Raw genomic sequence first — 108,489 nt, forward strand, 5'->3', positions numbered from 1 at the left:
TGGTCGGCGGCGCGCCTCCGCCGGGCACGACGCTGGGCACGATCACGGGCAACACTGGCAACGGGACAACGCCGTATTCGGACCTGCCCTGCTTTACCCCAGATGTCTTGATCGACACGCCCTCTGGCCCCCGCCCGGTGGGCCTGCTGCGTCCGGGCGACATGGTGCTGACACGCGACGACGGCGCTTGCGAGGTGACGTGGACCGGTGCCCGCGACGTCTCCCTCGCCGAGATGGCGGCCGAACCCTCCCTCTGCCCCATCCGGTTGGCCTCGGGGCCAGTCCTTTCGCCGCTGCACCGCGTCCTGCAGATCGGCGGGGCGATCCCGCTCCTGACCGGCGAGGGCGAGGCGCTGATCGAGGCGCGCTGGCTGGGCCGGGCGTTCCGGCCCGCGGGCGGCGTGCGCTACGTCCACTTCGCCTGCGCCCGCCACCAGATCGTGCGCGCGGCCGGCCTCTGGGCAGAGACGCTGCTGCGCCCCGTGGGCCGCGATCCTCTCATGGCCGAGGCGAAGGGGGCCGCCCGGCATCCCGCGCGGCCCCTCTTGACGGGCTATGAGTCCCGCGTGCTGGCTCAGGCAGCCTTCGCGTAGGCGTCCCCGCCGCCGTAGCGGCCGTAGAACGTGTCCCCTGCCTCCGCGATCTCGCACAGCAGGGCAGGGCATGCGAAGCGCTCCCCGTGGTCGGCCGAAAGGCGGTCGCACAGCTCCGCCGCCCAGGGCGCGCCCACGATGTCCAGCCAGGAGAAGGGGCCGCCCGACCAGGGCGCGAAGCCCCAGCCGAGGATCGCGCCGACGTCGCCTTCGCGGATGTCCTCCAGCACGCCCTGCTCAAAGGCGCGCACGGCTTCGAGGACCTGCGCCATCAGGAGCCGGTGCTGAACGTCGTGGACGTAAGGCTGTTGGTCCGCGACCGGGTACTTCGCAGGCAGCTCGGACCAGAGGCCGGTGCGCTTGCCCTTCTCGTCGTAGTCGTAGAAGCCCGCATTGGACTTGCGGCCCAGCCGGCCTTCGTCCGCGAAGGCGAACAGCACCTCGTCCACGGCACCGTCGGGATAGGCATCGCCCATAGCGGCGCGGGTGGCCTTGGCGATCTTCACACCGAGGTCGATCGAGGTCTCGTCCACCAGCTGCAGCGGGCCCAGCGGCATTCCGACCAGCTTGGCGGCGTTCTCCACCAAGGCGGGCTCGACGCCTTCCGCAACCATGCGGATCCCTTCGTTGATGTAGGGGATGATGCAGCGGTTGGCGTAGAAGAACCGCGCGTCGTTCACGACGATCGGCGTCTTCCTGATCTGCCGCACGAAGTCGAGCGCCTTGGCCACCGCGACGTCGCCGGTGCGCTCGCCCTTGATGATCTCGACCAGCATCATCTTGTCGACGGGCGAGAAGAAGTGGATGCCGATGAACTTCTCGGGGCGCTCGGACGCCTTGGCCAGCTCGGTGATCGGCAGGGTCGACGTGTTGGTGGCGAAGATGCAGTCCGGGCCCACGACGGCTTCGACGGCCTTCGTCATCTCGGCCTTGACGGAGACATCCTCGAACACGGCCTCGACGATCAGATCGCAGCCATTCAGCGCTTCCAGGTCTGTGGTGGCGTGGATGCGGCCGAGCACCTCGCCCTTCTTCTCCTCCGTGACCTTCTTGCGGGCGATACCCTTGTCCAGGATGCCTTCCGAGTAGGACCTGCCCTTGTCCGCGGCCGCCTGCTCGCGGTCGATCAGGACGACCTCGATCCCCGTATTGGCGGCGACGTATCCGATGCCCGCGCCCATCATGCCCGCGCCCAGGACGCCGAGCTTGCGAACGGCCTGGTCCGGCACCTCGGGCCGGTTGGCGCCCTTCTCCAGCTTCTCCTTGTTGATGAAGAGCGACCGGATCATCGCCTCCGACGAGGGGTTCAGGAGGACGGAGGTGAACCAGCGCGCCTCGATCCTGATGGCTGCGTCGAAGGGAACCAGCGCGCCCTCGTAGACTGCCGAGAGCAACGCCTTAGCCGCCGGAAAGACGCCCTTCGTGCGCCCGTTCACCATGGCCGAGGCGCCGACGAAGGTCATGAAGCCCGCGGGATGGTAGGGCGCGCCGCCGGGCATCTTGTAGCCCTTTTCGTCCCAGGGCTTGACGATCTTCGGATCCGACAGGACCCACTCCTTCGCCGCCGCGACGGGGTCGTCCACCACCTCGTCGATCACTCCGGCGGCCTTGGCGCGCCGCGGGTCGTTCAGCTTTCCCTCGAGGAGGAGGGGCGAGGCCGCCATCGCGCCCATCTTGCGGACGAGGCGCGTGGTGCCGCCCATGCCGGGGAAGATGCCGACCATGATCTCGGGTAGGCCGATCTTCGCCTTGGGGTTGTCGGCGGCGAAGATGCGGTGGCAGGCCAGCGGGATCTCCAGCCCGATGCCCAGGGCGGTGCCGGGCAGGGCGGCCGCGATGGGCTTGCCGCCCTTGTTCGTCTTGGGCTCCATCCCCGCGCGCTCGATCTTCCGCAGGATCGCGTGCGAGCGCATCAGCCCGTCCATAAGCCCCTTCGCGGGGTCGTCCCCGGCGGACGCCTTCATCTTGGCGATGACGTTGAGGTCCATCCCCCCCGCGAAGCTGTCCTTGCCGGAGGTGATGACGACGCCCTTCACGGCATCGTCCCCCAGCGCGTCATCCACCAGCGCCTCCAACTCGTCCCAGCCCTCTAGGCTGAGGACGTTCATGGACTTGCCGGGCACGTCCCAAGTGATCACGGCGACCCCGTCGTCGCCCTTTTGCATGGTGAAGTCGGTCATCGTCTCTCCTCGGCCGCATCGGGGCGGCGCTTGGGTGTCGTTGGGTGGAAGAAGGTCAGCGCGGCTGGCGTCTCGGCGAGCAGCAGGCTCGCTCCGCGCCACAGCCCGACGGCGCAGCGCAGCGTCAGGCGGGCGAGGTACGGCTCGACCGCGTAGCCGCCGCGTCGGAAGATGCAGGTCCGGTGGACGCCGTCGATGCGATCGGGATTCGCCGGGTGGTACTCCGCCGCTTCCGCCATGCGTCGGTAGGACGTCGCGCCCAGATCGGCCATCCGGTCGCGGAATGCCTGCATGTCCCTGGCGACCTGCTCTGGGGTCATGAGCTGCGCCTCCCCCTCCGGCGCGGTCCGCAAGTGGGGATAGTCCATGGCGCGGGCGGCGTCCCCGAACCGGCCTTCCCAGACGAGGGCCGTGACCCGGTCCAGATGCGCCTGATAGATCGTGAGGGCGGAGGGACGCATCAGACCCTCTCGATCACCGTCGCCGCGCCCATGCCCGACGCGACGCAAAGCGTCGCGAGGCCGACTTCCTTGTCCGTGCGCTCCAATTCGTCGAGGAGGGTGCCGATGATGATCGCCCCCGTCGCCCCCAGGGGGTGGCCCATGGCGATGCCCCCGCCATTGGGATTCACCTTGTCCGGGTCCGCGTCGAAGGCTTGAAGGAAGCGCAGGACCACGGCGGCGAAGGCTTCGTTCACCTCCATCACGTCGAAGTCCGCTACGGTCATCCCCGTCTCGGCCAGCACCTTCTCGGTGACGGGCACCGGGCCGGTCAGCATGATCGTGGGATCGGTGCCGATCTTCGCCGTGTGCCGGATGCGTGCGCGAGGCTTCAGTCCCGCCGCCTCGCCGAAGGCCTTGTTGCCGATCAGGACCGCCGCCGCCCCGTCCACGATCCCGGAGGAGTTGCCGGCATGGTGGATGTGGTTCACCGACTCCAACTCCGGGTATTTCAGCAGCGCCACTTGATCGAAGCCGGGCATCACCTCGCCCATCTCCTTGAACGAGGGCTTCAGCGCGCCGAGCTTCTGCATGTCGGTGTCGGGGCGGATGAATTCGTCATGATCGAGGATCGGCACGCCGTTGCGGTCCTTGACCGTGACGACGGACTTGTCGAAGCGCCCTTCCTCCCAAGCCTTGGCGGCGCGCTTCTGGCTGTTCATCGCCAGCTCGTCCGCCTGGTCGCGCGTGATGCCGTAACGGGTCGCGATGATGTCGGCCGAGACGCCTTGCGGCACGAAATAGGTCTCCATCGCGATGGAGGGGTCGACCGCGATGGCCGCCCCGTCGCTGCCCATCGGCACGCGGCTCATCATTTCGACACCGCCTGCGACGTAGGCCTGGCCCGCGCCGCCGCGGACTTGGTTGGCGGCCATGTTCACGGCCTCCATCCCGGAGGCGCAGAACCGATTGACCGAGACGCCGGGCACCCGCTCGTCGTAGTCCGCAGCGAGGACGGCCGTCCGCGCGAGGCATCCGCCCTGCTCTCCGATCTGGGTGGCGTTGCCCCAGATCACGTCCTCCAGCTGCGCGGTGTCGAGATCGTTGCGGTCCCGGATCGCCTCCAGCGCGACGGCCGAGAGGCGGGCGGACGTGACCTCGTGCAGCGAGCCGTCGGCGCGGCCCTTGCCGCGCGGGGTGCGAACGGCGTCGTAGATATAGGCTTCTTCCACGGGGGAACTCCTTCAGGTGGGCGTCGCGGCCTGGGCCGAGAGCGACGAGATGACGAGGATGACAGCCGTGATCCCGGCGAGGATGCCGCCGATCAGGGCGGCGATGGCGAAGGGGCGGGCGGGCAGGTCCACCTGCCGGGACCGTCCGACGAACGCCCCTCCAAGAAGCGGGATCGCGAAGAGCAGCCCCCACCCGATCCCGAAGAGCGAGGCGACCGCCATGATCGCGGTGCCCCCGCCGATCAGCGCCAGCCGCAGCGCCTCGCTCGCCGCCGGGGCGGCGGCTAGGGCGACGGCGGCGAGCAGCACGGCGAGAAGGGCGTCGATCTGGACGAGGAGCGCGACCGTCACGGCAGCGCCCTTCGCATCAGGTCGTAGGGGTGGGCCCACCCGTCCAGCCCGGCGAGGCGATCGAGCCAAGCCGCCACGGCCGGATGGTCCTCGCGGGCCCAGCCGGTATCCTCCGGGTAGTAGAGATAGCCGCAGAGCGCGGTGTCCGCGACGGAGGGGCGGCCGAGCGCGAACCAGTCGTTCCCGGACAAATGCGCGTCCATCACCTTCAGGGCGGAGTTCAGGCGCATGGCCATGAACCCGTTCACCTCCGCAGACCGCCTCTCTTCGGGCAGGAAGTTGAGGTTGAACCGCAGCGGCCCCGCGACGCCCGACACCTTGTGGTTGTCGAACAGCATCCAGCGCAGCACCGCCCGGCGCTCGCCTGCGTCCGACCAGCCCAGCTTGCCGGACGTCTCCGCGGCCCAGTCCTGGATCACCCCCGACTGCGTCAGCACGCCGTCCGCGGTCTCCAGCACCGGCACCTCGCCCATCGGGTTCAGCGCGCGGTATTCCGGGCTGCGCGTGGCGCCCCGGAAGAAGTCGACATGGACCTCCTCCCAGTCGATTCCGCATAGGCGCAGCGTCAGGGCCGCCTTGTAGGCGTTCCCGCTCTCGCCGAAGCAGTGGAGGCGCGGCTTCACTCCAGCGCTTCCATCGTGCCGCCCGGGAACTCGACGCCGGCGAAATCAGGATAGACCGCCCGCAGCGCCTGCACCTGCGGCAGTTCGTCGATCCGGACGAGCCACCAGTCGTCGTTCGCCTCCAGCGCCAGGGTATGGGTCTCGGCGCGGACACGTCCGGCACCTTCTATGTCCATCACGGTCTCGGTCGGGATGAGCAGATAGGGACGGCCCGTGCTCGTCGCGCCTTCGGTCGCCGCGTCGAGGTCCATATCGAAGGACTCGATCTGCACCGTCGCGGCCACACCCTCCAGCGCCTCCGCCATCATCGTCTTCAGCGCGTCCGGCTCGAGGCCGACCTGCTCGGCCTGGTAGACGAAGACTTCCGGCGGAACGACCTCGGTCATTCCTTCGATGTCCCATTCGGTCGCGGCATCGCCGAGCGTCTCGATCCGCTCATCGATGGCGGCGCGATCGGCATCCGTGACGTCCTGCGCGGCGGCGGGAAGCGCCAGAAGGGCGCAGAGGGTGATGGGAACGTATCGGTTCATGGCATGTCCTTTCGGTGCTGGCGTCTCCCTACCTCCAACTCGCCGTCGAAGTGTCGCTGGCGAGTGGCCGGGTCCGTCTCGTCGATCGCGCCGGTCCAGTTCTCGAAGAGGAAGCCCGGCGCCTCGCCCTCGTCCAGGCCCGCCGCGCCGGCGAAGTCGCGGAGGCACCGGTCGGCATCCCCCGTCGTCGCAGCGTCGCAGCGGTGCGCCAGTCTGGAATGCTCGGGCAACCTTGCCCCCTTCCGGTCCTTCGTCGGAGCGGCAGGACGACTGTCGTCCTCCCGCCCCGAGGCCGATCAGAAATTCGCCGCGTCCAGCGTCATCACCGGCTCGGCGCCGGAGCGGATACGTGCGAGATGCGTGCCCGTGATCGGCAACTGGCGCGCCATGTAGTAGCGCCCCGTCTCCAGCTTGGCACGCAGGAAGTCGGCGTCGCCCTCGCCCGCGTCCAGCATCCGCTTCGCCGCCTTGGCCATGCGCGTCCACATCAGGCCGAGGCAGACCTGCCCGAAGAGGTGCATGAAGTCGTAGGAGCCCGAGAGAGCGTTGTCGGGGTTCTTCATCCCCTCCTCCATGAAGTACATGCCCGCCGCCTGGAGGTCCTTGGACGCGGCCTTGAGCGGGTCGAGGAACTGCGCCTTCAGCGCGGCGTCGTCCTCGCCGTCCTTGGCCTCGGCCTTCACCATCTCGAAGAAGGCCATGATGGTCTTGCCGCCGTTCAGTCCCAGCTTGCGCCCGACGAGGTCCAGCGACTGGATGCCGTTCGTGCCCTCGTAGATCATAGAGATCCGGGCGTCGCGCACGAACTGTTCCAGCCCCCATTCCTTCGTGAAGCCGCTGCCCCCCAGCGTCTGCTGCGCCAGCACGGTGGTCTCGAAGCCCTTGTCGGTCAGGAACCCCTTGATGACCGGCGTGAGGAGCGAGACCATCGCCTCGGCCTCCTCGTCGCCGCGTGCGGCGCGATCGATCATCGTGGCGCCCCAGAGCACCAGCGCCCGTCCCGCCTCCACGAAGCTCTTCTGGTCGAGGAGGTTCCGGCGCACGTCCGGGTGGACGATGATCGGGTCGGCCGGCCCGTCCGGGTTCTTCGCGCCCGTCACGTCGCGGCCCTGAAGCCGGTCCTGCGCGAAGCCCAGGGCGTTCTCGTAGGCCACGGCCCCCTGCGCGAGGCCCTGCATGCCCACGCCGAGGCGGGCCTCGTTCATCATGGTGAACATGGCGCGCATGCCCTTGTGCTCCTCGCCAAGGAGGAAGCCCGTCGCGCCGTCGTAGTTCATCACGCAGGTCGAGTTGCCGTGGATGCCCATCTTGGACTCGAGGCCTCCGCAGGACAGGCTGTTGCGCGCGCCAGGTGTGCCGTCCTCGTTTGGAAGGAACTTCGGCACGATGAACAGCGAGATGCCCTTCACCCCCTCGGGGCCGCCTGGGATCTTCGCCAGCACGAGGTGCACGATGTTGTCCGTCAGGTCGTGCTCGCCCGCCGAGATCCAGATCTTCTGGCCCGAGATGCGGTAGGTACCGTCCCCGGCGGGCTCGGCCTTCGTGCGGATGAGGCCGAGGTCCGTGCCGCAATGCGGCTCGGTCAGGTTCATGGTGCCGGACCACGACCCGTCCACCATGTGCGGAAGGTAGGTCGACTTCTGCTGCTCGGTGCCATGGGTCAGGATCGTCGCCATCGCGCCGTGGCTGAGGCCCTGGTACATGTTGAACGCCATGTTGGCCGAGACGAACATCTCGCCCGTGGCCGAGTAGACGATGTAGGGCAGGGCCTGGCCGCCGAACTCCTCTGGCATGTCGATCGACATCCAGCCGCCCTCGCGGACCTGCTCGTACGCCTCCTTGAAGCCCTTGGGCGTGCGCACGACGCCGTTCTCGAGGGTGCAGCCCTCCTCGTCGCCGACCGTGTTGAGGGGCTGCAGGACCTCCTCGGCCAGCTTCGCGGCCTCGCCGAGGATCGCCTCCGTGGTATCGCGGTCGAGGTCGTCATAGCCCTCGATGCCACTCTCGCCGACGTTGAGGACGTCGTGGAGGATGAACTGCATCTCGGCGAGGGGGGCGGTGTAGGTCGGCATCAAGGGCTCCCTTGGTTCTCGTCGGCTCAGGCCGCGTCGGTCTTGGAGCCGGGGCGCTTGGCGAGGAACGCCTCGCCCCGGTCGATGTGCTCGCGCAGGTCCGCGATCGCCTCGCCCAGCTCGATCTGCTGCGCCTCCATGGCGGCCAGCCGCTCGCGTCCGACGGCGACGGCCTCGCGGACCTGGACGGCGTTGGACGGATCGACCCCGTAGAGGTCGAGGAGCTGGCGGATCTGCTCGAGCGAGAAGCCGAACCGCTTGGCCTGCAGGATCAGCTGCAGGCGGGCGCGGTCGCGGCGGGTGAACAGGCGGCGCTGCCCCTCGCGGATGGGCGAGAGCAGCTCCTTGGATTCGTAGAAGCGGAGGGTGCGGGGCGTGACGTCATAGGCCTCGCACATCTCGCGTATCGTCATCACTTCGCTTGCCATGCGATGATCTCCGGGCATCGTGATGATCTTCGCGAAGACCATCGATGTATCGGAGGGCATGTCGCGGGCCATGCCCCCCGTTACAACTGACGTTGACGTTCGCGTAAGCGAAACGTCGCGTCACTGGGAATTCGGTCGGAAGGGCGGTCCGGCCCGCGCCGGCCGCCCTCTCAGAGCCTGGCCTTCACATCGTCCCGAAGCGCCTGCAACTCTTGCATGATCTCGCCCATCTGCCGCCTCTCCTCCTCCAGCTCGAGGAGCTTCCGGTCCGCGAGGGCGATCCACTCGCGCATCTGCGCCGCGTCGCCCTCCTCCTCGTAGACGCCGAGCCACTGGCGAATCTCCTCGAGGCCGAAGCCGAAGCGGCGGCCGCGAAGGATCAGCGTCATGCGAGCGACCTCGCGCGGGCCGTAGAACCGCGCGCGGCCCTCCCGCTCGGGCGAGAGGAGCTCGATGTATTCGTAGTAGCGCAGGGTCCGGGGGGTGACGTCGAATTTCTCGACCATCTCCTTGAAGGACAAGCGGACGGGTTCGGTCATGCGCGCAATATATGCATCCCGCCCCGGGCGGCGGAAGGGCTTGCGCGGACGTGCCGGGACGCGCAGGCATCGCGCATGGAAGAAGACGATCCCCGGATGCGGACCGCCCGCCAGTTCATCGACGCGATCCCCCATGCCTCGGCGTTGGGGATGACGGTCCGCGCGGTGGGGACGGGCCGCGTCGTGGTCGACATGCCCTGGGACGAGCGCCTGATCGGCGATCCGGCCCGCGGCGTGATCCATGGCGGCGCCGTCTCGGCCCTGATGGACACGACGGGCGGCGCCGCGGTGATCAGCCACGACGAAGCCCCCCTCGCCACCGCCACGCTCGGCCTGCGGATCGACTACATGCGCGCCGCCCGTCCCGGCGAGGCGATCCGCGCGGAGGCCGAGGTCTATCACATGACCCGCCACGTCGCCTTCGTGCGGGCCACCGCCACGGACGGCGGCGAGGGACCCGTCGCCACCGCCACGGGCACCTTCACCGTCGAGCGCGCGCCGGGCGGGACGCGCGGGAGCCGCGGATCGTGAAGCGGCCCGAGCCCGTCCAGGTCGTGAAGGAACGGCGCGACCGCGCCCTCGCCGCCCTCGTCGGGGGCATCCCCTACGTCCGCACCGTCGGCATCGCCTTCGAGCGGCGCGGCGACGAGCTGACCGCCCTGCTTCCCTTCCGGGAGGAGAACGTCGGAAACCCGGTCCTGCCCGCCCTTCACGGCGGTGTCACGGCCGCCTTCCTCGAGACGGCCGCCTTGATCGGGCTGGCCTGGGCCGCCCTCTGGGACGGGGTCGAGGGGGGCAGGATCGACGCCGCCTCCCTGACGCCCGACCGCCTGCCGCCCATGCCCAAGACCATCGACCTGACGATCGACTACCTGCGCGTGGGACTGCCGCGCGACGCCTACGCCCGCGCCCGCGTCACCCGCTCGGGCCGCCGCTACGCCAGCGTCTTCGTCGAGGCATGGCAAGACAACCGCGCCCGCCCCTTCGCCCAGGCGACTGGCCACTTCCTGATGCCGCCCCCTGATGGCTGAGACGACCCCGGTCACCCACCGCCGGGTTCTCGCCGTCGCGGGGCCGATCGTCCTCTCCAACGCCACCGTGCCCCTTCTGGGAATCGTGGACACCGCCGTGGTGGGCCGCCTGGGCGGCGCCGCGCCGATCGGGGCGGTGGGCACGGGCGCGATCCTCGTCACAGCGGCCCTCTGGATCTTCGGCTTCCTGCGCATGGGCACCGTGGGCCTTGCCGGGCAGGCCCTCGGAGAGGGCGACCGGGACGAGTTGTCGGCCATCCTCTCCCGCGCGCTCCTGATCGGCGGGGCGGGGGGCGCCGCGCTCGTCGTTCTCCAGTGGCCCATCTTCGAGGTCGCCCAGGCCCTCCAGCCCGCCACGGAGGAGGTCGAGCGGCTGGCCCGCACCTACATGAGCATCCGCATCTGGTCCGCCCCCGCGGCCATCGCGATCTACGGCCTTACCGGCTGGCTCATCGCGCAGGAGCGCACGCGCGCCGTCTTCGCCATCCAGGTCGGCCAGAACGGGGTGAACATCGCGCTCTCCTGGCTGCTGGGGCTCGGCTTCGGCTTCGGTGTCGCGGGGGTCGCGGCCGCCACGCTCGTCGCGGACGTCCTGGCAGCCGCGCTCGCCCTGTGGCTCTGCCGCGACGCCTTCGTGCGGCCGGCCTGGCGCGACCGGGCGCGGGTGCTGGACCCCGCCCGCCTGCGCCGCCTCGGGACGGTCTCATCGGATATCTTGATCCGCTCGCTCCTCCTTCAGGCGATCCTCCTTTCGTTCCTGTTCTACTGGTCCTCCTCGCTGGGCGAGGTGGCGCTGGCCGCGAACCAGGTCCTCCTCCAGTTCCTGTTTCTCACGGCCTACGGCATGGACGGCTTCGCCTTCGCCGCCGAGGCGCTGGTGGCGCAGGCCATGGGTGCGCGCGACCGGGCACGGCTGCGCCGGGCGGCGGTGCTGACGTCGATCTGGGGCGCCGTGACCGGTGCGGCGGCGGCCCTCGCCTTCGCGTTTCTCGGGGGGTGGATCGTCGACCTCCTGACCACCGTGCCCGAAGTCCGGGCCGAGGCGCGCCGCTATCTTCCCTGGATGGTGGCGACCCCGCTGGTGGGCTGCGCCGCCTGGATGCTGGACGGCATCTTCATCGGGGCGTCGCAGACGCGCGATATGCGGAACATGATGGCGGTGTCGGCCGCGATCTACTTCCTCGCTGCGCTGCCCCTCGTCGCCCTCTTCGGCAACCATGGCCTCTGGGCGGCCCTCCTCGTAGCCTTCGCCGCCCGCGGCGCGACCCTCGCCCTTCGCTATCCCCACCTCGAGGCCCGCGCGCTACGCTGACCTTTCTCAGCTAAGGAGCACGTCCCCGGCGGGGCGTCGCCCGGCCAGCATCCCGCGCAGCCAAGCCCCCATCCGGTCCAGCGCCGCACCCGCCGGGGGAAGGGCCTGAGGCCAGAGATGGGCCATGTGGAACGCCCCCGGCACCGTCTCCAGCCGCGTCTCGACCCCCGCCAGCCCCAGCCTGCGGGAGAGGAGGAGCGTATCGTCGAGCAGCACCTCGTCCAGCCCCACCGACAGGAAAGTCGGCGGCAGCACCCGGAGATCCGCGAGGAGCGGCGATTTCTCCGGGTCGTCGTCCCGGAGGCCGCCTAGGGCCATCTCGCCCAGGGCCCGGTCGCTCGCGTCGTCGTTCATCGCGTCGGCGTTCGCGTTCGCTTCTCGGGTTCGGCTCAGCCCCGTGCGGTCGGTGTTGGGCGACATCAGCGCCAGCGCCGCGACCCGCCCCCTGGCGGCGAGGGCGAGGTTCAGCGCCAGATGCCCCCCGGCGGAGATGCCGGCCACCGCGACGGATCCCTCCACGGCGTCCAGCGCCGCGCGCGCAGCGTCGAGCTGCGCGGGCCAGGGACGCTCCGGCGCGAGAGGGTAACGCGGCAGCACCACGCGCAGCCCCGCGGCGGCGAGGCGGGCGGCGGCGTGGCCATGGCTCTCCGGGCTGCCGAACACGTAGCCGCCCCCGTGGAAGAAGAGCACCTTAGGCCCCGATCCGAACGCGAGCCCGAAAGGGTGCGCCTCGCCCTTCGGCTGCGGGCCGGTGCGGTGGGGGAAGGCCTCGCGCATCGTCCGCGGGGTATCCCCCATGGGATGGGCTTCGATCAGGGCGAGGACGTCCTCGCGGCTGGTGGGTGTGCGGGACATGGCAGAAGGACGCACGGGGCCCCGCCGGCGTTCCCTCGGCAGCTACCGAAACGCGGCTTCCAGGTCGGCGACGGCCTCGCAGGCCGCCGCGCGGTCCCCGTCCCGCGCCAGCCGGTCCGCCACGTCCCGAAGCTCCGGCACCAGCGCGCCCGCCGCCTCGGGATCGGCAAGGGCGAGGGCCCGCGCCCGGGGGGCGATCGCGTCCAGCCGCTCGCGCAGCCGCGCGTCCGAGCATTCGTCGCCTCCACCGCAGCCCACGAGGACCGCGAGGGGAAGGGACAGGACGCGGATCACGGTCCGGGCCCATCCGCCAGGGCGGCGGCACGGCTGCCCCGCGCGTTCTCCAGCGTCGTGCCCCGCGCGAGGAGGAGGCGGTCCAATCCTTCGGGGATCCTCCGCGCGAGCGAGAGGCCGCCATAGACGAGCGCCGTGTAGAGCTGCACCGCCCCGGCCCCCGCCTCGATCCGCTCGAGTGCGTCCTCGGCCGTAGCGACGCCGCCGACGCCGACCAGCGGCATCGCGGGGTTCGCGCGGTGGAGCCGGGCCAGGGCGCGGGTGGCCATGCGCCGGAGTGGCGCGCCGGAGAGGCCGCCCGCCTCTCCCGCGAGGGGGCTGCCGAGCCCGCCGCGCGACAGGGTGGTGTTCGTCGCCACGATGCCGTCGATCCCGGCTTCTGCAGCGGTGCGGGCGATCCGGTCCAGCCCGGCGTCCGAGAGGTCGGGCGCGATCTTCAGGAAGACCTTCGCCCCCCCGGGCCCGCGCGCGTCCATCACCGCCGCAAGAAGCGCGCGCAGCGCCTCCTCCCCCTGCAGGTCGCGTAGGGACTCGGTGTTGGGCGAGGAGACGTTGACCGTCACGAAGTTCGCCGCCCCGCCCGTCGCGTTCAGGACGGCGACGTAATCGGCGGCGCGATCCGGGCTGTCCTTGTTCGCGCCGAGGTTCAGGCCGACCGGAATCCCCTCGGGGCGGCCGCGCAGGCGCGGGGCGATGGCCTCGATCCCCTCGTTGTTGAAGCCGAAGCGGTTGATGACGGCGCGGTCCTCCGGCAGCCGGAAGAGGCGGGGGCGGGGGTTGCCCGGCTGGGGCCGGGGGGTGGCCGCGCCGACCTCGAGGAAGCCGAAGCCCGACCGCATCAGCGGCGCGAGCGCGACGGCGTTCTTGTCGTAGCCCGCCGCGAGCCCGACCGGGTTCGGCAGCGCGATCCCCGCCAGCGTCGTGCGGAGGCGATCGGACGTGACCGGCCCGGCCCGCGTTCCGGGAACGAGGCCGGTGCGCAGCGCCCGCAGCGACAGGTCGTGCGCCCGCTCGGGATCGAGGCGGCGCAGCGTGGAAAGTGCGGCGGCCTCGATCACCGCGGGCCGTCCCCGCAGCGCAGGCGGGAGATGTCGGGAAGATGGCGGGTCGGCAAATCGTCGGCTCAATCGATGCCTTCGGGGAACCCGTGCCCCTCCGGCCCGAGGGGGAGGGGCTGCGCCCATTCCACGTCCGAAAGGCGCAGCTCGCGGTAGAGGTGGGGGAAGTCGGCGCCGCCGCGCGATGCTTCCCACCGGAGGTCGGCGCCAAGGCGGTCCGATGGGACGCTCAGCAGGAAGAGGTCCTCCGCCCCTGCGAAGTGGCGCGCGGCGGTCTCGCGCAGCTGTGCGGCGGTCGAGAGGTGGACGAAGCCATCCGCGAGATCGACCGGCGCGCCCGCGAGGCGGCCTTCCCGGCGCAGCGCGGCCCACTCTTCACGGCGGAGGATCTTGAAGACGTCCATGCCGGAGGGGTTAGGCATTCGGGGGCCGGGGTGCAAACGGCGCCGGACGATCGACTTGCTGGACAGGCCCGCCGCCGCGTCGCAGGCTGCGCGCATCGCCAACAGGGGGCCTTACGCACATGACCCGATTTCTCGCTACCACCGCTCTCGTCCTGACGGCGGGCGCGGCCACCGCCGAGACGCAGATCACCATCCTTCACACGAACGACTTCCACGACCGGTTCGAGCCTATCAACCGGTTCGACTCGACCTGCCCGGCTGAGGACAACGACGCCGGCGAGTGCTTCGGCGGGATCCCCCGGATGATCACCGCGATCGAGGACGCACGCGAGCGGTCCGACGCCCCGGTGATCCTTCTGGACGCGGGCGACCAGTTCCAGGGGTCGCTCTTCTACACGCAGTACGGCGGCGACCTCGCGGCCGAGTTTATGAACCAGCTCGGCTACGACGCGATGGCCGTCGGCAACCACGAGTTCGACGACGGGCCGGAGGGCCTGTCCGAGTTCCTTGATCAGGTTGAGTTCCCCGTCCTCAGCGCCAATATCGACGTCAGCCGGAACGACACGCTTGCGGACAAGGTGGGCAAGTCCGTCGTCCTCGACGTGGACGGCGCACGGATCGGCGTCGTGTCGGTCCTGGCCGAGGACACGCCCGAGACCTCATCGCCCGGGGCGGACGTGATCTTCTCGTCCATGGTGGACGCGGCGCAGGCCGAGGTGGACGCGCTGACCGAGGACGGGGTGAACAAGATCGTCCTCCTGACCCATGTGGGCCTGCCCGCCGACCGCCGGCTCGCCGAAGAGGTGACGGATGTCGACCTCATCATCGGCGGTCACTCGCACACCCTGCTGTCCAACACGGACGAGGACGCCGAAGGGCCTTACCCGACCGAGGTGAACGGCGTGCCGATCTTCCAGGCCTACGCCTATGGCAAGTATCTCGGCGAGATCGACGTGACCTTCGACGACGACGGCAACGTCACCGACGTCTCGGGCGACCCGATCCTGCTGGATGCCTCGGTCGCCGAGGACGAGGAGGCCGTCGCCCGCGTTGAGGAGCTGGCCGCCCCCCTCGAGGAGCTGCGCCAGATGCCCGTGGGCGAGGCCGCGGACGCCATCGAGGGCAGCCGCGAGGTCTGCCGTTCGCAGGAGTGCCCGATGGGCAACCTCGTGGCGGACGCGATGCTGGACCGCGTGGCCGACCAGGGCGCGCAGATCGCCATCCAGAACGGCGGCGGCGTGCGCGCTTCCATCGACGGCGGCGAGGTCACGATGGGCGAGGTGCTGACCGTGCTGCCCTTCCAGAACACCCTCTCGACCTTCGAGGTGACCGGCCAGGACGTGATCGACGCGCTCGAGAATGGCGTGAGCCAGTTCGAGGAAGGCGCCGGCCGCTTCCCGCAGGTCGCGGGGATGAGCTTCTCCGCCGACGTCTCGAAGGAGGCGGGAAGCCGGATCGGCGACGTCATGGTCGGCGGCGAGCCCATCGACCCCGATGCGACCTATCTCGCGGTGTCGAACAACTACGTCCGCAACGGCGGCGACGGCTACGCGATGTTCGAGGACGCGGCGAACGCCTACGACTTCGGCCCGGACCTCGCCGACGTGGTGGCCGAGTACCTGGGCGGGCAGGGCGCCTACGAGCCCTACACCGACGGCCGGATCACCATCACCGGGAACTGATCCCGCGAGAGCTGGGACGCGGGGGCGGTCCTTCGGGGCCGCCCTTCGTCGTTCAGCCCCCGCACGCGGCCCCCTGGAGGGCCGCGAACGGGCGCTCTGCCGCCGGTGCGCGAGGTCCTGCGACGGCCTTGAGGGCAGCGAGGCGGCGGGGGTCGGCCGCATCGAACGGGCAGAAGGGCGCTACGGCGACGTCTTCCAGCGTTAGGGGGGCAGCGGGCAGGACCTCGCGCTCGGCCTCCTCCGCGACGAGGGGCGCGGCGGCGGCGAAGGCCGCGGCGGCAAGGGTGACGATGCGGCGCTGCATGGGCTCCTCCGGTGTCGAAGGGCCAACCGGCCCGCCCGGCCGGGGTTCCAAGCTGCGCGTCCGTTGCATCAGCCGGGGCAAGGCGTTGCGCGCGGCGCTTGCCAGGGGGACGGGCGTGCGCTGTGATGAGGCCCATGGCGACGATCCTGATGCTGAACGGGCCGAACCTCGGATTGCTGGGACTTCGGGAACCGGCGATCTACGGGCACGACACGCTGGAGGATGTTGAGGCGGCCTGCCGCGACGCGCTGCAGGGCACAGGCCACGAGCTCGACGCCTTCCAGACCGACCACGAGGGCGCGATGCTCGAGCGCGTGCACGCCGCGCGTCAGGATGCGGATGCCGTCGTGATCAACGCGGGGGCATGGACGCACACCTCCATCGCGCTGCTCGACGCGCTCTCGGCCTTCGAGGGGCCCGTGGTGGAGGTCCATATCTCGCAGGTTCACCGGCGCGAGGCGTTCCGCCACCATTCCTACGTCTCGGCCCGGGCGGACGCGGTGATCGTGGGCTGCGGGGTGCAGGGTTATGAGTTCGCGGTGCTGCGGGTGGCGCGGCTGCTGGACTAGCGGTCGACCAGGATCGCGCGGAAGTCGTTCACGTTCGTCAACGTGGGGCCGGTGACCACTTGGCCACGGGCGCGCCCGAAGAAGCCATGCGCGTCGTGCTGCGCCAGCGCTTCGGCCCCGCCGTCCAGCGGGGTGCCCGGACCGATCAGGGCGCCCGCCACCTCGGACGCGCCGTCCACGCCGTCCGTGTCGCACGCGATGGCATGGATGCCGGGCGCGCCCTCCAGCGCGAGGGCAAGGGCCAGCGCGTATTCCGCATTTGGCCCGCCGGTCCCGCTCGCGTCCGGCGAGCGGGTCACGGTCAGCTCGCCCCCCGAGAGGATCAGCGCCGGCCCTTCGGTCCGGCGGGCGAGGGCAGCATGCTCGCGGGCGACAGCTTGCGCCTCGCCCTCCAACTCCCCCAGATCGAGGATCTTCAGCCCCGCCTCCTCCGCCAGCCTGCGGGCCACGAGGAGGGAGCGGGAGGGGGCGATCGCGACGCGGGTCTCGGCGCGGGCGAGGCGGGGGTCGTCGTCGGCGAGCGCGTTCTGCGCCCCGAGGAGAAGGGGGCGCACGTCGGCCGGCAGACGCGGCGCGAGCGAGGGAAGCATTCCCGCCGGCGCACGGCCGCCCGCCGTGGGGCCAGAGCCGATGAGGACGGGATCGTCCCCCCGCACGTCCGAGATGGCCAGCGTCAGGGTCCGGGCGGGAAAGGCCGCGGCGGCCACCGCGCCGCCCTTCGCCCCGTCGAGCTGCCTGCGGACCCGGTTCATCGCCCCGATCGGCAGACCCGAGGTGAGGAGCGCCTCGTTCACCGCGATCATGTCCCGAAGCGTGAGCGGCGCGCGCGGCGCCGTCAGCAAGGCCGACGCCCCGCCGGAGACGAGGAAGAGGAGGAGGTCGCCTTCGCCGAGGCCTGCCGCGAGGGCGAGAATGCGGCGCGTGGCCGCCTCGCCCGCCGCGTCGGGGACGGGATGGGCGGCTTCCACGCATTCGATGCCGCGAAGAGGCCTTCCGTAGCCGTAGCGGGCGATCACCAGGCCCTCGCACGGCCCCCACTCCGCCTCGACCGCCTCGGCCATGCGGGCGGCGGCCTTCCCCGCACCCAGGACGAGGGTCCGGCCCGGCGGCCGCTTCGGCAGGTGGGGTCCGAGCGCGCGCATGGGGTCCGCAGCGGCGACGGCGGCGTCGAAGAGGCCGCGCAGGAAACGGCGGGGGTCGGGGATCACCGGCACCGTCCAGCTTCGTCCGGGGCAGACCTTGATCTTCCGCTGGCAGGGCCGGGCGCTGCGGGGGGGACGGGAAGGGGCGCGAAACCCGTCTGTCCCGGCCGCGAGTGCTGCGGGACCGGGCATGTACGGGCGGCCCCGGTCACGGCGCCGCGTCGTCGAGCCAGATCGTCACCGGCCCGTCGTTGACGAGCGAGACCTTCATGTCCGCCCCGAAACGTCCGGTCGCGACCGGCAGGCCGAGGTTTCGGATCGCGGCGGCGAGGCGGTCCATGGCTTTCGACGCCTCCTCGGGCGGGGCGGCCGCAGAGAAGCCGGGGCGGTTCCCGCGCGCCGTGTCGGCCGCGAGCGTGAACTGCGAGACGACGAGGATCGCGCCCTTCGCGTCGAGCACGGAGCGGTTCATCCGCGCCTCCGCGTCGCGGAACACGCGCAGCTTGGCGATCCTGCCGGCCATCCGCTCGGGGGCGTCCGGGGCATCCCCCCGCATGGCGCAGGCCAGCACCAGAAGGCCCTCGCCGATCTCCCCGATGACGGCGCCGCCCACTTCGACCCGCGCCTCCGAGACGCGCTGGAGGAGGGCCCTCACAGCTCGTCCCTCCAGGGCGGGTTCGCGCCCGCGCGCGAGACCGTGACCGCGGCGGCCACCGCCCCGAGGGAGAGGGCGGCGCGCACGTCGTCCGCCGAGAGGCCGGGCAGCCCCGGGGCAAGGAGGCCCGCCTCCGACAGGGCGACGAGGACGCCTGCGTTGAACGTGTCGCCCGCGCCGACCGTGTCCACGACCTCGGCCCGTGCGGCCGGAACCTGGACGGGATCGCCCGCCCAATGCCCCGTCGCGCCCTTCGCGCCTTCCGTCACGCAGACGAGGGCCGGGCCCTTGGCGCGCATCGCCCCCGCCGCGCGGCCCATGTCGCGCTCGCCCGTCAGCCAGCGCAGGTCCTCGTCCGAGACCTTGACTACGTCCGCGGCCGCCAGCATCCGGTCCATCCGCGCGCGGAACGCCCCCTCGTCCGCGACGAAGGACGTGCGGACGTTGGGGTCGATCATCCGCGCGACGCCCCCCGAGCGGAGGAACAGCGCCTCGTAGGCCGTCCCGCACGGCTCGACCGGCAGGGAGATGCCGCCGCAGAAGAGGGCGGCGGCCCCGTCCGGCAGGTCCGGCATGTCTTCGGGGGAGAGCATGCGCCCGGCGGTGTTCTCGTCGTAGAACGCATAGGCGGCGTGGCCGTCCTGCAGCGTCACGAAGGCCAGCGTCGTCGGGCGGCCCGACCGCACGGCGGCGGAGCGATCGACGCCAGATCCGTCCAAGTGGTCCGTCAGAACCTTCCCGAAGAGGTCAGTGGAGAGGCCCGACACGAACCCCGTGCGCGCGCCGAGCCGGGCGGCGGCGACGGCCGTGTTCATGACCGATCCGCCCGGATGGGGCGCGAAGGCGGTGCCGCCGTCCGGCAGGTCGCGCGGCAGCATGTCGATCAGGGCCTCGCCGGCGCAGACGATCATGGTCGGTCCTCCTCGGGCGGTTGTTGCGAAAGGGATGCGTGGGGGCAACGCCCTCAGTCGAGGTCGAGGACCGGCGTGCCTAGCGGGCTGCCTCCCGTGGCGGGCGGCGCGCCGCCGGCGGGCCGGACGGGCTCGACCGGGACGAGGGTCGGGCCGCCGCCGAACGTGTCGAAGACAGCCCCGCCCGTCTGCGCGATGTCGTAGAGGTAGAACGCCGCCGCAGCGAGGATCACCGCGCCGATCACCGCGAAGGCGATCTTCCAGGGCGAGTAGGGCCGCTCGCCCCGGACGGCGCCGGACTGCCCGTTCACCACGAAGCGCCAGGACCTGCCGCCATAGCGGTAGGCCGCGATCCAGAGCGGCAGGAGGATGTGCTTGAACGTCTCGTCCTCGTAGCGGGTCTCCTTGGCGGTGATGCGCTGCACGTCGCCGCCGATGTCGCGGCGGATGGCGGCGTCGATCCCCGGCTGCATCCGGGTCTGCGCCCCGGTCCAGCCCTCGCGAATCCCGACCGTGTACGCCTCCGCCCGGAAGCCGGCCAGCGCGGCGGGGCGGTAGGGATCGAGGCGCTTCAGCTCCCAAGGGTGGAGGCCCTCGCGCAGATGCTCGGGCAGGGATGTCGAGGCCGGCACCAGCACGTCGTCGAACCGGACCCGCACCGTGCCGGAGGCGGGGTACCAATCCGTGCGGATGCGGGTGGCGGTCTTGCCGTTCGCGGTGCGGTAGCTCTCCGTCCGGTGGATGCCGCGCTGGCCGGCGTAGCGGGTCGTGGTGGCGGCGTCGAAGGTCCAGTGCGGTGCGTAGACCCCCTGCATCGGCCGGGTGTTGCGGGCGTATTTCCGCAGGGCGTTGGGGGCGAACCAGAGGCCGCGCAGCCACCGCCGCATGGCACCGCGCGCGTCCTTCTCGGTCAGGAGGAACGGCAGGAGGCCTGCGGGCTTCACGTGCCGGTCGGGGGCCGCGTCGGCGGCCACGACGGGCGTGTCGCAATAGGGGCAGGTGGCGGCGGTGACGCCGGGGTCCATCTCGGTCCGGGCGCCGCAGTTGGGACAGGCGACGACGCGCGTGGTCTCGGTGACGGCCTCAGCCGCGGCCCCGCCGCGCGCGAGGCCCTCGGCGAGGTCGATCTCGTGCATGGCGAGGGCGCGCGCGGCCCCGTCCGGCGGCGGCAGGGGCTCGGCGTTGCCGCAATGATCGCAGAGAAGCCCCTGCGAGGCGGGATCGAACCGCATGTCCCCCCCGCAGGCCGGGCAGGGAAAGCGGTGATCCTGGATCGGCGTAGGCGGAAGCGGCAGGTCGTCCATGGGTGGCGTCCTAGCCGTGCCGGGCGGAATGGCCAAAGGGGCGCCCCGTCATCCCTGCGGCGGCGGTGGCGGCGGCGGCATCACGGTGAAGAGCTGGGCGAGCTCGTCGACCTCGCCGGCGCGTTGCCAGCCATCCTGCCCGGCCGTCCAGACGAGCGTGTCGCGCGTCAGGGCGCCCTCCGCCGCCATCCGGCCCATCCTGGCCTTCGAGAAGGGCCCCTCCGTCCGCCCGTCTTCCGCGATGTGCCAGACATGCTCGACAGGCGGAGGCGGCGGGGCTGGCGCCGCCTCGACGGGGCGGGGGCCCCAGGGCCCGGGTTGCTGGCCGCCCGTCATCATGCCGCCCATCGCCATGCCCAGGCCCGCGCCGATCCCCGCGCCCATTCCGCCGCCGGCGGAGCCTTGGTTCTGCGCGGCCGCCGTCATCGCCTCGGCGGCGGAGTATTGGGAGAACTTGTTCAGATCCCCCGCGATCCCGACGGAGGTGCGCTTGTCGAGCGCCGCCTCGACCGCCGGGGGCAGCGAGATGTTCTCGATGTAGAGCTCGGGCAGCTCGAGGCCGTAGCCGCGGATCGTCTCCGAGATCGCCTTGGCGAGAAGCCCCCCCATCTCCTGCGTGTTGGCGGCCATGTCGAGCACCGCGATGCCCGAGCCGGCGACGATGCGCGAGAAGGCCTGCACGATCACGTTGCGGATCTGGAAGGTGATCTCATGGGTCGTGAACTCGCCGTCCGTGCCGACGATCTCCTGCATGAAGAGGCCGGGGTCGGTCACGCGCACCGCGTAGGTGCCGAAGGCGCGGATGCGGACGGGCCCGAACTCGGGGTCGCGCATCATGATCGGGTTCTTCGTGCCCCATTTCTGGTCGGTGAACCGGCGGGTGGCGACAAAGTAGATCTCGGACTTGAAGGGCGACTGGAAGCCGTGGTCCCAGTGCTGCAGCGTCGTCATCACCGGCATGTTGTTCGTCTCGAGCATGTAGAGCCCGGGCTTGAACACGTCCGCGAGCTGCCCCTCGTGGACGAAGACCGCCGCCTGCCCCTCGCGGACGGTCAGCTTGGCGCCGTACTTGATGGCATGACCCTGTCGCTCGAAGCGGTGGACCATCGTGTCGCGCGTGTCGTCCGTCCAGTGGATGACGTCGATCAGCTCGCCCTTGAGGAAGTCGAAGATGGGCATGGGTTCCTCCGGGATCAGGACGCGGTGACAGCGCAGGGCGGCGGCAGGTGCCAGTCCTCCCCGTCCGTCATGAACTGGGCATAGAGGGCCACCATGTCACCCTCCGCGTCAATCAGGCTGGCCAACGGATAGCCGCCGTCACCCCAGCCGCTGCCCGAAAAGGGGAAGGCCGACGTCCCGGGCAGGTCGACGAGGAACGGCCCGGGGTAGAGCGTCTCGATCTGCGCGGCGTAGAGGTCCCCTGGTCGTCGGCATGGCGTTCGAGGCCCTCGACGTCCTTGGGCGTGGCGAAGGCGGCGAGGCCGGTGTCCACGCCGATCGTGCTGAGGTCCTCGCCGCCGACCGGCGCGGCGTCCGACCAGACGAGCATCATAGCCGAGGTGCGCGCCCCGCTCTCCAAGTTGCGAAGGCCGAACACCCCCCGGGCAGGGCGGTCCGGCACGGGGATCGGGTCGTGGACGCTGCCCAGCAAGGTCAGCGGGTCGATGGCGAGGACCGTGCCGCCGAGCGGATGCCAAATGCCGGCCTTAACCACCTCGTCGGCCGGGCTCGAACCCGCCCGAATCCATGCCAGCGCCCCCGGCTCGGCCTTCGCCGCGGCCGGCAGCGCGACGAGGAAGAGCGCCGCGAGAAGCCTCACGACGGCCCCGGCCCCGCCAGCAGCTCCTCGGCGATGCCCCGCACGACGGGGCGCGCCTCCGCCGCGCCCATGCCGGGGCGCAGGCGGGGGTCGTAGAGGATCCGCAGCAGAAGCTCGTCGTGCTCGGTCAACAGGCCGAACTCCTCGTCGTCGTTGAAGATCGAGGGGCGCGCGGCGGGGCTGTCGTTCGCGAGGCCGAGGCCCTGCGCCACCTCCTCGTGGATGCAGCCCCGGAAGAGCAGGTCGGGATGCTCGGCGCGGATCACGGCGACGGCCTGGGTGTAGGTCTCCGCCCCGGGCGGCGTGAAGGCCAGCACGAGGCAGTTGATCGACCCGGGCATGTTCGTGACCGTCCGCACCGCGCCGGCCGAGATGCCGGGCACCAGCTCGCGCAGGAGGGGCGCGGCGGCGCGGCGGCCCGGCTCGGTCAGGACGAGGACGTGGAAGTTGGGCGGGGTGCCGAGGCCGACGGGATGGCGCGTCGCCTCCGAGAGGCGCCGGGCGTAGGCGGTCAGCTCGCGCTCGGCCAGCGCGCGCCGCGACGTCGGCACGCGCGCGTCGAAGCGCAGCGCGAGGCGCACCGGCGCGGCGAAGCGGCGCAGGGGCGACGGCGTGGCCCGCTGCCGCGAGGCGGAGTCGTACTCGTCGAAGAGGGCGACGCGGACGAAGCTCTCGGTCAGGTCGCGGGCGTCGAACGGGGCGTCGGAGGGCGCGCGCTCGGTCCGGAGAAGGCCGCGCGCGAGAAGGCTCCGCTGAAGGCCGGCGTAGTAGCGCGTCGTCTCCTCCACGAGCCGGTCGCCCCGAGCATCGGGCGAGGGCGACGTCTCGGGCGCGGCGGTGGGGGGAGGCGGCGGCGGCGGGGGCGGGGCGGCCTCCGGCACGGGGACGCAGCCGGAGAGAGCGGCGCCCACCAGCGCCGCGCCCGCCCACGCCTTGATGCCGGCCGTGCCCCCCATCTCAGCCGGCGGGCCGAAGGGCGGCGCCGGCGACCTTGCCCGACCCGCCAGCCTTGGCCGAGGCGAGGGTATCGCGCAGGTCGGCCTCCATCTTCTCCAGCTCGGCCTCGGCGGCGGCGCGCTTGGCCTTGCCCTCGTCGGCGATCTGAAGCGATTCCTGGATCGTGGCGATCAGCTCGGCGTTCGCATGCTTCACCGCCTCGATGTCGAAGACGCCGCGCTCCATCTCCTCACGGATGGCCTTATTGGAGGTGCGCAGGTTCTCGGCGTTGGACCGCAGCAGCTCGTTCGTCAGGTCGTTCGCGTCGCGCACCGCGCCGGCGGCGTCCGCGCTGCGCTGGATGGTGACGGCCTGGGCGAGCTGCGTCTCCCACAGGGGGACGGTGTTCACGAGGGTCGAGTTGATCTTGGTGACGAGGCTCTTGTCGTTCTCCTGCACGAGGCGGATCGAGGGCAGGGACTGCATCGTTACCTGCCGCGTCAGCTTCAGGTCGTGCACGCGGCGCTCGAGGTCGTCGCGGGCGGCGCGCAGGTCGCGCAGCTCCTGGGCGCGCATGACCTGGTCGTCCTCCGCAGCGTCCTGGACGGCCTTCTCGGCGGCGGGGATGTCGTCGGCGTCGATGCGGCGCAGCTTCTCCTCGCCGGCGGCGATGTAGACCGCCAGCTCGTCGTAGAAGTTCAACGTCTTGTCGTAGAGCGCATCGAGCGACTTGATGTCCTTCAGGAGCACGTGCTCGTGGCTCAGCAGGTCGTCGGTGATCTTGTCGATCTGCCCCTGCACGTCCTCGAACCGCGCCTGGAACTTCGCGATGGGCGTGGCCCGGCCCAGAAGCCGCTCCCACCAGGAGCGCTTGCGGCCCATGTCCAGCTCCTCGACGGAGAAGCCGCGGATGGTCGACACGATCTCCTGGAGGGAGTTGCCGGCCGGTCCGACGTCCTTGTTCTTCACGTCCGCCAGCATCGCCTGCGATATCTGCTGGAGCTCGGCCTGGGCGGCCGACCCGAACGAGACAATGGAACCCGTGTCCGAAAGGTCGATCTCGGCGATCCGCCTCTCTATCTCGGGCCGCGCGGCGGGATCGGTCGTGGCGGGCAGGTCGCCGGCGGGGGCGGGCTCGGGAAGGGACACTTGATTCACCTCGTCCACGAGGGTCTGCGAGGCTTCGGCCTTCTGGCGGATCTCGGTCTTCATGGGCGGTATCACTCCACTTTGATGCCCTCGCGCCGCAGGCGGTCGCGCAGGACGTCGATCTCGACGTCCATGCCGGTGCGGTCGTCGAGCATGAGGGTTTCGGTCCGCTGCGCGTAGCCGCCGCGCAGGTCGTCCAGAAGGGACAGGTAGCTTGCCCGCGCGTCCGGGGACGGGGCGCGGGACTGGAGGGCGACGAACTTCTCCGTCGCGTCATGGGCCGCCTGGAGGTAGACGCCCAGGTGCTTGCGGGCGCCCGCATAGTCTGCGGGGTCCGCCTCGACCTGGCGGAAGAGACGCCCCGCCTCGGCGGCGAAGGCGTCGAAGCGTTCCGTCGCCTCGCGGTCGCGAAGGGCGACGAGGCGCCCGCGCGCGGCGGCCAGCTTCGCCTCGGCCTCGCCGACGGCGTCGGCGACCCGGCCCGACTGCAGCGCGTCGGCCCCTTTCGCGCCCTTGTCGCGCAGCGGGTCCGGCCCGAAGGCCGCGAGGTGCAGCGCCGCCGCCAGCACGCCGAGCAGCACGCCCGTCAGGGGCGCGCCCGCCGGCACCGTCGCCGCCGCGACCCCGAGCCCGGCCGCGGCCGAGCCGAAGAGCTTGCGGGGGATCGCCGGGCGGCGCGCGACCTCGCGCGCGTCGAAGGCCGCCTCGGCCTGCAGCCCCTCGCGAGTCAGCCAGGCGCAGAGGAACAGCAGCCCCGCACCCGCAAGCCCGCCGAGCAGGGCCGCCCCGCCGGAGAGGAACGCCGTCAGCGTCAGGACCGCCGGCGGCACCCAGAGGAGGTTCGCGCGAAGCCCCACCGGGCCCTGCCGCAGCTCGGGCAGGGAAGGGGCGTCCGGCGCCCCGGTGCCCCCGCCCTTGGGCGAGTAGCGCCCCCCGTAGCGCCGCGCCATCAGAGCGCCCCGCCCGCACGCCCGAGGGCCACGGTCATCAGAAGGACGAACAGCAGCACGAAGGCGACCTTGTCGAGCGCGTTGCCGAACATTCCGGGACCCTTCTGCGGCGGCTACGGACGCTACCTAAGCGCGGGGGGCCGGGAAGGCCAACTCGAACCCGCGCGGCGGCGGCGCTTTGGGCGGCTCACAGGCGCGACTGCGTGCGCCGCTGGCCGTTCAACTTGCGCGAGTAGCCCGTCTGAATGATCTCGCAGACGAAGAGGACGATCACCGCGAAGTAGAAGGTCGTCTTCGACATGGGCACGATCGGATAGCCGAAGACCCGGATGACGTCCTCCTCGAGATGGGTCGCGTGCTCGGCCGCGACGCCCGCCTCGCCCAGGAGGACCACGCCGACGATCAGCAGGATGAAGAGGCCGAGCACCTCGAACATGCGGTTCTTCTCGATGAACTCGGTCACCGCGTCCGCGAGGACCAGCATCGCTACCCCCGAGAGGACGATCGCCGTCGCCAGAACCCAGAACACGTCCGTAATCGCGAGCGCCGAGAGCACGGAGTCGAAGGAGAAGACTAGGTTCACGAAGACGATCAGCGTGACGACCTGCACGGCCGACTTGCCGCCCTTGTGCTCGACCCCGTGGCCGAGCTGGTCCACCGATAGGAGGTGCGCGATCTCCTTCACGGCCGTGTAGATGATGAAGACCCCGCCGAAGACGAAGACCACCGTGGAGAAGTTGACCGCGCCGGTCAGCACCCCCTCCCAGGCGAAACGGAAGAACGGCTCGGACAACAGGCCGATCAGCTGGATCATCACGAAGAGCAGGACGACCCGCATCGCCACCGCGATGACGATTCCCCAGAACCGGACCGCCTTCTGCTGCGCGAGCGGCGCGCGCTGCGATTCGATCGAGATGTAGAGGAGGTTGTCGAAGCCCAGCACCGCCTGGAGGAAGCAGAGCATGAGCAGGTTGCCGAGGTTCTCCGGCGTGAGGATGTCGCCCATGTCTGGCTCCGTCTTGGGTGTCGGGGGGTTCTAGACCGGCATGCGTGGATGCCGCACCCCCGTTTCGTCCCCCCGACCGACAAAGGCGCGGGCTGGGGGATTCCGGTCCCGGCGGCGCCGCGGCGCCCCGGCCGGCATCGGACGGGGGTCCCGGCACCGCGGCCACGGGGATCAGCGCTTCGGGGCGCGGCGGCGCTTCGGCTTGGCCTGGGGGCCCTTCTCCGCGAGGCCGAGCTGGTCGCTCAGGACCCGGGGGCGGACCTCCTGAACCTCGCCAGGCTTGATCTGGCCAAGCCGGAATGGCCCGTAGGAGACGCGGATCAGGCGCGAGACCTTCAGGTCGATCGCCTCGAAGGCGCGGCGGACCTCGCGGTTGCGGCCCTCGCGCAGGCCGACGGTCAGCCAAGCGTTGCGGCCCTGCTGACGATCGAAGGACACCTCCATGGGGCGGAACCGCTCGCCCCCGATCTCCACGCCCTCGCGCAGCACGTCCAGCTTCGCCTCGGACGCCGCGCCGTCAGCCCGCACCCGGTAGCGCCTCAGCCAGCCGGTGCTCGGCAGCTCGAGCCGGCGCTTGATTCCGCCGTCGTTCGTCAGCAGCAGCAGCCCTTCGGAGTTCAGGTCGAGGCGCCCGACGCTCATCACGCGGGGCATGTCCTCGGGCAGGGCGTCGAACACGGTCGGGCGGCCCTTCTCGTCCGAGGCGGTGGTCACGAGGCCCGCGGGCTTGTGGTAGAGCCAGAGGCGCGGTGCCTCGGGCGCGTCGACGGGGCGACCGTCCACCGCGATCCGCTCGGTCCCCTCGACTGTGAAGGCGGGGCCGTCCAGCACGCGCCCGTCCACGCTGACGCGCCCCGCCTCGATCATGCGCTCGACCTCGCGGCGCGAGGCGATCCCCGCGCGGGAGAGGAACTTGGCGATCCGTTCGGCCATGCCGGCCCCTAGGGCGCGGCGGCTGGACTTGTCCAGCCGGCCGAGGCACCCGGACGCATGGGCTTCGAGGATCACATGCGGGCCGCACTCGCCGAGGCGCAGGCCGCCGCCCTTCGGGGCGAGGTCCCCGTGGGGGCCGTAATCTGCGATCCGTCCGGCCGCGTCGTCGCCCGGGCCGGCAACCGGACGCGCGAGCGCGCCGACCCCACCGCCCATGCCGAGATCCTCGCCATCCGCGCGGCCTGCGGCGCGCGCGGCTCCGAGCGGCTGGAGGGCCATGCCCTCTGGGTCACGCTCGAGCCCTGCGCCATGTGCGCCGCCGCCATCGCCGCCGCGCGGCTGGACCGGCTGATCTACGGCGCGCCCGATCCCAAGTCCGGCGGCGTCCGGCACGGCGCACGCGTCCTGGACCACCCCCAGGCCCACCACGCGCCCGAGGTGATCGCCGGCGTCGGCGCCGTGGCCTCCGCCGCCCTCCTGCGGGGGTTCTTCGCCGAAAGGCGCTGATCGGCCGGCGGAAAATGGCCGAACCCCGCGCGTCCGGGCGGGGCTCACGGGAACGCGCCCACCCCTGATCGGCGTTCTACGGTTGGCCCCCTGAAAAGGGCTCGCACACGCACAACGACATCACAACGACATCATGGAGAACTTCGATGAAGACGCTCTTCGCCACCGCCGCCTCGATCGCCGCGCTCGCCGCCGGCGTCGCCTTCGCCCAGACCGATATGGAAACGGGCATGATGGACTTCGACACCGATGCCGACGGCATCGCCACCATGGACGAATTCGACGAGGGCCTCGGCACCTCGGGGCTCTACACGTCGCTCGACGCGAACCAGGACGGCGTCCTGACCGAGGACGAGTACGGCGACTATTCCGACGACTTCGCCGGCTATGACGCCGACGCCTCCGGCGACCTCACCGAGGACGAGTTCAACAGGGGCATCTTCGGCGCCTACGACCTCGACGCTTCGGGCGATCTCGACGACACCGAGCTTCAGACCGCGGACGCGGACTTCGCCGAAGGCGGCCGCTACTACGTGGATTCCGACGACGTGATCGACACCGACAGCTGATCGCCGCACGCCCCCCGTCCGGATGCGGGGGGCGACGGCACCGCCCGCCGGGCCACGGTTGCCCGGCGGGCGGTCCGCATGCTGAAACGCCCGCATGTGGACTGAACGCGTCGACGGCTATTGCGAGCGCATCGGCTTCGCCTTCTGGGCCGAGCCGCTGAACGCGGCGACGAACGCTTCCTTCCTCTTGGCCGCCATCGTGATGTGGCGCCGGACGGTCGCCCGCCGCACGCCCGTCGAGACGGTCCTGATCGTCCTGCTCGCCGCGATCGGGATCGGCAGCTTCCTCTTCCATACCCTCGCGACGCGCTGGGCCTCCCTGGCGGACACGGTGCCGATCGGCCTCTTCATCCTGGCTTATATCTGGGCGGCGAACCGCGATTTCTGGGGTATGCCGCACTGGGCGACCGCACTCGGCACGCTCGCCTTCGTGCCCTACGCCGCGCTGCTGACCCCCGCCTTCGCGGCGCTGCCCTTCTTCGGCATCAGCGCGTTCTACTGGCCCGTTCCCCTGCTCATCGCCATCTACGCGGTCCTCCTGCGCCTCCGCGCGCCCATGACCGCGCGCGGCCTCGGGATCGGCGCGGCGATCCTCGTCCTCTCCCTGACCCTCCGCTCGCTCGACATGCCGCTCTGCGCGGCGATCCCCGTCGGCACCCATCTCTGGTGGCACGTCCTGAACGGCGTGATGCTGGGTTGGATGATCGAGGTGCACCGGCGTCACCTCGCCCGCCCTTGAAGGCCCCCCGCCCGCGCCGTATCGCGGCGCCGTTCCAGAGCCGGGGGTGCCCATGTCCGAGATCGACGCCGAGACGGCGCGCCGCGTCGCCAAGCTGGCGCGCATCGCCGTCCCCGAGGAGCGGCTCGCCCCCCTCGCGGAGGAGTTCGGGCGCATCCTCGGGTTCGTCGAGCAGCTGAACGAGGTGGACGTCGAGGGCGTCGAGCCGATGACCGGCGTGACCCCGATGCGCCTCAAGCGCCGCGAGGACGTGGTGACGAGCGGCGGGATGCCGGACCGCATCCTGAAGAACGCCCCCGAGGCCCGCGAGGGCTTCTTCGCCGTGCCGAAGGTGGTGGAATGAGCGCCGACATGCTGCAGGGCCTGACCATCGCGGATGCCCGCGACCGGATGCGGGCGGGCGACCTCCGGGCGACGGACATCGCCGAGGCGGCCATCGAGGCGGTCGAGGGCGCCCGGGCGCTGAACGCCGTGGTCCACGACACGTTCGAGATCGCCCGCACCCAGGCCGCCGCGGCGGACGACGTGCTGCGGGCCCGGGGGGCGGACGCGCCCGACCTTTGCGGCATCCCGCTGGGGATCAAGGACCTCTTCTGCACCGAAGGCGTGCCCTCGCAGGCCGGCTCCCGCATCCTCGAGGGGTTCCGGCCGGAATACGAATCGACCGTGACGCGGCAGCTCTGGGACCAGGGCGCGGTGATGGTCGGCAAGCTGAACATGGACGAGTTCGCCATGGGCAGCTCGAACGAGACCAGCACCTATGGCGACGCCGTGAACCCCTGGAAGGCGGGGGAGGGCGACGCGGCGCTGACGCCTGGCGGCTCGTCCGGCGGATCCGCCGCCGCGGTGGCCGCCGACCTCGTGCTGGGGGCGACCGGCACCGACACGGGCGGCTCGATCCGCCAGCCGGCCGCCTTCACGGGCATCGTGGGGCTGAAGCCCACCTATGGGCGCTGCTCGCGCTGGGGGATCGTGGCCTTCGCCTCCTCGCTCGACCAGGCCGGCCCGATGACGAAGACGGTGCGCGACGCCGCGATCCTGGGCCGCGCCATGATGGGGCACGACCCGCAGGACTCGACCTCTGCCGACCGCGCGGTGCCGGACCTCGAGGCGATGCTGGACGGCGACGTGCGCGGCAAGGTCATCGGCGTGCCGAAGGAGTACCGGCTGGACGGCATGCCCGGCGAGATCGAGGCCCTCTGGGCGGAGGGGCGCCGGATGCTCGCCGACGCGGGCGCGGAGCTGCGGGACATCACCCTGCCGCACACGAAGTACGCGCTTCCCGCCTACTACGTCATCGCGCCCGCCGAGGCGTCCTCGAACCTCGCGCGCTACGACGGGGTCCGCTACGGCCGCCGCGCGGCGCTGGACCAGGGCGACGGCGTCACCGAGATGTACGAGAAGACCCGCGCCGAGGGCTTCGGCGACGAAGTGCAGCGCCGCGTCATGGTGGGCACCTACGTCCTTTCGGCGGGCTTCTACGACGCCTACTACAATCGCGCCCGCCGGGTCCGCACCCTGATCAAGAAGGACTTCGAGGATGTCTTCGCGGACGGGGTCGACGCGATCCTGACCCCGGCCACCCCTTCGGCGGCCTTCCCCCTAGGCTCGGCGTCGGGCGATCCGGTGCAGATGTACCTCAACGACGTGTTCACGGTGACGGTGAACCTCGCCGGGCTGCCGGGGATCAGCGTCCCGGCGGGGCTCGACGCCCGGGGGCTGCCCCTCGGGCTGCAGCTCGTCGGCCGCCCCTGGGAAGAGGGGGAGTTGCTGAATCTCGCCAGCGCGGTCGAGGAGCGCGCGGGCTTCGTGGCACGTCCCCGGCGCTGGTGGTAGGCTGCGGGTCATGTGGCGGATCCTTCCCCTCGCGATCGCGCTGGCGGCCTGCCAGCCGCAGATCCCCGACAACGGCCCCCAGGGCCGCGTCGCCCGTGGCGAAGGGGTGGGCTTCGGCAATTACCGCGACTACCAGGCGGCGCAGGCGCAGGCCCGTGCCCAGCGGAACGCGGCCCTTCTCGGGGCGTCGGCGGATGCCGCGCCCCCCCCGGGCGGCGAGCCGGCTCCGGGCACGCCCGGCGCGGCCGGCCTGAACCCCACGATCGCCGCCGCCGTCGAGGCCGTGCAGCCAGGCGCCCCGGCCCGTCCGGCCGCGGCCGCCGTTCCCTCGGCGCCCCCTGCCACCCCCCCTGCCGTCCCGGCGCAGCCCTTCACGACGCCCGGTCCCGTCGCCGTCGGTCCCGCCACCCCCGGAACTCCGGTGATCGTGCCCGGTCCGCGCGGCATCTCCGACGAGCAGAGCTTCGACGCCGTCGCCGAGCGCGAGAGCATCCAGTCCGACGCGGAGCGCATGGCGCAGAACCGCGCCGCCTTCGAGGTCGTGCAGCCCACGGCCCTTCCCGCCCGGCCCGAGAGCACCGGGCCCAACCTCGCGCAGTTCGCACTCTCGACCACCAACGCCGTCGGGCAGCCGATCTACCGGCGCGGCGGCGTCTTCTCCGCCTCCCGGCAGGAGCGGAACTGCGCGCGCTATTCCTCCGCCGACCGGGCGCAGGCGGCATTCCTCGCCGCCGGCGGGCCAGACCGCGACCGCGAGGGCCTCGACCCGGACGGGGACGGGTTCGCCTGCGGCTGGTCGCCCGCGCCCTACCGGGCCGCGGTGGGCCGCTGACCGTCCGCGAGCATCCGTCGCCCAGTCACGGCCCCCGTCATCCGGGGTCGCGCATCGACATGGCGATCGTGCACTACACCGCGATGGCCTCGGCCGAGGACGCCGCGAGGCGCCTGTCGGACCCGGAGGCGCAGGTCTCCTGCCACTGGCTGATCGGGGCGGATGGCGGGATCTGGCGTCTCGTGGACGAGGGGCGGCGCGCCTGGCATGCCGGCCTGGGGCGCTGGGGCGGGGTGGCGGACGTCAACTCGAACTCCGTGGGGATCGAGCTCGACCATCCGGGCACGGGCCCTTTCCCCGACGCCCAGATCACCGCGCTCGAGCGCCTGCTGGCCGGGATCGTGCGCCGGCACCCCCTGATCGCCCCCGAGCGGGTGCTGGGTCATTCCGACGTCGCCATCGGGCGCAAGATCGATCCGGGCCCCTGTTTTCCCTGGCGGCGGCTGGCGCTGGCGGGGCTCTCGGTGTGGCCCGAGGGTGCGGGCCTGTCGGATCCTGCGGGCTTCCACGCCGACCTCGACTGGATCGGGTACGACTGGCATTCGGCGCCGGAGGCGCGGCTCGCCGCCTTCCGGATGCGGTTCCGCCCGGGCCATGACGGGCCGCTCGACGCGGTCGACGCGGGCATCGCGCGCGCCGTCGCCGAGCGATGGCCCAACCGCTCGCGCGTGACGCGGGTGGACGCCGCGGCCGCGGGCGCCTAGGCCGGGGCCGCGCGGGGGGCCGGATGGCCGCGGGGCGCCGGCCGCGAGGCGGGCTTCCCGAGGAAAGTCCGGACTCCACGAAGAGACGGCGGCGGGTAACGCCCGCCCGGCGAGAGCCGAGGGAAAGCGCCACAGAGAGCAGACCGCCCGCACCTCGTGCGGGCAAGGGTGAAACGGTGGGGTAAGGGCCCACCGCGGCCTCGGCGACGGGGACGGCAAGGCAAGCCCCGCCGGGAGCAACGCCGAATAGGGACCCCTCACGGGCGCTTCGGCCCGGGGTCCGGGTAGGCGGCTCGAGCGCCCCGGCGACGGGTGCGCCAGAGGAATGGTCATCGCCCCGTCGCCGGAAGGTGGCGGGGAACAGAATCCGGCTTACAAGCCCCCCGCGCACCTTAACCCTTCTTCAATGCCTGGGATGTATCGCGGCGTCATGACGCATGGCATCACACGCATCGAACCCCCGCCCGAGGCCGCGGTGACGGCGATCCAGCAGGCGCCCGGCCTCGCCGCCCTGATGACGCCCCAGGGCCAGGTGGTCTTCCTCAACTCCCGGGCTCGCCGCGAACTGGCGGGGGGCGGGATCCGCGCCGACTGGTGGGATCTCTGGCTCACGCGCGAGCGGCCGCGCCTCGCCTCCGCGGTGCGCGACGCCGCCGCGGGAAGGACCGTCCGGCTGCCCGCCAGGCGCGCCGCCGGCCCCGAAGGCGACTGGGACGTCTCGGTCAGGCCGGCCCATGCGGACGCGGAAGGCCGGGTGCGATTCATCTCGGCCAACGCCCGCCCGCCGATGGGCGCCTGACCCGGAACGCCCCTAACGGCGGCGGCGCGTTGACAGACGCGGGCGCGGCTGTAGAAGGCGCGGACTTCCGATTTCACGGGCGCGCCCGCGCGCCTCGGCCCGCCGGCATGGCGGGCCCCCGACAGGAGCCGCGCCATGGCGAAGCCGACGACCATCAAGATCCGCCTCAACTCGACCGCCGGGACGGGTCACTTCTACGTCACGAAGAAGAACGCCCGCACGATGACCGACAAGTTCTCGATCAAGAAGTACGACCCGGTCGCGCGCAAGCACGTCGAGTACAAGGAAGGCAAGATCAAGTAGATCGCCCCGAGGGCCGGTCCCGCGCGCCGCCGCGTCCCCGCAAGGGCGCGCGGGCATCGCGTCCGGGCCGTCGATCCCCCGGCCGGAGGGCCGGTTCCGTCGCGGCCCCTCCAATCGCGACGGTCGCGCGATCGCAAACCGGTTCCTTGAACCAAGCCTGTCTTCGCTGCCGGTGCCAGCTAAGGCTGGCCGTCATCGGGCTCGCGCCAAGCCCGTGCCTCGTCCAATCGGCCACCGCTCGCCCCTGCCGTCCTGAAGGAATCGCCACCGAAGCGGAGGCCGCAACTGCGGTCATGGCGAGTCGCTCCACGCCTTCGTGCTTGTCGCTGCCGTCCTCGTGATCCGGGTCACGGCGACGCGGCCCGCCCGCCGGGCCGCGCGTGCAGGAAGCTGTGAGCGCGCCGCTGGCGTCTTCTTCGGACGCGGGACTGCCTGTCATCGCCTTTGCCTGCACGCGCCCGTCCCGATCTTCGCGCATGAAGGGCGACGTCGCCGCCCGCAGATGATCGCCCCATCGCACGGGCCAGGAGACGCCGGCGCGGAGCGGGCCGGAGCGAAAGTCGTCCAGCGAACGAAAAGGGCCGCCCCGAGGGGCGGCCCCGTCCGCGTCATGCGCCTGCCGTCACTCGCGGTTGCCGAGGAACTGCAGGAGGAACATGAAGAGGTTGATGAAGTCGAGGTAGAGGCTCAGCGCGCCCATGATGGCCGCCTTGCCCAGCCATTCCGCATCGCCCGTCGCGGCATGCTGCACGTATTCGGTCTTGATGCGCTGCGTGTCGTAGGCGGTCAGGCCCGCGAAGATCAGCACGCCGATCGCCGATACCGCGAAGGTCAGCGCCGAGGAGGCGATGAAGATGTTCAGGATCGAGGCAGCGATCAGGCCGATCACGCCCATGATCAGGAACGTGCCCCAGCCGGACAGGTCCTTCTTCGTCGTGTAGCCGTAGAGCGACAGGCCCGCGAAGGCGATCGCGGTGACGAGGAAGGTCTGCGCGATCGATACGCCCGTGAAGACGAGGAAGATCGACGAGATCGACGCGCCCATCACCGCGGCGAAGGCGTAGAACACCAGCTGCGCCGTGGCAGCGGACATGCGATTGATGCCGGCCGCGAAGCCGAAGACGAAGATCAGCGGGGCGAACATCAGCACCCAGCGCAGCGGAGAGGCATAGAGCGCCTCGCCCAGGCCGGTCAGGTACACCCCCTCGCGAAGGGCGAAGGTAGCCTGCCCGGGATCGGTCGTCGTCGCGAGGCCCGAGAGCGCGAAGGCGACGGCGAAGGTCATCAGCATGCCCACGGACATGGTGCCGTAGACCTTGTTCATGTGGGCGCGCAGGCCCTCGTCGATCTGCGCGGCGCGGGCGCCGGAAACCGCGGTATCGTAGCCGCGGGTCGTCTGGAAGTCTGCCATCTGAGGCCTCCCCTTGTTCAACGATCCGCCCGGCCGCGTCGCCGCATCCGGGAACTGCTTCGAATATCATCATCCTGAGGGGGTGTTTCAAGACGCCTATCGCCGCACTCGGCGCTGCCGGAACCAGCTCGCGGAGGGGCTCCGCGTAACTCGCGCGGGCCCCGCCGTGCGGTTGAGTGGCCAGGGCCCCGGTGGTGGGCCCATGGCATGCTGCTCCAGTTCAATCGCCCGGCAAGCCACTGAAATGATGGGACGGACGGCTCGTCACCATGGTCCTTCCATTGGGAAGTCGATGCATCCATGCCACCTGGGATTGCATAGGCGCAAAACCGCAAACTGTTTCCCAGTTCGGAACATCGCCGCCCGATGCCGCTTGATGCCCCAAGGGACGGCGCGCCGAGACGTCGCGCACCGGATCACGGCCCAACCCGCCGCGCGCCGGGAGATCGAAGGAAGCCGAGACCATGAACGCCGCAAAACATCCCGTCGACATCCACGTGGGCAAGCGCGTCCGGCAGCGCCGGTGGATGCTGGGCGTCACCCAGCAGCAGCTGGCCGAGCGGGTGGGCATCAAGTTCCAGCAGATCCAGAAGTACGAGACCGGGATGAACCGCATAAGCGCCTCGCGCCTCTGGGACATCGCAGGCGTGCTGGACGTGCCGGTGTCCTTCTTCTTCGAGGGGCTCGACGGGCCGGAGGCTGCCGCCCCGGACGTCGAGGGCGATATCCTCGCCGACAGGGAGGCGCTGCAGCTCGTCCGTTCCTACTACGCGATACCAGAGAACCAGCGCCGCCAGCTCTTCGAGCTGGCAAGGGTTCTTTCCGCAGCCTGAGCATGCCATGGACGGCGGCATGAACGCTGCGGATCCCGCCCTGCGCGACGCCTTGCGCATCGCGGCCCATGCCGCCGCCGACGCCGCCGCGCCCGAGACGCTCGCCAGGTTCAGGTGCGGCGTGGCCGTCGACGACAAGGGGGGCACGGACGCCCGGCCAGGCTTCGATCCCGTGACGGAGGGCGACCGCGCCGCGGAGGCGGCGATGCGATCCGCGCTGGCGGGGCTGCGGCCGCAGGACGCCATCCTCGGCGAGGAGGAGGGACGCTCGCCCGGCACGAGCGGCCTCGAATGGGTGCTCGATCCGATCGACGGAACCCGCGGCTTCATCGCCGGGACGCCGGTATGGGGCACCCTCGTCGCGGTCTGCCCGGAGGGGGGGCGGCCGTGCTACGGCATCGTGGACCAGCCCTGGACCGGCGAGCGCTTCGCCGGCGGATGGGGCGAGGCCGCCCTACGCCGCCAGGGCGTCGAGAGGTCGCTGCGAACCCGGAAGGTCCGCGCCCTCTCGGAGGCGACGGTGCTGACGACCTTTCCCGAGGTCGGCACCAAGGCGGAGGGCGCCGCCTTCGCACGGGTGGCCGAGAGGTGTCGGCTGACGCGGTACGGCCTCGACTGCTACGCCTACGCGCTCGTCGCCTGCGGCACGGCGGACCTGGTGATCGAGGCGGGGCTGGCGCGCTACGACATCGCCGCGCCCATGGCGCTGGTCGAGGCGGCCGGCGGGATCGTCACCGCTTGGGACGGCGGGCCCGCCCAGCATGGCGGGCGCGTGGTGGCCGCCGGCTGCCGGGCGGTCCACGACGCCGTCCTGGAGCTTCTGGCGGGGGCCGGCGGCCCCGGCTGACCGACCCGTGCCGCGACCGCTGCCGGGCGGTCGGGACGAACCCTTCCCATCGATAGCGGATTCGCATGCGGGATCGATGCTCCGTCCCGGCCACGGTGCGGCCGCGATCTTGCCCTGCTTCGGCGGAATGGTGCGGATCATCGGCGACGCGTCGACCTGCAGCCGGGCGAACATCGGCCGGATCGGGACGGGCTGTCCGCCCCGACCTCGCGCGTCGGGGGCGGGGTGCTATCGACTGGCCCGGGATGCGGAGCCGGCCGTACCGGCGGGCCCTCCGCACGGCGCGCGCCCCTTCGAAGCGGCGGCGGGCCTGTCGCCTTCAACGCGGCGCGCGGCGAACGGGGCCGCGGGCCCCCAGCGAACCGATGGAGCAGTCCATGCGATCAACCCTCATAGCGATCCTCGCCGCGCTCGCCCTCTCCGGCTGCGGCACGACCCCGGCCTCCGGTCCCGTCGAGGCCCGCGTCTCGGCCTCGGGCGCGACCGAGGCGCAGGCGCTCGCGGTGACGAACGCGAACCGCCGCGCGGCGGGCCTGCCGGCGATGCGGGTCGACCCGGCCCTGGGCCGCGCGGCGCAGCGACACGCACGGGACATGGTCGCGCGCGTCGGGCTCAGCCACCGGGGATCGGACGGCTCGGGCGTGATGCAGCGCATCCAGGCGGAGGGGTACGGCGCGTGCTACGCGGCGGAGAACATCGCGATCGGCCCCTGGAACGGGCAGGAGGTCGCGGAGGCCTGGCTGCGATCGGCCGGCCATCGCACCAACGCCATGGCTCGCCTCAGCCGCGACGTCGGGATCGCCCAGTTGGGCCGGGCCTGGGTGATGGTCTTCGCCTCGCGCTGCTGACCAAGAAATTGTTCCACGTGAAACACTTAAGGAATTCTTAGCGAAGGCCGGCGCCTCGTCGGGGAACCGGTCCGCCCCCGTTCGGCGTTAAGGGGGCAGGGCCGGACGAGGGTTAGATGCCCGCCGTCCGGTCCGCCCCTCGCCCTTCGAGCCTTCGCCCTTCGAGATAGACCGCCCGCACGGCCCTGTCGTCGCCCATCATGATCGTGGGGAACGCAGCCTCCCATGCCGTTTCGGCCCGTGCGGCGCGCTGCGCGATCGCGGGGGTCGAGGCGAGGTCGAGCACGAGGAGATCCGCTTCCATTCCTGGGGCGATCCGCCCGATCCGGTCCCCGAGGCGCAGCGCCCGGGCCGAGCCGGTCGTGGCCAGCCAGAGAAGCTGCGCCGGATGCAGGGCGGCCCCGGTGAGCTGGCCGACCTCGTAGGCCGCGGCCATCGTGCGGAGCATGGAGAAGGACGATCCCCCGCCGGTGTCCGTCGCCAGCCCCACCGCGATCCCGTCGGCCTTTCGACGTGCGGTGTCGAAGAGGCCGGAGCCGATGAAGGCGTTGGAGGTAGGGCAGTGGACGAGGGCGGACCCGCTCTCGCGGAGGCGGGTCACCTCCCGCGCCTCGAGATGGATGGCGTGGCCGAACACCGCGCCCTCGCCGATCAGGCCGTGCCGCTCGTAGGTGGCGAGGTAGTCGCACGCCTCGGGCGCCAACTCGCGAACCCAGGCGATCTCCTCGATCTGCTCGGAGAGGTGGGTCTGCATGAGGCAGGTGGGGTTCGCGGCCCAGAGCGCGCCCAGCGCCTCGAGCTGCTCGTCGGAGGAGGTGGGGGTGAAGCGGGGGGTGATGGCGTAGACCGCGCGGCCCCGCCCGTGCCAGCGCGCGAGAAGGTCCGCGCTCTCGTCGTGGGCCCGCCTCGGGGTGTCCAGCAGCTCGCCGGGCGCGTTGCGGTCCATGCAGGTCTTGCCGGCGACGACGCGCATCCCGCGCTCGGCGGCGGCGGCGAAGTAGGCATCGACGCTGCCGGGATGCGTGGTGCAGTAGCTCGCCGTGGTGGTCGTGCCGTTGGCCAGCGCCAGGTCGAGGTGCCGGGCCGCGACGTCGGCGGCGTAGAGCGGATCGCCGAAGCGGCCCTCCTCCGGGAAGGTGTAGCGGTTCAGCCAGTCGATCAGCCGCTCGCCCCAGGAGGCGATGATCGCGGTCTGCGGGTAGTGCACGTGCGCGTCGATGAGGCCCGGCAGGACGAGGGCGTCCCCGTGGTCGTGCACCGCCGCGTCCGGGTGGGCGGCGCGCAGGTCGGCGAGCGTTCCGGTCGCGCGGACGGTGCCGCCGGCCACTGCCACGGCGCCCGAGGCGACGGTCAGCGCCTCCTCCGGGGGGGTGCTGAACGGGTCGGCATGAGTTTGCAGGACCTGTCCTGCGATCAGCGTGGTCTCGGTCATGGGGCGCGGGATGCCGGGGCCCGTGCGCGGGCGCAAGCGGCTGTTGCGACGGGCCCGCGCCGGCCGTAAGCCGCGCACGGCAGGGTGGCGGGGGACGCGGCATGGCAGGCGACGACGTGATGGAGCGCCCCCGCGAGGACGAGGACGAGGCCTACGCCCTGACCCCCGAGACGATGGACGGGATCGTCGAGGCCGCCGAGGCCGGCGACGACGCCGCGCTCCGCAAGCTGCTGGACGTCCTGCACCCGGCCGACATCGCGGACCTGATCGAGCAGCTGGGCGGCGAGGACCGCCAGCGGCTGCTCTCGGTCATGGGCGACGGCCTGGACGGCGAGATCCTCTCCGAGATGGAGGAAGGGCTGCGCGAGGAGGTCATCGGAAGCCTCGACCCCGGCCAGCTGGAGGCTGCGCTGGGCGACCTCGAATCCGACGACGTGGTCGAGATCATCGAGGATCTCGAACCCGAGCGGCAGGCCGAGGTGCTGGAGGCGCTGGACGCGGAGGATCGCGCCGCCGTCGAGGCCGCCCTGAGCTACCCCGAGGACAGCGCCGGGCGCCTGATGCAGCGCGAGGTCGCGGCCGTGCCGGAGCACTGGACGGTCGGCCGCGCGATCGACTGGCTGCGCAAGTCCGAGAACCTGCCCGAGCAGTTCTACCACCTGATCCTGACCGACCCGCGGATGCACCCGGTGGGCTACGTGACGCTGGGGCGCGTGCTGGGCGCCCGGCGCGACGTGCGCCTCGACACGCTGCGCGAGGACAGCTTCCGCGTGATCCCCGTCACCCAAGACGTCGAGGACGTCGCCTACGCGTTCAACCAGTACCACCTGATCTCGGCGCCCGTGGCCGACGGGGACGGGCGGCTCGTCGGCGTCATCACCATCGACGACGCGATCCGCGTCCTCGACGAGGAGAACGAGGAGGACCTGCTCCTCCTGGCCGGGGTGGGGGATGAGAGCCTGAACGACCGCACATGGGCGATCACGAGGCAGCGCTTCCCGTGGCTGGCGGTGAACCTCGTCACGGCGATCCTGGCCTCGGCCGTGATCGCACAGTTCGAGGGGGTGATCGCGGCCCTGACGGCGCTGGCGGTGCTGATGCCGATCGTCGCCTCCATGGGCGGGAACGCGGGCACGCAATCCATGACCGTCGCCGTGCGGGCCATCGCCACGAAGGACCTGACGGGCGCGAACGCCTGGAGGGTCCTCCGCCGCGAGGTCGCGGCGGGCCTGCTCAACGGCCTGGCCTTCGCGGTGATCGTGGGGATCGTCGGGCTGCTCTGGTTCGGCTCGCCCATGCTGGGGGTGGTGATCGGGGCGGCGATGATCATCAACCTCGTCGTGGCGGGGTTCGCCGGCCTCCTGATCCCTCTGGCGCTGGAGAAGGTCGGCATCGACCCGGCGCTCGCCTCGGGCGCCTTCGTCACGACGGTGACGGACGTGGTGGGCTTCTTCGCCTTCCTCGGCCTCGCCGCGGTGGTGCTGCTCTAGCGATGGACAAGGCGGCGATGCGCCAGGTCGCGCTGGCCCGGCGGGTGGGCGCGTCGGGCGAGGTGGCGCCCCCGCTCGCCGAGGCGCTGCGGGCGCGCGGGGGCGCGGCGCTGTCCGGCTACCTCTCCGTCCGCGGCGAGGCCGACCCCATGCCGGTCATGCGGGATTGGGACGGCCCCGTGGGCGTTCCGGTGGTCGAGGCGAAGGCCGCGCCGCTAGGCTTCCGGCGCTGGTCGCCGGGCTGCCGCCTCGCGCCCGGCACCTTCGGCGTCCCCGTCCCCGTGGACGGCGCCCCCATGGTGCCCGAGGTGCTGATCGTGCCGCTTCTCGCCTTCGACGCGCGGGGCTTCCGGCTGGGCTACGGTGGCGGCTTCTACGACCGCACGCTGGAGCGGCTGCGCGCGCGCGGGCCCGTCCTGGCGGTGGGCCTGGCCTTCGCCATGCAGGAGGTCGACGCCGTGCCCACGGAGGCGACGGACCAGCCCCTCGACGCCGTGGCGACCGAAGAGGGGGTGCGGTGGTTCGGTTCGGGCGCTAGCTAGCCGGGAATGCGGATCCTCTTCCTAGGCGATGTGGTGGGGCGCGCGGCGCGCGCGGCGGCGATCGAGCGGTTGCCCGCCCTGCGCGAGGACTGGCGCCTCGACTTCGTGGTGGTCAACGTCGAGAACGCGTCGGGCGGGCGGGGCTGCACCCGCGCGCATGCGGACGCGATCCTCGCCGCGGGGGCGGACGTGCTGACGCTGGGCGATCACGCCTTCGACCAGAAGGACATGCTGGCGGCCGTCGAGCAGGAGCCGCGCATCCTTCGCCCCCTGAACTTCGCCAAGGGCGCGCCGGGGCAGGGGGTGCGGGCCTTCAAGGCGGGCCAGCGCAAGGTCGTGGTGGCGCAGGTCCTGGGCAACGTCTTCATGAAGCGCGCCTTCGACGACCCTTTCTCGGCGGTGGATGGCGCTTTGCGGGCGCACCGCCTCGGGGCCGCGGCCGACGCGGTGATCGTGGACGTCCACGCGGAGGCGACCTCCGAGAAGGTGGCGCTGGGCCACTTCCTCGACGGGCGGGCTTCGCTGGTGGTGGGGACGCACACGCACGTCCCGACGGCGGACGCGATGATCCTGGACGGCGGAACGGGCTACATGACGGATGCGGGGATGTGCGGCGATTACGGCGGCGTGATCGGCATGGCGAAGGAGGAGCCGCTGCGCCGCTTCGTCACCGGCATGGCCCGGGGGCGGTTCGAGCCGGCGCGCGGCGCGGCGACCCTGTCCGGCGTCTTCGTGGAGACGGACGACCGGACGGGGCTGGCGAGGCGGATCGTGCCCGTTCGGCAGGGCGGGCGGCTGGCGGAGCAGGGGCCGTGATCGGACGTTCGCGGCGAAGGGGGGCCGGCGCGCCCCGCATGCCGGCGGAGGGGCGCGGATGATCGCGGAGTGGCTGGGACCGGACGGGGCCGCGATCCTCGCGCTCCTCACCGTGGCGGCGATGTTCGTCCTCTTCCTCAGGGAGGCCTACGCCACGGAGGTCGTCGCCCTGGGGGGCGCGGCCTTCCTGCTGGCGACGGGTCTTCTGCCCTACGAGGACGCGCTGGCGGTGCTGTCGAACCCCGCGCCGTGGACCATCGGCGCGATGTTCGTCGTCATGGGCGCCCTGGTGCGGACCGGCGCGCTCGACTGGTTCACCGCGCTCGCCGACCGGCGCGCGCAGAACCGGCCAGGCATCGCGGTGGTGGGCCTGCTGGCGTTCGTGATGCTGGCCTCGGCCATCACGAACAACACGCCCGTGGTCGTCGTGATGATCCCCGTGATGATCCAGCTGGCCGGCACCCTGGGGACGCTGCCGTCCAAGCTGCTGATCCCGCTGAGCTATGCCGCGATCATGGGCGGCACGCTGACCTTGCTGGGCACCTCGACCAACCTTCTGGTCGCGGGCGTCGCGCGCGCCGAGGGGATGGAGCCCTTCACCATCTTCGAGATCACGCCCATCGGCCTCGTCGTGTGCCTCTGGGGGGCGCTCTATCTCGGCCTCGTGGCGCCGCGGCTGCTGCCCGAGCGCGAGTCCATGTCCTCGCTGATGTCGGATCGGTCGCGGATGAAGTTCTTCACGGAGGTCGCGATCCCCGAAGGGTCCGAGCTGATCGGCCAGAACGTGAAGGACGCCGACCTCTTCTCGCGCGAGGGGGTGCGCGTGATCGACGTGGTGCGCGGCGATGCCTCGCTCAGGCGCGATCTGAAGGAGGTGGTGCTGCAGGAAGGCGACCGCGTCGTCCTGCGCACCCGCATGGCCGAAGTCCTGTCCCTGCAGGAGAACCGCGACCTGCGCGCCGTCGACCGCATCGGCGAGGCGCAGGAGACGATCACCGTCGAGGTGCTGGTGACGCCCGGCGCGCGGGTCGTGGGGCGCAGGCTGGGGCAGCTGCGCCTCCGGCGCCGCTACGGCGTCTATCCCCTCGCGGTCCACCGGCGGAACCAGAACCTCGGGCAGAAGCTCGACGACATGGAGCTGCGGGTCGGCGACACCCTCCTGATCGAAGGATGCGCCGGCGACATCCAGAGGATGACCGAGGACATGGGGATCGTCGACGTCGCCCAGCCCTCGGACCGGGCGTTCCGGCGCGGGCGCTGGCCCATCGCCGTCGGCGCGCTCCTCGGGATCGTCGTCCTGGCGGGGCTGGGGGTGGTCCCGATCTTCCTCGCCGCGGTGCTGGCGGTCGCGGTGGTCCTGCTGACCCGCTGCATCGAGCCGGACGAGGCGTTCGGCCACGTGGAGGGGCGGCTTCTCGTGCTGATCTTCTCCATGCTCGCGGTGGGGGCGGGGCTGCAGGCGACGGGCGCGGTCGCGCTGATAGCGAACGCGGTGGCGCCCCTTCTCGAAGGGTTGCCGCCCTTCGTGCTGGTCTGGGCGATCTACCTGCTGACCTCCGTCCTGACCGAGATGGTCAGCAACAACGCCGTCGCGGTGGTCGTCACGCCGGTCGCCATCGGCCTGGGCACCGCGCTGGGCGTCGATCCGCGCGCGCTCGTGGTGGCGGTGATGATCGCGGCCTCGGCCTCGTTCGCGACGCCGATCGGCTATCAGACCAACACGCTGGTGTTCGGCCCGGGGGGCTACCGGTTCGGGGACTACCTGAAGGTCGGGGTGCCGCTGAACCTGACCATGGGCCTCGTCGTGTCGGCCGTGATCCCGCTGATCTGGCCGCTGTGAAGGGTTGCGGCCGCGTGCGGGCGCCCCCTATATCGGCCCGCCGCGAGAGAGGGAGAGGAACATGGCCGGCCATTCCAAATGGGCGAACATCCAGCACCGCAAGGGCCGCCAGGACGCCGCCCGGTCGAAGCTGTTCTCGAAGCTCTCCAAGGAGATCACCGTCGCCGCGAAGATGGGCGACCCCGACCCCGAGAAGAACCCGCGCCTGCGCCTCGCCGTGAAGGAGGCCAAGTCGCAGTCCGTGCCGAAGGACGTGATCGACCGGGCGATCAAGAAGTCCCAGGGCGGCGACGCGGAGAACTACGACGAGATCCGCTACGAGGGGTACGGGCCGAACGGCGTCGCCGTGATCGTCGAGGCGATGACGGACAACCGCAACCGCACCGCCAGCACCGTCCGCTCGACCTTCTCGAAGAACGGCGGCAACCTCGGCGAGACGGGCAGCGTCGCCTTCATGTTCGAGCGCAAGGGCCAGGTGGTCTATCCCGCGGATGCCGGGGATGCCGACGACATGCTGATGGCCGCGATCGAGGCGGGCGCCGAGGACGTCGAATCCGGCGAGGAGGAGCACGTGGTCTGGTGTGCCGACACGGACCTGAACGACGTGTCCGCCGCGTTGGAGGACGCCTTGGGCGAGTCCGAGGCCACGCGCCTGACCTGGCGGCCCAACACGACGACCGAGCTGCAGCTCGAGGACATGCAGAAGCTGATGAAGCTGGTCGACGCGCTCGAGGACGACGACGACGTGCAGCGCGTCATCACCAACTTCGAAGCGTCCGACGACGTGCTCGCGCAACTCTAGGAACCCCCTCGGGGGGAGGGCGTTGGCGCCCCATGCCGCAGATCGCACCGCACCTCGCGAACGAGAACATCTCGGATTTCGCGTCCTTCTCGGGGTTGGCGGGTTTCGCCGGCATCCTCTGCATGGCCGTCGGCGTGATCGCCGGGGACATGATGGTTCCCGGCAACGACTGGATCGCGGATACGATCAGCGCGATGGCGGCCGGCAACCCCCTCTGGTGGATCGTGGACGGGGGCATCGTGCTCTACGGGTTCGCGGTCCTCGTCATGGCGCTCGGCTGCGCGTCGGTCCATCCGGGCGGGCGGCGCTTCAGCGTCGGTTGCGTCGGCCTCGCGCTGCTGGGCGTGACGATCTTCCTCATCGGCTTCCGCAACGAGTACGGCGACGGCGACGCCGAACGCGGGGAGGAGTTCCACACCTACTTCGTCTACCTAATCGGCGCGCTCTTCGCAGCGGTGCCGTGGATGCTGTCGGGGGGGCTCGCCGCCTTCTCGCGTCCGGCGGCGCGGGCGCTGCGGTGGGGCGCGGCGGCCTGGATCGTGGCGGCGCCGTGGTTCTTCTTCATGCCCGACGGCTATGACGGCCTCTACGAGCGGGGCCTGGGGCTGATCTCGTTCTGGATCGTCGGCGCGATCGCGGCCGCCTTGCTGCCCGCCGAACGGGGCGCCTGACGCCGCGGAGGCCGATTCGGTCCCGGCGGTCCTTGCCCGGGACTTCGCCGCGCCCTTACCTCCCCCGCATGGCCGCCGTCGATCCCCCCGCGCCCGAGCGTCCCGTCGCGGGGATCGCCTGGATGGTCGTGACCGGTTTCCTCTTCGTCGGGGTGACGGGAACGGTGAAGTGGGTCGGCGACGGGGTGCCGCCCGCGCAGGGCGCGTTCCTGCGCTACCTCCTCGGCCTGCCGCTGCTGCTGCCGATGCTGGGCGCGTTCGGCCGGGCCCGCCGCGAGGGGGCGCTGGGCGCGCCGGTGCTGCGCCTCTTCGCGCTGCGCGGCGCGGCGCACACGGGGGCGGTCATCCTCTGGTTCTACGCCATGACGCGCATTCCTATCGCGGAGGTGACGGCTATGGGCTACCTCACGCCGGTGCTGACGGCGGTGGGCGCGGTCCTCCTCCTCGGCGAGCGGATGACGCCGGCGAGGGCGGCCGCCGTGGCTGCGGCGCTGATCGGGGCGACGCTGATCCTCCGGCCCGGTATGCGGGCGCTGGACCCCGGCCATCTGGCGATGCTGGGCACGTCGCTGGGGTTCGCGGCCTCCTACCTCATCCTCAAGCGCGTCTCGGGCCTTCATCCGGGCGTGGTCGTCGTGATGCTCTCGCTGACGGTGACGGTGATGCTCGCGCCCTTCGCGGCCCTGGACTGGGTGACGCCGACGCCCGGCCAGCTCGCGCAGCTCTTCCTCGTCGCGGTGCTGGCCACGGCGGGGCACTACACGATGACGCTGGCCTTCCGTGCCGCGCCCGTGACCGTGGTGCAGCCGGCGGTGTTCCTGCAGCTGGTCTGGGCCACGATCCTCGGCGCGCTGGCCTTCGGCGAGGCGGTGGACCCGTGGGTGATCCTCGGCGGGACCGTGATCGTCGCGGCCGCCTCACTCGTCGCGCTGAGCGAAGGCCGCCGCGCCGCCCGCGCACGCTGAGCCGGAGGCCGCCGACGTTCCGGGCGGGCCGGAGGCCGCCGCTTCGCGGGGTCTGGCGTTAACGGTTCCATCCGGTATCTTAACGAAATGTTAAGACTTCGTTCCGCGCTCGTTCTCCTTCTCCTCTTTCCGTTCGGCGCCGCCGCCCACGGCTTCGAAGGGGCCGTCCGCGTCGTGGACGGCGACTCCCTCCATGTGGGGGCGGTCGAGGTCAGGCTGCATGGCATCGACGCCGTCGAGCGGGACCAGACCTGCCTGTCCCCCGAGGGGGTGGAATGGGCGTGCGGGCGATGGGTGACGGGCCAAGTCCGCGAGGCGTTCGAGGGGCGGCACGCGACCTGCGATGCCGTGGAGCGGGACCGCTACGGTCGGACCGTCGCGACCTGCGCGATCGGCGGGCGGGACGTCGGCGGCCGGATCGTCGCCGCGGGGCTCGCGGTCGCCTTCTTGCGCTATTCGGCCGCCTATGCCGGCGAAGAGGCCGCGGCCCGCGCCGCCGGTCGGGGCCTGCACGCAGGCACGTTCGAGCGTCCCGCCGATCACCGCGCCGCGACCCGCGCCGCGGCCGGGGGGCCGCCGGACCCCGGCTGCGCCATCAAGGGCAACCGCTCGGCCTCGGGGCGCGTATTCCATGTACCCGGCAGCCGGTTCTACGAGCGGACCGGCATCGACGAGAGCAGGGGCGAGCGGTGGTTCTGCTCGGTGGAGGAGGCGCGGGCCGCCGGCTGGCGCGCCCCGCGGGGCTAGCGCGGCCCTTCGGGCGGGCGCGCGTCCTCGATCAATTCCTCGAGGTTGGCGAAGAAGCGGTCGGCCATGGTCCGGGCGAAGCCCCCGACGACCCGTCCGCCCAGCTGCGCCAGCTTGCCGCCGACCTTTCCGTCGGCCGCGTATTCCATCAACGTGACGCCCCCGTCCGCATCCGTCAGCCGCACGTCCGCGCCGCCGCGCGCGAAGCCGGCGACGCCGCCCTTTCCGGCGCCCTCTATGCGGTAGCTCGCCCCCGGGACGACGTCGGACAGGGTCACGGTGCCCCTGAAGGTCGCCTTCACCGGCCCGACCTTCTGCGTGACGACCGCGTCGAACCCCTCCTCCACCGAGCCGGTCATCTGCGTGCAGCCGGGGATCGCCTGCCGGAGGACGGACGGGTCGGTGAGGGCGGCCCATACGGCCGCGCGCGGGGCGGCGATCGTGCGGCTGCCGGTGAACTCCATGGCGGTCCTCCTCTTTCCGGCAGGCTTAGGGGAGGGCGGAAGGGCCGTCTACTCCGCCGGGGCGCGCGCTAGCCGCCGGGTGCGGGCGATCACGAAGAGGACGGACGCCACCGCCAACCCGGATGAGGCCGTCATGAGGACGAGCAGCGGCGTCTCGTCCCTGCCGGGCCCGAGGATCGAGCTGGCATAGGCCGACAGGATCGCGCCGCCCCCGATCATCGCCGCGCCGCCGAGGCCCGACGCCGTCCCGGCGAGGTGCGGGCGCACCGACAGCATCCCCGCATTCGCGTTCGGCAGCACCATCCCGTTCCCGAGGCCCACGAAGGTCATGAACCCGAAGAAGAGCCAGGGCGAATGCCAGCCGGTCAGCGCGATCGCCGTGCCGACCCCGAGGCCCGCGAACGTGAGGCTGGAGCCCCAGAGCATCATCCGGTCGATCCCGAAGCGGGTCGAGAAGCGCCCGGAGATAAAGTTTCCCAGGAAGTAGCCCACTGCCGGGGCGCCGAAGAAGAAGCCGACCGTGGACGGGGGAAGGCCGAACACGTCCGAGCCGACGAAGGGCGCGCCGCCGAGATAGGCGAAGAACGCGCCGGAGGAGAACATGGCTGCCGCGACGTAGCCCCAGAACCGGGGCGAGGCCATCAGCTCGGGGTACTCGCGGAACTGGGCGCGCAGGCCTCGGCCCGGATCGCCCGGGTGCGTCTCGCCGAGGTCTGCCCAGATCAGCCAGACCGCCCCCACGCCGAGCACCGCGAACATCCAGAAGTTCGCCTGCCACCCGAGCACCTCGTCGATCCAGCCGCCCACGGCGGGCCCCAGCATGGGGACGACGGACATGCCCATCGTGACGTAGCCGATCATCGAGGCGGCCTCGGCCTGGGGGACCATGTCCCGCACGATGGCGCGCGACAGCACCATTCCCGCCGCGCCCGCCGCCTGGACGACGCGCAGCGCCAGCAGGGTCTCGACGTTCGGGGCGAGGGCGATCCCGACGGAGGCGAGGGTGAAGATCACGAAGGACCAGATCATCACCGGCCGCCGCCCCCAGAGGTCCGAGAGCGGGCCGATGAACACTTGGATCACCGCGTTCGCCCCGAGGGTGATCGGGACGGTCAGCGCGACGACGCCATAGGGGACGTCGAAATGCGCCGCCATCGCGGGCAGCGAGGGGAGGAAGGCGTTCAGCGCCAGGGCAGGCAGCCCCGCGATCAGCACGAGCGTCGCGATGTGCGGCGCGGTGCGGCGGTCGAGGAAGCGGATCGGCGGAAGGGTCATGGCGGGAACTCGGCGGCTGGCCCTTCCGGACCTAGGCTGCCCGGATGCCCCCGTCATGCACGAAGTGCCTGTGCGGATACGCTCTCCGGGGCGGGTCAGGCCTGCCGGGCGCGCGCCCGGGGCTCGCGGTTCCGGTCCTCCTCGGCGTCGTCGTCGGATTCCAGACCGAAATCCGTCACCTTGCGCGAGACGTCGTAGAGGAAGGTCGCCGACCAGGTGATCAGCATGAACCCCCCGAGGGCGGAGGCGCCGACCACGATCCGGATCGGCCCCTCGATCACCTGCGGGCCGTATCCCAGCGTCGTGAAGGTCATGAAGGCGAGGTAGTGGTAGTCCCACCATCCGTCCGCCTGCGCCGCGATCACCTCGTGCGACCAGAGGAACTCCTCGCCGAGAAGGAACGCGAGCGCGAGGGCGGCGATCTGCGCCATGTGCGTCGCCGCGAGGCCGAGGAAGGTGAGGAGAACCAGGCGGCGGGTCCCGTCCGACCGCTCGCCCGCCTCGTCGATGCCCAGGACCCGCGCGAGCAGCAGGAGGGCATAATAGTGGCTGAGGCCGAGAAGCGCGAGCACGGCGAGGCCGTAGACGATGGGCATGGAGGAGGTTCCCGTTCTGGCGGATCCGATGGACGGGGTACGTCCGCCGCACACCTTACCGGCGAAGTCATAGCGGCGCAGGGTCGAAGGTTCCATCCTCGCCTCTCCACGCTTGGCCCCGGGGCGATGCGGCCTTATCACCGCACGGAGGCGGGGAGGGCGCATGCGGGACATCCTGGCGGAGCTTGAGGAACGGCGCGTCCGGGCCCGCTTGGGCGGCGGCGCGCGGCGGATCGAGGCGCAGCACGCCAAGGGCAAGCTGACCGCGCGCGAGCGGGTCGAGCTCCTGCTCGATCCGGGCTCCTTCGAGGAATACGACACGTTCGTCACGCATCGCTGCGGCGACTTCGGCATGGAGGGGAACCACGTGCCGGGCGACGGGGTGGTCACCGGCTGGGGCACCGTGAACGGGCGGATGGTCTACGTCTATTCGCAGGACTTCACGGTGTTCGGCGGGTCGCTCTCCGAGACGCACGCCCAGAAGATCTGCAAGGTCATGGACATGGCCATGCGCAACGGCGCCCCCGTGATCGGGCTGAACGATTCGGGCGGCGCGCGCATCCAGGAAGGCGTGGCGAGCCTCGGGGGGTACGCGGAGGTCTTCCAGCGCAACGTCCTGGCCTCGGGCGTGGTGCCGCAGATCAGCGTCATCATGGGGCCCTGCGCGGGGGGCGCCGTCTATTCGCCTGCGATGACCGACTTCATCTACATGGTGAAGGACACCTCCTACATGTTCGTCACCGGCCCCGACGTGGTGCGGACCGTCACCAACGAGGTGGTCACCGCCGAGGAACTCGGCGGCGCGTCCACGCACACCCGCAGGTCCTCCGTGGCGGACGCGGCCTTCGAGAACGACGTGCTCGCGCTGGCCGAGACGCGGCGTCTGATCGACTTCCTGCCCCTCTCCAACCGCGAGAAGCCCCCGCGGCGGCCCTTCTTCGACGACCCCGCCCGGATCGAGCCGTCGCTCGACACGCTGGTGCCGGAGAATCCGAACCAGCCCTATGACATGCGTGAGCTGATCGCGAAGCTGGCCGACGAAGGGGACTTCCTCGAGATGCAGGAAGGCTTCGCGGCCAATGTCCTGACGGGGTTCGTCCGGCTCGAGGGATCGACCGTGGGCGTGGTGGCGAACCAGCCGATGGTCCTGGCCGGGGTGCTGGACATCGACTCCAGCCGCAAGGCGGCGCGCTTCGTGCGGTTCTGTGACGCCTTCTCGATCCCGATCCTCACGCTGGTGGACGTGCCGGGCTTCCTGCCGGGCACCGCGCAGGAATACGGCGGGGTCATCAAGCATGGGGCGAAGCTGCTCTTCGCCTATGGCGAGGCGACGGTGCCCAAGGTCACCGTCATCACCCGCAAGGCCTATGGCGGGGCCTATGACGTCATGGCCTCGAAGCACCTGCGCGGCGACGTGAACTACGCCTGGCCCACCGCCGAGATCGCCGTGATGGGCGCGAAGGGCGCGGTCGAGATCCTCTACCGGTCCGAGGCGGGCGACGCGGAGGCGATCGAACGCCGCACGAACGAGTACGAGAGGGAGTTCGCCTCCCCCTTCAAGGCGGCCGAGCGGGGGTTCGTCGACGAGGTGGTCCAGCCCCGCTCGACCCGCGCGCGCGTCTGCCGGGCCTTCGCGAGCCTGAGGAACAAGGAGCTGACGAACCCGTGGAAGAAGCACGACAACATCCCGCTGTGAGGCTTGCCCTCCTCCTCCTCGCGCTCGTCTGGGGCGGGCCGCTTCATGCGCAGGAGGCGATCCCGCTCGGCGACGGGCGGGTGCTGACCGCCCTCGGAACGGGCGTGGAGGAGGGGGCGAACGGGCTCCGCACCCTCGTGCTGGAGACCCGCGCCGAGTTCGATCCCGAGCCCTACGGCCCCGTGCCGTCCTCGGCCTTCGGGCGGATCCATCAGGCCATCTGCGAGAACGTCGTGCGCGGCAATCCGGGCGCCGTGGCTGCGATGGACGTGCAGCGGTTCCGCCTGATCCAGACCTTCCGGCCGGAGGAAGGGGCGCCGGTGGTCCATCGCTCGCTCTTCGACCTGGACGGCGGCGACTGCCTCCACGTCCCTGCGCTGGGCCCGGGGGTGCCGGCCGTCGTCACCCTGCCGGGCGGACGGGTCGTCGCGCTGCGCCACCTGGAGGCGGGCGACACCCCGGACGAGCTGGAGATGACCCTCGAGACTGCGACGGAAGGGGACGCGCGCTTCTCCCTCTCCAACCAGAACATCGCGTTCGAGGCCTGCGCCGTGCTGGCGCCCCGCGTCCTCGCGCGCCGCGCGGAGGGCGGGGCCCCGCCGCCGAGGGCGATCCGCGTCTCGATCGAGAACCGCCGGCCCGGCCCGCCGGACGCCCGCGCGATCGAGAGCTACCGCTTTGCCGTCGTGGACGGAGCGTGCGTCACGGGCCTCGGCCCCGCGATCGAGGCCGAGCTGCGCGAGGCGTTCGCGCCATGAGGCGGGCCGCCCTCCTCTGCCTCCTGGGGGGCGGCGCCCTCGCCGACGGGCTGCCCTCGGGCCTTGCGCCGGTGCTGGAGGACGCGCGGATCGAGACCCGCCCCGGCATGGCCGGCGAGGAGGTCTGGGCCACGTTCCGCTTCATCGCCGAGGGGCTTACAGACTACGAGCAGGTGGCGGGGGATTTCGACCCGCTCTGCGCGGGCGTGGCGCGTCCCGCCCTCGTCGCGGCGGGACGCGAGGCCGACGTGATCGTGGTGGCCCTGACCGACCGGCCGGTGCCCCGTGGCGCGGTAGACCTCGACGCCGTGCAGTTCTTCGAGAGCTTCGTTCCCTCGGCCGCGGGGTGCGATCCGCTGCAATGGTGACCGGCCCGCAACAAGGCGCGAAGCGAATCCATTCTCGCCGCAACCGCGCCGTGATCGAAGGGTTTCCCTATCACGACGCTCGGCCATGCGTGGCCGCATCCAACGGCGCCCCGGCGCCCCGATCGAGCAGGAGAGCACCATGCGCGTCCCGGCGATCCTTTCGCTTCTCCTTCTGGTGGCGGCCTGCAACCGTTCCGCCGAGGAAGAGATCATCATCGTGGATCCGATCCCCGTGGTCCCGGCCGAGCCGGCCTTCGACGGCAAGCTCTGACACGGCCGCACGGCCCGTCCGGCGGACGCGCGGAGCGGCGCCATGATGAAGCATCGCGGGTTCCCGGGCCGGCTGCCGGGGACGGACCACCAGTTCACCTTGCGCCGGGCCAGCCCCAAGGGGCCCACGCCCATCAAGGCGCGCGAGCGCTATGCCGACCGCCGCGCGGACGACCGCCGCGCCGACGCCGCCTTCGTCCGCGCCCTTTGGGAGCATTTCGGCGACGAGCCCTTCGAGCGGGGCAACCTCGACGCGGGGCGCCTCTCCTGGCTGATCGGCCGCGAGGTGGCATGGGCCAGCGACCCGTTCGACCCGGCCGATTACGGCCAGCTCCTCCGGCTGGACCCGGGCCGGGCGCGCGCGAGCTTTCCCGAGGCGTTCGCGTGACCCGCATGCATCGCTCGGGCGCGTTTCGGCAGGGCCCCGCCGATCGGCGCGGGGCGGCGTCATTGCCCGGCGCCGGCTGGCTCCGCATAGCTGCGGGCATCCAGAAGCCGAAGGAGGCCCCAGCAGCATGTCCACCACCATCCGCACCGTCCTCGCCGCCGCGCTCTGCGCGCCGCTCCTCGCCGCCTGCGGCACCAACGACACCGAGCGGGCCCTCACCGGCGCCGCCGGCGGCGCGCTCGCCGCGGAGGTCCTCGATGAGAACCTTCTCACCGGCGCCGCCGTCGGCGGCCTCATCGGCGCCGTCTCCTGCGACGTGGCGCCGAACGCGCCGAACTGCATCTGACCTGACGACCGCATCCGGCGGGAGGGGGCCGTCCGGGCGACCGGGCGGCCCCCTCGCGCATCCGAGAGGCCCCCGATGCCGCTGTTCGACAAGATACTGATCGCCAACCGGGGCGAGATCGCCTGCCGGATCATCAAAACCGCGCGGCGCATGGGCATCCGGACGGCGGCCGTCCATTCCGACGCCGACGCGAACGCCCTCCACGTGCGCATGGCGGACGAGGCGGTCCGCATCGGCCCGCCCCCCGCCGCGGAGAGCTACATCGATATCGAGAGGGTCATGGGGGCCGTCCGCGAGACGGGGGCGCAGGCCGTCCACCCCGGCTACGGCTTCCTCTCCGAGAACCCGCTCTTCGCCGCCGCGCTGGCCGCCGAGGGGATCGCCTTCATCGGCCCGCCCGAAGGCGCGATCGAGAAGATGGGCGACAAGATCACCTCGAAGAAGATCGCGGCCGAGGCCGGGGTCAACACCGTGCCGGGGCACGTGGGCCCGGTCGAAGACGCCGACCAGGCGGTCCGCATAGCCCGCGAGATCGGCTATCCCGTAATGCTGAAGGCCAGCGCGGGCGGCGGCGGCAAGGGCATGCGGATCGCGTGGGACGACGACGACTGCCGCGAGGGTTTCCAGGCGTCCAGGAACGAGGCGAAGGCGTCCTTCGGCGACGACCGGATGTTCATCGAGAAGTTCGTCACCCGGCCCCGCCACATCGAGATCCAGGTTCTGGCGGACCGCCACGGCAACGCGATCTACCTGGGCGAGCGGGAATGCTCGATCCAGCGCCGCAACCAGAAGGTCGTGGAGGAAGCGCCGAGCCCGTTCCTCGACGAGGCGACGCGCCGTGCGATGGGCGAGCAGGCCGTCGCACTGGCCCGCGCGGTGGATTACAGCAGCGCCGGCACTGTCGAGTTCATCGTGGACGGCGACCGCGATTTCTACTTCCTCGAGATGAACACCCGCCTCCAGGTCGAGCATCCGGTGACGGAGCTGGTCACGGGCGTCGACCTCGTGGAGCAGATGATCCGCATCGCGGCGGGCGAGCCGCTGGCGATGACGCAGGACGACGTCGCGTTGAAGGGCTGGGCGATCGAATCGCGGCTCTATGCCGAGGATCCCTATCGCGGCTTCCTGCCCTCGACGGGGCGCCTGACCCGCTACCGCCCGCCCGCCGAGACGGAAGGCTACGCGCCGGGCACCGCGCCGGGGCAGGCCGGCGACGCGGTGATCCGGAACGACGCGGGCGTCTTCGAGGGCGGCGAGATCAGCCGCTTCTACGATCCGATGATCGCCAAGCTCTGCACCTGGGCGCCGGACAGGGCGGGGGCGGTCCGGGCGATGCGCGGCGCGCTCGACGGGTTCGAGGTCGAGGGGATAGGCCACAACCTTCCCTTCCTGTCGGCGGTGATGGGCCACCCCCGCTTCGCGTCGGGCGACGTCACGACCGCCTTCATCGAGGAGGAGTATCCCGATGGCTTCGGCGGGGCTGTCCTGCCGGAAGGGGACCTGCGACTCCTCGCGGCCTCCGCGGCGGCCATGCACCGCGTCGCCGAGGTGCGGCGGGCCCGCATCTCGGGCCGGCTCGACCACCACGAGCGGCAGGTGGGCGACGAATGGGTGGTGGCCTTCGAGGGCCCCGGAGGCGCCCCTCGCGAGCGGTTCGAGATGAAAGTCGAGGCGGACCGGGACGGTGCATCTGTGCGGATGGCGGGCGGCACGACGTTTCGGGTCGCTTCGGACTGGCGGCCGGGGGCGCGCCTCGCCCGGCTCGACGTGGGCGGCGAGCGGCTTCTCGTGAAGGTCGACGCGATCACCCAGGGCTTTCGCCTTCGCTGGCGCGGCGCCGACCTTCGGGCCCGCGTCCGCACCCCGCGGCAGGCCGAGCTGGCCGCGTTGATGCCGGTGAAGGCCCCGCCCGACACGTCCAAGCTGCTGCTCTGCCCGATGCCGGGCCTCCTCGTGTCGCTGGCGGTCGCGGAAGGAGACGAGGTCGAGGAGGGGCAGGCGCTGGCGACCGTCGAGGCCATGAAGATGGAGAACGTCCTGCGCGCTGAGCGGAAGGGCCGCGTGGCCGAGGTGAACGTCGCCCCCGGTGAGAGCCTCCAGGTCGATCAGGTGATCCTCGGCTTCGCGTGACGGCGCGCGACAGGGTGGCGGAGGATCGCCGGATGTTCTATGTTTGTTCCATTCCGCCGGACGGATCCGGCCGGGATGTGGAATACCTTGGACTCACAACCCCGAGGCCCCGTTCGCATGATCTGGCTGGACCCCTACATCGATCCGCGCGTGCAGCAGGCCGTCGTCGCCGGCCTGTTCCTCGCGCTCGGATGGGTGGTCAACGGCTGGGCCACCCGCCGCCGCGAGGATCGAGCCCGGGCTGACCGGGTGCGCGACGTGCAGCGCGCTCTCTTCGCTGAGATCGGGAACAATGTCGCCAACCTCGGCTCCGAGTCGCAGCTGCGGACCGAGACGGGCGGCCTGATCGAACGGATGGAGGAGGACCCGGACTTCACCCCTTTCATCCCGCGCGAGCGGGGGGACATGGTGTTCCACGCCGCGCTGGAGGACCTGTCAGTGCTGCCGCGGGTGACCATCGATCCGGTCGTGGCCTATTACGCGCAGATCAGCGCGATCGCGGCCCTCGCCGAGGACATGCGCGAGGCCGATTTCCGGGCGCTCGGCCCGACGCGGCGGCGGGCGATCTACCGCGACTACGTCGAGATGAAGGTGCAGGCCCTGCGCTACGGCCAGCTGGCGACGCACCTCATCACCGTGTTCGCACGCGAGGGAAAGGAGGCCGCGGAGATCGAGGCCGTGCGCCTGCGCTCGGGCGTTCCGGTGCCGCGCGTCAGTAGCCCGGCCGCGGACCCGTCCGGCCGGTGACCGGTATCGGGGTGTAGGGTATCGGGACCGGCTTGTTCTTCTGCGCCATGGCTGCAGCGTAGCGGCCCGCGTCCGCGCGATCAATCGAGGTCGTCATCCCCCCTCCGATCTGAACGACCGCTGGTCCCGCAGCTCCTGCCGGCGCAGCGGCATGGCGTCGATGGCGCGGTTCAGCTCGCGTACGCTCCAGGGGGCGGGCTTGCGCTGGCGGACGGTGCCGTCCTTGCCGAGGAGCGCCAGCATGAACCCGCGCGGACGAAGCTGACGGCGGATGTCCGACAACGCGTCCGGGTCGGTGTCGAGGATCAGCACCACGTCCCGCGCGACGAGGTCGTCCACCGCCTCGGCCAAGAGGTCCACCTGCCGCCCGAAGGCGGGGTCCCGGTCGGTGTTGGCGAAGACGACGACCGGCCGCGCGATCCACTGGAAGTCGCCGAGGTCCACCTCGGACGCATCGAACACCGTGGTCGGGTCCGCCTCCCACCGCTCCAGCGCCGAGAGGGGCGCGTCCGGCCCGGCGGCGATCCCGGCGCCACTCGCCATCTCCTGCGCGGCGAGGGGGAGGGCCGCGAGCGCCGCGAGGCCGACGATGAAGGGGCGTCTGTGCATGGCCTCGATATAGGGGCGATCCGCCCCCCTGCGAAGAGCGCGGCGCCCCCGGCGCCCGCGCTTCCACCGGACGCGGCGATCCGGTAGTCCGGACGCGGCATCGGGAGGGCGCGTCATGGACGGATCACGCAGGGACGGACGCCCCAACTGGCGCGCCCGCGCCGAGGCGGAGCTGAAGGGCCGCGATCCTGGAGAGCTGGACTGGAAGACGCCCGAGGGCATCACCGTGCGGCCCGTCTACGGACCCGGCGACCCGGCGATCCCCCATTCCTGGCCGGGCGAGGCGCCATACACCCGCGGCGTCAAGGCGACCATGTACGCGGGCCGCCCCTGGACGATCCGGCAATACGCCGGCTTCTCGACGGCCGAGGAATCGAACGCCTTCTACCGCCGCGCGCTGGAGGCGGGACAACAGGGGGTCAGCGTGGCCTTCGACCTCGCGACCCACCGCGGCTACGACAGCGACCACCCGCGGGTCGAAGGGGACGTGGGCAAGGCGGGCGTCGCAATCGACAGCGTCGAGGACATGAAGGTCCTCTTCGACGGCATCCCGCTTGACCGGGTCAGCGTGTCCATGACCATGAACGGGGCGGTGATCCCTGTCCTGGCCAGCTTCATCGTCGCGGGCGAGGAGCAGGACGTCGACCCGGACGCCCTGTCGGGGACTATCCAGAACGACATCCTCAAGGAGTTCATGGTCCGCAACACCTACATCTACCCGCCCGGGCCTTCGATGCGAATCGTAGCCGACATCATCGAGTACACCGCCGAGAGGATGCCGAGGTTCAACTCGATCTCGATCTCCGGCTACCACATGCAGGAGGCCGGGGCGAACCTCGTGCAAGAGCTGGCCTTTACCCTGGCGGACGGGCGCGAATACGTGCGCGCCGCCGTGGCGCGGGGCATGGACGTGGACCGGTTCGCCGGGCGCCTCAGCTTCTTCTTCGCCGTCGGCATGAACTTCTTCATGGAGGCCGCGAAGCTGCGGGCCGCCCGCACCCTCTGGCACGAGGTCATGGAGGAGTTCGCCCCCGCGGACCCGCGGTCGTCCATGTTGCGGACGCACTGCCAGACCTCGGGCGTCTCCTTGGCCGAGCAGGACCCCTACAACAACGTCGTGCGCACCGCCTACGAGGCGATGTCGGCCGTCCTGGGGGGCACGCAGTCTTTGCACACCAACAGCTTCGACGAGGCCATCGCCCTGCCGACCGACTTCTCGAGCCGCATCGCGCGCAACACGCAGCTGATCCTGCAGAACGAGACGGGGGTGACGCGGGTCGTCGACCCCCTGGCCGGCTCCTATTACGTCGAGGCCCTGACGAAGGATCTCGTGGACCAAGCGCGTGCCCTGATGGACGAGGTCGAGGGGCTGGGCGGGATGACCCGGGCCGTCGCCTCCGGGATGCCGAAGCTCAGGATCGAGGAGGCCGCCGCCCGCCGACAAGCCGCCGTGGACCGGGGCGAGGAGGTGGTCGTCGGCGTCAACAGGTGGCGCCTGGAGGCGGAGGACGCGATCGACGTCCGTGTCGTGGACAACGAAGGCGTCCGCCGCGCCCAGATCGCCCGGCTGGAGCGGGTGCGTGCGGAGCGGGACGAAGGCGCCTGCCGCGCCGCGCTGAAGGCGTTGACGGCCGGTGCGGAGGGGGACGGCAACCTCCTGGCGCTGGCTGTCGAGGCGGCGCGCGCGCGGGCCACGGTGGGGGAGATCTCCGATGCGATGGAAGCGACCTTCGGGCGGCACCGGGCGGAGGTGAGGACCTTGGCCGGGGTCTATGGGTCCGCCTACGAGGGCGACGAGGGGTGGGAGCGCATACGCGAGGACGTCGAACGGTTCGCGGAGGAAGAAGGCCGCCGGCCGCGGATGCTCGTGGTGAAGATGGGCCAGGACGGGCACGACCGGGGGGCGAAGGTCATCGCGACGGCCTTCGCGGATATCGGCTTCGACGTCGATGTCGGCCCCCTCTTCCAGACGCCGGAGGAGGCGGCGCAGGACGCGCTGGACAACGACGTGCACGTGGTCGGCATCTCCTCCCAGGCGGCGGGGCACCGGACGCTGGCGCCCAAGCTGGTCGAGGCGCTGCGCGCGCGGGACGCGGGCGAGATACTGGTGGTCTGCGGGGGGGTGATCCCCCAGCAGGACTACGGCTTCCTCCGCGGCGCGGGCGTCGCGGCGATCTTCGGTCCCGGGACCAACGTCCCCGAGGCCGCGCGCGAGGTGCTGGACCTGATCCGGGCGGCGCGGGGATGATGGAGCTCGACCATCTCGTCGTCACCGGCGGGGATCGGGACGTCGCTGCTGCATGGGTGGGGCGCTGCCTCGGCGCCGCGCCGTCGGGCGGGGGCGCGCATGCCGTGATGGGCACCCACAACCGCCTTTGGGGGCTCGGGCCGGACTATCTCGAGGCCATCGCCCCCGATCCCGCCGTCGGGGCGCCCGGCCGCCCCCGCTGGTTCGAGCTCGACGGGCGCGAGGGCGCTCCGGCTCTGACCCACTGGGTCGCCAGGGTGCCGGACATCGAGGCCGCCACCGCCGCCGCGCCGGGGGAATGGGAGGTGCTGGACGCCGAGCGCGACGGGCTGCGCTGGCGCATGGCCGTCGCGCCCTCGGGCCGGACGCCCCTCGGCGGCGCGCACCCACAGATGATCCAGTGGCTGACCGAGCCCGCCTTCGAACGGCTGCCGGTCCAGGGCCGGCTGACGGCGCTCCTCGTGATCTGCCCCGAGGCGGAGGCCCTTCGTGCCGCCCTGCCGCTCGCGGACGGGCGCGTCCGGATCGAGGCCGGCCCGCGGGGTATGCGGGCCGAGTTCGAGATCGGCGGCGCGACCCGCCGCCTGTGATCCGTCCGGCGAAGGAGGGGGACGCCCCGGCCGTCGCGGCCCTCCTGAACGCGGTCGTGCTGGAGACCACGATCTCCTTCCGCCACGAGGCCTGGAGCGCGGAGGAGGTCGCGGCCCGGATGGCCCACCTGCGCGGCGCGGGGCGCGAGTACTTCGTCGCCCTCGCCCTCGCGGGCGGGGCGGTCGTCGGCCATGCCTCCTACGACCAGTTCCGGGGCGGCTCGGGCTACCGGACGGCGATGGAGCATTCCGTCGCCTTGTCCCCGGCCGCGCGGGGCCGGGGGCTGGGACGCGCCCTCGTCGAGGCCGTGGCCTCCCATGCCGCGGAACGCGGGGCGCGCACCCTGTGGGCGGGCGTGTCGGGCGAGAATCCGGAGGGCGAGGGGTTCCACCGCGCCTGCGGCTTCGAGCGCATCGCCCGTTTGCCTGGGCCGGGCTTCAAGTTCGGCCGCTCCCTGGACCTCGTCCTGATGCGGCGGGCGCTGGCCTAGCCCTCGCTCGGCAGCGCGACGCGCCAGACGGTCATCTGCCGGTAGACCTCGCCCGGATCGAGGCGCACGGAGGGGAAGCCTCCGTGCGAAGGCGCGTCGGGCCAGCGCTGGCATTCCAGCGCGACGCCCCGATGGGGCCCGATGGGCCGGCCCTGATGGTCGGGCGCGCCCACGTCCTTCAGCTTCCAGCCGTCATAGACCTGCATCGCCGGCTCGGTGCTGTCGACCTCCAGCCGGATGCCGGAGGTGCCCGTCAGAACCGCGGCGGGGGCGATGGAGCGCGGCTCCTCGGCCAGCACGAGGCAATGGTCCAGATGCGGCGGACCGGCCGCGAGCGTCCTGCCCTGCCGGAAGTCCAGCGGCGTCCCCTCGACCTCCTCGATCCGTCCGGTCACCAGCCCTTCCTCGTCCGCGTCGAGGTACCGCTCTGCCGGGCTGACCAGCGCGTGGCCCTCCGCCGATCCCGTGCCGTCGAGATTCCAGTAGGAATGGTTGGCGAAGTTGATCCAGGTCGGCGCGTCCGTCTCCGCCTCGACCGTGAGGGTGAGGGCGGGGCCCGCGACCTCCCACCGGGCGGTGACCGTGCGGTTGCCGGGAAAGCCCCCTTCGCCGTCCGGCATCGCGAGGCGGAGCGTGACGTGACGGGGGCCGTGATCGGCCAGATCCCACAGCTTGCGATGCGTGCCCGCGCTGCCCGAGTGGAGCGTCGCACCGCCGGCGTCCTCGCGCGGCTCGAGGCGGTGCTCGGCGCCGTCCAGCGTCGCACGGGCGTCAGAGATGCGGTTGACGACGGGTCCGATCAGCCCGCCGGCGGTGGCCATCGGCCCCTCGTAGAGCGACAGCTCGTCCGTGCCCATCGTCAGCGAATGGGGGATCGCGGAATGGCGGACGTCCTGCAGGCAGGCGCCCCATTGCAGGACGCGCGCCCCGAACGTCCCGCCGCCGGCGAGGTCGTCGGTGATGTGGAATACGTGGGCCGTGCGGCCGTCCGTAAGCTCGTAGGGGGTCATGCGTCGTCCTCCGGATCCGAAGCCCTACGCGCAGACCCCGTGATGGGTTCGCGGATCACCCCCGCGGGGGGCAGCCGGCCGGCGGGCGTGTCGCGCGCCTCGGCGGCGTAGTTCAGCCAGACGCGGTGCGTGGGCGTGCGCCGGGTGCGGACCCCTTCGGGCAGGTCCCGGACGGCCAGCCCGGCTGCCTCCGCCTCCCTCCGCACGATCCGCAGCGCCGCCGCGTCGTCGGGCCAGCCGCCGAGATAGGTGAGGCGCCCGCCGCCCTCCGTTCGGGCGGCCATCGCCGCGGGGCGGCCGTCCCGGAGCGCCTCCACCACGTCGGCCCCGCCCTCCAGCGCCTCGCGCCACCGCGTCAGCGCCCCGCCCCCCGCCAGCGGCATGTCCGCCGAAGGGGGCAGCGATTCGACCAGCGCGACCGTGCAGTCGAGGCCGGGCAGGTCCGGGGGCAGGGGAAGGGGGATCGCCATCTCGGGCGTCTTCGCGTTCGCGCGCGGCCCCGCCAGCACCCGTGCCCCATGCGCCGCGATGGCGCCCCGCAGCGCGTCCGGCACCGTGGCGAGGCCCGGGATCAGCACCAACGGCCAAGGCGAGAGGTCCGCCGTGCCCGCGGGGATCACGTCGAGGTCGAGGCCCAGCTTCCGCGCCGCCCGGTAGAAGGTCAGGCAGAGGTGCAGGTACTCGAAGTCCGCGCCCTGGGGCTGCGTCTCCCAAGCCCAGGCGGAGGGGTAGTCGAAGACCAGCGCCACCTGCCCGGGGGCGGTGCCGGGGGCCTCGTCCGCGACCTCCCCGGCGACCTCGGCGGCCTCCGCCAGCCCCGGCGCCGCCACCGAATCGGGCCGCAGGAGGCCGGCGTGCTGCTGCTCCTGCGCGAAGGGCGCCTGGCGCCAGCGGAAGTAGAGCACGGACTCGGCCCCGTGGGCGAAGGCCTCGTGCGCCCAGAGGCGGGCCATGCCGGGCAGGGGCGCGGGGTTGTGCGGCGCCCAGTTCACGGGGCCGGGCTGCTGCTCCATGATCCACCATCGGCCGTCGGACGGGGATCGTCCGTCCTTGGCGGAACCGACGCTGCGGTAGAGGTCGTGGTGGAAGGCCTGCATGTCCGGGTCGCCCTGCCGCAGGTAGAGGCGCTTGTGCTCGGCCGGCAGGTCCAGGCGGTCCGAGAGGAAGCCGATCGGATAGCTGTCCCAGGACGCCACGTCGAGGTCGGCGCCCACGTCCCAATGATCGAATCCCGTCTCGCGGCCCATGTAGTTGTGGATGAGATCGGCGTCGGTGCGCTTCCGCAGGACCTCGGTCTGCTCGCGGTTGAAGGACGCCACCTGGTCGCTGCTGAACCGCCGGAAGGCGAGGACGTGGGCCGGGTTCGGTTCGGTCACGGTGAGGTTGGGAAGCTCGACCTCGTCGAAGTCGCGCACCTCCATCGACCAGAACACGTTGCCCCAGGCCCGGTTCAGCGCGTCCGGCGACCGATAGCGGCGCGCGCACCATTCCTGGAAGGCGTGCCGGGCGGCGGGCGAGTAGCTGACCGCCGTATCGTGGCAGCCGTACTCGTTGTCGGTCTGCCAGGCGGTGATCCGGGGGTCGCGGCCGTAGCGCCCGGCCATCGCCTCGACGATCCGGCGGCACTCGGCCCGGTAGCCCTCGTGGGAGAAGCAGTAGTGCCGACGCGAGCCGAAGCGCCGCGGGCGGCCGGCCCCGTCCAGCGCGACCATGTCCGGCATCCTGTCCACCAGCCACTTGGGCGGCGTCGCGGTGGGGGTGCCGAGGACGACCTCAAGCCCGGCGTCGGCCAGCACCCCGATCGCCCGGTCCAGCCAGCCCCAGTCGTAGCGCCCGGGCGCGGGCTCGCAGCGCGACCACACGAACTCGCCGATCCGCACCTTTCGCAGCCCCGCCTCGGCCATGCGGCGGACGTCCTCGGGCCAGACGCCCTCGGGCCAGTGCTCGGGGTAGTAGCAGACCCCTACGCTGCGGGAGGTCATGGCCGCCTCGCCGGGCTTGCGGGAACGCCGCGGCCCGCGCCCGATCCCGGCGCGGGATGGCAGGCTGTGCAGCGCCGTCTCGCGCCCCTCATCCCAGCACCACGCGCGGCTCGGGACGGCCCTGCGCGCAGCCCTTCAGCACGAAGGTCCGTCCGCTGAGGGGCGCGCGGTCCAGCGCGGCGGCGTCCATCCCTTGCCGCGCCGTCGTCGCATGGAGGGAGGAAAGGTCCGCGCCCCCGAACGCGGGGCAGGAGGGTTGCGGCGCTTCCAGGGCCACCGCCCGCAGGAAGACACCGTCCGGGGCGTGGCAGGCGATGCGCGACGCGCCCCATTGCGCGATCCAGAGGTTGCCGTGCGCGTCCGTCACCGCGCCGTCCGGGTTCAGCCCCTCGCCGCGGAAGTCGATCAGCACCTCGGGCCCGCCCTCCGGCCAGCCCTCCGGGTCCAGCGGCTGCCGCCACAGAAGGCCCCGCGCCGTATCCGCGTGATAGCCCGTGCGCCCGTCCGGGGCGAAGCAGATCGCGTTGGGGATGGTGACGCCTTCGTGCAGCGCGCGCAGGTCGCCCCGGTGCAGGCGGTAGATCGTGCCCACGCCCTCCTCCGCTTCCTTGCCCATGGTGCCGATCCAGAACCCTCCCATCGGATCCGCCCGCCCGTCGTTCGAGCGGGTGACGGCGTCGCCCTCCTCCAGCGGCAGGACCGTCTCGAGCGCGCCGGTGCGGATGTCGAAGCGCCGCAGCGCCGTCTCCGTCGCGAGAAGGAGGGTGTCCCGATCCACCCAGCCCGCGGCGGAGGCCATCTCGCCCAGGTCCCATTCCAGCGCCTCGCCCCCGGCGCGCGACATCAGCCGCCCCCCGAGGATGTCGAACCAGAAGAGCTGCCCGCGTCCCGGATGCCACAGGGGGCCCTCGCCGAGCTGGCAGGGCCGGGGGTCGAACACATCCATCATGGCAGCGCGTCCCAGGCATCGACGATCGCCTTCGCCTTCGCCGCCGTTGTCGCGGCGTCGTCGCCCGGCGCGTAGATCGCCGTGCCGATCCCGAACCCGTCCGCGCCCGCCGCCCGCCATTCGGCGAAGTCGTCCGGGCCCGCGCCGCCCACGGCATAGACGGGGGCGTCCGGCGGCAGCACGGCCTTCATGGCCTTCAGATGCCCCGGCCCGCCGGTCGAGCCGGGGAACAGCTTCAGCCCCGTCGCGCCCCAGCGCAGGGCGGCGAAGCACTCGGTCGGGGTCAGCACGCCTGGCCAGCTCTCCATCCCGAGGGCGCGGGTGGCGCGGATCACCCCCTCGTCCGCGTTGGGCGAGACGACGAGCCGCCCGCCGGCGCGGTGGACATGGGCGACCTCCTCCATGGTCAGCACCGTTCCCGCGCCTACCAGCGCCTCGTTCCCGTGGGCGGCCGCTACGGCCTCGATCGAGGCGAGCGCGTCGGGCGAGTTGAGCGGCACCTCGATCCTGGCGATCCCCGCGTCCACGAGCGCCCGCGCGGCGGCGAGGGCGTCGGGCGGCGTGATGCCACGAAGGATGGCGATGATCGGTCGCATGCGGCGGCCTCCCTGGCACGGCATGGGTCAGCCCTACGCGGGCGGGACGGGGTTTTGTAGGGCGGCGTTCACCCCGCCATCGCCGTGCGGGCGGCGGCGAGGCCGCGGAGGGTCGCGGTCGCGGCGTCGTGGGGCATGACGGGCACCCCCTGCGCCCGCAGGGCGGCGGCGTAGGCGTCGCGCACCTTCTCCGCCCCGATCAGCGCGACCGGCCGGCCCAGCCACCAGGGCCGGGTCGCGGCCAGCTCGGCGCCGACCAGGAGGCCCGAGAGGCGCGAGGTGCCGGTCCCGTCCCCGTCCAGCAGGTGCGCGGCGCGGATGCGGAACAGGTCGGTCACGATCCGCTCGGGGCGGGACATCGCCTCCGACACCGCGTCGAGGAACGGGGCCTCCTCCCATTCCCCGAGCGAATGGCGGAGGGTGGAGGATTTCAGCAGGGCGAAGAGCTCGCCCGTCATGGCGGTGCGGAAGCTCACCACCTCGCCCGCCGACACGTGCGCCCACTTGGAATGGGTGCCGGGCAGGCAAACGGCGCCGTCGAACTCGGGCTCGCGGGCGAGGAGGCCGGCGATCTGGGTCTCCTCGCCGCGCATCACGTCGGGCGGGTCGGCCTGCGACAGGCCCGGCAGGATGCGGACCCTGAGGCGCGGGTCCGAGACCGGCGGGACCGCCGCGTCGCCGCTCCCCGGCGGGGCCGGCACCGGAACGTAGGGCGCCTCGGCCCAGCCCTGGCGAGAGCCGGCCATGCCGCAGGCGAAGACGTCGGTCGGCCCGTCCAACCTGTCCCCGACGGCGGCGAGGAGCGCGGGCTCGAACCCCTCCGGGTCCAGGGTGGACATCCCCTCCGCGGTCGCGACCTCCCAGACGGGGGCGTCCCCCTCCATCCCCCAGGCGCGAAGGTTGGACGTGCCCCAGTCGACGGCGATCCACCCCGTCACGCGGGCGGCTCGCGGCGGTGGCTCCCCCCGAGGGGCGGTCGAGGGCCCGCCGCGCGGCTCGCGGCGCTCCGCCCGCCGGGCGCCCTGGCGATATCGGCTGCGCGAAGGGGGGTCATCCCGTCACCACGACGCCGCCGTCGATCACCAGGGCCTGCCCCGTCATCGCCCTCGAGGCTTCCGAGGCGAGGAAGAGCGTGCCGCCGACCATGTCCTCGGGGCGCAGGTGGTCAGGCAGGCACATGCGGGCCGCGTGGTCGCGAAGCCCCTCGTCCGTCGCCCATTTGTCGAGTTGCTTCTCCGTCAGCACCCAGCCCGGGGTCAGCGTGTTCACCCGGACGCGGGCGGGCCCCAGCTCCCGCGCGAGGGAGCGGGTCATGCCGTTTATCCCGGCGTTCGCGGTCGTGTAGATCGGATAGCCCGCGTTCCCCATCATGTAGGAGATGGACGAGAGATTCACGATAGAGCCGCCGCCCCGCGCCTTCATCGAAGGGGCCACCGCGCGGCAGGCGAAGAAATAGGCCTTCAGGTTGATCGCGATCATCCATTCCCAGAACGCCTCGTCCGCCTCCTCCAAGGTATGGCGCTGGTCGTTGCCGGCATTGTTCACGAGGGTGCGGATCGGGCCGTGCGCCTCCGCGGCGTCCGCGAGCGTCCGCTCGAGCGCGGGGATGTCGGCCAGGTCGCAGGAGAGGAACAGGGGCCGGTTCCCCGTCGCGGCCTCCATCTCGTCCGCGAAGGCGGCGCCGTCGCGGCGCTGGCAGAAGGCGACGCGCGCGCCCTGGCGCAGGAACCCCTCCGTCAGGGCCGCACCGATGCCGGAGCCGCCGCCGGTCACGAAGACCGAGCTGTCCCTGAGGTCGGGGTATATGGCGTTCACAGGCGTCTTCCTTCCATGACCCACATGGTCTCGGGAAAGGACCAGGGGAGGGCGATTCCGGTCTGCATCAAGGCCGCGCCCGTCAGGACGAGCGGCCCCTCCTTCAACGCGAGCGGCGCGCGCGAGAGGGCGGGCGCCTCGGCGCGGTTCGCCAGCGCCACCTCGTAGCGGGCGGCCGGGTCGAGGCGGGTCAGCCGCAGGGGGCGCGGGGCGATCTGGGCCGACGCGGCGGCCCGGCCGGCGAAGACGACGAAGCGGCGCCCGTCGCGTGCGAGCTGCGCCTCGGCGACGATCGCGGGGTCGGCTGACTCGAGGCGCAGGACGTCGGCCGTCATCGTCCAGTCGCGGTTGCGCTTCCACCAGGCGGTGACGCCGGCAAGGGTGCCCGCCTCCTCCTCGGTCAGCTCGCGGGGGTCCATCTCGAAGCCCATGTGGCGCTGGGCGGCGACCCACGCGCGAAACGGCATGGAGAGGGTGCGCCCCGAGGTGTGGCAGCGGCGCGGGCCGACATGGCTTCCCGTGACGGCGGCCGGCAGGAAGAGGGCGGCGTCATGCTGCATCCGCAGCCGCTCGAGCGCGTCGTTGCTGTCCGACAGCCAGACCCGCCCCGCGCGGGAGAGGACGCCGAAGTCGACGCGCCCCCCGCCGGAGGCGCAGGACTCGATCTCGACCGCCGGATGGGCGGCGCGCAGGCGGTCGAGAAGGGCGTAGAAGCCATGCGCCTGGGCCGCGTCCGGCACCGGCAGCACGCGGTTGTGGTCCCATTTGACGTAGCTCACCGCATGGGCCGAGAGGATCGCGTCGATCGCGGCGAACAGGTGGTCGCGCACCTCCGCCCGGGCCATGTCCAGCGCCATCTGCCCCCGCCCGAGGACCTGGTCCGGAGGGCCCAGCGCCCAGTCCGGGCGGGCCCGCAGGAGGGCGCTGTCCGGGCTGGCCATCTCCGGCTCGAACCAGAGGCCGAACTCCATCCCCTCGGCGTGGACGTGATCGATCAGCGGGTCCAGGCCACCGGGCCACTTCCGCGCGTCCACCTGCCAGTCCCCGAGGGAGGTGGCGTCGTCGTCGCGCGCGCCGAACCAGCCGTCGTCGAGGACGAACCGCTCGGCCCCGAGGGCGGCGGCGCGGGTCGCGATGTCCTTCAGCACGGGAAGGGACTGGTCGAAGTAGACCGCTTCCCAGCAATTGTAGTGGACAGGGCGCGGGCCGGGCCGCTTCGGGACCAGCCGGTCGCGGACATGGCGTTGGAAGGCCGTCGCGCAATCGTTCGTGCCGGCGGCGCCGTAGGTGGCGAAGAGGGTGGCCGTGGCGAAGGCAGTCCCCGGCGCGGCCTCGGATCCGGCGGCGTGGCCCCACTGGATCTGGCGCCGGCCGTCGGGCAGCTCCTCGGCGACCATGCGGTGGCCGCCCGACCAGCCGTAATGGAAGGCCCAAGCCTCGCCGGCGGTGGCGGTGGCGCCCCTGCCGGGGACGACGAGGCCGGGGAAGTGCTCGTGGCCCGTGCGGCCGGTCCGGTTCTCGCGCAGGCGGATGCCGGGGTGCCAGGCGGCGCGCCGAAGCTGGAACTCGCCCACCCAGCGGCCCGAGACCTCGATCAGCTCGTCCGACAGCTGGGGGCCCGGCAGCACCGGCGCGGCCAGCCATTCGAGGCGCAGCGGCCGGTCCGAGGTCAGCCGCGCGGACAGGGCCAGGACATGCGTCGCCGGGTCGAGGTCGAGGCGCGCCTCGTAGGCGACGCCTTCCGCCTCGTCGCGGCAGCGCACCGTCAGCCCGCGGGGCCGCTCCTCCACGGCGGCGCACCCGAAGCGCGGAAGGATCGGGCGGCCGTCCCCGTCCCTGCAGATCAGGCCCGGCTGCCCGGGAAAGGACCGCGCGGCCTCCGGGCAGATCGAGAGGTCCGGGTTCTCGTCCAGCATCCCGCCCGTCACGTCCATCTCGGACGCGGCCGCGAGCGCGGCGAGGTCCTCGCCCCGGGGCAGGGGCGCGCCCCAGTGGACGACGCCGGGCAGCCGCCCCCCGCGCGAGGCCAGGACCAGCGTCTGGCGCGTGTCGTCCAGCCGCCAGGTCCGCACGAGCGGCCGCAGGGGCGGGGGCGGGGGCGGCCGCTCGGCCTCGCCCGGCGTCACTTCACGGCGCCCAGGGTCAGCCCGGCGATGAAGTGCCTCTGCATGGCGAAGAACATCACGACCGGCGGCAGCGCGGCGACGATGCTGCCCGCGCTCATCAGGTGGTAGGACGCGCGGTATTGCGCGTTGAACGAGGTGATGCCGGCCGTGACGGGCTGGGTCGCCTCGCCCTGGGTCAGGACGATGGCCCAGAAATAGTCGTTCCAGATGAAGGTGAAGACCAACACGGAGAGGGCCGCGATCGCGGGCTTCATCAGCGGCAGGACGACGAACCAGAAGATGCGCCATTCGGCGACTCCCTCGACGCGGGCGGCCTCGATCAGCTCGTAGGGCAGGGCGCGGATGAAGTTGCGCATGAAGAGCGTGCAGAACCCCGTCTGGAACGCCACGTGGAAGAGGATCAGCCCGAGGAACGTGTTGTAGAGGCCCATGTCGGCCGTCAGCTCGCGCACGGGGACCATGAGGATCTGGAAGGGCACGAAGTTGCCCGCGACGAACATGAAGAAGATCCACAGGTTGCCGCGGAACCGGTAGGTGCCCAGCGCGAAGCCGGTCATGGTCGACAGCGCCACCGCCCCGACGACCGTGGGCACCGTGATGAGGACGGAGTTCAGCAGATAGCGCGGCATGTTCGATTCGAAGAACACCGCGCGGTAGTTCTCCCATCCCGCGAAGTAGGACGGCAGGCCCCAGTAGTTGCCCACTGCGAAGTCCGCGCCCGGCTTCACGCTGAAGAGGGCGACGGCGATCAGCGGGATCAGCCAGAGGACCAGCGCGACGGGCAGCAGCGTCTGGTAGGTCGCGCTGGCCGCGGGGCCGGCCTGCTGGACGGGTTTGGGGAACATCTCAGGCGCCCTCCCTCGGGGCCAGGGTCCCGCGCGTCGCGGCAGGCAGCCCGGCGCGGACCTTGTCGTAGGAGACCGCGAGGCGGTGGCGCGCCTCGTCCGGTCGCAGGTCCGGCATCGACAGGCTCACCCAAGAGCGGTGGAAGTAGGCCGCCTTGCCCGCCGCCCCCGTCCCGATCAGCATCTCGGCGGTCTCCACGTCGGGGCACTTGACCGATACGGCCGCGGCGTTCTCGGTCCGGGTCTCCTCGTGGCCGAAGCATGCGAACATCTTCCCGCCGACCTTCCACGCGTCGAGCTCGCCCGGCCCGGACAGGACCGCGCCGGGGAAAGCCGCGCAGATGGCGTCGATCTCGCCGCGCGCCACGCTCATCGCCGGACCGCCCGCTCGTCGCGCCACATCGACCAGATGAAGTAGGAGATGAAGACCATCATGATCCCGAAGAGGATCACCGCGATGGCGCTGGCGTAGCCGTATTTCAGCCCGCCCTCGCCCAGCGAGACGTCCCAGATCCAGAAGGACAGGATGTTGGTCTGCCCGAACGGCCCCCCGTTGGTCATGATCGCCACGAGGTCGAAGGACCGCAGCGCGCCGATGACGGTGACGACGAAGGCGATGAACGTAGCGGGCTTCAGCTGCGGCAGGATCACGTGCCAGAGCATCCGCCAGCCCTTCGCGCCGTCGAGGCGCGCGGCCTCGACCTGCTCGGGGTCCACGGCGTTCAGCCCCGTCAGGTAGAGGATCATGCAATACGCCGTCTGCGGCCAGAGGCCCGCGGCGATGATCCCGAAGGTCGCGGTGTCCGGGTCGCCGAGGATGTTCACCCCCTCGCCGCCGAAGAACTCGAGGATCGCGTTCAGCAGGCCCTCGTTCGGAAGGTAGAACCACGAGAAGACGAGCCCCACGATCACCTGCGAGAGCACGAACGGAAAGAAGAACAGCGACTTGTAGAGGCGGATGCCCGCCACGGTCTGGTTGAGGAAGAGCGCGATCCCCAGCCCGAACGGGATCGCGAGCAGATAGAGGGTCAGCCACCAGAAGTTGTTGCGGATCGAGATCTCGAAGTCCCGGTCCATCGTCTCGTCCGGCCCGATCCCGAGGATGTCGCGGTAGTTGGCGAGGCCGACGTATTCGCCGTTCTCCGCGACGCTGCCCAGCCCGGACCACTCGTAGAGCGAAATGTCGAAGCTCTGGAAGATGGGTACGATCACGTAGACCGCGAAGAAGAGGATGCCGGGCGCGAGGAACAGCCAAGGCGTGATCGCGATCTCGTTGCGCCGGTACCAGCCCCGGCGGGGCGGGACATGCTCTTCCTGCGGAACGGCGGGGGCTTCTACCATCGGCTCGGCTCCGGGGGTGGTTTCGGCGCCCCCGCGGGGGCGCCGACGGCGGAACTCGCTCCGCCGGTCAGTAGATGTCCTGGCGCGCCTCCTCGAGGCGTTCGAGGATGTCGTCGAGGTTGTCCGGGAACACCATGAACTCCTGGAAGCCCTCCATCGCGACGGAGGCCATCTCGGCCGGCGCGTCGCGGTCGAAGAACTGCGCGATCCCGCCCGGCGCGTTCGAGGACAGCATCTCGAAGCCTTCCTGCAGGAACTTGTCGTCGTCCACGGACGACGAGGCGTTGACCGGAAGCTGGCCGAGGTTCTCGCCGTTGTTGATCAGAGTCTGGTTCTCCGGCGAGACGACGAAGCGCAGGAACTCGCGCGCGGCCTCGGGGTTCTCGGCGCCCGACGGGATGTGGAACGTGTCCGTGGGCGCGTCCTCGGCCAGCTCGACGTCCGGGTTGATGACGGGGAACTGGTAGAAGCCCAGCTGGTCGTCCGTCAGCCCCCCCTCGCGCATGGGCGCGACGGCGAAGTTGCCCATCAGGTAGGACGTCGCCTCGCCGTTCACCATGAAGGGCAGCGCCTCCTGCCAGGAGTAGGTCTGGTGATCGTCGATGAAGGCGCCCATGTCGATCAGCTCGCGCCAGTTGGCGAAGGTCTGGCGCACGCGCTCATCGGTCCAGGGGATCTCGCCGTTGGTGAGGGCCGCGTGGAAGTCGTAGCCGTTGGTCCGCATGTTGAGGTAGTCGAACCAGCCGCCGGCGGTCCAGAGGAACTTCGTGCCGATCGTGTAGCACTTGCGGCCCGAATCGATGATGGCCTGGCAGTTGGCCAGCTCCTCCTCCCAGGTCTCCGGCTCCTCGAGGCCGAGCTCGTCGAAGATGTCCGCGCGGTAGTACACGCCCCACTGATAGTAGGTGTAGGGCACCCCGTACTGCGCGCCGTCCACGGTCAGCGCGCCGCGGGTCGAGGCGAGGTTCTCGGCGATCTCCGGCTCGGCCCAGAGGTCCGACACGTCCGCGAACAGGCCCGCCTCCACGTAGGGCAGCATCCGGTTGGCGGCGTACCAGTTCGCGACGTCGGGCGGGTTGGCGGTCAGGAAGTTGCGGATCTGGGTCTTGTAGGCCTCGCGGTCGATGACCGTCAGCTCGATGTTCAGGTCGGGGTGCATCTCGCCGAAGCGCTCGACCATGCCTTCCATCACCGCGCGGGGCGCAGGGTTGGACATGTCCGAGAAGATCACGAGGTCGCCGCTCAGCGCGTCCTGCGCGAGGGCGCCGCCGCCGGCGAGCAGCGTGGAGGCGGCGAGGGCCGCGGTCATGGAACGCATCAGTGTCCTCCCTTGCGTCGTTCTATGTCCCGGCCCCGCCACTGCGAACCATCGTGGTTCCACTATTCGGCACCGGGTTTTGCATGTTGAAGTCGTAGCACCCGCTGCCCTAGGGTTGTCAACGACCGAAGGTAGTATCGCGGCGGGCGGGCCGGACGGGTCCGGCGCGTCACGAGGGGGAGGGGAAGCCATGGCCGACGCCTTGCGCCGCGCAGCGCCCGACGGCGGCGGCACCGTGGGAAAGGCGCTCGACGTCCTCGAGGAGGTGGCCGCCTTCGGCCGCCCCGTCCGCTTCGCGGAGCTTCAGGCGCGGTCCGCTCTGCCCAAGGCCACGCTCTACCGCCTGGTGCAGACGCTCGCGGGGCAGGGGATGCTGATCCTCGACCCCGAGACGGGGCGCTACGCGATGGGCCGCCGCCTCGTGCGGCTGGCGCATGTCGCCTGGTCGCAGGCATCGCTCGCCCCCGTCGCCCGCCCGCACGTCGAACGCCTCGCGCACGAGACGGGGCGGACGGTCCACCTCGCCGAGCTGGAGGGGGGGCACGTCCTCTACCTCGACAAGCACGCCCCCGAGGCCGCGCCCGACACCTACTCGGCGGCCGGCCGGATCGGCCCCGCCTATTGCACCGGCGTCGGCAAGGCGATGCTGGCCCACCTTCCCGAGGACGCCCTGGCCGAGGCCCTGGCCGAGCAGAGCTTCAAGCGCCACACGCCCGCGACCCTGACGGACGAGGCCGCGCTGCGCGCCGATCTCGCCGCGATCCGCCGGCGCGGCCACGCCTTCGACGCGGAGGAGCACGAGCCCGGCGTGGTCTGCGTCGCCATGCCGGTGCTCAGCGGCGGCGGCCACGTCCTTGGCGCGCTGTCGGTGACCGGGCACGGCACCCGCGCGGGGCTTGGGGGGATGGCGCGGGCGGCCCTGGGGCCCCTGCGGCGGGCGGTGGACGCCGTCGCGCGCGCGGCGGATGACTGGCGCTTCCCCGAAGGGACGCGGCAAGGCGGGGGAGGGACGCGATGACGGGTGTCGTTCTGGACGGCGTGGTCAAGCGCTACGGCGAGACGGAGGTGATCCACGGCATCGACCTTCGGATCGAGGACGGCGAGTTCTGCGTCTTCGTCGGCCCCTCGGGCTGCGGCAAGAGCACCCTCCTGCGGATGGTCGCCGGGCTGGAGGAGACGACCGGGGGCGCCATCCGCATCGGCCAGCGGGACGTGACCCGCATGGACCCGTCCGCGCGGGGCGTGGCGATGGTGTTCCAGACCTACGCCCTCTACCCCCACATGACCGTGCGCCAGAACATGGGCTTCGGCCTTCGGATGAACGGGCATCCCCGCGCCGAGATCGCCGCGAAGGTGGACGAGGCCGCGCGCATCCTGAAGCTCGGCGACTACCTCGACCGCAAGCCCGTCGCCCTCTCAGGGGGGCAGCGCCAGCGCGTCGCGATCGGCCGGGCGATCGTCCGCGGCCCGGAGGTGTTCCTCTTCGACGAGCCGCTCAGCAACCTCGACGCCGAGCTCAGGGTGGACATGCGCGTCGAGATCGCGCGCCTGCACGACGAGATCGGCGCGACCATGATCTACGTCACCCACGACCAGGTCGAGGCTATGACGATGGCCGACAAGATCGTCGTGCTGCGCGCCGGCCGGGTCGAGCAGGCGGGCAGGCCGATGGACCTCTTCCGCGATCCCGACAACCGCTTCGTCGCGGGCTTCATCGGCAGCCCCTCGATGAACTTCGCCCCCGGCGAGGTCGTGGAGGGGGGCGTGCTCGCGCCGGCCTACGCCTCCGCGCCCATTCCCGCGCCCGTCGCCCTGCCGCCCCTCGGCACCAGGCTCGAGGTCGGGCTGCGGCCCCAGCACCTGCGCCTTGCGGGCGGGGCGACGCACGAGGTGGACCTGACCGAGAACCTCGGCGGCGTCTCCTACGTCTACGCCGACGCCGCCGACGGCACCCGCGTCACCATGGAGGCCGGCGAGATCGACCCCCTGCGACGCGGCGAGCGGGTCGGCGTGTCCTTCGATCCCGCGCGCCTGTACCTCTTCGACGCCGAGGGCCGCCGCCTGCGCTAGCGCCCTCCCGCCTGGCTTCCCCCGGGCCTCCCGCGCGCCACGGGGCCGGGCGACGATGCCGGCGGGCGCCCCGCGTCCTCCGCGGCGGGGCGGACGGGCGCGCTACCCCGCCGCCTCGGCGATCAGGTCGCGGCCCATCTGCCGGAAGAGGTCCACGTAGTCGAGCAGCACCCAGTTCTCGGCGATCCGCGCCCCTCCGGCCACTCCCGTGCAGCGATAGAAGTCCATCACCCGCAGCGTCATCGCCCGCCCGTCGGCGGGCCCGTGGCCGAGGTAGTCGCGCTGCCAGGTCATCGTCATCGAGGGCCAGCCCGAGACGGCGGCGTAGTCCCCCGCGCCGATGCGGCAGTAGTGGTTGCCGCCCTTCCGGTCGGGGAACGCCTCCACGAAGGGCTTGCGGTGGTCCTTCACAAACCCCTCCCAGCGGAAGTTCGACCCGATCCCCGCCGGACCCCACCAGAGCATGTCGTCCGCCCAGGCGCCGCCCTCGCCCGTCTGGCCCGCCGAGCCGATCGTCTCGGGGTCGTAGACGTGCAGGTCGCCCAGCATCCGCTCCACGAGGTCGAGCGAGGCGGTGCCGTCCGCCCCGGGGCAGATCCCGTCCTGCGTCGCGGGGGGCGGGAAGGCGATCTCCGTGCCGTAGGAGAAGGGGAAGGGCAGGCGGCCCCCCTGCCGCATCAGGTCCGGAAGGTCGAGGATGATCCGCGCCTTCACGATCCGCCCCCCCTCGACGCGGTAGAATTCGCCCGCCCGCAGCATGGCGAGGCGGCCGCTGGCCGGCACCCCCCAGAGCGGCGCGTCGAGGTTGCCGACGTAGTGGCAGATCGCCGCCATCCACTCGCCCCCTTCCTCGCGCCGGTTCGAACCCGCCAGCGCCAGCACGTCGCGGCGGTGCAGCCCGGTCAGCGCGCCGCGCAGCGCGTCCGCGAAGGCGCGGGGCTCGCATTCCTCGACCGGGGCCGAGACGTGCCAGTCGCAGCCTTGCGCCACCGCCGCGCCGTCGCCCGCCAGCAGGCCGTGCAGCCCGGCCAGGATCGCCTTGCCGCCGTCTTCCATCGCTTGCCTTCCCCCATGCTCCCGCGCGATGCTGTTGCAAAACGCGCCCCGTGCGTCCAGCTTGGAATGCACACGTGTGCAAGATCGTTCCGGGGAAGGGTCCTGATGGCCGAGATCAAGCTGAACCACGTCTCCAAGCGCTGGGGCGAGTTCGTCGGCGTGGACGACTTCGACCTGACCATCGCCGACCGCGAGTTCCTCGTCCTTCTCGGGCCGTCGGGCTGCGGCAAGACGACGACCATGCGGATGATCGCGGGGCTCGAGGACGTGACCGAGGGCACGATCGAGGTGGACGGGCAGGTGGTGAACGACCTCGACCCCAAGGACCGCGACATCGCGATGGTGTTCCAGTCCTACGGCCTCTACCCGAACATGAACGTCTACGAGAACGTCCGCTTCCCGCTGAAGGTCCGCAAGGTCGAGGGCGACCACGACGCGAAGGTCCGCCGCGCCGCCGAGATGGTCGAGCTGACGCCCTTCCTCGACCGCAAGCCGGCCGAGCTGTCGGGCGGCCAGCGCCAGCGCGTGGCCCTCGCCCGCGCCATCGTGCGCGAGCCCAACGTCTTCCTCATGGACGAGCCGCTGTCCAACCTCGACGCCAAGCTGCGCGTCTCGACGCGGGCGCAGATCAAGAACCTCTCCCACGAGCTGCAGGTGACGACCGTCTACGTGACCCACGACCAGATCGAGGCGATGACGCTGGCCGACCGCGTGGTGGTGATGTCCAAGGGCGTCGTCCAGCAGGTCGGCACCCCCGTCGAGATCTACGACAACCCGGCCAACACCTTCGTCGCGGGCTTCATCGGCAGCCCGGCAATGAACCTGATGCAGGGCACGATCCGCGGCGGCACCTTCGAGGGGCGGAACGTCCGCATCCCCGGCCTGACGGCGCCGGACGGCGAGGCGACGGTGGGCTTCCGCGCCGAGGACGCCGCCATCGCCCCCACCTCGGCCGAGATCGACGCGAAGGTCTACACGATGGAGCTTCTGGGCGACGCCACCATGATCGCCGTGAAGGCGGGGGGCGAGCTCGTGTCCGTCAAGGCCCCGAAGGAGTACCGGGCCGAGATCGGCGCCCCGGTCAGCATCAGCGTGCCCGCCGCCATCTGCCACGTCTTCGACGGCACGTCGGGCAGGCGCGTCGCCGGGCCCGCGCCCCTCGTGGCCGAGCCGGCCTGACGCTGCGGACGACCTTGCGGTCGCGGCCGATGCGCCCCTAGCCTCGGCGCCGATGTCCACGATCGCCCTCCGCCTCGCCGTGCTCGCGGCCTTCGTCGCGCTGCTCTGGGTGGTGCAGGCGGTGAACTGGCTCCTGGGCTACGCGCTCACGCCGCTCTTCGGGCTGGTTCCGCGGCACCTCTACGGGCTCGACGGCATCGTCGGGATGCCGCTCCTGCACGGCAGCTTCGGGCACCTGATGTCGAACACGCCGCCCCTTCTCGTAATGGGCGGCCTCCTCGCGGCGACGGCCACGCGCGCGCTCGCCGCCGTCAACGCGGTGATCGTGGGGCTGGGTGGCGCGCTCACCTGGCTCTTCGCGACGCCCGCGATCCACATCGGGGCGTCCGGCCTCGTCTTCGGCTGGTTCGGCTTCCTGCTCGCGCGGGGACTGATCGACCGCTCGCCCGTCACGCTGGGCGCGGCGGCGCTGGTCGGGGCGCTCTACGGCGCGATGATCTGGGGCGTTCTTCCCGGAAGTGTCGGCATCTCGTGGGAGGGGCACCTCTTCGGCTTCCTCGCCGGGTGCGCGGCGGCCTGGCTCGTGCGCACCCACGTCCACGCCCCCCGCATGCGCGAGGTCGAGCGGCGCTAGCCCGGCCCGCCGCCACGAAATCGTCACCTCACGTCAACGGAACCGAACACGATGCGCCCTAGCTTCCCCTCCATGGCGAACGCTGATTTCTTCCCCCCCGGCCACCGCCGCTACACCGCGCGCGAGGAGGTGCTCCACGCCCTGTCGCACGGGATCGGGGTGCCCCTCGGGATCGCCGCGCTCGTGGTGCTGGTCCTGCGGGCCGAGGGCGGGGTCGCGGTCTCGACCGCGGCGATCTACGGCGCCTCCGTGATCGCGGTCTATCTCGCCTCGACCCTCTATCACGCGACCTTCCGCACGCGCTGGCAGGGGTTCTTCCGCACGATGGACCACGCCGCGATCTACCTGAAGATCGCCGGGACCTACACGCCGCTCGCGCTCCTGGCGCTGCCGCCGACCACGGGGATCGTCCTCCTGACCGTGGTCTGGACACTTGCCGTGACGGGCATCGCGACGAAGGTCTGGAACCGCAACCTGCCCGCCGCCGCCCGGGCCGAGCGTCTGTCCCTCCTCTTCTATCTCGGGATGGGCTGGGCTGGGGTCTTCGCGGTCTGGCCGCTCTGGCAGACGCTGGGGCCGGTCGGGTTCGCCTGGCTCCTCGGCGGCGGCTTCTGCTTCACCGTGGGCGCGTGGATCTACTCCATGCACGAGCGGATGTACTCGCACCTCTGGTGGCACGTCTTCACCATGGCCGGCAGCGCCTGCCACTTCGTCCTGATCTGGCGCGTGCTCGGCCCGGCGGGTTGAGGGGCGAGGCCCTCAGCCCGTCGCCAGCACGATCTGCCGCCAGACGGCCGTCTCGTCGAACAGGGTCCATTCCCGCCGGATGCCGCGGGGCCCCAGCTCGGCGTGGGTCATCCCCATGACGTGGATCTCCGCCCCCGAGGGCGCGCCGAACGTGCCCGGCCCGTCGTGCCGCCCGCTCAGCGACCAGCGGACGGCGGCGCGGGGCGGCATCATGGGATCGTCCCGGCCCATCGCGTGGTGCACCTCGAAGCGTCCGGACGGCACCGCCGAGGCGAGCCCGGCCCAGAAGGCGGACGCGTCGTTCCAGCCGTGCCCGTCGCGGTGCCCGGGATGATGCAGCGCCGCGCCCCTGTCCCAGCCCTCCCGGATCGTGGCGGGGTCCTTCGTCGCGCCGCGCAGCGCCTCGGCCAGCGCGGCGCCCGCCTCGTGCCCGTCGCCCGCGCCCCCGTACGGCCCCGCCACGTCGCGCGCGGGGGCGAAGGGCCTCACGCACCGGTCCGGCCCCCCCTCGCGGGCGATCTGCAGGCGCACCCAGGCCGGCACCTCCCAGCCCATCTGCCGCACGATGGCGCCCTGGTCGCGCACCAGCCATTCGTCCCGGACCGCGCCGCCCTCGCAGTAGCAGTCCGCGATGATGCGGTAGCGCAGGCGCCGCCCCGTGGGCGGCCCGTAGGCCCCCGGCGCCGAATGGGTCGCCCAGCAGAGCAGCCGGTGCGAGGAGAGGAAGCCCTTCCCCCAGGGCATCCAGATCACGTCCTCGCCCGGAAGCTCGCGGTCGGGGAACTCCGCGAGGGTGCCCAGCGTGGCCGCGACGATGCCGCCGTTGCCCACCACGACCGACGCGGGCGAGCGGACGACCAGCCCGTCCGCGTAGAGGCCGCGCAGCGTGTCCACGCGCCGCTCCTCCCAGATCTCGCGGGTGATGCCGAGGACGTAGTCCTCCGGCGTGGCGAACCGTTCCTGGAAGCCTGCCGGGATCAAGTCGTCCGCCCCCCCGGCGCGCCGTAGTAGAGGCCCACGGTATGCTCCGCCTCCGCGAAGAACAGCCACCGCTGCGCGAGGATTCCGGCCGCGAAGCACAGCAGCGCGACGAGCCCCGCCGCGTGCGAAGGCACCAGCAGCAGCAGGAACGTCGGGGCCACGACCGCGAGGAGAAGCGCGATCAGCCGCAGCCGATCGGCATGGCGGCGCCCGACGCGGAACACCATCTCGTGCGTCAGGTAGCTCTCGCCCGTATGGGGGCGCTCCAGCGGCTCGACGCGCGCGCCCAGCCCCGTGGCGGTCCCGACCGTCTGCCCCAGGGCGGCGAACGCGTCGTCGCCGCGGCGCCACGTCGCCACCTGCAGCACCCCCGCCGCGAGGAGGATCATCGCAGCGAGCCAGGTCTGCGCCGCCAGGATCGCCCCCCCGCCCAGGCACCAGAGGAGGAAGGTCGCCGGCGTCGTCCAGTGGTGCCAGCGCGGCACCGCCCGGATCGAGGCGTAGATCATCGCCGTGCACAGCACCGTCAGAAGGCAGAGCGCCGCCGACAGAAGGCCGAGGAGGGGGACGGGCGCCCCCAGCACGGCCGTGAGCGCGAAGAGCGACGCCGCCAGGAGCGCGCCCACCGCCGCCCAGGCCTCCCGCGAGAGCCAGGAGGTGCGCCATTGCGTGAACGACCGCCAGGCCCGCTCCGGCCGGCCGAGGTGGAAGGTCGAGGACACGAGGCCCGCGACCGCCAGCCCCAGCCCGATCCCGTGGAAGGCGGCCGCGGCCGGGCCCACCGGCTGGATCGCCCCCACCCCGAGGAAGACCAGCAGCCCGAAGCCCAGCCCCGACAGGGTCGAGAAAAGGATGATCGATGGCGCCGGATGCATCAGAGCTTCCCCAGCTGCCGGTCGAGCCAGCCCAGAAGGCCCGAAGGCTCCTCCGCGACGGGCTCGAGCAGGGGGGCGAGGACGTCGACCCTCTCGTCCTTCGGACGCGGCGGCAGGTACTTGTTGACGGGCCGCGTGCCGAGGTCCGGCATCAGGTCGAACCCCTCTCGCGCGGCCACCATGCGCGACGCCGCGCTCTCCGGATCGGCGAGGTCGCCGAAATGCCGCGCGTTCGAGGGGCATGTGCGCACGCAGGCCGGCTCGCGGTCCCGCTCGGGCAGGGCGTCGTTGTAGATGCGGTCCACGCAGAGCGTGCACTTCTTCATCACCCCGGCGGAGGGGTCGCGCTCGCGCGCGCCGTAGGGGCAGGCCCAGGCGCAGAGGCCGCAGCCGATGCAGGCCGCCTCGTTCACCAGCACGATCCCGTCCTCCGCCCGCTTCAGCGAGGCGCCCGTGGGGCAGACGGTGACGCAGGGCGCGTCCTCGCAGTGCAGGCAGGACTTGGGGAAGTGGACGGTCTGCGCCGCCCCCTCCTCCGGCACGACCTCGTAGGAGTGGACGCGGTTCAGGAACGTCCCCTCGGGCTCGGCGCCGTAGGGATCGCGGTCCGACAGGGGCGCGCCGTAGGCCGCGTCGTTCCACCCTTTGCAGGCGATCACGCAGGCATGGCACCCGACGCAGATGTCGAGGTCGATCACCAAGCCGAGGCTCCGCTCGGTGCCGGCCGGAAGCATCGTCATCCCTCGGCCTCCGGCTCGCGCCGCGCGCCGTCCGGGCGGCCGTCCCCCGTCACGGGCGGCACGCCCAGCGGGTCGAGGACGGGCCGCGCCTGCGCCCGGGCCTCGGCCTTCTCGACCCGGACGCGCAGGTCGAACCAGGCCGCCTGGCCCGTCACCGGGTCCGAGTTCGCGAACCGTTGCCCGCCCTTCGGCGGCAGCAGCTCGTGAATCAGGTGGTTCATCAGGAAGCCCTTGGTGGCCTCGGGCGCGTCCGCGTCCAGGCCCCAGGCCCTCTTGCGCTTGCCGATCGCGTTCCATGTCCAGACCGTGCGCGGGTTCAGCGCCCGCTGCACCTGCACGGGCACGGTGATCTCGCCATGGGGCGAGGTGACGCGCGCCCAGTCCCCGTCCCGCAGCCCCTCGGCCTCGGCGACGGCGGGCGGGATGAACAGCGGGTTCGTCCCGTGGATCTGCCGCAGCCATGCGTTCTGCGAGCCCCAGGAATGGTACATCGCCATCGGCCGCTGCGTCAGCGCGTGCAGCGGATACTCCTCCGCCCCGTTCGCTTCCGCGCAGTCCCACCAGACGGGCAGGGGGTCCATCTGCCGGTGCAGCGCCGCGCGCCGGTCCTCGGGCGGGCGGGGGTCGCGCTTTCCCTCCGCCGCCAGCTGGAACCGCCTCAGGGGCGCGGACCACAGCTCGAACAGGTAGGGCTGCGGCACGTCGAAGAGGCCGATCCCCACCGCCCAGTCCTGGTAGCCGGCGTTGAACGGCTTCATGTAGCGCGCGCCCTCCGGGACGTGGGACGTCCAGAAGCCCCCCGCCTCCTTGTAGCGCTCGATCTGCTCGGGGTTCGGCCCGCCGCGCCCGTGGCTCTTCCCGTCCCCCCTCCAGCCCGCGAGGGGCCCCACCCCGGGCCGCCGCTCGTGGTTCTGGATGTAGTCGGCGTAGTCCGCGTAGGCCGGGGTGCCGTCCTGCTCCACGAAGCCCGGCAGGCCCAGCTTCGCGCCCAGCTGCACCAGCGCCGTCTGGAAGCCGCGCACCTCGCGGCCGGGCTCGACCACCGGCCAGCGGATCGCGTCCGCGGCGGCGTCCGCCTCGCAGATCGGGCGGTCCAGCAGCGAGATGCAGTCGTGCCGCTCGAGATAGGTCGTGTCGGGCAGGATCAGGTCGGCATAGGCCACCATCTCCGAGGCGTAGGCGTCGGAGTAGATCACCTTCGGGATGCGGTAGCCGCCGTCCTCGCCCCGCGCGGTCAGCGCCTCCATCGCCCGCCCCGGCGACATGGAGGAGTTCCACGCCATGTTCGCCATGTACATCATCACGACGTCCACGCCGTAGGGATCGCCCTTCGCCGCGTTGCCCAAGACCATGTGCATCAGCCCGTGCGCGGCCAGCGGCGCGTCCCAGGAATACGCCTTGTCGATTCGCTTCGGGCCGCCGTCCTCCCCGACCAGCAGGTCCTCCGGGCCCCTGGGATAGCCCAGGTGCGGGCCGTCCAGCGGCTGCCCGGGCACGGCGTTCGCATGGGGGCGGGGATGGGCGTCCACGGGCTTGGGGTAGGGCGGCTTGAACCGGAAGCCGCCCGGCGCCTCGACGCTGCCGATCAGCGCCTGCAGCAGGTGGATCGCGCGGGCCGTCTGGAACCCGTTGGCATGGGCCGACACGCCCCGCATCGCGTGCATCGCGACGGGGCGCGCCTGCCAGCCCTCGTGCCGCTCGCCGCGGAAGTCGGTCCAGGCGCCGGGGACGAACTCCGCGTCCTCGAAGGCCGCGCGCGCGATCTCGCCGGCCAGTTGTCGGATGCGCGCCGCCGGGATGCCCGTCCGCCCCTCGACCGCCTCGGGCGCGTAGTCGTCCGCGAGGTATCGCCCGGCGATGCGGTGGAACGCGCTCTCGTGGCGGTGGCCGCCCCGGTCCAGCGTGCCGGTCAGGAGGGGGCGCACCCCTTCGCCGTTCCAGGGCGCGGGCCTCCCCGTCCGCCGGTCGATGACCAGGGGCTCCCCGTCCTCGCCGGTGAGCGGCAGGAGGTGATCGGGGCTCTCGGGGTCGCCGTCCAGGAGGACCGGGGCGTTGGTCCACCGCGCGAGGTAGTCCGCGTCGATCCGCCCGGCCTTCAGGAGAAGGTGGATCAGCGAGAGCACCAGCAGCCCGTCCGTGCCCGGCGTGATCCCGTACCAGTCGTCCGCGACCGCGTTGTAGCCCGTGCGGACCGGGTTGATCCCGACGATCTTGCCGCCCCGCCCCTTCAGCCGGCCGATCCCCATCTTGATCGGGTTCGAATCGTGGTCCTCCGCCACGCCGAACAGAAGGAACAGCTTCGCGCGGTCCCAGTCGGGCTGCCCGAACTCCCAGAACGCGCCGCCGAGGGTGTAGATGCCCCCCGCCGCCATGTTGACCGAGCAGAAGCCCCCGTGCGCGGCGTAGTTCGGGGTGCCGAACGCCTGCGCCCACCACGACGTGAAGCTTTGCGACTGGTCGCGGCCGGTGAAGAAGGCCAGCTTCTTGGGGTCGCTCTCGCGCACGGGGGCCAGCCAGGACGCGGCGAGGTCCAGCGCCTCCTCCCAGGTGATCTCCTCGAACCGGCCCTCGCCCCGCTCGCCCACGCGGCGCAGCGGCGCGCGCAGCCGGGCGGGCGAATGGTGCTGCATCAGGCCGGCGCTGCCCTTGGCGCACAGGACGCCCCGGTTCACCGGATGGTCGCGGTTGCCCTCGATGTAGGTGACGACCTTCCCGCCGCCGGGCCCGTCCCGGACGTGCACGTCGATCCCGCAGCGGCAGGCGCACATGTAGCAGGTCGTCTTGCGGACCTCGTCGCCGACCCGCGGCGTCAGGTTAGGATGATGTCCCATGCGGGCCTCCCCGCCGGGCGTTGTGGGAACGGGTGCACAGGTTTGCAAGGGCCGCCGCGCGGCGCGGCGATGGACCCTGCGGCGCCGGCATGCTGAAAGGCCCCATGCAAGAGGCCGAAGCCGCCGTCGCCCGCGTCCTGGGCGAGTACGAGACCGCCCTGGGGGGGCTGCGCGCCGCCGTTCCCGCCCTCGCCCCCGCGCTGTCGCGGGCCCGTGCGCTGATCCTCGCGATGAAGGGCCGCCTCGTCGTCGCGGGCATGGGCAAGTCGGGGCACGTGGGGCGCAAGCTCGCCGCGACCTTCGCCTCGACCGGCACGCCCGCGATCTTCGTCCACCCGGCCGAGGCGTCGCATGGCGACCTCGGCATGGTGGCGGCGGACGACGTTCTCCTGATGCTCTCCTGGTCGGGCGAGACGCGCGAGCTGTCGGACCTGATCGGCCACGCCAAGCGCTACCGCATCCCCATCGTCTCGCTCACCGGGGCGAAGGGGGCCACGCTCGCCCGCCGCTCGGACGTCGCCCTCGTCCTGCCGATGGAGCGCGAGGCCTGCCCGATGGAGCTGGCGCCCACGACCTCGACCCTCCTGCAGCTCGCGATGGGCGACGCGCTCGCCATCGCGGTGCTGGAGGCGCGCGGCTTCGGTCCCGAGGACTTCCGCGGCTTCCACCCCGGCGGCAAGCTCGGCGCCGCCCTCCTGCCGGTGTCCGAGGTGATGCACGCCGGCGACCGGCTGCCGCTCGTGGACGCCCGCACCTCCGTGCTCGAGACCGTGGCCGAGGTCGGCCGCAAGGGCTTCGGCATCGTGGGCGTCACCGAAGGGGGGCGGCTGGCGGGCGTGGTCACGGACGGCGACCTGCGCCGCTACCTCGAGGCGAACGTGGGCGGCACGATGGCCGAGGTGATGCAGGGCCGCACCGCGGGCGAGATCATGACCCCCGGCGGCATCACGATCGAGCCGGACCGCCTGGCCATGACGGCCCTTGCCACCCTGCGCGAGCGGCGCATCGGCGCCGCCTTCGTGACGGAAGGCGGCCGCCCCGTCGGCCTCGTCACCCTGCTCCAGCTCCTCGGCGTCGGGGTGGCCTGAGGGGGGCGCGGGGCTCCTCTCCCGGCGACTCCGGCGCGCGAAGCGCCGCGCGGAACGCGCCGCCTTCCTGGAACGGGCACGGCCCGCACGCCCCCGGCACGCCCCCGCCTGCCGCGCCCGGGTCCCATGCCGGACGGCCACGCCGCCGCATGGCCCGTCGCGCCCGGCCGGGGCCCGGACCGTTCCACGCCGCCCGTCCCGTCCCGGCCCGGCGCCGGGAACCTCCGCCCGAAGGAATCGCGTCGCCCGCGGGTCGCCGCGCCCGGCCTGCGCCGCGGCGCCCGGCCGGCGGGGTCTCGCCGCCCTCGGGCGATCGCAGGCCGGATCGCGCGTCCCCGCTTCCTCCACCCGGCCGGCCGGGGCAGCCCCCGCGCCTTCGGGCGCCCGTCGCGGGTCCGGGCGCCGAATCCGCGGCCTGCGCACCCGGGCCGACCCGGCAAGGCGCCCCTTCGGCTGCGGACGGGCCGGTCCCCTTCGCCGGCAGCGCGGGGGAGGCGGGCGCTCAGATCATCCGGACGCCCTGCCGGCCGAGGCCCTCGACCTCGGCGGCCACGACCTGCCCGGCGCTCAGGAAGGTCGGCGGGTCCATCCCGAGGCCCACCCCCGGCGGCGTTCCGGTCAGGATCACGTCCCCCGCCTCCAGCGTCATGAAGCGCGAGAGATAGGCGATCACCTCCGCCACGGGGAAGATCATCGTCGCCGTCGATCCCGTCTGCCGCCGCGCGTCGTCCACGTCGAGCGAGAGGTCCAGCGCCTGCGGGTCCGGCACCTCGTCCGCGGTGACGAGCCAGGGCCCCATCGGCGCGAACCCGTCATGCGACTTGCCCAGCGCCCACTGCCCGCCCGCCCGCTTCTTCTGGTCGTCCCGCTCGGAGAGGTCGTTGGCCGTGCAATAGCCTGCGACATGCGCCAGCGCGTCCGCCTCGGCCACGTCCTTCGCGCGGGCGCCGATCACCACGCCCAGCTCCACCTCCCAGTCGGTCCGGGTGGAGTGCGGAGGGATCCGCACCCGGTCGAACGGCCCGGCATGGGCGGTCCCGGCCTTCAGGAAGACCACGGGCTCGTCCGGGATGCTCGACCCCGTCTCGGCGGCATGGTCCGCGTAGTTCAGGCCGATGCAGACGATCTTGCCGGGGCGGGGCACGCAGGGGCCGGTGCGGACGGTGTCCGGCACGCGGGGCAGGGCGCCCGGGTCGACCGCGCGCAGCCGGTCCAGCCCCCGCGGCGAGAGCTGGTCGCCCGCCAGCTCCGCGCAATGCGCCGAGAGGTCCCGCACCGTTCCGTCGGCATGGAGCACCGCCACCCGTTCCGCCCCCGGATCGCCCATTCGCATCAGCCGCATAGCACCGTCCCCTTCCTGTCCCGCCGCCGCCTCGCCGCACCGGCCAGGACCTTGAACGGCCCTTGCCCGGCCCTTGCAAGGGCGAAGCGCCCCGCGCGGCCGCGCGGCGTCCGGCCGAACGCCTCGATCGCGGGCGTCGCGAAAGTCGCGCCCCGCATCCCGGCGCCCCGGCGCCCCCGCGCCCCGGCCCCCCGTGCCCCGGCCCCCCGTGCCCCGCACGCCCGTGCCCCAGCGCGGCGTGGTCCTCGCCGCCCCGGGCGAGCTGCGCCTCGTCGCCCCGCGCGGCCGCACGGCCCGGGACATCGGCCATCCGGAACGGTCCGGTCCCCCCGCCCGGCGCGACCGCCCGCCGTCACCGGCACCGCCATCATCGCCGCCAGCCCTGGCCGCCCCGTCCGGCCGGCAGGCGATGGGATGGGGAGGTTCCGCCGGCCCTTCCGGAAGTCGCCCGGCGGCATTTGGGCATGCGCGGCCGCCCGCCCCGGGCCGACCCGAAACCGCCCCGAAGCTGCGTCGTTCCGCGCCCGCCTCGGCCCGCGCAAGGCACGGCTCCGCCGTCGCCCTGCGCCGGGCCGGGATCGGGGCGCCCGCGATGGGGGTGCTTCGTCGCTTCGGAATCGGACCGTGATCGTTCATGCGTTCATTTCACCACGGAGATCTTTCCAGGGGGTTAAGCGGGCGCGCGGTGGTCTAGCCCGTTGATATCGCGCGTTCTCTAGTCGGGCCGATCCTCTTCGATTGATTCCCGCCGCCCCGCGCCGCATGACGTGCCCATGACCGACCGAAAGCTCCGCTCCCGCGACTGGTTCGACAACCCCGACGATCCCGAGATGACCGCGCTCTATCTCGAGCGGTACCTGAACTACGGCCTCACCCCGGAGGAGCTGCGCGGCGGCGGTCCCATCATCGCCATCGCGCAGACGGGCAGCGACCTCTCCCCCTGCAACCGCCACCACCTCGTCCTGGAGGAGCGGGTCCGCGACGGCATCCGCTCCGCCGGCGGCATCCCTCTCCAGGTCCCGGTCCATCCGATCCAGGAGACCGGCAAGCGCCCCACCGCGATGCTCGACCGCAACCTCGCCTACCTCTCCCTCGTCGAGACGCTCTTCGGCTACCCGATCGACGGGGTCGTGCTGACCATCGGCTGCGACAAGACCACCCCCGCCTGCCTCATGGCCGCGGCGGCGGTGAACATCCCGGCGATCGCGCTGTCCGTGGGACCCATGCTGAACGGCTGGCACCAGGGCACGCGGGCAGGCTCCGGCACGGTGATCTGGCTTGCGCGCCAGCAGCTTGCCGCCGGCGAGATCACGCCCGACCAGTTCATGGAGATGGCCGCCAGCAGCGCCCCGTCGGTCGGCTACTGCAACACGATGGGCACCGCCTCCACCATGAACGCCCTGGCCGAGGCGCTGGGCATGGAGCTGCCCGGCGGCGCCGCCATCCCCGCCCCCTACCGCGAGCGGGGGCAGGTCGCCTACCGCACCGGCGCCCGGATCGTCGAGATGGTCCACGCGGACCGCAAGCCCTCGGACATCATGACCCGCGAGGCGTTCGAGAACGCCATCGTCGTCAACAGCGCCATCGGCGGCTCGACCAACGCCCCGATCCACCTGAACGCCATCGCCCGCCAACTCGGGATCGAGTTGACGAACGAGGACTGGCAGAGGATCGGCCACCACGTCCCGCTCCTCGTCGACATGATGCCTGCAGGGCGCTTCCTGGGCGAGGATTTCCACCGCGCCGGCGGCGTGCCCTCCGTCATCGGCGAGCTGATGCGCGCGAACCTCCTTCCGCACCCGGACGTCCCGACGGCGAACGGCCTGACCATGCGGCAGTGCTACGAGGGCACGGGCATCATCGACGCGGAGGTGATCCGCACGGCGGACGCCCCCCTCCTGGAGGAGGCCGGCTTCCTCGCCCTGACGGGCAACCTCTTCGACGGCGCGATCATGAAGACCTCCGTCATCGACGAGGAGTTCCGCTCCCGCTACCTCTCCGACCCCGCCGACCCGATGGCCTTCGAGGGGCCCGCCATGGTGTTCGACGGGCCCGAGGACTTCCACGCGAGGATCGACGACGAAACCCTCGGGATCACGCCGGATTGCATCCTGATCATGCGCGGCGCCGGGCCCATCGGCTACCCCGGCGGGGCGGAGGTCGTGAACATGCGCCCCCCCTCCTACCTGATCCGCGAGGGGGTCTACGCGATGCCATGCATCGGCGACGGGCGGCAGTCGGGGACCTCGGGCTCGGCCTCCATCCTGAACGCCTCGCCCGAGGCGGCGGAGGGCGGCGGGCTGGCGCTGGTCCGCACCGGCGACCGGGTCCGCGTCGACCTGAACGTCGGCCGGGTCGACATGCTCGTCCCCGCGGGGGAGCTGGCCGCGCGCGCCCGTGCCCTCGAGGCCGCGGGCGGCTTTCCGGTCCCTCCCTCGCAGACCCCCTGGCAGGCGATGTTCCGGCGCGAGGTCACGCCCTTCACCGCAGGCATGGGCCTGCGCGACGGCCCGCTGTTCCAGGACATCGCCCGGAAGGGGCTGCCGCGCGCGAACCACTAGCCGAGGCCGGCGCCGCGCTCGTCCTCCGTCAGCCCCGCCCACCAGTCGGCATAGCTCGTGTTCCAGGGGGCATGGCGGTTCACGTCGGGCGCGCCGTCCGTCCACCAGACCGGGCCCCGCTCGCCCAGGCGCCGCTTCGCAGCGTCCACCCGCGCCCGGGCCGCGCGCACCGCCTCGCGCTCGCCGCGTGCGTCCCGCACCGCGCGTCGGGCCCGCATGAGGGCGCGCACCGCCTCGTCCCGCTCGGCCTCGGGCAGGGCGGGGTCGCTGCACCGCCACAGCCGGCCCTTCGCGACGAAGTAGCGTCCGTCGGGCGTTGTCGGATAGCGTCTTCCCATCCCTGCCAGGTCCGATCCTTCTTGGCGGCGTGGCATGCGGCATCCTAGACCGGATGCGGCGCCTCAGCCACCGAGGCCCCACCCAGAGGAGCGCAGCCCTGCCCGAGACAGCAACCCATCATGGACAGACGGCTTCCGATCGCGCGGCGAGGGGCGAGTGATGGCGACCCACGCAGACCTCGTGGCCGCGCTGGCGGCGGGCGACCTCGACTATCATGCGCAGCCGGTGCTGGACGTCGCCGCGGGCCGCATCGCCGGGTTCGAGCTCCTGCTTCGCTGGCAGACGCCGGAGGGCGAGGTCTCGGTCCCGCCGCAGCTCCTCGCGCTGCTGCGCGTGCGCCCGGGGGGCGGCCCGCGGCCGCCGCTGCGCCGCGCCGCCGCTGCCGCCACGACCCTTCTGCAGAGCGATCCGGAGGCCTTCGTCAGCTTCAACGTCACCGAAGGCGTGCTCGAGGCGGAGCTTCCCGACCCGGGCGGCTGGATCGACCGGTTGTTGGAAGACCTGCCGCGCGAGCGGGTCGTGTTCGAGATCGTCGAGACCGCCCGCGTCGCCGATCTCGCGCGGACGGTGCGCACCCTCGCGATCCTGAGGGAGAGCGGCGTGCGGATCGCCGTCGACGACTACGGAACGGGGCTGTCGGACATGGAGCGGCTGCGGCAGCTGCCCATCGACATCGTGAAGCTCGACCGCCGCCTCGTCCGCGAGGGGACCCGCCGTCCCGAGGCGCTGGACGAGGTCTTGGCCTTCGCCGGCGGCCGCGCCCTTCCGGTGATCGCCGAGGGCGTCGAGACCCCCGCCGAGCGGGACGCCATGCGCGCGCGGGGCCTCGTTCTGCAGCAGGGATTCCTTCACGGCCGCCCCGGATCGCCCGCCGCATGGGCCGAGGCCGCGGGGGGTGGGCCGGTCGCGCCTGGAGGCAAGCGCACGAAACCGTGATCGGGGGTGCCGCGCCGTCCGCCGCGCGCCGTGCCATGGGGATGACGTCGCGTGGCTGGTGGACCTTGACCCCGGCCCCGCAGGTTATGATCTTCGATACGCACCTTTCGAGGGGAGTCGACGGATGCAGAGACGATCTTTCATGGGCGCCGCGGCGGCGGCCCTGGGTGCCGTCCCCATGGGGCTGGCTCCCTTCGGCGCCGGGGCGCAGGAGTTGCCTGACCAGTTCCTGCCGCGCATGGTGCGCACCCGCGCGGGCTTCGAGGCGAACGAGATCCACGTCGATCCGGGGCAGTTCGCGCTCTACTGGACGCTGCCCAACGCGCAGGCGATCCGCTACTCGGTCGGCATCGGCCGGCCCGGCCTCTACGAGGCGGGCGAGTTCTACGTCGGCGCCAAGCGCGAGTGGCCTTCCTGGACGCCCACGCCCGACATGATCGAGCGCGACCCGGCCAGCTACGCGCAATACGCCGACGGGATGCCCGGCGGGCCCGAGAACCCCCTGGGCGCGCGGGCGATCTACCTCTTCACGCCGTCGCGCGGGGACACGTTCCTGCGCATCCACGGCACCAACGCGCCGCGCACCATCGGCACGGCCGTCTCGAACGGCTGCGCGCGGCTGGTGAACCCGCATGCGGTCGACCTCTACGATCGGGTGCCGCTGAACAGCCGCGTCGTCCTCTACCCGCAGGTCTGAACCCCGTTCCGTGCCTGACAGGCGGCCCGCCCCCTCCGGCGGGCCGTTTCTCTTCGTGCATCTCCACTTGGCAGCGCGGCGGGCCGGTCCTAGCGTCCGGTGACGGCCGGCAGGGAGGGCAGCCGCCATGTGGGACGCGCCCGAGGGGGACCGCTACGACGTCGTGATCGCGGGCGGGGCCATGATGGGGTCCTCGACCGCATGGTGGCTGTCCGAGCTGGCGCCCGAGCTGTCGGTGCTGGTCCTCGACCGCGACCCCTCGTTCGAGTTCGCCTCGACCACCCGCACCAACTCCTGCATGCGCCAGCAGTTCTCGAGCGAGCTGAACGTCCGCCTTTCCCGGTTCGCGGCGGAGTTCGTGCAGGATCTGCCCCGCTTCCTTCGCGAGGACTGGGCGCCGCGGCTGAGGGTGCAGAGCTTCGGCTACCTCTATCTCGCCGCCGACGAGGGGTCCGCGGAGATGCTGCGCGCGAACGCGGAGGTGCAGAGGCGCTGCGGCGCGGCGACGGAGCTGCTGACGCCCGGTCAGATCGCGGAGCGCTATCCATTCTATGAGCTGGACGACGTCGCCCTCGGCAGCATCAACCTCGTGAACGAGGGCTGCTGGGACGGGCAAGCCGTTCTCGACGCGTGGCGGCGGTCGGCGCGGGGCAGGGGGGCGGAGTTCGCGCGGGGCGTCGTCACGGGGATCGAGACCGCCGGGGGCCGCGTGACGGCCGCGCTGCTGGAGGACGGCACGCGGATCGCCTGCGGCACCCTTGTGAACGCCGTGGGCCCCCGCGCCGCCGCCCTCGCCCGCATGGTCGGGACCGAGCTTCCCGTCGCGCCCCGCAAGCGCTGGACCTGGGTGTTCCACGCCGAGACCCCGCTCGACCGGCCGCTTCCGCTGACCGTCGATCCCTCCGGCGTCCATGTCCGCGAGCTGGGGGGCGGCACCTATCAGGCGGGCGGCCATCCCGAAGACGACCCCGACGTCGATCCGGACGACTTCGCGCCCCGGGACGGCCTTTTCGAGGACCACGTCTGGCCTGCCCTCGCCCGCCGCATCCCCCTCTTCGAGCGCATCCGCGTCACCCATGAATGGATCGGCCACTACGCCTACAACCGCTTCGACCGGAACGCCGTCGCGGGCCCGCATCCGGACGTGCCCAACTTCCTCTTCCTCAACGGATTCTCGGGCCATGGCCTGCAGCACGCGCCTGCCATGGGGCGCGGCACCGCCGAATGGATCGCCCATGGCGGCTACCGGACCCTGGACCTCTCGCCCTTCCACTACGACCGGATCCCCGAAGGACGGCCGATCGTGGAGCGGGCCGTCATCTGAAGGAACCGACATGCTCGAGAAACTCGTGCTCACCGGCGCGGCCGGAAATCTCGGCGGCCACCTGCGCGCGCCTCTCTCGCGGCTCTGCAGGGAACTCGTCTCGTCCGACATCGCCGAGGGCGTCGGCGACCTCGCCCCGAACGAGACCTACGTGAAGGCCGACCTGGGGGACCCGGGCGCGATGCTCTCCCTCTTGGAGGGGGCGGAGATGGTCGTCCATTTCGGCGCCATCGCCGACGAGGCGCCATGGGAGGCGATCCACCGTTCGAACCTTCTCGGGGCGTTCAACGTGTGGGAGGCGGCGTATCGGAACGGCCTGCGCCGGGTGGTCTACGCCTCGTCCATCCACGCCGTCGGGATGGTCCCCAAGACCGAGGCCATCACCGTCGACACGCCCCACCGGCCCGACACCTTCTACGGTCTCGCCAAGTGCTTCGCCGAGGACCTGGGCCGCCTCTACTGGGAGAAGCGCCGCCTGGAATCGGTGCACATGCGCATCCTCTCCTGCACGCCGAAGCCGAACAACGCGCGGGCGATCGGTTCCTGGCTGTCCTATGACGACCTGACGCGGCTGGTGACGCGCGCCATCGACACGCCGGTGACGGGCTTCTCGGTCATCTACGGCGTGTCCGACAACGACCGCTCGCCGGTGGACAATTCCGGCGCCTCGCATCTGGGCTACCGCCCCCGGGACAACGCCGAGAAGTGGGCCCGGGAGATCTACGCCGCCTCGCCCCCGCTGGACCCGACCGACGACGCGAACCTTCGTCATGGCGGCCCGTTCGCGACGACCCCGCTGGGCGAGGGGGCCGAGGCGCTGCTGAACCCTAAGGGCTAGAAGTCGAGGAACACAGTCTCGCCGGTCCCCTGCAGCCGGATGTCGAACCGCGCCGTCGCGCCGTCCCATGCCGCCATGAGCGTTCCGGCCCGGTCCCCGGCCGCGCGCAGCACGTCGTCCTCGGCGGGTTCGAGATAGGCGCGGGTGTGGAGCGCGGCGTTGATGCCGCGCGCGAACACCAACAGCGAGACGAAGGGCGCGCCGGGGCGGATCGTCTCGAACCGGTAACGCCCGGCGGCGTCGCAGGCGCAGCGGCCGTAGCCCCCGAAGGCCGAGTCCGCGCCGGGCGTTCCGGGAAAGCGTCCTGCGGCGTCCGGCTGCCAAAGCTCGATCAGCGCGTCGCCGCAAGGCTCGCCCGCGCCGTCGCGGACAGTGCCCCCCAGCTCCATGGCCTCGCCCCGCACGCCGGGCGCGCGAAGGTCGCGGCCGAAGCTGGCCCGTCCCTCGGGGGCGAGCCCGATGTGAAGGTAGGGCCCGGCTGTCTGGGACGGGGTCTCGCGCATCTCAGAGGCCCTCGGCGCGGTTCTCGAACGGGGTCTGCGCGCCGCCACGCAGGACGACGTCGAAGCGCCAGGCGACCAGGTCCATCGGCACGGTCCCCTCCATGTCCAGCCGCGCGACCAACCTGTCCCGCGCCGCCTGCGAGGGCACCGCGTTCAGGATCGGGCAGAGGGGGGTCAGGGGATCCCCCTCGAAATAGAGCTGCGTCACCAGCCGCTGCGCGAAGGCATGTCCGAAGAGCGAGAGGTGGACGTGCATGGGCCGCCAGTCGTTGCCCCCGTTGGGCCAGGGATAGGGGCCGGGTTGGATCGTGCGGAAGGCGTAGCGCCCCTCGGCATCCGTCATCACCCGCCCGCAACCTCCGAAGTTCGGGTCGAGCGGCGCGAGGTAGCCGTCGCGCGCGTGCCGGTAGCGCCCGCCCGCGTTGGCCTGCCAGAGCTCGAGCAGCGCATGGGGCACGGGGCGCCCCCCCTCGTCCCGGACGGTGCCGTGGACGCGGATGCGGGGGCCGATCGCGGTCTCGCCCGGCGCGGCGTGGTTCACGAGGAGGTCGCCGTCGAGCGGACCCAGGGAAAGATGGCCGAAGACCGGACCTGCCTCCTCTGCCGGTCCCGGAGGCATCGCCAGGGGCGGATGCGAAGGCGCGCGCAGGCGGGTGCTGCGATAGGCCGGGGTCAGCGCGGGCGGGTGCCAGCCTTCGGGGCGGGGACCGATGCTCACAGGTCCACCCCCATCTCGGCGTAGACCTCGCGCGCGATGCGAGTCGCGGTGTTCGCGCGCGGGATGCCCGCATAGGCCGCGGCGTGGAGGATCACCTGCATCACCTCGGCCGGCGTTGCCCCCGTGTTGGCCGTCGCGCGGACGTGGAGGGCGAATTCTTCCGGGTTGCCCGTCGCGGCGAGGATGCCGAGCGTGACGAGCGACCGCTCGCGCCGGGTCAGCGTGTCGTCCGCCCAGAGACGCCCCCAGGCGACGTCCGTGGCGAAGTCCTGGAACGGACGGTCGAACGCCGTCGCCCCGGCTAGCGAGCGGTCGACATGCGCGTCGCCCAGGACGGCGCGGCGGGCTTCCTCGCCCTTCGTCACAGCGGCAGCCCCACGTAGTTCTCGGCCATGGCGGCGCGGGCGCTCGCGCTCTCCTTCAGGAAGGCGAACTCGGCTCGCTGCATCCGGCGGTCGAAGGCCGACTGGTCCGGGTATCGGTGGAGGAGCGAGGTGAACCACCACGAGAAGCGCACCGCCTTCCACACCCGCGCCAGAGCCCGGTTCGAGTAGGCGTCGATCGCCCCGTCGTCGCCGCCGAAATGGTCGATCAGCGCGCGCGAGAGGTAGTGGACGTCCGAGGCGGCCAGGTTCAGCCCCTTCGCGCCCGTGGGCGGCACGATATGCGCCGCGTCGCCGACGAGGAAGAGGCGACCCCAGCGCATCGGCTCGCACACGAAGGAGCGCAGGGGCGCGACCGACTTCTCGACCGAGGGGCCGGTGACCAGCGCCTCGGCGTGCTCGGGCGGCAGGCGGCGGCGCAGGGCGTCCCAGAAGGCGTCGTCGGACCAGGCTGCGGGGTCCTCCTCCGCCCCGCACTGGACGTAGTAGCGCGAGAGCCCCGTGCTGCGCATGGAGCAGAGGGCGAAGCCCTTCTCCGACCCGCTGTAGATCAGCTCGTCGTGGACGGGCGGCGTCTCCGACAGGATGCCGAGCCAGCCGAAGGGATAGACCTTCTCGTGCTCGGTCCGGCGACCCTCGGGGATCGTCCGGCGCGAGACGCCGTGGAACCCGTCGCATCCCGCGACGAAGGCGCAGCGTACGCGGCGGGGGCGCGCTTCGTGCCGAAAGGAGACCGACGGCGCGTCGGTGTCCGCACCCTCGATCACGACGTCGTCGACCCCGTGCAGCACGGGCGCGCCGGCCGCGTCGCGCGCCTCGTAGAGGTCGCGCGTGACTTCCGTCTGACCGTAGACCGTGACGGCGTGCCCGGTCGCCTCGCGGAAGCTCAGCCGGAAGCTCTCGTCGCCCCAGCCGATCAGCGTGCCGGCATGGCGGATGCCCTCCTCCCGGCAGCGCGCCCCGACCCCGACCTCGTCCAGAAGGGCGACGGTCCCCCGCTCGAGCACGCCCGCGCGGATGCGCGAGAGGACGTGCTCGCGCGATCGCCGCTCGAGGATCAGCGTCTCCACGCCCGCGCGATGGAGGAGCTGCCCCAGCAGCAGGCCCGACGGCCCGCCCCCGATGATGACGACCTGCGTTTCCATCGCGCGACACTTGCCCGCCGGCCGGGCGCGCGCAACCGCGCTTGCAATATCCGAGCGTTCTTGTCAGGAACTCGGCATCCCAGCCAGCGGCGGCCTCCCCCCCCGCGAGCCCGGTCCGCCCTTTCCGAACGGAGACAATCATGACCCGCACCTCGATCCTCGCGCTGCTCGCGGCGGCCACGGCCGCGCCCGTCCTCGCGCAGGAGCTGAACCTCTACTCCTCGCGCCACTACGACACGGACGAGCGCCTCTACTCGGACTTCGAGGACGCGACCGGCATCACCATCAACCGGATCGAGGGCAACGCAGACGAGCTGATCGCCCGCATGGAGGCCGAGGGCGCGAACAGCCCTGCCGACGTCCTGTTGACCGTGGACACCACCCGGCTGGAGCGGGCCAAGGACCTCGGCCTGCTGCAGCCGGTCGAGTCGGAGTTGCTGGAGGAGCGCATCCCCGCGAACCTGCGCGATGAGGACGACGAATGGTTCGGCTTCTCGCAGCGTGCGCGGATCGTCTTCTACGACGAGGACGAGGTCGGGAATCCGCCGCAGACCTACATGGACCTCGCCGATCCGCAGTACGAGGGGATGATCTGCCACCGCTCGTCGACCAACGTCTACTCGCAGACCCTCCTCTCGGCGATCATCGAGCACTACGGAGAGGAGGCCGCGGCCGAATGGGCGCAGGGCTTCGTGGACAATTTCGCGCGCGATCCCCAGGGCGGCGACACGGACCAGCTTCGCGGCCTCGTCTCGGGCGAGTGCGACATCGCGATCTCGAACACGTACTACTTCGCCCGCGCCATCCGCAAGGACGTGGACGGCCTCGGCCAGGAGGAGCTGGACGGCATCGGCTGGGTGTTCCCGATGATGACCGACGAGGAGGGGGCGCACGTGAACCTCTCCGGCGCGGGCGTCGCGGCGAACGCGCCGCACTACGACAACGCGGTCGCCTTCCTGGAGTACCTCGCCTCGGACCAGGCGCAGGAATACTTCGCCAACGGCAACGACGAGTATCCGGCCGTGGAAGGCGTGCCGGTGTCCGAGTCCGTCGCGACACTGGGCGAGTTCGAGGGCGACACCGTCGACCTCTCGGCCGTGGCGCAGAACGTCGACGCCGCGAACCGCATCTTCGGCGAGGTCGGCTGGGAGTGATCCGCCAACCTTGGTGACGCCAGCTTGGGGGGGGGCGCCTTCGTATCGGGGCGCCCCCTATCCTTCGAGGGAGAAGGCGCTACCCGCGCTCCGGCTAGTCCCCGCGGCCCAGGCGGCGCACCAGGAGGAGCACCGGGACCAGCCCGACGGCGGCGATCACCAGCGAGGGGACGGCGGCGCCCTGCAGCCGCTCGTCCGCGGCGAGACGGTGGGCCTGCACGGCGAGCGTGTCGAAGTTGAAAGGCCGCATGATCAGCGTTGCGGGCAGCTCCTTGGCGATGTCGACGAAGACGATCAACGCCGCCGCGGCCAGGGAGGGCCGCAAGATCGGCAGGTGCACCGAACGCACGGTGCCCCAGGCGCTGCGCCCCAGTACCCGGGCCGCCGCGTCCGTGCTGGCGGTGACGGTGGCGAGCCCCCCTTCGTAGGCGCCGATCGCCGCGGCGAGGAAGCGGATCGCGTAGGCCGCCACCAGAAGCCAGATCGAGCCGGTGAAGAGAAGGCCCGTGTCGACCCCGAAGCGGGCCTCCATGAAGGCGTCGACCGCATTGTCGAGGGCGGCGAACGGCACGAGGAGGCCGACCGCGATCACCCCGCCCGGCACCGCGTAGCCGAGGCGGGCGATCGTCAGCGCCCCGGCGCTGGCCCGTCCCGGCGCGAGGCGCGCGAGCGTGCCCAGGAGCACCGCCGCGCCCACGGTCAGCGCCGCGCCGACGGTCGCCAGGGTCAGCGTGTTCGTCACGAAGCCCGCATAGCGGCGCGAGAGCAGCGACTGCTCCGACCCCGTCGCCATCGCCAGGAGAACCCCCGCGGGAAGTACCGCGCCGAGAAGGACCGGCGCGGCGCAGGCCGCCGTCGCCGCCCATCCGCGCGCGCCCCTCAGACGGACCCGCCCGGGCCGGGCGCCCGGGCGTCCGGCATAGTCCGCGCCGCGCCGCCCCCGCCGCTCCAGGATCGCGAGGAGGAGGGCGAAGGCCAGAAGCCCCAGCGCCAGCTGCGCCGCCGCGGCCCGGTCGCCCAGGCTGATCCACGCCGTGTAGATGCCCGTCGCGAAGGTCGGCACCCCGAAGAAGGCGACCGTGCCGTAGTCGGCGATGACCTCCATCCCGACCAGGAGTACCCCCGCCGCGATGGCGGGCCGGGCCATCGGGACGGCGACGGCGGCGAACGCCCCCCAAGGCCCCCGACCGAGCGAGCGGGCGACTTCGTAGGCCTCCCGGCCCTGGAGCTGGAAGGCGGACCTCGCGAGGAGGTAGACGTAAGGGTAGAGCACCAGCGTCAGGACCATCGCCGCCCCGCCCAGCGAGCGGATCTCCGGGAACCAGTAGTCGCGCGGCCCCCAGCCCGTGACCTCGCGGAGCAGCGTCTGCACCGCCCCCGGATGGTCGAGGAGATGGGTGTAGGCATAGGCCAACACGTAGGCGGGGAAGGCGAAGGGAAGGACCAGCGCCGGTTCCAGAATCCGGCGGCCGGGGAAGTCGGTGGCGGTGACCAGCCAAGCCGCGCCCGTCCCGATCCCCAGCGTTCCGGCCCCCACGATCCCTAGCAGCGCGAGCGTGTTGGCCGCGTAGGCCGGCAGCACCGACCCGGCGAGCTGCCGGGCCGTCCCCGTCGAGCCCGTCGTCGCGGCTAGCAGGACGCCCGCATGGGGCAGGGCGCACATCGCGGCGATCAGCGCCGCGGCGGCGATCAGCGGGGCGGGCGCGCGGCGGCCCCGGCGGGCCGGGGGGGCGATCTGGTCCGTCATGGCGAGGGTCCTCGGGCGGCGACCTCCTATCGGTCCACGGCTTCCTCCGGTCAACCGGGCCGGTTCGGGGTACGCCGGCCGACGAGGGGGACGCGGGCCTGTTCCCTCACGCCGCCCCGGTCCGGTCCCAGGCCGCGAGCGTGCCCGGCGAAGGGTCGGCGTCCGGGACGAACCCTTCCCGCAGGGGATGCGTCACCGGGTCCTTCGCTCGCAGCAGGTGGGTGCCGATCACCTCCGCGTAGGAGCGGTAGCGGTAGCCCCCGTTCCGGACGAGCGTCGCCTCCCGTTCGGCATCGTAGGCCGCGGGGAGGGCGTACCACGGCAGGCGGGGGCGGGCATGATGGAGCGCGTGGAGGTTGTTGTTGAGGAAGAGGAAGGCGAGCAGTCCGCGGTCCTCGATGACGACGCTGCGGGCACGGGGCAGATGATGGGCCCGATGCTCGAGGAAGGTGCGGATCTTCAGGACCGATACCGACCCGTAGGCCGCCGCCCCGTACGCCCAGAGCGGCAGGGCGGAGAGGGAGACCGCCCACAGCACCAGCGCTAGGCCCGGCAGGTGCAGCGCCCAGGCGAGGAACACCGCCCCGTCCTCCCGCGCCATGGCCCGGAGGTCGTCGCGCCAGAGACGGAAGGCCGACACCGCCGGACCGAACGCCATCCGCCCCAAGAGCGTGTTCTGCATTCGCAGCACGACCTTCCAGGGTGCCGGCAGCCCCGCCCAGTCGGCTGGATGGACGAAGTTCGACTCGGGGTCGTCGTAGGGATCGGTCAGCGCGGGGTCGCGGTGATGCGCGAGGTGGGTGTCCCTGAACCGCCGGTAGGGCAGCCAGAGGCCGAGGGGCAGGAACACGCAGCCCTCGTTCAGCCGCGCGGAGCGGAACGGATGGCCATGGAGCACCTCGTGCTGCAGCGAGGAGTGGAGCGCCAGGAGCGGCACGAGGAGAAGGAGGGAGGGCAGGGGGCCCAGCCAGCCGGCGCCGGCAAGGATGGCCGCCCAGCCGCCATGCGTGAAAAGGACGAGGCCGATGGTCGGCCACTCGATCCGATGCCCCTCGGACGCCGTGCCACCCGCGCACGCATCCGAAGCGGGGCTGAGGCCCTTCTTCATGGTCCCTCCGTTCCAGGACGACGATATTCGGAGAGCGGACCGGCCGGACGGGTGCCGTAGGGGCGCGCTCGCGCGGAGGCTAGCCCAGGATGGATCGGCTAGACAAGATACTGGAGGCCGAACGGTGGCACATGCGACATGGAGCAACCTGTCCCCGGCGCCCCGGTGCCCGGTCCGGCGAAGCATCCGGTGCAGCCTGCATGTGCGGCACGCAGCATGGGGGACGCCGCGCCGGTCGTGCTGGACGCCGTCGTGGGGGCGCGCCCGCCGTCACGTCTGCGCGTGCGGGCGGCGATAGGCCGCCGCACCCCCTTGACCCGGCGGCCCGGCGCCCCCCTCTAGGACGCATGATCGCCGAGCTGGGACATCTCGCGCTTACGCTCGCCCTCGCGGCGGCGCTCGTGCAGTCGGTCCTGCCCATGGTCGGGGCCGCGCGCGGGGACGCCGCCCTGATGGGCAGCGCGCGGGCCACGGCCATCCTGCAGGCGGGGCTGTCGGGCTTCGCCTTCGCCGCCCTCGTCAACGCCTTCGCGGTCTCCGACTTCTCGGTCGTCAACGTCTACGAGAACAGCCACACGCTGAAGCCGATGATCTTCAAGATCGCGGCGGCCTGGGGCTCGCACGAGGGATCGCTCCTCCTCTGGGTGCTGATCCTCGCGCTCTTCGGGGCGGGGGTGGCGATCCTCGGGGCGGGCGTGCCGGAGCGGCTTCGGGCCCGGACGCTGGCCGTGCAGGCCTGGATCGCCGTGGGGTTCCTGACCTTCCTCCTCTTGACCTCGAACCCGTTCGACCGGCTCGACCCTGCGCCGCTGGAGGGCACGGACCTGAACCCGCTCCTCCAGCATGTCGGCCTCGCGCTGCACCCTCCGCTGCTCTATCTCGGCTATGTCGGGTTGAGCATCGTCTTCTCCTTCGCCGTCGCCGCCCTGATCGAGGGGCGGGTCGATCCGGCCTGGGCCCGCTGGGTGCGGCCGTGGACGCTGGCGGCCTGGGTGTTCCTCACTGGGGGCATCGCGCTGGGCTCCTGGTGGGCCTACTCGGAGCTCGGATGGGGCGGCTGGTGGTTCTGGGACCCGGTCGAGAACGTGTCGTTCATGCCTTGGCTCGCGGCGACGGCCCTTCTGCACAGCGCCATCGTCACCGAGAAGCGCGACGCGTTCAAGTCGTGGACGATCCTCCTGGCTATCCTGGCCTTCTCGCTTTCCCTCTTCGGGACGTTCATCGTCCGGTCGGGGCTCCTCACCTCCGTCCACGCCTTCGCGGTCGACCCCGAGCGGGGGATCTATATCCTCGGACTCCTCGTCGTCGCGATCGGCGGCTCGCTCGCGCTTTTCGCGGTGCGCGCCCCGGCGATGGAGCCCGGCGGCCTCTTCCGCCCGATCTCGCGCGAGGGGGGGCTTCTGATGAACAACCTCGTCCTCGGGACGATGACGGGGACGGTCCTCTTCGGGACGCTCTACCCCCTCGTCTTGGAGGGGATCACGGGCGAGCAGATCAGCGTCGGCGCGCCCTATTTCGATGCGACCTTCGTGCCATTGATGCTGGTCCTCGCCGTCTTCATGGGGCTGGGCCCGCTCCTGCCGTGGAAGCGCGCGGACCTCGCGGGGGCGCTGGCGCGGCTGCGGGTGGTGGCGGTGCTGGTGCTCGCCGTCATGGCGGTCGTCTGGTGGTGGCGTACGGACGGGCCCGTGCTGGGGCTCGTCGCGGTCGGGGTGGCGACCTGGCTGATCGGCGCCTCGCTGGCCGAATGGGCCGGTCGCGTCAAGCTCTTCGCGGATCCCGGCGCGGCCCTGCGCCGGGCCCGATCCCTGCCTCGGGCGGCGCACGGGATGATGCTGGCCCATGTCGGCGTGGGCGTGCTGATCCTCGGCGCGACCGCCTCGACCGCCTGGAAGGAGGAGGCGCTGGCCTTCGCCGCGCCCGGAACCTCGGTCGAGGTCGCGGGCTACACCGTCACCATGACGGACCGGGTGCGCGTGGACGGGCCTAACTGGATCGCCGACCGAGGCGTGCTGAGCGTCTCGCGCGGGGGCGAGGCCATCGGCGACCTCACCGCCGAGCGGCGCTTCTATCCGGCCGCGAACCGCTGGACGACCGAGAGCGGCATCCTTCGGCGCGGGTTCTCCGACCTCTACGTCACGGTGACGGAAGCGGTGAACGAGGACGCCGCGGGCGGCGCGCGCGTGCTGCGCGCCGTGTACGAGCCTTGGGTCAACCTCCTCTGGATCGGGTCGGCCATGCTGGTCGTCGGCGGGGCGTTGTCCCTGTCGGACCGCCGCCTGCGCGTCGGCGCGCCGCGGCGCGCGGCCCCTGCCCGGGGGGCCATGCCGGCGGAATGAGGCGGCTCCTCTTCTTCCTGCCCTTCGCGGTGTTCGGCGCCGTGGCGGGCTTCGGCCTCTGGGCGCTGACCTCAGGGCGCGACCCGAACGCGTTCGACTCGCCGGTCGTGGGTCGCGACCTTCCCGCCCTCGCGCTAGAGCCGCTGGCGGACCTGCCGCTCCTGCAGACCGGCGAGATCGGCGGCGGGGTGCAGGTGGTGAACGTCTTCGCGTCCTGGTGCGTGCCTTGCGTGGCCGAGCATCCGGTCCTCGTCTCCATCGCCGAAAGCGGCGTGCCGGTGCACGGGATCGCCTATCAGGACGCGCCGGAGGATACGTTGGCCTTCCTCGATGAGCACGGGAACCCCTACGCGAGCGTCGGACGCGACGCGGGTCGGCAGGTGCTGGAGCTGGGGCTTTCCGGCGTGCCGGAGACTTTCCTCGTGGTGGACGGGGCCGTCGCCTATCACGCCGCCGGGCCGATCCTCGGCGCGCCGGGGGACGCGTTCCTCGCGGCGCTGGATGCCGCGCGGTGAGGGCCGCGATCCTCGCCCTCCTCCTTATGGCGGCGCCTGCATGGGCGGCGACGGAGCCGGACGAGGTCTTGGCGGACCCCGCCCTCGAGGCCCGCGCCCGCCAGCTCGGCACGGAGCTGCGCTGCGTCGTCTGCGCGGGGGAGAGCATCGAGTCGAGCTCGGCCGGGGTGGCCCGTGACCTGCGCCTTCTCGTGCGCGAGCGGCTGGTCGCGGGCGACACCGACGACGAGGCGCTGGACTACGTCGTCGCGCGCTACGGCGAGGGGGTCCTCCTGCGGCCGCGGTTCGGGGGTCACACGCTGGCCCTGTGGCTGATGCCGGCCGGGCTGCTGGTCCTGGGCGGCGTCGGCGCGGCGACCGCCCTGCGGCGGCGCGGCAGGGGCACGGGCCGCGCGCTGAGCGCCGAGGAAGCCGAGGAGGTCGAGCGCCTGCGCTAGCGCGCGGCCTCGATGGCATCCTCGACGGCGCGGGTCGTCAGGATCTCGGGCAGGACGATGCCCTCAGGCGCGGCGGGCCCATAGACCGCGTTGAAGGGAATGCCGTAGCGGCCGTTCTCGATCAGGTAGTCCAGGATCGCGGGGTCTGGGCGGGTCCAATCGGCGCGCATGGGCGTCACCTCGTCCAGGAAGGCCGCGCCGTCGAGGACGGCGGCCTCGTTCACCTTGCAGGTCAGGCACCAGTCGGCCGTCACGTCGACGAGGACGACCTCGCCCCGGACGGCCCGGGCCATGACGTCGCCGCGGTCGAACGGAACCCAGAGCGCGTCGGCCTCCGGCGCGGCGCCAGCCGGGCGGTCCACGGCGAGCGGAACGAGAAGTGCGGCCAAGGCCAGCGGCAGGGCGGCCGGCGCGAGGCGGCGCAGCGCCGGGGCGAGGGCGGCGGCCAGCGCCAGGAACGCGACGAGGGCGGCGGCGGTCTGCCCCGCCACCCCGGACAGGACCCAGAGCAGCCAGAGCGCCGTACCCGCCAGGAGGAGCGCGAGGACCCCCTTCAACGCCAGCATCCAGCGCCCGGGCCTGGGTAGCAGGCGCACTGCGCCGGGGAAAGCCGCGACGAGGAGGTAAGGGAGCGCGAGGCCGACGCCGAGCGCCCCGAACACCGCCAGGATGACCGGTCCGCCGGAGGCGAGCGCGAAGGCCACCGCCGTGCCCAGGAACGGCGCCGAGCAAGGCGTCGCGAGGATCGCCGCGAACGCCCCCGTGGCGAAGTCGCCCGCCAGGCCCCCGTGCCCGCGCGACAGGAACGTCGAGAGGGCCGGGGGAAGGCGCAGCTCCCACAGCCCCGCTAGGTTCGATGCGAACAGCGCCAGGATCGCGACGAGGGCCGCCAGAAAGACGGGCGACTGGAACTGCATTCCCCACCCCACCGCGAGGCCCGCGGCCCGGGCCGCCCAGGCGACCCCCCCCAGCACGACGACGAAGGCGAGTGCCCCGAGGCCGGAGGCGAGGAACCCGGCGCGAACCCGTGCGGGCGACCCGCCGGCGGCCGAGGCGGCATGGGCTAGCTTTATCCCCAGAACGGGCAGCACGCAGGGCATGAGGTTCAGCACCGCCCCGCCCGCGAAGGCCAGGATCAGGACCCAGCCCAGGCCGGCGGCCCGGCGCGGCATGGAAGGTGCGACGGCGAGGGGTGCGGCGTCCATTCGCCAGCCGGCGTCCCCATCCGTCACGACGATTTCGACCGGACCTTCCTCCGGGTCGGAGGTCAGCGGGAAGCGCGCGGTGACGGTGGCGCCCTCGGCGGCGATCTCGGGGGCCGCGAAGGCGGTCCGGCCGGCGACGGGGAACACGTCCGGCGCGGCGAGGGTGCGGGGCGCTTCGATCCGCACGGTCAGCGCGTCCTCGTCCATGTGCGCCTGGGCCCGCCCCCCCTCTTCCGGAACGGCCGCGGCCGCGGCGGCGATCAGCGCGGCAGAGGCCGGATCGGCCGAGGCGAGGCCCGCGGGCAGATCGAGGGCGAGGGTCATCTCCTCGGGCACGCAGATTTCCGCGCAGACGAGGAAGTTTGCGTCGAGGCGCAGGCGCGCCGCCTCGCCCGGGCGCTCCAGCGCGATGCGGACCGGCAGGACCAGGCGGCCCTCGTAGCCGAAGTTCTCGATCCCGAAGGCGGTGAAGCGTGTGGGTGCGGGCCAGAGGATCTGCGCGCCGGCCACGTTCTCGGACCGCGACCAGTCGAGGCGCGGGGGCAGCCCCACCTCGCCCGGCGAGCGCCAGTAGGTCTTCCACCCCCCAGCGAGGTTCATGTCCACCGCTGCGGACAACGTCCCTGCGTCGGGCGCGACCGCGTTCTCGGCCGAGATCAGCCGCGTCTCGGCCACCGGGGTGACGTGTGCCTCGCCCGTGGCCGCGAAGGCGGCCCAGGGAAGGAGCAGCAAGAGAACGAGCGCGCGGAGCATGGGTCCGCTGTTGGCGGCCCCGGCGCCGTTTTGCAAATCAGGAGCATGTTAGGGAATGTGACAGGGCGCCCGCCGATCGCGGCCATTCGAACGGACCGCGCCGGTGAAGGCCGTTCCTGCGATGACCGGCAGGGGCCTTCGGCGACGACGATAGGGTCCGCATGCATGGGAGTCGTGGTGCTGCCGGAGAGATTTGAACTCTCGACCTCTCCCTTACCAAGGGAGTGCTCTACCCCTGAGCTACGGCAGCAGCGGGGCGGCCTCTAGCCGGGGCGGAGCGTCCGCGCAAGGGCGGCCGGGGGGATTCGGGGGGCGTCGCTGGACGGGCCCGGCGGGGGCGGCTAGACGAGGCGGGAACCCGGGTGGGGCGAGGCATGTCCGACGATCGGTCGAAGGATCCGAAGGCGGCGCGTGAGGCGCGGCTGAAGGCGGCGCTGAAGGCCAACATGGGCCGGCGCAAGGCGCAGAGGCGCGCCCGGGACGAGGCGGAGAAGCCCGAACGGGCCGGGGAGCGGGACTGATGGACCAGATCGTGGTGCGCGGCGGGGGCGAGTTGAACGGCCGTATCCCCATCGCCGGAGCGAAGAACGCAGCCCTGACGCTGATGCCCGCCACGCTGCTCTCAGACGAGCCGCTGACGCTGACCAACGCGCCGCGCCTCAGCGACATCCGCACGATGGCGACCCTTCTCGGCTCGCTCGGCTCGGAGGTCGCGTCCATGGCGGACGGGCGGGTCCTGGCCCTCTCCTCGCATGGGCTGCGAAGCCACCGGGCCGATTACGACATCGTGCGGAAGATGCGGGCCTCGATCCTCGTCCTCGGGCCGCTCCTCGCGCGGGACGGGCAGGCGGAAGTGTCCCTGCCGGGCGGCTGCGCGATCGGCGCGCGGCCCGTCGACCTTCACCTGCGCGCGCTCGAGGCCATGGGCGCCGAGCTGGACCTGCGCGACGGCTACGTCCACGCCAAGGCCCCGGGCGGGCTCAAGGGCGGCCGGGTGTCCTTCCCGTTCGTCTCGGTCGGCGCGACGGAGAACGCGTTGATGGCCGCCACGCTCGCCAAAGGGACGACGGTGATCGCGAACGCCGCGCGGGAGCCGGAGATCGTCGACCTCGCGCGATGCCTGCGTGCGATGGGCGCGCAGATCGACGGAGAGGGAACCGGCACAATCACCGTGCAGGGCGTCGATCGGCTGGGCGGGGCCACCCATCGCGTCGTGGCCGACCGGATCGAGTTGGGGACCTACATGCTGGCCCCCGCGATCGCCGGCGGAGAGGTCGTGTTGGAGGGCGGCGCCCTGGAGCTGGTATCGGCCTTCGTCGAGAAGCTGGCCGGCGCCGGCATCGACGTGGAGGAGGTCGAGGGCGGGCTGAAGGTCACGCGTGCCGACCGCGCAAGGGCGGTGGACGTGACAACCGAGCCCTTCCCCGGCTTTCCGACCGACCTGCAGGCCCAGATGATGGCGATGCTCTGCACCGCCGAAGGCGTCTCGGTCCTGGAGGAGCGCATCTTCGAAAACCGGTTCATGCACGCGCCCGAGCTTGCCCGCATGGGCGCCGGCATCGACGTGAGGGGCGGCACGGCCACCGTCACCGGCGTAGACCGGCTGAAGGGCGCGTCCGTGATGGCGACGGACCTGCGGGCGTCGGTCTCGCTCATCTTGGCCGGGCTCGCCGCCGAGGGCGAGACGCGGGTGCGGCGGGTCTATCACCTCGACCGGGGCTACGAGGCGGTCGAGGAGAAGCTGCGCGCCGTGGGCGCCGACATCGAGCGGGCGCCCGAGGATGCCTGACGCCCGCTTCGCGGATGGCGACGGCAGGCCGTTGCGGCTGCTGGCGCGGGATGCCGACGATCTGGGGGTCCTCGCCGCGCTCTGCCAGGACGCCGTCCTGACCGGCGCCGACATGGCATGGGATCGCAGAAGCCGCACGTTCGGGCTGCTGCTGGGCCGGGTGCGCCGCGAGGTCCCCTCCGATCCGCCCGAACGGGTCCGCGCGGTGCTGGCCTTCGAGGACGTGACGCGCGTGCAGTCCGACGGCGTCGGCCGGGGCGCCGACGAGGTGCTGTCGCTGCTGGACCTCTCGTGGGAGGGTGGCGAGGACTGCGCCGGCGTCCTGCTGCTCACCTTCGCGGGGGACGGCGCCGTCCGGCTGGAGGTGGAGGCGCTGGGCGCGCAGCTTTGGGACGTGACGAAGCCCTATGCCGCCGTCTCGGGGAAGATTCCCGACCATTCGGACTAGGGGCCGCGTGAGGGTCCGCACGGCGGCCCTCCGAACGAAGAATCAGGGGATCGGCAGGAGGCGCGGGCGGTTTGGGTCGGATGCTGCGGACATGGGATCACGGGTTCGAGGCGGCCTTCGAGGCGCTGCTGACGGCCAAGCGCGAGGATGCGCCGGAGGTCGACGAGGCCGTCGCCGGGATCATCGCGGACGTCCGCGCCCGCGGCGATGCCGCGCTGGTCGAGCTGACGGCGCGTTTCGATCGGGTGGATGTCGCGGGGCGGCTGCGGGTCCCGGAGGGGGAGATCGACGCCGCCCTGGCTGCCGTGCCCGAGGCCGAGCTCGCCGCGCTGCACCTCGCCGCGGAGCGGGTCCGGGCCTATCACGAGCGGCAAGTTCCCCGCGACGAGAGCTGGGAGGACGAGGCCGGCGCGACCCTGGGGTGGCGCTGGACGCCGGTGGATGCCGCTGGCCTCTACGTGCCGGGAGGTCAGGCGAGCTATCCCTCGTCGGTTCTGATGAACGCGGTGCCCGCGAAGGTCGCAGGGGTCGCGCGGCTTGCGATGGTCACGCCGATGCCCGAAGGCCGGGTCAACCCGCTGGTCCTTGCCGCGGCGCGGATCGCCGGGGTGGACGAAGTGTGGCGTGTCGGGGGGGCGCAGGCGGTGGCCGCGCTAGCCTACGGCACCGCGAGCATCGCCCCCGTCGACAAGATCACGGGCCCGGGCAATGCCTACGTAGCTGCTGCCAAGCGCCGGGTCTTCGGCAAGGTCGGAATCGATTCCATCGCGGGGCCATCCGAGGTGCTGGTGATCGCCGATGCTGCCAACGACCCCGATTGGGTGGCCGTGGACCTGATGAGCCAGGCGGAGCACGACGCCTCCGCTCAGGCGATCCTCGTCACCGACGATGAGGGGTTCGGAACGGCCGTGGCCGCCGCCGTCGCCGCCCGCCTCGAGACGATCGAGCGACGGGCCGTCGCCGGCGCCTCCTGGCGTGACTTCGGCGCGGTGATCGTCTGCGGGAACCTGTCGGAGGCGGCCGAACTCGCCGACCGGCTCGCACCCGAGCACCTCGAGCTTCTGGTGGAGGACCCGGACGCGCTGGCGGCGCGCATCAGGCATGCCGGCGCCATCTTCCTCGGCCGCTGGACGCCCGAGGCGGTGGGCGACTACGTCGCAGGGCCGAACCACGTGCTGCCGACCTCTCGCACGGCGCGTTTCTCGTCTGGCCTGTCGGTGCTCGACTTCATGAAGCGTACCACGCTGACCCGGATGACGCCGCAGTCCCTCAAGGCGATAGGTCCCGCTGCCGAGACGTTGGCCCGAAGCGAGTCGCTCGAGGCGCATGGCTTGTCGGTGGCGCTGAGGCTGGCACAGTTGAACCGATGACCCGCCTCGCCTCCGTCACCATCGACGACAGCGCCCTGCCACCGCCGACGCCCGAGATCGAGCAGGAGCGCAAGGTCGCCGTCTTCGACCTTCTCGAGGACAACGCGTTCGGGCTTCCGGGCCGCGGGGCCGGGCCCTTCGACCTGACCCTCGCGATCCGCGACCGGCGGCTGGTCTTCGACATCTCCCATGCGGGCGAGGAGGCGGCGCAGTTCCATCTCGCCCTCGGCCCGTTCAAGCAGGTGGTGAAGGACTACTTCGCCATCTGCGAGGCTTATTTCGACGCGGTGAAGACGCTGCCCCCCTCGAAGATCGAGGCGATCGACATGGCGCGGCGGGGCATCCACGACGAAGGGGGGCGCGTCCTCCTCGAGCGGCTGGAGGGAAAGGCGGAGACCGACCTGCCCACGGCGCGCCGGCTCTTCACGCTGATCTGCGTGCTCCACTTCGGGGCCAGCGGATGAGCGGCTTCCCGCAGGCCGTCCTCTTCTGCTGCGACCACAACTCGGTCCGCTCGCCGATGGCGGAGGGCATGATGAAGTCGCTCTACGGCACGAGGGCCTATGTCCAGTCGGCCGGCGTGAAGGGCGAGAGGGAGATCGACGGATTCTCCGTCGCGGTGTGCCGCGAGATCGGGGTCGCGCTGGACGCGCATCGCGTCCGCTCCTTCGACCAGATGGAAGCTCTGGGCGACGATCTCGGGGGGTTCGATCTGATCGTCGCGCTGTCGCCGGCCAGCCAGCACCGGGCGCAGGCGCTGGCAGAGGAGCACGCGCTGTCGGTCGAGTACTGGCCGATCCTCGATCCCACGGGGCTGGGCGAGGACCGGGAGGCCAAGCTGGCG

115 protein-coding genes, 1 tRNA gene and 1 other RNA gene (2 of these 117 only partly in view) are annotated in these 108,489 nt (G+C 72.1%); 59 read left to right on the top strand and 58 right to left on the bottom strand.

Going from position 1 to position 108,489, the window contains the following annotated elements:
* On the top strand, positions 1-593 hold the 3' portion of the coding sequence (locus tag BCF33_RS00530) for a Hint domain-containing protein (protein WP_158259322.1). 427 nt of this gene lie to the left of the window's left edge; only the last 593 of its 1,020 coding nucleotides appear in the window; the start codon falls outside the window, past its left edge; the stop codon is at positions 591-593.
* Here the strand turns inward: BCF33_RS00530 and BCF33_RS00535 are convergent.
* From BCF33_RS00535 to BCF33_RS00580, 10 genes are all read right to left on the bottom strand, one after another.
* On the bottom strand, positions 575-2,773 hold the full coding sequence (locus BCF33_RS00535; RefSeq protein ID WP_106159010.1) for a 3-hydroxyacyl-CoA dehydrogenase NAD-binding domain-containing protein: 2,199 nt from the start codon (positions 2,771-2,773) through the stop codon (positions 575-577). The two genes, BCF33_RS00530 and BCF33_RS00535, sit on opposite strands and share 19 nt — an antisense overlap.
* Positions 2,770-3,234, bottom strand: a complete 465-nt coding sequence (locus BCF33_RS00540) for a hypothetical protein (RefSeq protein WP_106159011.1) — start codon at positions 3,232-3,234, stop codon at positions 2,770-2,772. The genes BCF33_RS00535 and BCF33_RS00540 overlap by 4 nt, the downstream gene beginning before the upstream one ends.
* On the bottom strand, positions 3,234-4,445 hold the full coding sequence (locus BCF33_RS00545) for an acetyl-CoA C-acetyltransferase (RefSeq protein ID WP_106159012.1): 1,212 nt from the start codon (positions 4,443-4,445) through the stop codon (positions 3,234-3,236). Before BCF33_RS00545 ends, BCF33_RS00540 begins: the two co-directional genes overlap by 1 nt.
* A gap of 12 nt (positions 4,446-4,457) precedes the next feature.
* Positions 4,458-4,796, bottom strand: coding sequence for a hypothetical protein (locus tag BCF33_RS00550; RefSeq protein ID WP_106159013.1), 339 nt, complete (start codon positions 4,794-4,796; stop codon positions 4,458-4,460).
* Entirely contained in the window at positions 4,793-5,419 is a 627-nt protein-coding gene (locus tag BCF33_RS00555; protein WP_106159014.1) for a glutathione S-transferase family protein, read from the bottom strand. Before BCF33_RS00555 ends, BCF33_RS00550 begins: the two co-directional genes overlap by 4 nt.
* The gene (locus BCF33_RS00560; protein ID WP_106159015.1) at positions 5,416-5,949 is read right to left on the bottom strand and encodes a hypothetical protein; all 534 of its coding nucleotides are present in this window, start codon (positions 5,947-5,949) and stop codon (positions 5,416-5,418) included. Before BCF33_RS00560 ends, BCF33_RS00555 begins: the two co-directional genes overlap by 4 nt.
* Positions 5,946-6,179 carry a hypothetical protein gene (locus BCF33_RS00565; protein WP_106159016.1) on the bottom strand — a complete coding sequence of 78 codons (234 nt, stop codon included), beginning with the start codon at positions 6,177-6,179 and terminating at the stop codon, positions 5,946-5,948. Before BCF33_RS00565 ends, BCF33_RS00560 begins: the two co-directional genes overlap by 4 nt.
* Positions 6,180-6,245: 66 nt before the next feature.
* The gene (locus BCF33_RS00570) at positions 6,246-8,021 is read right to left on the bottom strand and encodes an acyl-CoA dehydrogenase C-terminal domain-containing protein (protein ID WP_106159017.1); all 1,776 of its coding nucleotides are present in this window, start codon (positions 8,019-8,021) and stop codon (positions 6,246-6,248) included.
* Positions 8,022-8,047: 26 nt separating this feature from the next.
* The gene (locus BCF33_RS00575) at positions 8,048-8,449 is read right to left on the bottom strand and encodes a MerR family transcriptional regulator (RefSeq protein WP_106160129.1); all 402 of its coding nucleotides are present in this window, start codon (positions 8,447-8,449) and stop codon (positions 8,048-8,050) included.
* Positions 8,450-8,619: 170 nt separating this feature from the next.
* Complete coding sequence (locus BCF33_RS00580; RefSeq protein ID WP_106159018.1) at positions 8,620-8,988, bottom strand: MerR family transcriptional regulator; 369 nt, start codon at positions 8,986-8,988, stop codon at positions 8,620-8,622.
* A gap of 75 nt (positions 8,989-9,063) precedes the next feature.
* Between BCF33_RS00580 and BCF33_RS00585 the strand changes: the two genes are divergently transcribed.
* The 3 genes from BCF33_RS00585 to BCF33_RS00595 are packed head-to-tail and all read left to right on the top strand — an operon-like array spanning position 9,064 to position 11,331.
* The gene (locus BCF33_RS00585; RefSeq protein WP_106159019.1) at positions 9,064-9,519 is read left to right on the top strand and encodes a PaaI family thioesterase; all 456 of its coding nucleotides are present in this window, start codon (positions 9,064-9,066) and stop codon (positions 9,517-9,519) included.
* Positions 9,516-10,019, top strand: coding sequence for a PaaI family thioesterase (locus tag BCF33_RS00590; RefSeq protein ID WP_245883672.1), 504 nt, complete (start codon positions 9,516-9,518; stop codon positions 10,017-10,019). Before BCF33_RS00585 ends, BCF33_RS00590 begins: the two co-directional genes overlap by 4 nt.
* A complete protein-coding gene (locus tag BCF33_RS00595; protein WP_106159020.1) occupies positions 10,012-11,331 on the top strand; it encodes an MATE family efflux transporter in 1,320 nt (439 codons plus the stop codon). Before BCF33_RS00590 ends, BCF33_RS00595 begins: the two co-directional genes overlap by 8 nt.
* A 6-nt stretch (positions 11,332-11,337) precedes the next feature.
* On the opposite strand, the gene BCF33_RS00600 is transcribed toward BCF33_RS00595, so the two are convergent.
* The 4 genes from BCF33_RS00600 to BCF33_RS00615 form a co-directional block, all read right to left on the bottom strand.
* Positions 11,338-12,186: an alpha/beta hydrolase fold domain-containing protein gene (locus tag BCF33_RS00600; RefSeq protein WP_106159021.1), complete on the bottom strand. Its 849-nt coding sequence runs from the start codon at positions 12,184-12,186 to the stop codon at positions 11,338-11,340.
* Between the two features lie 42 nt (positions 12,187-12,228).
* A complete protein-coding gene (locus BCF33_RS00605; RefSeq protein WP_106159022.1) occupies positions 12,229-12,480 on the bottom strand; it encodes a hypothetical protein in 252 nt (83 codons plus the stop codon).
* Positions 12,477-13,538: a quinone-dependent dihydroorotate dehydrogenase gene (locus tag BCF33_RS00610; protein WP_245883673.1), complete on the bottom strand. Its 1,062-nt coding sequence runs from the start codon at positions 13,536-13,538 to the stop codon at positions 12,477-12,479. The genes BCF33_RS00605 and BCF33_RS00610 overlap by 4 nt, the downstream gene beginning before the upstream one ends.
* Before the next feature lie 65 nt (positions 13,539-13,603).
* The gene (locus BCF33_RS00615) at positions 13,604-13,942 is read right to left on the bottom strand and encodes a DUF952 domain-containing protein (RefSeq protein WP_106159024.1); all 339 of its coding nucleotides are present in this window, start codon (positions 13,940-13,942) and stop codon (positions 13,604-13,606) included.
* 119 nt (positions 13,943-14,061) lie between these two features.
* Between BCF33_RS00615 and BCF33_RS00620 the strand changes: the two genes are divergently transcribed.
* A complete protein-coding gene (locus BCF33_RS00620; RefSeq protein ID WP_106159025.1) occupies positions 14,062-15,624 on the top strand; it encodes a bifunctional metallophosphatase/5'-nucleotidase in 1,563 nt (520 codons plus the stop codon).
* 52 nt (positions 15,625-15,676) lie between these two features.
* On the opposite strand, the gene BCF33_RS00625 is transcribed toward BCF33_RS00620, so the two are convergent.
* Positions 15,677-15,928, bottom strand: a complete 252-nt coding sequence (locus BCF33_RS00625) for a hypothetical protein (protein ID WP_106159026.1) — start codon at positions 15,926-15,928, stop codon at positions 15,677-15,679.
* Positions 15,929-16,062: 134 nt separating this feature from the next.
* Between BCF33_RS00625 and aroQ the strand changes: the two genes are divergently transcribed.
* Complete coding sequence (gene aroQ, locus BCF33_RS00630; RefSeq protein WP_106159027.1) at positions 16,063-16,497, top strand: type II 3-dehydroquinate dehydratase; 435 nt, start codon at positions 16,063-16,065, stop codon at positions 16,495-16,497.
* On the opposite strand, the gene BCF33_RS00635 is transcribed toward aroQ, so the two are convergent.
* From BCF33_RS00635 to BCF33_RS00685, 11 genes are all read right to left on the bottom strand, one after another.
* A complete protein-coding gene (locus BCF33_RS00635; RefSeq protein WP_245883744.1) occupies positions 16,494-17,702 on the bottom strand; it encodes a glycerate kinase type-2 family protein in 1,209 nt (402 codons plus the stop codon). The two genes, aroQ and BCF33_RS00635, sit on opposite strands and share 4 nt — an antisense overlap.
* A gap of 145 nt (positions 17,703-17,847) precedes the next feature.
* A complete protein-coding gene (dtd, locus tag BCF33_RS00640; protein WP_106159029.1) occupies positions 17,848-18,294 on the bottom strand; it encodes a D-aminoacyl-tRNA deacylase in 447 nt (148 codons plus the stop codon).
* Positions 18,291-19,205, bottom strand: a complete 915-nt coding sequence (locus BCF33_RS00645; protein WP_106159030.1) for a carbohydrate kinase family protein — start codon at positions 19,203-19,205, stop codon at positions 18,291-18,293. Before BCF33_RS00645 ends, dtd begins: the two co-directional genes overlap by 4 nt.
* Positions 19,206-19,258: 53 nt before the next feature.
* A complete protein-coding gene (locus BCF33_RS00650) occupies positions 19,259-20,509 on the bottom strand; it encodes a TFIIB-type zinc ribbon-containing protein (protein WP_245883674.1) in 1,251 nt (416 codons plus the stop codon).
* 48 nt (positions 20,510-20,557) lie between these two features.
* Positions 20,558-21,688 (bottom strand): SPFH domain-containing protein, encoded by a 1,131-nt coding sequence (locus BCF33_RS00655; protein ID WP_106159031.1) that lies wholly within the window; start codon positions 21,686-21,688, stop codon positions 20,558-20,560.
* A gap of 112 nt (positions 21,689-21,800) precedes the next feature.
* Positions 21,801-22,328, bottom strand: a complete 528-nt coding sequence (locus BCF33_RS00660; RefSeq protein WP_106159032.1) for a hypothetical protein — start codon at positions 22,326-22,328, stop codon at positions 21,801-21,803.
* Positions 22,325-23,284, bottom strand: a complete 960-nt coding sequence (locus tag BCF33_RS00665; RefSeq protein ID WP_106159033.1) for a DUF2927 domain-containing protein — start codon at positions 23,282-23,284, stop codon at positions 22,325-22,327. Before BCF33_RS00665 ends, BCF33_RS00660 begins: the two co-directional genes overlap by 4 nt.
* 1 nt (position 23,285) lies before the next feature.
* Positions 23,286-24,476, bottom strand: a complete 1,191-nt coding sequence (locus BCF33_RS00670; protein ID WP_106159034.1) for a toxic anion resistance protein — start codon at positions 24,474-24,476, stop codon at positions 23,286-23,288.
* A gap of 8 nt (positions 24,477-24,484) precedes the next feature.
* A complete protein-coding gene (locus tag BCF33_RS00675; protein WP_106159035.1) occupies positions 24,485-25,363 on the bottom strand; it encodes a 5-bromo-4-chloroindolyl phosphate hydrolysis family protein in 879 nt (292 codons plus the stop codon).
* A gap of 187 nt (positions 25,364-25,550) precedes the next feature.
* Complete coding sequence (locus BCF33_RS00680; protein WP_106159036.1) at positions 25,551-26,369, bottom strand: TerC family protein; 819 nt, start codon at positions 26,367-26,369, stop codon at positions 25,551-25,553.
* 171 nt (positions 26,370-26,540) lie between these two features.
* Complete coding sequence (locus tag BCF33_RS00685) at positions 26,541-27,302, bottom strand: pseudouridine synthase (RefSeq protein WP_106159037.1); 762 nt, start codon at positions 27,300-27,302, stop codon at positions 26,541-26,543.
* Between the two features lie 57 nt (positions 27,303-27,359).
* Here BCF33_RS00685 and BCF33_RS00690 point away from each other — a divergent pair, with 57 nt between their 5' ends.
* From BCF33_RS00690 to rpmG, 10 genes are all read left to right on the top strand, one after another.
* A complete protein-coding gene (locus BCF33_RS00690) occupies positions 27,360-27,809 on the top strand; it encodes a nucleoside deaminase (RefSeq protein WP_106159038.1) in 450 nt (149 codons plus the stop codon).
* Between the two features lie 146 nt (positions 27,810-27,955).
* Positions 27,956-28,378 (top strand): penta-EF hand family protein, encoded by a 423-nt coding sequence (locus tag BCF33_RS00695; protein WP_106159039.1) that lies wholly within the window; start codon positions 27,956-27,958, stop codon positions 28,376-28,378.
* A 94-nt stretch (positions 28,379-28,472) separates the two neighbouring features.
* Positions 28,473-29,117 carry a ceramidase domain-containing protein gene (locus BCF33_RS00700; protein ID WP_106159040.1) on the top strand — a complete coding sequence of 215 codons (645 nt, stop codon included), beginning with the start codon at positions 28,473-28,475 and terminating at the stop codon, positions 29,115-29,117.
* A gap of 52 nt (positions 29,118-29,169) precedes the next feature.
* Positions 29,170-29,460, top strand: a complete 291-nt coding sequence (gatC, locus tag BCF33_RS00705; RefSeq protein WP_106159041.1) for an Asp-tRNA(Asn)/Glu-tRNA(Gln) amidotransferase subunit GatC — start codon at positions 29,170-29,172, stop codon at positions 29,458-29,460.
* Positions 29,457-30,953 carry an Asp-tRNA(Asn)/Glu-tRNA(Gln) amidotransferase subunit GatA gene (gene gatA / locus BCF33_RS00710; protein ID WP_106159042.1) on the top strand — a complete coding sequence of 499 codons (1,497 nt, stop codon included), beginning with the start codon at positions 29,457-29,459 and terminating at the stop codon, positions 30,951-30,953. Before gatC ends, gatA begins: the two co-directional genes overlap by 4 nt.
* A gap of 10 nt (positions 30,954-30,963) precedes the next feature.
* Positions 30,964-31,785, top strand: coding sequence for a hypothetical protein (locus tag BCF33_RS00715; RefSeq protein ID WP_106159043.1), 822 nt, complete (start codon positions 30,964-30,966; stop codon positions 31,783-31,785).
* Positions 31,782-32,489 carry an N-acetylmuramoyl-L-alanine amidase gene (locus BCF33_RS00720; RefSeq protein ID WP_342747429.1) on the top strand — a complete coding sequence of 236 codons (708 nt, stop codon included), beginning with the start codon at positions 31,782-31,784 and terminating at the stop codon, positions 32,487-32,489. The genes BCF33_RS00715 and BCF33_RS00720 overlap by 4 nt, the downstream gene beginning before the upstream one ends.
* Before the next feature lie 11 nt (positions 32,490-32,500).
* An RNA gene (rnpB, locus tag BCF33_RS00725) (RNase P RNA component class A) lies at positions 32,501-32,880 on the top strand.
* A gap of 39 nt (positions 32,881-32,919) precedes the next feature.
* Complete coding sequence (locus BCF33_RS00730) at positions 32,920-33,288, top strand: PAS domain-containing protein (RefSeq protein WP_146132758.1); 369 nt, start codon at positions 32,920-32,922, stop codon at positions 33,286-33,288.
* Between the two features lie 135 nt (positions 33,289-33,423).
* Positions 33,424-33,591 (top strand): 50S ribosomal protein L33, encoded by a 168-nt coding sequence (gene rpmG / locus BCF33_RS00735; RefSeq protein WP_106159046.1) that lies wholly within the window; start codon positions 33,424-33,426, stop codon positions 33,589-33,591.
* A 622-nt stretch (positions 33,592-34,213) separates the two neighbouring features.
* Here the strand turns inward: rpmG and BCF33_RS00740 are convergent.
* On the bottom strand, positions 34,214-35,002 hold the full coding sequence (locus BCF33_RS00740) for a Bax inhibitor-1/YccA family protein (RefSeq protein WP_106159047.1): 789 nt from the start codon (positions 35,000-35,002) through the stop codon (positions 34,214-34,216).
* Between the two features lie 464 nt (positions 35,003-35,466).
* Between BCF33_RS00740 and BCF33_RS00745 the strand changes: the two genes are divergently transcribed.
* From BCF33_RS00745 to BCF33_RS13965, 3 genes are all read left to right on the top strand, one after another.
* Positions 35,467-35,835 (top strand): helix-turn-helix domain-containing protein, encoded by a 369-nt coding sequence (locus BCF33_RS00745; protein WP_106159048.1) that lies wholly within the window; start codon positions 35,467-35,469, stop codon positions 35,833-35,835.
* A 19-nt stretch (positions 35,836-35,854) separates the two neighbouring features.
* A complete protein-coding gene (locus BCF33_RS00750) occupies positions 35,855-36,682 on the top strand; it encodes an inositol monophosphatase family protein (protein ID WP_245883675.1) in 828 nt (275 codons plus the stop codon).
* Between the two features lie 377 nt (positions 36,683-37,059).
* Positions 37,060-37,530: a CAP domain-containing protein gene (locus BCF33_RS13965; RefSeq protein ID WP_158259323.1), complete on the top strand. Its 471-nt coding sequence runs from the start codon at positions 37,060-37,062 to the stop codon at positions 37,528-37,530.
* Between the two features lie 112 nt (positions 37,531-37,642).
* Here BCF33_RS13965 and guaD read toward each other — a convergent pair whose 3' ends face one another.
* Entirely contained in the window at positions 37,643-38,962 is a 1,320-nt protein-coding gene (gene guaD / locus BCF33_RS00760; protein WP_106159051.1) for a guanine deaminase, read from the bottom strand.
* 101 nt (positions 38,963-39,063) lie between these two features.
* Between guaD and mgtE the strand changes: the two genes are divergently transcribed.
* The 8 genes from mgtE (at position 39,064) to BCF33_RS00800 (ending at position 46,835) form a co-directional block, all read left to right on the top strand.
* Positions 39,064-40,452, top strand: a complete 1,389-nt coding sequence (gene mgtE, locus BCF33_RS00765; RefSeq protein ID WP_106159052.1) for a magnesium transporter — start codon at positions 39,064-39,066, stop codon at positions 40,450-40,452.
* 2 nt (positions 40,453-40,454) lie between these two features.
* Positions 40,455-40,994 carry a 5-formyltetrahydrofolate cyclo-ligase gene (locus BCF33_RS00770; RefSeq protein ID WP_106159053.1) on the top strand — a complete coding sequence of 180 codons (540 nt, stop codon included), beginning with the start codon at positions 40,455-40,457 and terminating at the stop codon, positions 40,992-40,994.
* A gap of 6 nt (positions 40,995-41,000) precedes the next feature.
* Positions 41,001-41,810 (top strand): TIGR00282 family metallophosphoesterase, encoded by an 810-nt coding sequence (locus BCF33_RS00775; protein ID WP_106159054.1) that lies wholly within the window; start codon positions 41,001-41,003, stop codon positions 41,808-41,810.
* Positions 41,811-41,868: 58 nt separating this feature from the next.
* A complete protein-coding gene (locus tag BCF33_RS00780) occupies positions 41,869-43,650 on the top strand; it encodes an SLC13 family permease (protein WP_106159055.1) in 1,782 nt (593 codons plus the stop codon).
* A 61-nt stretch (positions 43,651-43,711) separates the two neighbouring features.
* Entirely contained in the window at positions 43,712-44,452 is a 741-nt protein-coding gene (locus BCF33_RS00785) for a YebC/PmpR family DNA-binding transcriptional regulator (protein WP_106159056.1), read from the top strand.
* Between the two features lie 32 nt (positions 44,453-44,484).
* Positions 44,485-45,123, top strand: coding sequence for a DUF998 domain-containing protein (locus BCF33_RS00790; protein ID WP_106159057.1), 639 nt, complete (start codon positions 44,485-44,487; stop codon positions 45,121-45,123).
* 68 nt (positions 45,124-45,191) lie between these two features.
* Positions 45,192-46,088: a DMT family transporter gene (locus BCF33_RS00795; protein WP_106159058.1), complete on the top strand. Its 897-nt coding sequence runs from the start codon at positions 45,192-45,194 to the stop codon at positions 46,086-46,088.
* An 87-nt stretch (positions 46,089-46,175) separates the two neighbouring features.
* Complete coding sequence (locus tag BCF33_RS00800; RefSeq protein ID WP_106159059.1) at positions 46,176-46,835, top strand: thermonuclease family protein; 660 nt, start codon at positions 46,176-46,178, stop codon at positions 46,833-46,835.
* On the opposite strand, the gene BCF33_RS00805 is transcribed toward BCF33_RS00800, so the two are convergent.
* The 3 genes from BCF33_RS00805 to BCF33_RS00815 form a co-directional block, all read right to left on the bottom strand.
* Positions 46,832-47,299, bottom strand: coding sequence for an SRPBCC family protein (locus BCF33_RS00805; RefSeq protein ID WP_106159060.1), 468 nt, complete (start codon positions 47,297-47,299; stop codon positions 46,832-46,834). The two genes, BCF33_RS00800 and BCF33_RS00805, sit on opposite strands and share 4 nt — an antisense overlap.
* 48 nt (positions 47,300-47,347) lie before the next feature.
* Complete coding sequence (locus BCF33_RS00810) at positions 47,348-48,574, bottom strand: multidrug effflux MFS transporter (protein WP_106159061.1); 1,227 nt, start codon at positions 48,572-48,574, stop codon at positions 47,348-47,350.
* 95 nt (positions 48,575-48,669) lie between these two features.
* Positions 48,670-49,170 (bottom strand): ion channel, encoded by a 501-nt coding sequence (locus tag BCF33_RS00815; protein ID WP_158259324.1) that lies wholly within the window; start codon positions 49,168-49,170, stop codon positions 48,670-48,672.
* Positions 49,171-49,333: 163 nt separating this feature from the next.
* On the opposite strand from BCF33_RS00815, the gene BCF33_RS00820 reads away from it, so the two are divergent.
* The 8 genes from BCF33_RS00820 (at position 49,334) to BCF33_RS00855 (ending at position 55,873) form a co-directional block, all read left to right on the top strand.
* Positions 49,334-50,866 carry an acyl-CoA carboxylase subunit beta gene (locus BCF33_RS00820; protein WP_106159062.1) on the top strand — a complete coding sequence of 511 codons (1,533 nt, stop codon included), beginning with the start codon at positions 49,334-49,336 and terminating at the stop codon, positions 50,864-50,866.
* On the top strand, positions 50,863-51,624 hold the full coding sequence (locus tag BCF33_RS00825) for a hypothetical protein (protein WP_106159063.1): 762 nt from the start codon (positions 50,863-50,865) through the stop codon (positions 51,622-51,624). Before BCF33_RS00820 ends, BCF33_RS00825 begins: the two co-directional genes overlap by 4 nt.
* Complete coding sequence (locus tag BCF33_RS00830) at positions 51,621-51,992, top strand: DUF6497 family protein (RefSeq protein WP_106159064.1); 372 nt, start codon at positions 51,621-51,623, stop codon at positions 51,990-51,992. The genes BCF33_RS00825 and BCF33_RS00830 overlap by 4 nt, the downstream gene beginning before the upstream one ends.
* A gap of 85 nt (positions 51,993-52,077) precedes the next feature.
* The gene (locus BCF33_RS00835; protein ID WP_106159065.1) at positions 52,078-52,263 is read left to right on the top strand and encodes a hypothetical protein; all 186 of its coding nucleotides are present in this window, start codon (positions 52,078-52,080) and stop codon (positions 52,261-52,263) included.
* A 42-nt stretch (positions 52,264-52,305) separates the two neighbouring features.
* Positions 52,306-52,650 (top strand): hypothetical protein, encoded by a 345-nt coding sequence (locus BCF33_RS00840; RefSeq protein WP_106159066.1) that lies wholly within the window; start codon positions 52,306-52,308, stop codon positions 52,648-52,650.
* 127 nt (positions 52,651-52,777) lie between these two features.
* Entirely contained in the window at positions 52,778-52,996 is a 219-nt protein-coding gene (locus BCF33_RS00845) for a hypothetical protein (protein WP_106159067.1), read from the top strand.
* 81 nt (positions 52,997-53,077) lie between these two features.
* Entirely contained in the window at positions 53,078-55,126 is a 2,049-nt protein-coding gene (locus BCF33_RS00850; protein ID WP_106160132.1) for an acetyl-CoA carboxylase biotin carboxylase subunit, read from the top strand.
* 117 nt (positions 55,127-55,243) lie between these two features.
* Positions 55,244-55,873, top strand: a complete 630-nt coding sequence (locus tag BCF33_RS00855) for a hypothetical protein (RefSeq protein ID WP_106159068.1) — start codon at positions 55,244-55,246, stop codon at positions 55,871-55,873.
* A gap of 93 nt (positions 55,874-55,966) precedes the next feature.
* Here BCF33_RS00855 and BCF33_RS00860 read toward each other — a convergent pair whose 3' ends face one another.
* Positions 55,967-56,482 carry a DUF4174 domain-containing protein gene (locus BCF33_RS00860; RefSeq protein ID WP_106159069.1) on the bottom strand — a complete coding sequence of 172 codons (516 nt, stop codon included), beginning with the start codon at positions 56,480-56,482 and terminating at the stop codon, positions 55,967-55,969.
* Between the two features lie 115 nt (positions 56,483-56,597).
* Between BCF33_RS00860 and scpA the strand changes: the two genes are divergently transcribed.
* From scpA to BCF33_RS00875, 3 genes are read left to right on the top strand one after another with little or no spacing between them, the layout of a single operon-like run.
* Positions 56,598-58,730 (top strand): methylmalonyl-CoA mutase, encoded by a 2,133-nt coding sequence (gene scpA, locus BCF33_RS00865; RefSeq protein ID WP_106159070.1) that lies wholly within the window; start codon positions 56,598-56,600, stop codon positions 58,728-58,730.
* Complete coding sequence (locus BCF33_RS00870) at positions 58,727-59,320, top strand: VOC family protein (protein WP_106159071.1); 594 nt, start codon at positions 58,727-58,729, stop codon at positions 59,318-59,320. Before scpA ends, BCF33_RS00870 begins: the two co-directional genes overlap by 4 nt.
* Complete coding sequence (locus BCF33_RS00875; RefSeq protein ID WP_106159072.1) at positions 59,317-59,811, top strand: GNAT family N-acetyltransferase; 495 nt, start codon at positions 59,317-59,319, stop codon at positions 59,809-59,811. The genes BCF33_RS00870 and BCF33_RS00875 overlap by 4 nt, the downstream gene beginning before the upstream one ends.
* Here the strand turns inward: BCF33_RS00875 and BCF33_RS00880 are convergent.
* The 11 genes from BCF33_RS00880 to BCF33_RS00930 form a co-directional block, all read right to left on the bottom strand.
* Positions 59,808-60,821, bottom strand: a complete 1,014-nt coding sequence (locus BCF33_RS00880) for an aldose epimerase family protein (protein WP_106159073.1) — start codon at positions 60,819-60,821, stop codon at positions 59,808-59,810. The genes BCF33_RS00875 and BCF33_RS00880 overlap by 4 nt on opposite strands.
* Positions 60,818-62,803 (bottom strand): beta-galactosidase, encoded by a 1,986-nt coding sequence (locus tag BCF33_RS00885; RefSeq protein WP_106159074.1) that lies wholly within the window; start codon positions 62,801-62,803, stop codon positions 60,818-60,820. Before BCF33_RS00885 ends, BCF33_RS00880 begins: the two co-directional genes overlap by 4 nt.
* An 88-nt stretch (positions 62,804-62,891) precedes the next feature.
* Complete coding sequence (locus tag BCF33_RS00890) at positions 62,892-63,752, bottom strand: SMP-30/gluconolactonase/LRE family protein (RefSeq protein ID WP_106159075.1); 861 nt, start codon at positions 63,750-63,752, stop codon at positions 62,892-62,894.
* Entirely contained in the window at positions 63,749-64,348 is a 600-nt protein-coding gene (locus tag BCF33_RS00895; RefSeq protein WP_106159076.1) for a 2-dehydro-3-deoxy-6-phosphogalactonate aldolase, read from the bottom strand. The genes BCF33_RS00890 and BCF33_RS00895 overlap by 4 nt, the downstream gene beginning before the upstream one ends.
* A gap of 68 nt (positions 64,349-64,416) precedes the next feature.
* The gene (locus tag BCF33_RS00900) at positions 64,417-65,286 is read right to left on the bottom strand and encodes a 2-dehydro-3-deoxygalactonokinase (RefSeq protein WP_245883676.1); all 870 of its coding nucleotides are present in this window, start codon (positions 65,284-65,286) and stop codon (positions 64,417-64,419) included.
* 112 nt (positions 65,287-65,398) lie between these two features.
* On the bottom strand, positions 65,399-66,163 hold the full coding sequence (locus BCF33_RS00905; protein WP_106159077.1) for an SDR family NAD(P)-dependent oxidoreductase: 765 nt from the start codon (positions 66,161-66,163) through the stop codon (positions 65,399-65,401).
* A complete protein-coding gene (locus BCF33_RS00910) occupies positions 66,160-68,289 on the bottom strand; it encodes an alpha-galactosidase (RefSeq protein WP_245883677.1) in 2,130 nt (709 codons plus the stop codon). The genes BCF33_RS00905 and BCF33_RS00910 overlap by 4 nt, the downstream gene beginning before the upstream one ends.
* Positions 68,286-69,134: a carbohydrate ABC transporter permease gene (locus BCF33_RS00915; protein ID WP_106159078.1), complete on the bottom strand. Its 849-nt coding sequence runs from the start codon at positions 69,132-69,134 to the stop codon at positions 68,286-68,288. Before BCF33_RS00915 ends, BCF33_RS00910 begins: the two co-directional genes overlap by 4 nt.
* Before the next feature lies 1 nt (position 69,135).
* Positions 69,136-69,507 (bottom strand): MmcQ/YjbR family DNA-binding protein, encoded by a 372-nt coding sequence (locus BCF33_RS00920; protein ID WP_106159079.1) that lies wholly within the window; start codon positions 69,505-69,507, stop codon positions 69,136-69,138.
* The gene (locus BCF33_RS00925) at positions 69,504-70,475 is read right to left on the bottom strand and encodes a carbohydrate ABC transporter permease (protein WP_106159080.1); all 972 of its coding nucleotides are present in this window, start codon (positions 70,473-70,475) and stop codon (positions 69,504-69,506) included. The genes BCF33_RS00920 and BCF33_RS00925 overlap by 4 nt, the downstream gene beginning before the upstream one ends.
* A 67-nt stretch (positions 70,476-70,542) precedes the next feature.
* Entirely contained in the window at positions 70,543-71,784 is a 1,242-nt protein-coding gene (locus BCF33_RS00930; RefSeq protein ID WP_245883745.1) for an ABC transporter substrate-binding protein, read from the bottom strand.
* Positions 71,785-71,983: 199 nt separating this feature from the next.
* Here BCF33_RS00930 and BCF33_RS00935 point away from each other — a divergent pair, with 199 nt between their 5' ends.
* Both BCF33_RS00935 and BCF33_RS00940 read left to right on the top strand, forming a co-directional pair.
* Positions 71,984-72,811, top strand: a complete 828-nt coding sequence (locus BCF33_RS00935; RefSeq protein WP_106159082.1) for an IclR family transcriptional regulator — start codon at positions 71,984-71,986, stop codon at positions 72,809-72,811.
* On the top strand, positions 72,808-73,863 hold the full coding sequence (locus tag BCF33_RS00940) for an ABC transporter ATP-binding protein (protein WP_106159083.1): 1,056 nt from the start codon (positions 72,808-72,810) through the stop codon (positions 73,861-73,863). The genes BCF33_RS00935 and BCF33_RS00940 overlap by 4 nt, the downstream gene beginning before the upstream one ends.
* A gap of 102 nt (positions 73,864-73,965) precedes the next feature.
* Here the strand turns inward: BCF33_RS00940 and BCF33_RS00945 are convergent, their stop codons facing one another.
* A complete protein-coding gene (locus BCF33_RS00945; RefSeq protein ID WP_106159084.1) occupies positions 73,966-74,919 on the bottom strand; it encodes an ester cyclase in 954 nt (317 codons plus the stop codon).
* A gap of 105 nt (positions 74,920-75,024) precedes the next feature.
* Here BCF33_RS00945 and BCF33_RS00950 point away from each other — a divergent pair, with 105 nt between their 5' ends.
* The 3 genes from BCF33_RS00950 to trhA all read left to right on the top strand — a co-directional run bounded on the left by BCF33_RS00950 (position 75,025) and on the right by trhA (position 77,479).
* Positions 75,025-76,098, top strand: coding sequence for an ABC transporter ATP-binding protein (locus BCF33_RS00950; protein ID WP_106159085.1), 1,074 nt, complete (start codon positions 75,025-75,027; stop codon positions 76,096-76,098).
* A 52-nt stretch (positions 76,099-76,150) separates the two neighbouring features.
* Positions 76,151-76,732, top strand: a complete 582-nt coding sequence (locus BCF33_RS00955; protein WP_106159086.1) for a rhomboid family intramembrane serine protease — start codon at positions 76,151-76,153, stop codon at positions 76,730-76,732.
* 72 nt (positions 76,733-76,804) lie between these two features.
* Complete coding sequence (trhA, locus tag BCF33_RS00960; protein ID WP_158259325.1) at positions 76,805-77,479, top strand: PAQR family membrane homeostasis protein TrhA; 675 nt, start codon at positions 76,805-76,807, stop codon at positions 77,477-77,479.
* 12 nt (positions 77,480-77,491) lie between these two features.
* Here trhA and BCF33_RS00965 read toward each other — a convergent pair whose 3' ends face one another.
* Genes BCF33_RS00965 through BCF33_RS00980 form a run of 4 tightly spaced genes read right to left on the bottom strand, consistent with a single transcriptional unit; the run spans position 77,492 to position 82,906 of the window.
* Positions 77,492-78,460 carry a nuclear transport factor 2 family protein gene (locus BCF33_RS00965; protein ID WP_245883678.1) on the bottom strand — a complete coding sequence of 323 codons (969 nt, stop codon included), beginning with the start codon at positions 78,458-78,460 and terminating at the stop codon, positions 77,492-77,494.
* Complete coding sequence (locus BCF33_RS00970; protein ID WP_106159088.1) at positions 78,457-79,335, bottom strand: dimethyl sulfoxide reductase anchor subunit family protein; 879 nt, start codon at positions 79,333-79,335, stop codon at positions 78,457-78,459. Before BCF33_RS00970 ends, BCF33_RS00965 begins: the two co-directional genes overlap by 4 nt.
* Positions 79,335-80,075 (bottom strand): 4Fe-4S dicluster domain-containing protein, encoded by a 741-nt coding sequence (locus BCF33_RS00975; protein WP_106159089.1) that lies wholly within the window; start codon positions 80,073-80,075, stop codon positions 79,335-79,337. The genes BCF33_RS00970 and BCF33_RS00975 overlap by 1 nt, the downstream gene beginning before the upstream one ends.
* A complete protein-coding gene (locus BCF33_RS00980; protein ID WP_106159090.1) occupies positions 80,072-82,906 on the bottom strand; it encodes a molybdopterin oxidoreductase family protein in 2,835 nt (944 codons plus the stop codon). Before BCF33_RS00980 ends, BCF33_RS00975 begins: the two co-directional genes overlap by 4 nt.
* Positions 82,907-83,010: 104 nt before the next feature.
* Here BCF33_RS00980 and BCF33_RS00985 point away from each other — a divergent pair, with 104 nt between their 5' ends.
* The gene (locus BCF33_RS00985; RefSeq protein WP_245883679.1) at positions 83,011-83,994 is read left to right on the top strand and encodes a KpsF/GutQ family sugar-phosphate isomerase; all 984 of its coding nucleotides are present in this window, start codon (positions 83,011-83,013) and stop codon (positions 83,992-83,994) included.
* A gap of 502 nt (positions 83,995-84,496) precedes the next feature.
* On the opposite strand, the gene BCF33_RS00990 is transcribed toward BCF33_RS00985, so the two are convergent.
* The gene (locus BCF33_RS00990) at positions 84,497-85,336 is read right to left on the bottom strand and encodes a fumarylacetoacetate hydrolase family protein (RefSeq protein ID WP_106159092.1); all 840 of its coding nucleotides are present in this window, start codon (positions 85,334-85,336) and stop codon (positions 84,497-84,499) included.
* A 773-nt stretch (positions 85,337-86,109) separates the two neighbouring features.
* On the opposite strand from BCF33_RS00990, the gene BCF33_RS00995 reads away from it, so the two are divergent.
* Positions 86,110-87,897, top strand: coding sequence for an IlvD/Edd family dehydratase (locus BCF33_RS00995; RefSeq protein WP_106159093.1), 1,788 nt, complete (start codon positions 86,110-86,112; stop codon positions 87,895-87,897).
* Here the strand turns inward: BCF33_RS00995 and BCF33_RS01000 are convergent.
* Positions 87,894-88,235: a hypothetical protein gene (locus BCF33_RS01000; RefSeq protein WP_106159094.1), complete on the bottom strand. Its 342-nt coding sequence runs from the start codon at positions 88,233-88,235 to the stop codon at positions 87,894-87,896. The two genes, BCF33_RS00995 and BCF33_RS01000, sit on opposite strands and share 4 nt — an antisense overlap.
* Before the next feature lie 160 nt (positions 88,236-88,395).
* Between BCF33_RS01000 and BCF33_RS01005 the strand changes: the two genes are divergently transcribed.
* The 4 genes from BCF33_RS01005 (at position 88,396) to BCF33_RS01020 (ending at position 92,031) form a co-directional block, all read left to right on the top strand.
* Positions 88,396-89,172, top strand: a complete 777-nt coding sequence (locus tag BCF33_RS01005; protein WP_158259326.1) for an EAL domain-containing protein — start codon at positions 88,396-88,398, stop codon at positions 89,170-89,172.
* A gap of 124 nt (positions 89,173-89,296) precedes the next feature.
* On the top strand, positions 89,297-89,869 hold the full coding sequence (locus BCF33_RS01010) for a L,D-transpeptidase (protein WP_106159096.1): 573 nt from the start codon (positions 89,297-89,299) through the stop codon (positions 89,867-89,869).
* A gap of 127 nt (positions 89,870-89,996) precedes the next feature.
* A complete protein-coding gene (locus BCF33_RS01015; RefSeq protein ID WP_106159097.1) occupies positions 89,997-91,193 on the top strand; it encodes an NAD(P)/FAD-dependent oxidoreductase in 1,197 nt (398 codons plus the stop codon).
* Between the two features lie 10 nt (positions 91,194-91,203).
* Entirely contained in the window at positions 91,204-92,031 is an 828-nt protein-coding gene (locus BCF33_RS01020; protein ID WP_106159098.1) for an NAD-dependent epimerase/dehydratase family protein, read from the top strand.
* On the opposite strand, the gene pcaG is transcribed toward BCF33_RS01020, so the two are convergent.
* Genes pcaG through pobA form a run of 4 tightly spaced genes read right to left on the bottom strand, consistent with a single transcriptional unit; the run spans position 92,028 to position 94,780 of the window.
* Positions 92,028-92,534, bottom strand: coding sequence for a protocatechuate 3,4-dioxygenase subunit alpha (pcaG, locus tag BCF33_RS01025; protein ID WP_106159099.1), 507 nt, complete (start codon positions 92,532-92,534; stop codon positions 92,028-92,030). The genes BCF33_RS01020 and pcaG overlap by 4 nt on opposite strands.
* 1 nt (position 92,535) lies before the next feature.
* Positions 92,536-93,252 (bottom strand): protocatechuate 3,4-dioxygenase subunit beta, encoded by a 717-nt coding sequence (gene pcaH, locus BCF33_RS01030; protein ID WP_106159100.1) that lies wholly within the window; start codon positions 93,250-93,252, stop codon positions 92,536-92,538.
* Entirely contained in the window at positions 93,249-93,617 is a 369-nt protein-coding gene (gene pcaC / locus BCF33_RS01035) for a 4-carboxymuconolactone decarboxylase (protein WP_106159101.1), read from the bottom strand. The genes pcaH and pcaC overlap by 4 nt, the downstream gene beginning before the upstream one ends.
* The gene (gene pobA, locus BCF33_RS01040) at positions 93,614-94,780 is read right to left on the bottom strand and encodes a 4-hydroxybenzoate 3-monooxygenase (RefSeq protein ID WP_106159102.1); all 1,167 of its coding nucleotides are present in this window, start codon (positions 94,778-94,780) and stop codon (positions 93,614-93,616) included. The genes pcaC and pobA overlap by 4 nt, the downstream gene beginning before the upstream one ends.
* A 140-nt stretch (positions 94,781-94,920) precedes the next feature.
* On the opposite strand from pobA, the gene BCF33_RS01045 reads away from it, so the two are divergent.
* On the top strand, positions 94,921-95,934 hold the full coding sequence (locus BCF33_RS01045; protein WP_106159103.1) for an extracellular solute-binding protein: 1,014 nt from the start codon (positions 94,921-94,923) through the stop codon (positions 95,932-95,934).
* Positions 95,935-96,028: 94 nt separating this feature from the next.
* On the opposite strand, the gene BCF33_RS01050 is transcribed toward BCF33_RS01045, so the two are convergent.
* The gene (locus BCF33_RS01050; protein ID WP_106159104.1) at positions 96,029-97,681 is read right to left on the bottom strand and encodes an ABC transporter permease; all 1,653 of its coding nucleotides are present in this window, start codon (positions 97,679-97,681) and stop codon (positions 96,029-96,031) included.
* A 106-nt stretch (positions 97,682-97,787) separates the two neighbouring features.
* Positions 97,788-98,789, bottom strand: a complete 1,002-nt coding sequence (locus BCF33_RS01055; RefSeq protein ID WP_106159105.1) for a fatty acid desaturase — start codon at positions 98,787-98,789, stop codon at positions 97,788-97,790.
* Positions 98,790-99,136: 347 nt separating this feature from the next.
* On the opposite strand from BCF33_RS01055, the gene BCF33_RS01060 reads away from it, so the two are divergent.
* The 3 genes from BCF33_RS01060 to BCF33_RS01070 are packed head-to-tail and all read left to right on the top strand — an operon-like array spanning position 99,137 to position 102,080.
* A complete protein-coding gene (locus tag BCF33_RS01060; RefSeq protein ID WP_106159106.1) occupies positions 99,137-101,128 on the top strand; it encodes a heme lyase CcmF/NrfE family subunit in 1,992 nt (663 codons plus the stop codon).
* Positions 101,125-101,643: a redoxin family protein gene (locus BCF33_RS01065; protein WP_106159107.1), complete on the top strand. Its 519-nt coding sequence runs from the start codon at positions 101,125-101,127 to the stop codon at positions 101,641-101,643. The genes BCF33_RS01060 and BCF33_RS01065 overlap by 4 nt, the downstream gene beginning before the upstream one ends.
* Positions 101,640-102,080 carry a cytochrome c-type biogenesis protein gene (locus BCF33_RS01070; protein ID WP_211292345.1) on the top strand — a complete coding sequence of 147 codons (441 nt, stop codon included), beginning with the start codon at positions 101,640-101,642 and terminating at the stop codon, positions 102,078-102,080. Before BCF33_RS01065 ends, BCF33_RS01070 begins: the two co-directional genes overlap by 4 nt.
* Here BCF33_RS01070 and BCF33_RS01075 read toward each other — a convergent pair.
* Entirely contained in the window at positions 102,077-104,038 is a 1,962-nt protein-coding gene (locus tag BCF33_RS01075; protein WP_106159108.1) for a protein-disulfide reductase DsbD family protein, read from the bottom strand. The two genes, BCF33_RS01070 and BCF33_RS01075, sit on opposite strands and share 4 nt — an antisense overlap.
* Before the next feature lie 175 nt (positions 104,039-104,213).
* Positions 104,214-104,288, bottom strand: a tRNA-Thr gene (locus BCF33_RS01080).
* Between the two features lie 124 nt (positions 104,289-104,412).
* Between BCF33_RS01080 and BCF33_RS14160 the strand changes: the two genes are divergently transcribed.
* The 6 genes from BCF33_RS14160 to BCF33_RS01105 form a co-directional block, all read left to right on the top strand.
* On the top strand, positions 104,413-104,559 hold the full coding sequence (locus BCF33_RS14160; protein WP_170073269.1) for a hypothetical protein: 147 nt from the start codon (positions 104,413-104,415) through the stop codon (positions 104,557-104,559).
* Complete coding sequence (gene murA, locus BCF33_RS01085; RefSeq protein WP_106159109.1) at positions 104,559-105,827, top strand: UDP-N-acetylglucosamine 1-carboxyvinyltransferase; 1,269 nt, start codon at positions 104,559-104,561, stop codon at positions 105,825-105,827. The genes BCF33_RS14160 and murA overlap by 1 nt, the downstream gene beginning before the upstream one ends.
* Entirely contained in the window at positions 105,820-106,275 is a 456-nt protein-coding gene (locus BCF33_RS01090) for a DUF2948 family protein (protein ID WP_106159110.1), read from the top strand. Before murA ends, BCF33_RS01090 begins: the two co-directional genes overlap by 8 nt.
* 80 nt (positions 106,276-106,355) lie before the next feature.
* Complete coding sequence (gene hisD, locus BCF33_RS01095) at positions 106,356-107,645, top strand: histidinol dehydrogenase (protein ID WP_211292346.1); 1,290 nt, start codon at positions 106,356-106,358, stop codon at positions 107,643-107,645.
* Entirely contained in the window at positions 107,642-108,109 is a 468-nt protein-coding gene (locus BCF33_RS01100) for a UPF0262 family protein (protein WP_106159112.1), read from the top strand. The genes hisD and BCF33_RS01100 overlap by 4 nt, the downstream gene beginning before the upstream one ends.
* Positions 108,106-108,489, top strand: the 5' portion of a protein-coding gene (locus BCF33_RS01105) for an arsenate-mycothiol transferase ArsC (RefSeq protein WP_106159113.1). Its footprint extends 69 nt past the window's final position; only the first 384 of its 453 coding nucleotides appear in the window; its start codon is at positions 108,106-108,108; its stop codon lies off the right edge, out of view. The genes BCF33_RS01100 and BCF33_RS01105 overlap by 4 nt, the downstream gene beginning before the upstream one ends.

This window comes from Hasllibacter halocynthiae (assembly GCF_003003095.1).
GTDB lineage: Bacteria > Pseudomonadota > Alphaproteobacteria > Rhodobacterales > Rhodobacteraceae > Hasllibacter > Hasllibacter halocynthiae.

Bases quoted from the DNA above. Each gene is read 5' to 3' on its own strand.
- BCF33_RS00745 (WP_106159048.1), top strand. From the start codon at position 35,467: ATGAACGCCGCAAAACATCCCGTCGACATCCACGTGGGCAAGCGCGTC.
- guaD (WP_106159051.1), bottom strand. From the start codon at position 38,962: ATGACCGAGACCACGCTGATCGCAGGACAGGTCCTGCAAACTCATGCC.
- BCF33_RS00820 (WP_106159062.1), top strand. From the start codon at position 49,334: ATGCGGGACATCCTGGCGGAGCTTGAGGAACGGCGCGTCCGGGCCCGC.
- BCF33_RS00595 (WP_106159020.1), top strand. From the start codon at position 10,012: ATGGCTGAGACGACCCCGGTCACCCACCGCCGGGTTCTCGCCGTCGCG.
- murA (WP_106159109.1), top strand. From the start codon at position 104,559: ATGGACCAGATCGTGGTGCGCGGCGGGGGCGAGTTGAACGGCCGTATC.
- BCF33_RS00540 (WP_106159011.1), bottom strand. From the start codon at position 3,234: ATGCGTCCCTCCGCCCTCACGATCTATCAGGCGCATCTGGACCGGGTC.
- BCF33_RS01015 (WP_106159097.1), top strand. From the start codon at position 89,997: ATGTGGGACGCGCCCGAGGGGGACCGCTACGACGTCGTGATCGCGGGC.
- mgtE (WP_106159052.1), top strand. From the start codon at position 39,064: ATGGCAGGCGACGACGTGATGGAGCGCCCCCGCGAGGACGAGGACGAG.
- BCF33_RS01000 (WP_106159094.1), bottom strand. From the start codon at position 88,235: ATGGGAAGACGCTATCCGACAACGCCCGACGGACGCTACTTCGTCGCG.
- BCF33_RS00985 (WP_245883679.1), top strand. From the start codon at position 83,011: ATGCAAGAGGCCGAAGCCGCCGTCGCCCGCGTCCTGGGCGAGTACGAG.
- BCF33_RS00885 (WP_106159074.1), bottom strand. From the start codon at position 62,803: ATGACCTCCCGCAGCGTAGGGGTCTGCTACTACCCCGAGCACTGGCCC.
- BCF33_RS00795 (WP_106159058.1), top strand. From the start codon at position 45,192: ATGGCCGCCGTCGATCCCCCCGCGCCCGAGCGTCCCGTCGCGGGGATC.
- BCF33_RS00915 (WP_106159078.1), bottom strand. From the start codon at position 69,134: ATGTTCCCCAAACCCGTCCAGCAGGCCGGCCCCGCGGCCAGCGCGACC.
- BCF33_RS00920 (WP_106159079.1), bottom strand. From the start codon at position 69,507: ATGAGCGTGGCGCGCGGCGAGATCGACGCCATCTGCGCGGCTTTCCCC.
- BCF33_RS00580 (WP_106159018.1), bottom strand. From the start codon at position 8,988: ATGACCGAACCCGTCCGCTTGTCCTTCAAGGAGATGGTCGAGAAATTC.
- BCF33_RS00715 (WP_106159043.1), top strand. From the start codon at position 30,964: ATGTGGCGGATCCTTCCCCTCGCGATCGCGCTGGCGGCCTGCCAGCCG.
- BCF33_RS00665 (WP_106159033.1), bottom strand. From the start codon at position 23,284: ATGGGGGGCACGGCCGGCATCAAGGCGTGGGCGGGCGCGGCGCTGGTG.
- BCF33_RS00585 (WP_106159019.1), top strand. From the start codon at position 9,064: ATGGAAGAAGACGATCCCCGGATGCGGACCGCCCGCCAGTTCATCGAC.
- BCF33_RS00645 (WP_106159030.1), bottom strand. From the start codon at position 19,205: ATGATCGTCTGCGCCGGCGAGGCCCTGATCGACATGCTGCCGCGCGAC.
- BCF33_RS00780 (WP_106159055.1), top strand. From the start codon at position 41,869: ATGATCGCGGAGTGGCTGGGACCGGACGGGGCCGCGATCCTCGCGCTC.
- BCF33_RS00975 (WP_106159089.1), bottom strand. From the start codon at position 80,075: ATGACGATGCTTCCGGCCGGCACCGAGCGGAGCCTCGGCTTGGTGATC.
- BCF33_RS00560 (WP_106159015.1), bottom strand. From the start codon at position 5,949: ATGAACCGATACGTTCCCATCACCCTCTGCGCCCTTCTGGCGCTTCCC.
- BCF33_RS00855 (WP_106159068.1), top strand. From the start codon at position 55,244: ATGATCTGGCTGGACCCCTACATCGATCCGCGCGTGCAGCAGGCCGTC.
- BCF33_RS00570 (WP_106159017.1), bottom strand. From the start codon at position 8,021: ATGCCGACCTACACCGCCCCCCTCGCCGAGATGCAGTTCATCCTCCAC.
- scpA (WP_106159070.1), top strand. From the start codon at position 56,598: ATGGACGGATCACGCAGGGACGGACGCCCCAACTGGCGCGCCCGCGCC.
- BCF33_RS00835 (WP_106159065.1), top strand. From the start codon at position 52,078: ATGCGTGGCCGCATCCAACGGCGCCCCGGCGCCCCGATCGAGCAGGAG.
- pcaG (WP_106159099.1), bottom strand. From the start codon at position 92,534: ATGCGCGAGACCCCGTCCCAGACAGCCGGGCCCTACCTTCACATCGGG.
- BCF33_RS00625 (WP_106159026.1), bottom strand. From the start codon at position 15,928: ATGCAGCGCCGCATCGTCACCCTTGCCGCCGCGGCCTTCGCCGCCGCC.
- BCF33_RS14160 (WP_170073269.1), top strand. From the start codon at position 104,413: ATGTCCGACGATCGGTCGAAGGATCCGAAGGCGGCGCGTGAGGCGCGG.
- BCF33_RS00615 (WP_106159024.1), bottom strand. From the start codon at position 13,942: ATGGACGTCTTCAAGATCCTCCGCCGTGAAGAGTGGGCCGCGCTGCGC.
- trhA (WP_158259325.1), top strand. From the start codon at position 76,805: ATGGCGAACGCTGATTTCTTCCCCCCCGGCCACCGCCGCTACACCGCG.
- BCF33_RS00730 (WP_146132758.1), top strand. From the start codon at position 32,920: ATGACGCATGGCATCACACGCATCGAACCCCCGCCCGAGGCCGCGGTG.
- BCF33_RS00650 (WP_245883674.1), bottom strand. From the start codon at position 20,509: ATGGACGACCTGCCGCTTCCGCCTACGCCGATCCAGGATCACCGCTTT.
- BCF33_RS00955 (WP_106159086.1), top strand. From the start codon at position 76,151: ATGTCCACGATCGCCCTCCGCCTCGCCGTGCTCGCGGCCTTCGTCGCG.
- BCF33_RS00805 (WP_106159060.1), bottom strand. From the start codon at position 47,299: ATGGAGTTCACCGGCAGCCGCACGATCGCCGCCCCGCGCGCGGCCGTA.
- BCF33_RS00700 (WP_106159040.1), top strand. From the start codon at position 28,473: ATGTGGACTGAACGCGTCGACGGCTATTGCGAGCGCATCGGCTTCGCC.
- BCF33_RS00860 (WP_106159069.1), bottom strand. From the start codon at position 56,482: ATGCACAGACGCCCCTTCATCGTCGGCCTCGCGGCGCTCGCGGCCCTC.
- BCF33_RS01055 (WP_106159105.1), bottom strand. From the start codon at position 98,789: ATGAAGAAGGGCCTCAGCCCCGCTTCGGATGCGTGCGCGGGTGGCACG.
- BCF33_RS00800 (WP_106159059.1), top strand. From the start codon at position 46,176: ATGTTAAGACTTCGTTCCGCGCTCGTTCTCCTTCTCCTCTTTCCGTTC.
- BCF33_RS00655 (WP_106159031.1), bottom strand. From the start codon at position 21,688: ATGCCCATCTTCGACTTCCTCAAGGGCGAGCTGATCGACGTCATCCAC.
- BCF33_RS13965 (WP_158259323.1), top strand. From the start codon at position 37,060: ATGCGATCAACCCTCATAGCGATCCTCGCCGCGCTCGCCCTCTCCGGC.
- BCF33_RS00695 (WP_106159039.1), top strand. From the start codon at position 27,956: ATGAAGACGCTCTTCGCCACCGCCGCCTCGATCGCCGCGCTCGCCGCC.
- hisD (WP_211292346.1), top strand. From the start codon at position 106,356: ATGCTGCGGACATGGGATCACGGGTTCGAGGCGGCCTTCGAGGCGCTG.
- gatC (WP_106159041.1), top strand. From the start codon at position 29,170: ATGTCCGAGATCGACGCCGAGACGGCGCGCCGCGTCGCCAAGCTGGCG.
- BCF33_RS00990 (WP_106159092.1), bottom strand. From the start codon at position 85,336: ATGCGGCTGATGCGAATGGGCGATCCGGGGGCGGAACGGGTGGCGGTG.
- BCF33_RS00980 (WP_106159090.1), bottom strand. From the start codon at position 82,906: ATGGGACATCATCCTAACCTGACGCCGCGGGTCGGCGACGAGGTCCGC.
- BCF33_RS01045 (WP_106159103.1), top strand. From the start codon at position 94,921: ATGACCCGCACCTCGATCCTCGCGCTGCTCGCGGCGGCCACGGCCGCG.
- aroQ (WP_106159027.1), top strand. From the start codon at position 16,063: ATGGCGACGATCCTGATGCTGAACGGGCCGAACCTCGGATTGCTGGGA.
- BCF33_RS01060 (WP_106159106.1), top strand. From the start codon at position 99,137: ATGATCGCCGAGCTGGGACATCTCGCGCTTACGCTCGCCCTCGCGGCG.
- BCF33_RS00600 (WP_106159021.1), bottom strand. From the start codon at position 12,186: ATGTCCCGCACACCCACCAGCCGCGAGGACGTCCTCGCCCTGATCGAA.
- BCF33_RS01065 (WP_106159107.1), top strand. From the start codon at position 101,125: ATGAGGCGGCTCCTCTTCTTCCTGCCCTTCGCGGTGTTCGGCGCCGTG.
- BCF33_RS00690 (WP_106159038.1), top strand. From the start codon at position 27,360: ATGGGCTTCGAGGATCACATGCGGGCCGCACTCGCCGAGGCGCAGGCC.
- BCF33_RS00940 (WP_106159083.1), top strand. From the start codon at position 72,808: ATGACGGGTGTCGTTCTGGACGGCGTGGTCAAGCGCTACGGCGAGACG.
- BCF33_RS00790 (WP_106159057.1), top strand. From the start codon at position 44,485: ATGCCGCAGATCGCACCGCACCTCGCGAACGAGAACATCTCGGATTTC.
- BCF33_RS00930 (WP_245883745.1), bottom strand. From the start codon at position 71,784: ATGACCGCGGCCCTCGCCGCCTCCACGCTGCTCGCCGGCGGCGGCGCC.
- BCF33_RS00815 (WP_158259324.1), bottom strand. From the start codon at position 49,170: ATGCCCATCGTCTACGGCCTCGCCGTGCTCGCGCTTCTCGGCCTCAGC.
- BCF33_RS01010 (WP_106159096.1), top strand. From the start codon at position 89,297: ATGCAGAGACGATCTTTCATGGGCGCCGCGGCGGCGGCCCTGGGTGCC.
- BCF33_RS00880 (WP_106159073.1), bottom strand. From the start codon at position 60,821: ATGACCCCCTACGAGCTTACGGACGGCCGCACGGCCCACGTATTCCAC.
- BCF33_RS00840 (WP_106159066.1), top strand. From the start codon at position 52,306: ATGATGAAGCATCGCGGGTTCCCGGGCCGGCTGCCGGGGACGGACCAC.
- gatA (WP_106159042.1), top strand. From the start codon at position 29,457: ATGAGCGCCGACATGCTGCAGGGCCTGACCATCGCGGATGCCCGCGAC.
- BCF33_RS00740 (WP_106159047.1), bottom strand. From the start codon at position 35,002: ATGGCAGACTTCCAGACGACCCGCGGCTACGATACCGCGGTTTCCGGC.
- BCF33_RS00750 (WP_245883675.1), top strand. From the start codon at position 35,855: ATGAACGCTGCGGATCCCGCCCTGCGCGACGCCTTGCGCATCGCGGCC.
- BCF33_RS00950 (WP_106159085.1), top strand. From the start codon at position 75,025: ATGGCCGAGATCAAGCTGAACCACGTCTCCAAGCGCTGGGGCGAGTTC.
- BCF33_RS00675 (WP_106159035.1), bottom strand. From the start codon at position 25,363: ATGGCGCGGCGCTACGGGGGGCGCTACTCGCCCAAGGGCGGGGGCACC.
- BCF33_RS01090 (WP_106159110.1), top strand. From the start codon at position 105,820: ATGCCTGACGCCCGCTTCGCGGATGGCGACGGCAGGCCGTTGCGGCTG.
- BCF33_RS01075 (WP_106159108.1), bottom strand. From the start codon at position 104,038: ATGCTCCGCGCGCTCGTTCTCTTGCTGCTCCTTCCCTGGGCCGCCTTC.
- BCF33_RS01050 (WP_106159104.1), bottom strand. From the start codon at position 97,681: ATGACGGACCAGATCGCCCCCCCGGCCCGCCGGGGCCGCCGCGCGCCC.
- BCF33_RS00845 (WP_106159067.1), top strand. From the start codon at position 52,778: ATGTCCACCACCATCCGCACCGTCCTCGCCGCCGCGCTCTGCGCGCCG.
- BCF33_RS00680 (WP_106159036.1), bottom strand. From the start codon at position 26,369: ATGGGCGACATCCTCACGCCGGAGAACCTCGGCAACCTGCTCATGCTC.
- BCF33_RS00575 (WP_106160129.1), bottom strand. From the start codon at position 8,449: ATGGCAAGCGAAGTGATGACGATACGCGAGATGTGCGAGGCCTATGAC.
- BCF33_RS00890 (WP_106159075.1), bottom strand. From the start codon at position 63,752: ATGATGGATGTGTTCGACCCCCGGCCCTGCCAGCTCGGCGAGGGCCCC.
- BCF33_RS00785 (WP_106159056.1), top strand. From the start codon at position 43,712: ATGGCCGGCCATTCCAAATGGGCGAACATCCAGCACCGCAAGGGCCGC.
- BCF33_RS00770 (WP_106159053.1), top strand. From the start codon at position 40,455: ATGGACAAGGCGGCGATGCGCCAGGTCGCGCTGGCCCGGCGGGTGGGC.
- BCF33_RS01005 (WP_158259326.1), top strand. From the start codon at position 88,396: ATGGCGACCCACGCAGACCTCGTGGCCGCGCTGGCGGCGGGCGACCTC.
- BCF33_RS00775 (WP_106159054.1), top strand. From the start codon at position 41,001: ATGCGGATCCTCTTCCTAGGCGATGTGGTGGGGCGCGCGGCGCGCGCG.
- BCF33_RS00970 (WP_106159088.1), bottom strand. From the start codon at position 79,335: ATGCATCCGGCGCCATCGATCATCCTTTTCTCGACCCTGTCGGGGCTG.
- rpmG (WP_106159046.1), top strand. From the start codon at position 33,424: ATGGCGAAGCCGACGACCATCAAGATCCGCCTCAACTCGACCGCCGGG.
- BCF33_RS00870 (WP_106159071.1), top strand. From the start codon at position 58,727: ATGATGGAGCTCGACCATCTCGTCGTCACCGGCGGGGATCGGGACGTC.
- BCF33_RS00685 (WP_106159037.1), bottom strand. From the start codon at position 27,302: ATGGCCGAACGGATCGCCAAGTTCCTCTCCCGCGCGGGGATCGCCTCG.
- BCF33_RS01020 (WP_106159098.1), top strand. From the start codon at position 91,204: ATGCTCGAGAAACTCGTGCTCACCGGCGCGGCCGGAAATCTCGGCGGC.
- BCF33_RS01100 (WP_106159112.1), top strand. From the start codon at position 107,642: ATGACCCGCCTCGCCTCCGTCACCATCGACGACAGCGCCCTGCCACCG.
- BCF33_RS00935 (WP_106159082.1), top strand. From the start codon at position 71,984: ATGGCCGACGCCTTGCGCCGCGCAGCGCCCGACGGCGGCGGCACCGTG.
- BCF33_RS00995 (WP_106159093.1), top strand. From the start codon at position 86,110: ATGACCGACCGAAAGCTCCGCTCCCGCGACTGGTTCGACAACCCCGAC.
- BCF33_RS00945 (WP_106159084.1), bottom strand. From the start codon at position 74,919: ATGGAAGACGGCGGCAAGGCGATCCTGGCCGGGCTGCACGGCCTGCTG.
- BCF33_RS00670 (WP_106159034.1), bottom strand. From the start codon at position 24,476: ATGAAGACCGAGATCCGCCAGAAGGCCGAAGCCTCGCAGACCCTCGTG.
- BCF33_RS00925 (WP_106159080.1), bottom strand. From the start codon at position 70,475: ATGGTAGAAGCCCCCGCCGTTCCGCAGGAAGAGCATGTCCCGCCCCGC.
- BCF33_RS00535 (WP_106159010.1), bottom strand. From the start codon at position 2,773: ATGACCGACTTCACCATGCAAAAGGGCGACGACGGGGTCGCCGTGATC.
- BCF33_RS00895 (WP_106159076.1), bottom strand. From the start codon at position 64,348: ATGCGACCGATCATCGCCATCCTTCGTGGCATCACGCCGCCCGACGCC.
- BCF33_RS00810 (WP_106159061.1), bottom strand. From the start codon at position 48,574: ATGACCCTTCCGCCGATCCGCTTCCTCGACCGCCGCACCGCGCCGCAC.
- BCF33_RS00620 (WP_106159025.1), top strand. From the start codon at position 14,062: ATGACCCGATTTCTCGCTACCACCGCTCTCGTCCTGACGGCGGGCGCG.
- BCF33_RS00830 (WP_106159064.1), top strand. From the start codon at position 51,621: ATGAGGCGGGCCGCCCTCCTCTGCCTCCTGGGGGGCGGCGCCCTCGCC.
- pobA (WP_106159102.1), bottom strand. From the start codon at position 94,780: ATGGAAACGCAGGTCGTCATCATCGGGGGCGGGCCGTCGGGCCTGCTG.